The organism is Nonomuraea typhae, assembly GCF_009760925.1.
Classification (GTDB): domain Bacteria; phylum Actinomycetota; class Actinomycetes; order Streptosporangiales; family Streptosporangiaceae; genus Nonomuraea; species Nonomuraea typhae.
In genome coordinates, this window is record NZ_VRLV01000011.1 from 1 (window position 1) to 115,343 (window position 115,343).

86 protein-coding genes (1 of these 86 running past the window's edge) are annotated in these 115,343 nt (G+C 71.9%); 40 read left to right on the top strand and 46 right to left on the bottom strand.

Annotation, left to right across the window (positions count from 1 at the left end):
- Positions 1 to 140 precede the first annotated feature (140 nt).
- The gene (locus tag FVE25_RS34900) at positions 141 to 371 is read left to right on the top strand and encodes a winged helix-turn-helix transcriptional regulator (RefSeq protein ID WP_246267879.1); all 231 of its coding nucleotides are present in this window, start codon (positions 141 to 143) and stop codon (positions 369 to 371) included.
- Here the strand turns inward: FVE25_RS34900 and FVE25_RS34905 are convergent.
- Positions 363 to 779 (bottom strand): hypothetical protein, encoded by a 417-nt coding sequence (locus FVE25_RS34905; protein ID WP_157251441.1) that lies wholly within the window; start codon positions 777 to 779, stop codon positions 363 to 365. The two genes, FVE25_RS34900 and FVE25_RS34905, sit on opposite strands and share 9 nt — an antisense overlap.
- A 97-nt stretch (positions 780 to 876) precedes the next feature.
- Between FVE25_RS34905 and FVE25_RS34910 the strand changes: the two genes are divergently transcribed.
- The gene (locus FVE25_RS34910) at positions 877 to 1,845 is read left to right on the top strand and encodes a serine hydrolase domain-containing protein (protein ID WP_157251443.1); all 969 of its coding nucleotides are present in this window, start codon (positions 877 to 879) and stop codon (positions 1,843 to 1,845) included.
- On the opposite strand, the gene FVE25_RS34915 is transcribed toward FVE25_RS34910, so the two are convergent.
- Positions 1,828 to 2,655 carry a helix-turn-helix domain-containing protein gene (locus FVE25_RS34915; protein WP_246267887.1) on the bottom strand — a complete coding sequence of 276 codons (828 nt, stop codon included), beginning with the start codon at positions 2,653 to 2,655 and terminating at the stop codon, positions 1,828 to 1,830. The two genes, FVE25_RS34910 and FVE25_RS34915, sit on opposite strands and share 18 nt — an antisense overlap.
- A gap of 116 nt (positions 2,656 to 2,771) precedes the next feature.
- Here FVE25_RS34915 and FVE25_RS34920 point away from each other — a divergent pair, with 116 nt between their 5' ends.
- A complete protein-coding gene (locus FVE25_RS34920) occupies positions 2,772 to 3,518 on the top strand; it encodes an NADPH-dependent F420 reductase (RefSeq protein ID WP_157251445.1) in 747 nt (248 codons plus the stop codon).
- On the opposite strand, the gene FVE25_RS34925 is transcribed toward FVE25_RS34920, so the two are convergent.
- From FVE25_RS34925 to FVE25_RS34945, 5 genes are read right to left on the bottom strand one after another with little or no spacing between them, the layout of a single operon-like run.
- Positions 3,496 to 4,644, bottom strand: coding sequence for an alpha/beta hydrolase family protein (locus FVE25_RS34925; RefSeq protein ID WP_246267888.1), 1,149 nt, complete (start codon positions 4,642 to 4,644; stop codon positions 3,496 to 3,498). The two genes, FVE25_RS34920 and FVE25_RS34925, sit on opposite strands and share 23 nt — an antisense overlap.
- A gap of 10 nt (positions 4,645 to 4,654) precedes the next feature.
- Entirely contained in the window at positions 4,655 to 6,082 is a 1,428-nt protein-coding gene (locus tag FVE25_RS34930) for a S41 family peptidase (protein WP_157251447.1), read from the bottom strand.
- The gene (locus FVE25_RS34935) at positions 6,079 to 7,134 is read right to left on the bottom strand and encodes an ABC transporter permease (RefSeq protein ID WP_157251448.1); all 1,056 of its coding nucleotides are present in this window, start codon (positions 7,132 to 7,134) and stop codon (positions 6,079 to 6,081) included. Before FVE25_RS34935 ends, FVE25_RS34930 begins: the two co-directional genes overlap by 4 nt.
- Positions 7,131 to 8,015, bottom strand: a complete 885-nt coding sequence (locus FVE25_RS34940; RefSeq protein WP_157251450.1) for an ABC transporter ATP-binding protein — start codon at positions 8,013 to 8,015, stop codon at positions 7,131 to 7,133. The genes FVE25_RS34935 and FVE25_RS34940 overlap by 4 nt, the downstream gene beginning before the upstream one ends.
- The gene (locus FVE25_RS34945) at positions 8,012 to 8,404 is read right to left on the bottom strand and encodes a GntR family transcriptional regulator (RefSeq protein ID WP_246267895.1); all 393 of its coding nucleotides are present in this window, start codon (positions 8,402 to 8,404) and stop codon (positions 8,012 to 8,014) included. The genes FVE25_RS34940 and FVE25_RS34945 overlap by 4 nt, the downstream gene beginning before the upstream one ends.
- A 70-nt stretch (positions 8,405 to 8,474) precedes the next feature.
- Between FVE25_RS34945 and FVE25_RS34950 the strand changes: the two genes are divergently transcribed.
- Positions 8,475 to 9,653 (top strand): cytochrome P450 family protein, encoded by a 1,179-nt coding sequence (locus FVE25_RS34950; protein WP_219825765.1) that lies wholly within the window; start codon positions 8,475 to 8,477, stop codon positions 9,651 to 9,653.
- A gap of 54 nt (positions 9,654 to 9,707) precedes the next feature.
- Here the strand turns inward: FVE25_RS34950 and FVE25_RS34955 are convergent, their stop codons facing one another.
- Together FVE25_RS34955 and FVE25_RS34960 are read right to left on the bottom strand one after the other, a co-directional pair.
- Entirely contained in the window at positions 9,708 to 10,316 is a 609-nt protein-coding gene (locus FVE25_RS34955) for a superoxide dismutase family protein (RefSeq protein WP_157251454.1), read from the bottom strand.
- 182 nt (positions 10,317 to 10,498) lie between these two features.
- Entirely contained in the window at positions 10,499 to 11,008 is a 510-nt protein-coding gene (locus FVE25_RS34960) for a hypothetical protein (RefSeq protein ID WP_157251456.1), read from the bottom strand.
- Between the two features lie 138 nt (positions 11,009 to 11,146).
- Between FVE25_RS34960 and FVE25_RS34965 the strand changes: the two genes are divergently transcribed.
- The 3 genes from FVE25_RS34965 to FVE25_RS34975 are packed head-to-tail and all read left to right on the top strand — an operon-like array spanning position 11,147 to position 13,676.
- Entirely contained in the window at positions 11,147 to 11,821 is a 675-nt protein-coding gene (locus FVE25_RS34965; protein ID WP_157251457.1) for a response regulator transcription factor, read from the top strand.
- The gene (locus tag FVE25_RS34970) at positions 11,818 to 13,197 is read left to right on the top strand and encodes a sensor histidine kinase (RefSeq protein ID WP_157251459.1); all 1,380 of its coding nucleotides are present in this window, start codon (positions 11,818 to 11,820) and stop codon (positions 13,195 to 13,197) included. Before FVE25_RS34965 ends, FVE25_RS34970 begins: the two co-directional genes overlap by 4 nt.
- Complete coding sequence (locus FVE25_RS34975; protein WP_157251460.1) at positions 13,194 to 13,676, top strand: GerMN domain-containing protein; 483 nt, start codon at positions 13,194 to 13,196, stop codon at positions 13,674 to 13,676. Before FVE25_RS34970 ends, FVE25_RS34975 begins: the two co-directional genes overlap by 4 nt.
- Before the next feature lie 13 nt (positions 13,677 to 13,689).
- Here the strand turns inward: FVE25_RS34975 and FVE25_RS34980 are convergent, their stop codons facing one another.
- Both FVE25_RS34980 and FVE25_RS34985 read right to left on the bottom strand, forming a co-directional pair.
- Complete coding sequence (locus FVE25_RS34980; protein ID WP_157251461.1) at positions 13,690 to 14,451, bottom strand: curculin domain-containing protein; 762 nt, start codon at positions 14,449 to 14,451, stop codon at positions 13,690 to 13,692.
- Positions 14,452 to 14,544: 93 nt separating this feature from the next.
- Entirely contained in the window at positions 14,545 to 17,622 is a 3,078-nt protein-coding gene (locus FVE25_RS34985; protein ID WP_181019804.1) for an AfsR/SARP family transcriptional regulator, read from the bottom strand.
- 69 nt (positions 17,623 to 17,691) lie between these two features.
- On the opposite strand from FVE25_RS34985, the gene FVE25_RS34990 reads away from it, so the two are divergent.
- The gene (locus FVE25_RS34990) at positions 17,692 to 18,225 is read left to right on the top strand and encodes a GNAT family N-acetyltransferase (RefSeq protein ID WP_157251463.1); all 534 of its coding nucleotides are present in this window, start codon (positions 17,692 to 17,694) and stop codon (positions 18,223 to 18,225) included.
- On the opposite strand, the gene FVE25_RS34995 is transcribed toward FVE25_RS34990, so the two are convergent.
- From FVE25_RS34995 to FVE25_RS35005, 3 genes are all read right to left on the bottom strand, one after another.
- Positions 18,222 to 21,959 (bottom strand): nSTAND1 domain-containing NTPase, encoded by a 3,738-nt coding sequence (locus FVE25_RS34995; RefSeq protein WP_157251465.1) that lies wholly within the window; start codon positions 21,957 to 21,959, stop codon positions 18,222 to 18,224. The genes FVE25_RS34990 and FVE25_RS34995 overlap by 4 nt on opposite strands.
- 447 nt (positions 21,960 to 22,406) lie before the next feature.
- Positions 22,407 to 23,390, bottom strand: a complete 984-nt coding sequence (locus FVE25_RS35000; RefSeq protein WP_157251467.1) for a hypothetical protein — start codon at positions 23,388 to 23,390, stop codon at positions 22,407 to 22,409.
- Positions 23,391 to 23,966: 576 nt separating this feature from the next.
- On the bottom strand, positions 23,967 to 24,851 hold the full coding sequence (locus FVE25_RS35005) for a hypothetical protein (RefSeq protein ID WP_157251469.1): 885 nt from the start codon (positions 24,849 to 24,851) through the stop codon (positions 23,967 to 23,969).
- A gap of 575 nt (positions 24,852 to 25,426) precedes the next feature.
- Between FVE25_RS35005 and FVE25_RS35010 the strand changes: the two genes are divergently transcribed.
- From FVE25_RS35010 to FVE25_RS35045, 8 genes are all read left to right on the top strand, one after another.
- The gene (locus tag FVE25_RS35010; RefSeq protein WP_157251471.1) at positions 25,427 to 26,818 is read left to right on the top strand and encodes an exopolysaccharide biosynthesis polyprenyl glycosylphosphotransferase; all 1,392 of its coding nucleotides are present in this window, start codon (positions 25,427 to 25,429) and stop codon (positions 26,816 to 26,818) included.
- Positions 26,818 to 28,125, top strand: coding sequence for an O-antigen ligase family protein (locus FVE25_RS35015; RefSeq protein WP_157251472.1), 1,308 nt, complete (start codon positions 26,818 to 26,820; stop codon positions 28,123 to 28,125). Before FVE25_RS35010 ends, FVE25_RS35015 begins: the two co-directional genes overlap by 1 nt.
- Before the next feature lie 146 nt (positions 28,126 to 28,271).
- The gene (locus tag FVE25_RS35020) at positions 28,272 to 29,738 is read left to right on the top strand and encodes a lipid II flippase MurJ (RefSeq protein WP_157251474.1); all 1,467 of its coding nucleotides are present in this window, start codon (positions 28,272 to 28,274) and stop codon (positions 29,736 to 29,738) included.
- 1 nt (position 29,739) lies between these two features.
- Positions 29,740 to 30,447, top strand: a complete 708-nt coding sequence (locus FVE25_RS35025) for a polysaccharide deacetylase family protein (protein WP_246267896.1) — start codon at positions 29,740 to 29,742, stop codon at positions 30,445 to 30,447.
- Entirely contained in the window at positions 30,444 to 31,574 is a 1,131-nt protein-coding gene (locus tag FVE25_RS35030; protein ID WP_157251476.1) for a glycosyltransferase, read from the top strand. Before FVE25_RS35025 ends, FVE25_RS35030 begins: the two co-directional genes overlap by 4 nt.
- On the top strand, positions 31,571 to 32,209 hold the full coding sequence (locus FVE25_RS35035; protein ID WP_157251478.1) for a YveK family protein: 639 nt from the start codon (positions 31,571 to 31,573) through the stop codon (positions 32,207 to 32,209). Before FVE25_RS35030 ends, FVE25_RS35035 begins: the two co-directional genes overlap by 4 nt.
- Entirely contained in the window at positions 32,206 to 33,327 is a 1,122-nt protein-coding gene (locus FVE25_RS35040) for a GNAT family N-acetyltransferase (RefSeq protein ID WP_157251480.1), read from the top strand. The genes FVE25_RS35035 and FVE25_RS35040 overlap by 4 nt, the downstream gene beginning before the upstream one ends.
- 11 nt (positions 33,328 to 33,338) lie before the next feature.
- Positions 33,339 to 34,436 carry a glycosyltransferase gene (locus FVE25_RS35045; protein WP_157251481.1) on the top strand — a complete coding sequence of 366 codons (1,098 nt, stop codon included), beginning with the start codon at positions 33,339 to 33,341 and terminating at the stop codon, positions 34,434 to 34,436.
- Positions 34,437 to 34,455: 19 nt separating this feature from the next.
- Here the strand turns inward: FVE25_RS35045 and FVE25_RS35050 are convergent, their stop codons facing one another.
- Complete coding sequence (locus FVE25_RS35050; protein ID WP_157251483.1) at positions 34,456 to 36,258, bottom strand: glycoside hydrolase family 26 protein; 1,803 nt, start codon at positions 36,256 to 36,258, stop codon at positions 34,456 to 34,458.
- Between the two features lie 226 nt (positions 36,259 to 36,484).
- On the opposite strand from FVE25_RS35050, the gene FVE25_RS35055 reads away from it, so the two are divergent.
- From FVE25_RS35055 to FVE25_RS35070, 4 genes are all read left to right on the top strand, one after another.
- Positions 36,485 to 37,675 (top strand): carboxylate--amine ligase, encoded by a 1,191-nt coding sequence (locus tag FVE25_RS35055; protein WP_157251485.1) that lies wholly within the window; start codon positions 36,485 to 36,487, stop codon positions 37,673 to 37,675.
- A gap of 32 nt (positions 37,676 to 37,707) precedes the next feature.
- Positions 37,708 to 38,961 carry an NAD(P)-binding domain-containing protein gene (locus FVE25_RS35060; protein ID WP_157251487.1) on the top strand — a complete coding sequence of 418 codons (1,254 nt, stop codon included), beginning with the start codon at positions 37,708 to 37,710 and terminating at the stop codon, positions 38,959 to 38,961.
- Entirely contained in the window at positions 38,952 to 39,221 is a 270-nt protein-coding gene (locus FVE25_RS35065; protein ID WP_157251488.1) for a hypothetical protein, read from the top strand. Before FVE25_RS35060 ends, FVE25_RS35065 begins: the two co-directional genes overlap by 10 nt.
- 136 nt (positions 39,222 to 39,357) lie before the next feature.
- Positions 39,358 to 39,891, top strand: a complete 534-nt coding sequence (locus FVE25_RS35070) for a C40 family peptidase (protein WP_157251503.1) — start codon at positions 39,358 to 39,360, stop codon at positions 39,889 to 39,891.
- A gap of 222 nt (positions 39,892 to 40,113) precedes the next feature.
- On the opposite strand, the gene FVE25_RS35075 is transcribed toward FVE25_RS35070, so the two are convergent.
- From FVE25_RS35075 to FVE25_RS35090, 4 genes are all read right to left on the bottom strand, one after another.
- The gene (locus FVE25_RS35075) at positions 40,114 to 40,383 is read right to left on the bottom strand and encodes a hypothetical protein (RefSeq protein ID WP_157251505.1); all 270 of its coding nucleotides are present in this window, start codon (positions 40,381 to 40,383) and stop codon (positions 40,114 to 40,116) included.
- A gap of 266 nt (positions 40,384 to 40,649) precedes the next feature.
- Complete coding sequence (locus FVE25_RS35080; RefSeq protein WP_219825766.1) at positions 40,650 to 41,921, bottom strand: S8 family peptidase; 1,272 nt, start codon at positions 41,919 to 41,921, stop codon at positions 40,650 to 40,652.
- A 31-nt stretch (positions 41,922 to 41,952) separates the two neighbouring features.
- The gene (locus FVE25_RS35085) at positions 41,953 to 43,419 is read right to left on the bottom strand and encodes a GEVED domain-containing protein (RefSeq protein WP_157251507.1); all 1,467 of its coding nucleotides are present in this window, start codon (positions 43,417 to 43,419) and stop codon (positions 41,953 to 41,955) included.
- Between the two features lie 566 nt (positions 43,420 to 43,985).
- Entirely contained in the window at positions 43,986 to 46,121 is a 2,136-nt protein-coding gene (locus FVE25_RS35090) for an AfsR/SARP family transcriptional regulator (protein ID WP_157251509.1), read from the bottom strand.
- Between the two features lie 59 nt (positions 46,122 to 46,180).
- On the opposite strand from FVE25_RS35090, the gene FVE25_RS35095 reads away from it, so the two are divergent.
- Positions 46,181 to 47,668 (top strand): MFS transporter, encoded by a 1,488-nt coding sequence (locus FVE25_RS35095; protein WP_157251511.1) that lies wholly within the window; start codon positions 46,181 to 46,183, stop codon positions 47,666 to 47,668.
- 110 nt (positions 47,669 to 47,778) lie between these two features.
- On the top strand, positions 47,779 to 50,034 hold the full coding sequence (locus FVE25_RS35100; RefSeq protein WP_157251513.1) for a S9 family peptidase: 2,256 nt from the start codon (positions 47,779 to 47,781) through the stop codon (positions 50,032 to 50,034).
- Here FVE25_RS35100 and FVE25_RS35105 read toward each other — a convergent pair.
- The gene (locus FVE25_RS35105; RefSeq protein WP_157251515.1) at positions 50,017 to 53,070 is read right to left on the bottom strand and encodes an AfsR/SARP family transcriptional regulator; all 3,054 of its coding nucleotides are present in this window, start codon (positions 53,068 to 53,070) and stop codon (positions 50,017 to 50,019) included. The two genes, FVE25_RS35100 and FVE25_RS35105, sit on opposite strands and share 18 nt — an antisense overlap.
- An 81-nt stretch (positions 53,071 to 53,151) precedes the next feature.
- On the opposite strand from FVE25_RS35105, the gene FVE25_RS35110 reads away from it, so the two are divergent.
- Positions 53,152 to 56,211, top strand: a complete 3,060-nt coding sequence (locus FVE25_RS35110; protein WP_157251517.1) for a DUF11 domain-containing protein — start codon at positions 53,152 to 53,154, stop codon at positions 56,209 to 56,211.
- Positions 56,212 to 56,261: 50 nt separating this feature from the next.
- On the opposite strand, the gene FVE25_RS35115 is transcribed toward FVE25_RS35110, so the two are convergent.
- From FVE25_RS35115 to FVE25_RS35130, 4 genes are all read right to left on the bottom strand, one after another.
- The gene (locus FVE25_RS35115) at positions 56,262 to 56,648 is read right to left on the bottom strand and encodes a hypothetical protein (protein WP_157251519.1); all 387 of its coding nucleotides are present in this window, start codon (positions 56,646 to 56,648) and stop codon (positions 56,262 to 56,264) included.
- Positions 56,649 to 56,717: 69 nt separating this feature from the next.
- On the bottom strand, positions 56,718 to 57,428 hold the full coding sequence (locus tag FVE25_RS35120) for a response regulator transcription factor (protein WP_219825767.1): 711 nt from the start codon (positions 57,426 to 57,428) through the stop codon (positions 56,718 to 56,720).
- Entirely contained in the window at positions 57,383 to 58,507 is a 1,125-nt protein-coding gene (locus FVE25_RS35125) for a hypothetical protein (RefSeq protein WP_157251520.1), read from the bottom strand. Before FVE25_RS35125 ends, FVE25_RS35120 begins: the two co-directional genes overlap by 46 nt.
- A complete protein-coding gene (locus FVE25_RS35130) occupies positions 58,500 to 59,651 on the bottom strand; it encodes a sensor histidine kinase (protein WP_157251522.1) in 1,152 nt (383 codons plus the stop codon). Before FVE25_RS35130 ends, FVE25_RS35125 begins: the two co-directional genes overlap by 8 nt.
- A 158-nt stretch (positions 59,652 to 59,809) precedes the next feature.
- Between FVE25_RS35130 and FVE25_RS35135 the strand changes: the two genes are divergently transcribed.
- The 5 genes from FVE25_RS35135 to FVE25_RS35155 all read left to right on the top strand — a co-directional run bounded on the left by FVE25_RS35135 (position 59,810) and on the right by FVE25_RS35155 (position 65,084).
- Entirely contained in the window at positions 59,810 to 60,721 is a 912-nt protein-coding gene (locus FVE25_RS35135; protein ID WP_157251524.1) for an SGNH/GDSL hydrolase family protein, read from the top strand.
- 111 nt (positions 60,722 to 60,832) lie between these two features.
- Positions 60,833 to 61,615, top strand: coding sequence for a hypothetical protein (locus tag FVE25_RS35140; RefSeq protein ID WP_157251526.1), 783 nt, complete (start codon positions 60,833 to 60,835; stop codon positions 61,613 to 61,615).
- The gene (locus FVE25_RS35145) at positions 61,612 to 63,252 is read left to right on the top strand and encodes an efflux RND transporter periplasmic adaptor subunit (RefSeq protein WP_157251528.1); all 1,641 of its coding nucleotides are present in this window, start codon (positions 61,612 to 61,614) and stop codon (positions 63,250 to 63,252) included. The genes FVE25_RS35140 and FVE25_RS35145 overlap by 4 nt, the downstream gene beginning before the upstream one ends.
- The gene (locus FVE25_RS35150) at positions 63,245 to 63,922 is read left to right on the top strand and encodes an ABC transporter ATP-binding protein (RefSeq protein WP_157251530.1); all 678 of its coding nucleotides are present in this window, start codon (positions 63,245 to 63,247) and stop codon (positions 63,920 to 63,922) included. The genes FVE25_RS35145 and FVE25_RS35150 overlap by 8 nt, the downstream gene beginning before the upstream one ends.
- A complete protein-coding gene (locus tag FVE25_RS35155) occupies positions 63,909 to 65,084 on the top strand; it encodes an ABC transporter permease (protein WP_157251532.1) in 1,176 nt (391 codons plus the stop codon). The genes FVE25_RS35150 and FVE25_RS35155 overlap by 14 nt, the downstream gene beginning before the upstream one ends.
- Here the strand turns inward: FVE25_RS35155 and FVE25_RS35160 are convergent, their stop codons facing one another.
- A complete protein-coding gene (locus FVE25_RS35160) occupies positions 65,085 to 65,555 on the bottom strand; it encodes a MarR family winged helix-turn-helix transcriptional regulator (RefSeq protein ID WP_157251534.1) in 471 nt (156 codons plus the stop codon).
- Positions 65,556 to 65,610: 55 nt separating this feature from the next.
- Here FVE25_RS35160 and FVE25_RS35165 point away from each other — a divergent pair, with 55 nt between their 5' ends.
- Together FVE25_RS35165 and FVE25_RS35170 are read left to right on the top strand one after the other, a co-directional pair.
- On the top strand, positions 65,611 to 66,216 hold the full coding sequence (locus tag FVE25_RS35165) for a class I SAM-dependent methyltransferase (RefSeq protein WP_219825768.1): 606 nt from the start codon (positions 65,611 to 65,613) through the stop codon (positions 66,214 to 66,216).
- Positions 66,213 to 66,752, top strand: coding sequence for a hypothetical protein (locus tag FVE25_RS35170; protein ID WP_157251536.1), 540 nt, complete (start codon positions 66,213 to 66,215; stop codon positions 66,750 to 66,752). Before FVE25_RS35165 ends, FVE25_RS35170 begins: the two co-directional genes overlap by 4 nt.
- Here FVE25_RS35170 and FVE25_RS35175 read toward each other — a convergent pair.
- The 4 genes from FVE25_RS35175 to FVE25_RS35190 form a co-directional block, all read right to left on the bottom strand.
- Entirely contained in the window at positions 66,737 to 67,942 is a 1,206-nt protein-coding gene (locus tag FVE25_RS35175; RefSeq protein ID WP_157251538.1) for a trypsin-like serine peptidase, read from the bottom strand. The genes FVE25_RS35170 and FVE25_RS35175 overlap by 16 nt on opposite strands.
- A 149-nt stretch (positions 67,943 to 68,091) precedes the next feature.
- On the bottom strand, positions 68,092 to 69,909 hold the full coding sequence (locus tag FVE25_RS35180; protein ID WP_219825769.1) for a S1 family peptidase: 1,818 nt from the start codon (positions 69,907 to 69,909) through the stop codon (positions 68,092 to 68,094).
- 74 nt (positions 69,910 to 69,983) lie between these two features.
- Entirely contained in the window at positions 69,984 to 79,358 is a 9,375-nt protein-coding gene (locus FVE25_RS35185) for a non-ribosomal peptide synthetase/type I polyketide synthase (protein ID WP_157251540.1), read from the bottom strand.
- Entirely contained in the window at positions 79,355 to 83,368 is a 4,014-nt protein-coding gene (locus FVE25_RS35190; RefSeq protein ID WP_157251542.1) for a non-ribosomal peptide synthetase, read from the bottom strand. The genes FVE25_RS35185 and FVE25_RS35190 overlap by 4 nt, the downstream gene beginning before the upstream one ends.
- Here FVE25_RS35190 and FVE25_RS35195 point away from each other — a divergent pair.
- Entirely contained in the window at positions 83,358 to 84,554 is a 1,197-nt protein-coding gene (locus FVE25_RS35195; protein WP_157251544.1) for a cytochrome P450, read from the top strand. The genes FVE25_RS35190 and FVE25_RS35195 overlap by 11 nt on opposite strands.
- Positions 84,555 to 84,568: 14 nt before the next feature.
- Here FVE25_RS35195 and FVE25_RS35200 read toward each other — a convergent pair whose 3' ends face one another.
- Genes FVE25_RS35200 through FVE25_RS35215 form a run of 4 tightly spaced genes read right to left on the bottom strand, consistent with a single transcriptional unit; the run spans position 84,569 to position 90,894 of the window.
- Entirely contained in the window at positions 84,569 to 85,897 is a 1,329-nt protein-coding gene (locus FVE25_RS35200; RefSeq protein WP_157251546.1) for an FAD-binding oxidoreductase, read from the bottom strand.
- The gene (locus tag FVE25_RS35205; RefSeq protein ID WP_157251548.1) at positions 85,894 to 87,735 is read right to left on the bottom strand and encodes an ABC transporter ATP-binding protein; all 1,842 of its coding nucleotides are present in this window, start codon (positions 87,733 to 87,735) and stop codon (positions 85,894 to 85,896) included. The genes FVE25_RS35200 and FVE25_RS35205 overlap by 4 nt, the downstream gene beginning before the upstream one ends.
- Before the next feature lie 3 nt (positions 87,736 to 87,738).
- Positions 87,739 to 90,687, bottom strand: coding sequence for a type 2 lanthipeptide synthetase LanM family protein (locus tag FVE25_RS35210; protein WP_157251549.1), 2,949 nt, complete (start codon positions 90,685 to 90,687; stop codon positions 87,739 to 87,741).
- An 18-nt stretch (positions 90,688 to 90,705) separates the two neighbouring features.
- The gene (locus FVE25_RS35215) at positions 90,706 to 90,894 is read right to left on the bottom strand and encodes a DUF6229 family protein (RefSeq protein ID WP_157251551.1); all 189 of its coding nucleotides are present in this window, start codon (positions 90,892 to 90,894) and stop codon (positions 90,706 to 90,708) included.
- A gap of 93 nt (positions 90,895 to 90,987) precedes the next feature.
- On the opposite strand from FVE25_RS35215, the gene FVE25_RS35220 reads away from it, so the two are divergent.
- Positions 90,988 to 91,629, top strand: a complete 642-nt coding sequence (locus FVE25_RS35220) for a response regulator (RefSeq protein WP_219825770.1) — start codon at positions 90,988 to 90,990, stop codon at positions 91,627 to 91,629.
- Here FVE25_RS35220 and FVE25_RS35225 read toward each other — a convergent pair.
- Together FVE25_RS35225 and FVE25_RS35230 are read right to left on the bottom strand one after the other, a co-directional pair.
- A complete protein-coding gene (locus FVE25_RS35225; RefSeq protein ID WP_157251553.1) occupies positions 91,604 to 92,782 on the bottom strand; it encodes a sensor histidine kinase in 1,179 nt (392 codons plus the stop codon). The genes FVE25_RS35220 and FVE25_RS35225 overlap by 26 nt on opposite strands.
- A gap of 86 nt (positions 92,783 to 92,868) precedes the next feature.
- On the bottom strand, positions 92,869 to 94,593 hold the full coding sequence (locus FVE25_RS35230) for an AfsR/SARP family transcriptional regulator (protein ID WP_157251555.1): 1,725 nt from the start codon (positions 94,591 to 94,593) through the stop codon (positions 92,869 to 92,871).
- Between the two features lie 434 nt (positions 94,594 to 95,027).
- On the opposite strand from FVE25_RS35230, the gene FVE25_RS35235 reads away from it, so the two are divergent.
- Positions 95,028 to 96,623, top strand: a complete 1,596-nt coding sequence (locus tag FVE25_RS35235) for a trypsin-like serine peptidase (protein WP_157251557.1) — start codon at positions 95,028 to 95,030, stop codon at positions 96,621 to 96,623.
- Positions 96,624 to 96,698: 75 nt separating this feature from the next.
- Here FVE25_RS35235 and FVE25_RS35240 read toward each other — a convergent pair whose 3' ends face one another.
- Positions 96,699 to 97,031, bottom strand: coding sequence for a hypothetical protein (locus tag FVE25_RS35240; RefSeq protein ID WP_157251559.1), 333 nt, complete (start codon positions 97,029 to 97,031; stop codon positions 96,699 to 96,701).
- 55 nt (positions 97,032 to 97,086) lie between these two features.
- Between FVE25_RS35240 and FVE25_RS35245 the strand changes: the two genes are divergently transcribed.
- The gene (locus FVE25_RS35245; RefSeq protein WP_181019807.1) at positions 97,087 to 97,680 is read left to right on the top strand and encodes a TetR/AcrR family transcriptional regulator; all 594 of its coding nucleotides are present in this window, start codon (positions 97,087 to 97,089) and stop codon (positions 97,678 to 97,680) included.
- Positions 97,681 to 97,759: 79 nt separating this feature from the next.
- A complete protein-coding gene (locus tag FVE25_RS35250) occupies positions 97,760 to 98,881 on the top strand; it encodes an aromatic ring-hydroxylating oxygenase subunit alpha (protein WP_181019808.1) in 1,122 nt (373 codons plus the stop codon).
- Between the two features lie 21 nt (positions 98,882 to 98,902).
- Here FVE25_RS35250 and FVE25_RS35255 read toward each other — a convergent pair whose 3' ends face one another.
- Positions 98,903 to 99,487, bottom strand: coding sequence for a TetR/AcrR family transcriptional regulator (locus FVE25_RS35255; protein ID WP_157251565.1), 585 nt, complete (start codon positions 99,485 to 99,487; stop codon positions 98,903 to 98,905).
- A 116-nt stretch (positions 99,488 to 99,603) separates the two neighbouring features.
- On the opposite strand from FVE25_RS35255, the gene FVE25_RS35260 reads away from it, so the two are divergent.
- Positions 99,604 to 100,491: a dimethylarginine dimethylaminohydrolase family protein gene (locus FVE25_RS35260; protein WP_157251566.1), complete on the top strand. Its 888-nt coding sequence runs from the start codon at positions 99,604 to 99,606 to the stop codon at positions 100,489 to 100,491.
- Here FVE25_RS35260 and FVE25_RS35265 read toward each other — a convergent pair.
- Positions 100,481 to 101,353, bottom strand: a complete 873-nt coding sequence (locus FVE25_RS35265; protein ID WP_157251568.1) for a dihydrodipicolinate synthase family protein — start codon at positions 101,351 to 101,353, stop codon at positions 100,481 to 100,483. The genes FVE25_RS35260 and FVE25_RS35265 overlap by 11 nt on opposite strands.
- Positions 101,350 to 102,525 (bottom strand): mandelate racemase/muconate lactonizing enzyme family protein, encoded by a 1,176-nt coding sequence (locus FVE25_RS35270; protein WP_157251570.1) that lies wholly within the window; start codon positions 102,523 to 102,525, stop codon positions 101,350 to 101,352. Before FVE25_RS35270 ends, FVE25_RS35265 begins: the two co-directional genes overlap by 4 nt.
- A gap of 143 nt (positions 102,526 to 102,668) precedes the next feature.
- On the opposite strand from FVE25_RS35270, the gene FVE25_RS35275 reads away from it, so the two are divergent.
- Positions 102,669 to 103,385: a FadR/GntR family transcriptional regulator gene (locus tag FVE25_RS35275; RefSeq protein ID WP_181019809.1), complete on the top strand. Its 717-nt coding sequence runs from the start codon at positions 102,669 to 102,671 to the stop codon at positions 103,383 to 103,385.
- A gap of 50 nt (positions 103,386 to 103,435) precedes the next feature.
- Here the strand turns inward: FVE25_RS35275 and FVE25_RS35280 are convergent, their stop codons facing one another.
- The 5 genes from FVE25_RS35280 to FVE25_RS35300 are packed head-to-tail and all read right to left on the bottom strand — an operon-like array spanning position 103,436 to position 110,084.
- On the bottom strand, positions 103,436 to 104,695 hold the full coding sequence (locus FVE25_RS35280; protein WP_157251574.1) for a mandelate racemase/muconate lactonizing enzyme family protein: 1,260 nt from the start codon (positions 104,693 to 104,695) through the stop codon (positions 103,436 to 103,438).
- The gene (locus FVE25_RS35285; RefSeq protein ID WP_157251576.1) at positions 104,692 to 107,049 is read right to left on the bottom strand and encodes a DUF4838 domain-containing protein; all 2,358 of its coding nucleotides are present in this window, start codon (positions 107,047 to 107,049) and stop codon (positions 104,692 to 104,694) included. The genes FVE25_RS35280 and FVE25_RS35285 overlap by 4 nt, the downstream gene beginning before the upstream one ends.
- A gap of 1 nt (position 107,050) precedes the next feature.
- A complete protein-coding gene (locus FVE25_RS35290) occupies positions 107,051 to 107,860 on the bottom strand; it encodes a carbohydrate ABC transporter permease (RefSeq protein ID WP_157251578.1) in 810 nt (269 codons plus the stop codon).
- A gap of 11 nt (positions 107,861 to 107,871) precedes the next feature.
- Positions 107,872 to 108,819, bottom strand: a complete 948-nt coding sequence (locus tag FVE25_RS35295) for a carbohydrate ABC transporter permease (protein ID WP_157251580.1) — start codon at positions 108,817 to 108,819, stop codon at positions 107,872 to 107,874.
- The gene (locus tag FVE25_RS35300) at positions 108,816 to 110,084 is read right to left on the bottom strand and encodes an ABC transporter substrate-binding protein (RefSeq protein WP_157251582.1); all 1,269 of its coding nucleotides are present in this window, start codon (positions 110,082 to 110,084) and stop codon (positions 108,816 to 108,818) included. The genes FVE25_RS35295 and FVE25_RS35300 overlap by 4 nt, the downstream gene beginning before the upstream one ends.
- Before the next feature lie 161 nt (positions 110,085 to 110,245).
- On the opposite strand from FVE25_RS35300, the gene FVE25_RS35305 reads away from it, so the two are divergent.
- On the top strand, positions 110,246 to 111,751 hold the full coding sequence (locus FVE25_RS35305; RefSeq protein ID WP_157251584.1) for a right-handed parallel beta-helix repeat-containing protein: 1,506 nt from the start codon (positions 110,246 to 110,248) through the stop codon (positions 111,749 to 111,751).
- Complete coding sequence (locus tag FVE25_RS35310; protein ID WP_157251586.1) at positions 111,751 to 112,689, top strand: hypothetical protein; 939 nt, start codon at positions 111,751 to 111,753, stop codon at positions 112,687 to 112,689. The genes FVE25_RS35305 and FVE25_RS35310 overlap by 1 nt, the downstream gene beginning before the upstream one ends.
- Here the strand turns inward: FVE25_RS35310 and FVE25_RS35315 are convergent.
- Positions 112,686 to 113,957, bottom strand: coding sequence for an NsdA family TPR-like regulatory protein (locus tag FVE25_RS35315; protein ID WP_157251588.1), 1,272 nt, complete (start codon positions 113,955 to 113,957; stop codon positions 112,686 to 112,688). The two genes, FVE25_RS35310 and FVE25_RS35315, sit on opposite strands and share 4 nt — an antisense overlap.
- Positions 113,958 to 114,103: 146 nt before the next feature.
- Here FVE25_RS35315 and FVE25_RS35320 point away from each other — a divergent pair, with 146 nt between their 5' ends.
- Positions 114,104 to 114,364, top strand: a complete 261-nt coding sequence (locus tag FVE25_RS35320) for a hypothetical protein (protein WP_157251589.1) — start codon at positions 114,104 to 114,106, stop codon at positions 114,362 to 114,364.
- A 255-nt stretch (positions 114,365 to 114,619) separates the two neighbouring features.
- On the opposite strand, the gene FVE25_RS35325 is transcribed toward FVE25_RS35320, so the two are convergent.
- A protein-coding gene (locus FVE25_RS35325) for a Gfo/Idh/MocA family protein (RefSeq protein WP_157251591.1) crosses the window boundary here: on the bottom strand, positions 114,620 to 115,343 show its 3' portion. 266 nt of this gene lie beyond the right edge of the window; 724 of the gene's 990 nt are visible here — the last part of the coding sequence; its start codon lies beyond the right edge, outside the window; the stop codon is at positions 114,620 to 114,622.

A 115,343-nucleotide genomic window follows, 5' to 3' on the forward strand; every position in this document is an offset into this window, starting at 1 on the left:
CGCCGCCCGGCTCAGCAGTTCCGCACGCTCGTCCTCGGACAGCGTGACTTCCACAGCGGAAGGCCCCGGATGCGACATGCCAACAGGCTACTTCCTTACCCTCAGAATTTCTGGCGCATCACACTAGTCGAGAGGACGCATTGTCGCGGGAGATCTTCTCGGACGTCGCCAACAAGTGGGCACTGCTGATCATCGAACGCCTGGTCGAGCGCACCGTCCACCCCACGATCCCGCCGCGCGTCGACTACACCCTCACCGACGCGGGCCGTGCCCTGCGGGAGACGGTGAGCGGGATGTGCGACTGGACCCGGCAATGGCTCGGCCACATCGAAACCTCCCGCCGCCGCTTCGACACCCTCACCTCACCGTGACGTCACGACGACCGTCTCCTCGACGTCGGTAGAGGACGGTCCGGTGGAGATCGCGGTGAACGCGGCTGCCATCGCGACCACGGCGAGGGCGACGGGTCGCCACCAGGCGGCACGCGGCGGCGGCGGCGGGAAGAAGATCCTTTCCCGCGCGGTCACCCACTGGCCCACCTGTTCCTCGTCCAGCCCGCACGCCCTGGTGAACACCGCCAGGAGCGCCGCACGCGGCACCCGGTCCCGGCCGAGCATCGAGGCGGCCGTGGAGGACGGCAGCGCCTCCCCGGCCGCGGCCGCCCGGCGTTCGAGCTGCCGGAAGCTGAAGCCGGACCAGGTCTTGAGATCCCGGAGCCCGGCCATGAAGGCGGCCTCGCCGGCGGCGGCCGGCGGGGACGGCGGTGGTGTGGTGGTCATGGTCTCCCCTGTTCGACGTGCTCGTACGGTGTCCCGTACACACTCGGACGGCTGAACCCGTTGCCGGGTTCTGCCGGCTTCGGCCACCTTGTGCCCCATGAAGTGGTTGAGCGCGGCGGTGGTGGCCTTGGTGATGCTGGCGGCGTGTGCTCCGGCGGACCCGTTTCCCGAGGGGTTCGACGGCACGGTGCTCGTGGCGCGCGGCGACCGGATCACCTCCTGCCGGGGTTCCTGCGACACCGCCTACGACATCATGTCGATCACCAAGCAGTTCACCGCGGCCGCGATCCTGAAGCTGGAGACGATGGGCAGGCTCAGGACCGCCGCGCCGATCAGCGCGTATCTCGGCCCGGTCCCCGCGGACAAACGCCTGATCACCGTGCATCACCTGCTGACCCACACGGCCGGGCTGGTCGAGGGGCTCGGTGCCGACTACGAGCCGGTGACCAGGGACGCCATGCTGGCCGGGGCGCTGGGCTCCAGGCTGGTCGCGGCGCCGGGGAAGGAGTTCCACTACTCCAACCTGGGCTACAGCCTGCTCGCGGCGATCGTCGAGAAGGTCTCCGGGCTCGGCTACGAGCGGTTCCTGGCGCGGCACCTGTTCGCCCCGGCGGGCATGAGCTCCACCGGGTACGTCCTGCCCCGGTGGAGCCGGGTCGCCGTCGAGTACGACGGGCGGGGGAAGAGCATGGGCCGGCCGTACGAGCATCCGTGGGCCGCGGACGGGCCCTACTGGAACCTGCGCGGCAACGGCGGGATGTTGTCCACCGCGCGGGACATGTTCCGCTGGCATCGCGCCCTGACCGGGGACGCCGTCCTGCCGGCGCGGGCCAGGGCCCGGCTGTTCACCCCGTACGTCCCGACAGGGGAGCCGGGTGAGTCGTACGCCTACGGGTGGAACATCCTCCGCCGGGCCGCCTGGCACGACGGCGGCAACGACTGGTCGATGGCGGGCTTCGCACGCTCCCTCGACGGCGCGGCCATGGCGTTCTGGGTCACCAACCGGGCACAGCGGTGGAGGCTCGAGGATCGGGAACCCGATCTCACGCTAGGACTGTTGCGCTAGCTCGCGCAGCGCCTGCTCCGACGGGGAGCCCGGCTCGGCGGCGAACAGGTCCAGCCCGCAGCACGACGGCTCGTCGGGCAGCGCGATGAGCTCGCCGTACAGGGTGAGTTCGCCCACGAGGGGGTGGTTGAGGACGTAGGTGCGGTTGCGGATGCGCGCGACCGAGCGCTCGCCCCACATCCGGGCGAAGTCCGCGCTCAGCTCCCGCATCTCGTCGAGGTGGGCCGCCAGCCCGGCGTCCGCCCGGTAGCGGCCGAGCAGCACCCGCAGGTGCGCCACGTGCTCGCGGGCCGCCCGCTCCCAGCCGGTGCGGTGCAGGTCGCGCAGGAAGGGCTCGGTGAACAGCAGGTGCGAGAGCGTGCGCCGCTCCTCCGGCAGCGCGGGGAAGTCGCCGAACACCGCGACGGCGAGGTCGTTCCAGCCGACGATCTGGGTGTGCCTGCCGACCAGCAGCGCCGGGGTCAGCACGAACGACTCCAGCAGGTAGCGCAGGCCCGGCGTCGCCTGCGAGGCGGCCTGCACGCACGCCTGCGGCGGCCGGGCGATGGCGTGCAGATAGGTCACCTCGTCCGGGTTCAGGCGCAGCGCGGCGCCGATGGCGGCCAGGACGTCGTCGGAGACGCTGTCGGCCTTGCCCTGCTCCAGGCGCGTGTAGTGGGCGAGGCTCACGCCCGCGACCTGGGCCAGCTCCTCCCGGCGCAGGCCCATGACCCGGCGCAGGCCGCCGTAGTCGCGCAGCCCGACGTCCTCCGGGCGCAGGCGGGCCCGGCGCGACTTGAGGAACTCGCTCAGCTCGGTCCGATCATCCACCCCGACAACCCTAGTGCCGGGTGTTCACCCGGTGAGTACGCACAGGACGGACCTTGGCCGGGCGGTGACGGCAGCCCCACGCTGTCAGGCACCGACCGACGAATGGAGTACGACCCATGCTTGGACTCATCGGCAGCGGAATGATCGGTTCCGCCGTTGCCCGCCTGGCCGTCGCGGCGGGGCACGAGGTGATCCTCAGCAATTCCCGGGGCCCGGAGACGCTGGCCGGGCTTGTCGCCGACCTGGGCGGGCGCGCCCACGCCGGCACCCCGGCCGCGGCCGCCCGCGCGGCGGACCTGATCGTGGCGGCCGTCCCCTTGAGCGCCTTCGCGCACCTTCCGGCCGACGCCCTGACCGGCAAGACCGTGCTGGACACGGCCAACTACTATCCCGAGCGCGACGGCAGCCTGGCCGAGCTGGACTCGGGTGAGCTGACCTCCAGCGAGCTGCTCCAGCGCCACCTGCCCGGATCCCGGGTGGTCAAGGCGTTCAACACCATCACCCCGCATCAGCTGGGCACCCTCGCCCGGCCCGCCGGTGCGCCGGATCGCAGCGCCCTGCCCATCGCCGGCGACGACCCGGACGCCAAGGCGGCCGCCACGCGCCTGCTGGACGCCCTCGGCTACGACGCGGTGGACATCGGCGCCCTGGCCGACGGCTGGCGCAGTGAGCCGGACACGCCGCTCTACATCCGGCCCTACCTGGGCGAGGTGCCCGCCATGACCGTCGAGGACTTCCTCGCCTGGACGACCCGGACGCCCGGCCTCGCCGTACCGGCTGAGCGGATCGCCGAGCTGGCCGCGGCCGCGGTGCGCCTGCGGGCGGGCGCGGCCAGGCTTCCTAGCCGGGCCGCGCGATCGTGACCTCCGGGCTGCCCGGCAGTTCCGCGCGACCGCCGCGGAGGTGCCGGTCGAGGAAGGCCAGGACATACGTGCGCGTGAGCTCCACCGAGCGCGCCGCGGTCAGCTCACCTGGTACGGCGACGCCGGCCGCCTCCGACAGCAACGGGATGTCGGTGAACGACTGGTGATTCCCGCCGGGCAGGAAGAGCCAGCGCTTCCAGCCGGTCAGCAGCTTCCAGTCACGCTCCCAGGAGTTGTCCCGCCCGCCGGGCGCATGCCCGCTCGAGCCCAGGAACAGGAACGGCCGGGCCATGCCGCCGGGCATCCGGGCGTACGTGGTGCCGTCCATGTTGGCCCCGGCGCGGATCCGGGCGTCCTTCACCATCGCGGCCAGCGCGGCGGCCCCGCCGATCGACTGCCCGACCATCGCGATCTTCGACCGGTTGATCAGGCCGGACCCCTCCCAGGCCGAGCCGGTCAGCCGGTCGAGGACGAAGGCGACGTCCGCCGCCCGGACCCCGGCCACCTTCGTGCCGAAGCCGGAGTCCGAGTCGCTGTCGCAGGCCACGCAGTCGGCGACCCGCCCGTCCGGGAAGGTCGTCGCGTAGTTCTCATACGTGTGGTCGATCCCGGCCACGACGTATCCCCTGCTGGCCAGTTCCTCGGCCAGGGAGGTGAGCGTGCTCACGGGATTGGTGAACCCGGGAGACAACACCACCAGGGGCAGCCCGCCCACGCGCCCGGCCGGTTTCACGCCGGTGACGGCGTGGGTGCGCGTCCTGCTCAGCAGGTCGTACGGCACGCCGGTCACCCGTTTGCCCTTCAGCGCGAGCTCGGACTCCTTCGCCGTCATGTAGACGGCCGGCCGCCCCTCGCCCTTCTGCGCCGGATACCAGAGCGTGACCTTGAGCTCCCTGACCGGCGCCTCGGGCACCCAGGGATCGGGGCGCGCGGTGTCCTTCAGGTGGAGGGCGGTGGTGCCGACCGGTTGGGTACCGGTGGGCGCCGGCAGCACCGGCGGGCCCACCGGCTTGGCCGGGGCGGCGGCGACGGCCCTTGGCGGCACCGGCGCGGAGCAGGCGGCCAGGAAGGCCAGCCCCGCGGCGCCGGCCAGAACCCGCCGCACCAGGCGTACACGATGGCTCATCAGGACACTCCTAGGCGGGTGCGCGCAGCAGGGTCAGCGCCTTGGCCAGCGCGGGATCGCGCCCGGCGGCGGCGTCCGCCGCGGTCAGCGGCACGTGATGGTCGGGCGCCACCCCGACCCGGTCGATCACCTCGCGGTTCGGCGCCAGGTGGTGCTTCGACGGGAACCCCAGCGAGGTGTGGTTGCTCAGCGTGTACGGCTGGGCCGGTCCGGAGATCACGCCCGCGGTCCGCGACCCCACCAGCGGCCCGAGGCGGTGATCCTTGATCGCGGAGCTGAAGTGCTCGCAGGCCGAGGCACAGGCCCGATCGACGAGGACGACCAGCGGCAGGTTGAGCAACGGCACGCTGTCATCGGTGCGCATCGTCTCGCACGTGCCGTCGGCGGCGCACTGGTAGGCGGTCACCTTGCCGTGGGCGAAGCCGCTCACCAGCCGGGTCGCCTCCTCGGGGCTGCCGCCCCCGTTGCCGCGCAGGTCGAGCACGACGCCGGTGAGCTTCTTGCCCGTGCCGAGCCTGGCGATCGTCTTGAACACCCTGTCGGCTGAGTCGGGGGCGAAGCCGGCCAGCCGTACGTGGGCGATGGTCTTGTCCCGGACCGTGCCGGACACGGTCTGCACGGTGTCCGGGCCGGGCTGGAACAGGCCGGGCTTCAGGCGCACGCTCCAGCGGCGGTCGCCGTCCTGGCGGTGGAGCCGGAGCGTGACCGGGTCGGCCTCCGGGTAGCGCGGGTAGAGGGCGGCGAGCGCGGCGGGGGTGAGTGCGCCGCCGGTGAAGGGCGGCGAGCCGTTGATCGATTCGATGACGTCGCCGGGGCGCAGTCCGGCGGCCTCGGCGGCGCCGCCCGTGATCGTGGTGACGAACAGCGGGGGCAGGGCGGCCCCGGGGGTGGCCTGGCGGCCGAGACTGGCCTTGAGGCCCAGGCCGTACTGGTCGCCGTCGTAGTAGCCGGGCGGGCGTTTGCCGCCGCCGTAGGTCCATCGGGCGTGGTTGTCGTCCAGGGCGGCCACGATGGCCTCCAGGGTGACGACGGCCAGCTTCTCCCGGAGATCGGGCAACCGGTCGGTCAGGCGGCGGTAGAGCGTCTCGAACGCGGCCCAGTCGGTCTGGCGGTTGCCGGTGAAGGCGGGCATCGTGGCGTCGGGCAGGTCGCGGCCGTCCCGGTCGAGCTGCTGGGTGAGGGCGGCGAAACCGGCGCTCAGCAGCGTGCGGTGGTCGAGCGTGGCGGCGCCGTAGTAGGCGGTGAGGATGCACTGGTATGCCTGCTCGACGACGTCGATCGTGGTGGGCGTCTCCGGTGGCGGCGGGCCTGCGCCGGGCTTCGGCTGCGCGCATGCGGCGGCCTGCGGGAGCTTGCCGGGCTGGGCGCGGGGCGGCACGGTGGTGCAGGAAACCGCCAGGAGGAGGGCGAGGCCGGTCGTCACGGACCTGGCGATCATGACCGCCGCCTGCTGAGCCACCAGAAGCAGAACCCGGTCAAGCCCAGGGAGAAGAGGGTATAAATCCCGATCTCGAGCCATTGGAAGGTCCAGAACCTGGCGAAGGGCTGGTAGGTCGCGGCCTGCCGGTAGCCCAGCCGGTTGACCTCGTCGACGCAGGGGTCCAGGCCCCCTTCCGGCGCCGGGCGGCTGGACGGCGCGCACGGGCCCGACGTCGTCGACACCGGCATGGGCGCCTCCGCCCCCGATTCCGCGACCGTGCGGCCGGACGGATCGAGCAGGCGGCTGGACAGCACCCAGGCGCCGGTGTCCCCGGGGATCGCGGTGTCCAGGATGACCGTGGGCGAACCGTCACGCCGCACGCCGAACTGGTCCATGTTCGCCCGGCTGAGCTCGAAGGTCGCGCTGACCGGAGGGATCAGGTGCGCCCGGACCAGCATCGGCATGCCGAGCTGCACCAGGGCGAAGAGCACCAGGGTGAGCGCCATCGCGGGCAGGGTGTGCCGGACCAGCATCCCCACGGTCACCCCGAGCACGAAGCCGAACACCGCATACCCCATCGGGGCGATGCCGCGGGCGCCGAACACCAGCGGGTCCATCAGCCCGTAGCCCCCGGCGGCGGACCTGTCCAAGGGACCGGACCACCAGGTCACCACGAGGCTGCACAGCCCGGCGGCGGCCGCGGCGGCCAGGGCCGGAATGGCGATCTTGACGGTCAGCCACCGGGAGCGGGTGATGCTCTGGTTCCACACCAGCAGGTAGGTGCCGCTCTCCAGCTCCCGCGTGATCAGCGGCGCCCCCCAGAAGAGCCCGATCAGTGCGGGCAGGACCAGCACGAACGCGGTGACGGCCAGGAAGGGGATCTGGTAGTCGTCGAAGAACCTGTCGAAGAACCGCAGGCAGGTGTCGTCGCGCGTGCAGGCGGCCAGCCCGGAGGCGTAGTCGCCGGCCAGGCCGGGCCCGGTCAGCGCCAGGACGCCGGCGAGCGCCCCGAGGACGCCGACCATCATCGCGGCCGGAGCGCGGAACTGGCGCCACGTCAGCCAGATCATCGCTGGACCTCCAGGACGACAGGCCGCTCGGCGGGCTTCTCCATGTAGGCGAGGACGAGGTCTTCCAGGGTCAGCTCGCTGACCGTCCAGGCGGGGTCGAGGATCGGGCCCTCCGTGCGCACGACCAGCGTGCTCTGCCGGTCGGTGTGGCTGGCCGAGACGACGTGCTGGTCGCCGGGCAGGCGGCCGGGGTCCCGGCGCGGGCCGCTGAGCCTGCGGTGGGTGGCCAGCAGCCGGTCGACCGGGCCGGCCAGCCGTACCCGTGAGTCGACCAGGACGACCAGGTAGTCGCAGGCCCGTTCGAGGTCGGCGATCAGGTGGGAGGAGAGCACCACGCTGAGCTCCTGCTCGGCGACCGCCTCCATCAGGCCCTGCAGGAACTCGCGGCGGGCCAGCGGGTCGAGCGAGGCCACCGGCTCGTCCAGGATCAGCAGCTCGGGCTGCTTGGCCAGGCCCAGCGTGAGGGCGAGCTGGGCCCGCTGGCCGCCCGACAGCTTGCCCGCCCGGTGCGCGGGGTCGAGGCCGAGCCGCTCGATGCGCTCCCGCGCCAGGACGGCGTTCCAGCCGGGGTTGAGCCGTGCGCCCAGCCGCAGGTGCTCGGCGACGCTCAGCCCCGCGTAGACCGGGGTGTCCTGAGCGACGAAGCCGACCTTGGCCAGCTGTGCGGGACCGGCGGCCGGCTCGTCGCCGAGCACGGTGATGCGGCCCGACGTCGGGGTGAGCTGGCCGCCGGCCAGCTTCAGGAGCGTGGTCTTGCCGGCGCCGTTGGGACCGACCAGGCCCACCACGTGCCCTGCCGGGATGTCGACGGCGCACTCGCGCAGCGCCCACCGCCTGCCGTACCTCTTGCCCAGATCCTGAGCCTGCAGGATGGCCTTCACGCTATGTCCTCCTGAAAGGCGGTCCGAAAGGTGGTCATGAACAGGGCCTCGATGCTTTCGTCGTCGAGCCCGGCGCGGCGGGCCTTGGCCAGCCAGCGGCGCAGGTCCTGGCGCAGCGGGCCGTGGGCGGCCAGCGACGCGTCGGTCAGCGTCCGCGTCACGAACGTGCCGACCCCCGGACGCGCCGCGGCCAGTCCCTCGTGCTCGAGCTCCCGGTACGCCTTGAGCACCGTGTTGGGGTTGATCGCCAATTGCGCGACCACGTCCTTGACGGTCGGCAGCTGATCGCCCTCGAGGAGCAGGCCGAGACGCAGCGCGTTACGCACCTGCTGGACCAGCTGCAGGTACGGCGAGACCCCGGACTTTCCGTCCAGATAGAACTCGATCACCCGTTCCTCCATTTATCTAGTCTCCTAGTATTTTAGGAGTTTAGCTGTTAAGAGGCCGTAAGGTGAGACCGTGCGGATCAAGGAGCAGTTGCTGGGTCCAGGCGCCGACGGCGACCCCTACCCCGTCTACGCGCGGCTGCGCGACGAAGCCCCGGTACGCCCGGTGCTCCTGCGCGACGGCGTGCGCTGCTGGGTGATCCTCCGGTACGGCGAAGCCCGCGCGGCACTGTGCGACCCGCGCCTGAGCCGCGATCCCCGCCTGGCGGGCCCGGCCTGGCGGCAGGCCGACCGCGGCCGCCCGCTGGAGGACGGCGCCGGACTGGGCACGCATCTGCTGACCCTGGAGCCGCCCGACCACACGCGCCTGCGGCGGCTGGTGAGCGGCGCCTTCACCGCCCGGCGCACCGAGGCCATGCGCGACCGGCTCGGGGAACTGGCCGGCTCCCTGATCGACGCCTTCGCCGGCCGTGGCCACGCCGAGCTCGTCGGCGACTTCGGCTACCCGCTGGCGGCGACCGTGATGTGCGAGGTCATGGGCATCCCCGTGGCCGACCGGGACCACTTCCGCCAGTGGACGTCCAACGCCACCCCGGCGGACGCGCCGTCCCCGGGTGAGTACCTGCGGGGCGTGGTGGCCGCCAAACGGGCCGAGCCCGGCGACGACGTGATCAGCGCGCTGGTCGCCGCGGAACGCGCCGGGCAGCTCAGCGAGACCGAGTTGCTGTCGATGGCCTTCCTGCTGGTGATCGCCGGGCACGAGAACACCGTCGGCCTCATCGCCAACGGCGTCCTGGCGCTGACGGCCCACCCGGAGCAGCTCGCGGCCCTGCGCGCCGACCCCGGCCTGATCGAGGGCGCGGTCGAGGAGGTCCTGCGGCACGACGGGCCGATGGAGCTGGCGGCCTGGCGGTTCGCCACCGAGCCGGTGACGATCGGCGGGGTCACCATCCCGGCCGGCGAGCCGGTGGTCATCGCCCTGGCCGCCGCCCACCACGACCCGGACCGCTTCACCGACCCGGACCGCTTCGACATCACCCGGCCCGACGCGGACCAGCACCTGGGCTTCGGGCACGGGTTACACCACTGCCTCGGCGCGCCGCTGGGCCGCCTGGAGGCGGTCGCCGGGCTCGGCGCGCTGGTGCGGCGGCTGCCCGGGCTGGCGGTGGCCGTGCCGGTGGATCAGCTCCGGCGCCAGCCCAGCTCGATCGTGCGCGGCCTGTACGAACTGCCGGTCACGTTCCTCACGTGAGCACAGGTCTTACTTGAGCGGCCCTTACTCGAACGGCCCTCACTTGAGCGGCCCTCACTTGAGCGGGCCGCAGGCGATCCGGCCGCCCGCGTCGCCCGTCCTCAGCGTGGCCTCGTCGGGGCCGGAGGGGCTGTAGCGGGCGGGGATGTTGGCGAGGTTGTCCGGGAGCGCGTGGACGATGACGGCGCTGCCGTCGGCGTCCCGGAGCTGACGGACCCTGAACCGGTCGGTGACCGCCGCGGCGGTGCCGGTGCCGTCCTGGGCGACCAGCAGGGGCGGCAGATCCCCCGCATGGTTGCCGTGGGTGGCGCCGGCCAGGTCGAAGTGGCCGCCCGCGGTGAAGAACGGGGACACCTTCCCGGTCGCGGGATCGATGGCGGCCGGGTCGCAGATGCCGGTCGTGTGGACGTGGAAGCCGTGGTAGCCCGGCGGCAGGCCGGTGGCGGTGACCGACAGGCGGGTCTTCGTGAAGCCCTCCGGCTGGAGCAGGACCCGGCCGACCGCGGCGCCGTCCACGTCGCGGAGGGTGATCGTCAGCGGGCGCGCTTCCCCCGAGGTGGTCGCCTGGGCCACGGCGCCGACGCCGATGGCCGCGACGCCCGTGAGGAAGGTGGCGCTGATGGTCAGGTGGATCGTCCGGCCGAGTGTCCGTGGCTGCGCCATCGTGACCCCTTCGAGTCGAGGAAGACGGGCGTCGCCACCGAGGCTAGATGGTATAGGGTCATCGAGCCAGATAGTATATATGATTTTGTATAGCAATATACGTGGATATTTCGTGCTATGGCGGCACGCCTCGCCCGCCCCCGCGAGGGCATGGCCAACGGCGCGGCGTGCCGCCCCGAGGATTAGCCCTCTTCCCACGGCGCCGGCGGCGCCAGGTGCTTGCAGCTGTCGAAGATCTTCTTCGCCGCGGCCGACTTCAGGTTGACCTCCTTGAACCCCGCCGGCTTCTCCTCGTCGCCCACGGGGCTCCAGATCCCGCCGTCCTGCAGGCACTTGGCATACGCGGCGGACTTGGCCTGCTCCTCGGGCGTCAGCGGCTCGTCGCTGCCGAGGATCACCGAGTCCCACTCCTTGCACGCCTTCATGGCCGCGTCGAGCTTGGCCTGGGTGACCTTGCTGACCGCGCTGGTGTCGAGGTCCTGGCCCTTGACCGGGTCCGGGATGTCGATGCCGTTCTCCCTCATGCATCCGGCGAACTTCACCGCGGTCTCGTACCAGCTCGGCTTGGCGGCGGCGCTCTGCGCCGGGCTCGGGCTCCCCGTGCTGGCGAAGCTCTGCGCGCCGCATGCCGCGCTCAGCGCGAGGGCGGGGATGGCGGCCATGACGGCCAGACGTCGCTTGGTGATGAGCACTCTTTCCTCCAATGGGGTGACTGAGTGCCCAAGACTCTGGCGAAGCCGTGTGCGCGGCCCGTCCACGTCATGTCATGAACGTGTAATAGCTCCAGAACCCGGACAAACCCCATGTCAACGCCGCCGATACTGGAACACATGGCTCGCGTGCTGCTGATCGAGGACGACCCGGCCGTCAGGGACGGGCTGACGCTCGCGCTGAAGGGCAGGGAGCACGAGGTCGAGGCGGCGGCATCCGGCGAAGAAGGGCTGGACCGGCTGGCCGGGTTCGCCGCGGACGTGGTCGTGCTCGACCTCATGCTGCCCGGCATCGACGGGTTCGAGGTCTGCCGCCGGATCCGGGCGGGCGCCGCCACCTCGATCATCATGCTGAGCGCGCGGGGCGACGACTTCGACGTGGTCGGCGGGCTGGAGGCGGGGGCCGACGACTACGTGGTCAAGCCGGTGCGCCCGCAGGTGCTCGAGGCCAGGATCCGGGCGGTGCTGCGCCGTACCGAGAGTGTGTCCTCGCCCGTCGAGACCTACGGGACGCTCTGCGTGGACCGCTCCTCCCTGACCGTGAGCCGATGCGGGACGCCGGTCGCGCTGCCGCCGATGGAGCTGCGGCTGCTGCTGTATCTGTCGGCCGCCTCCGGGCAGGTGTTCAGCAGGCAGCAGCTCCTGGAGTCGGTGTGGGAGCACGACTACCTGGGCGACTCACGGCTGGTGGACGCCTGCGTCCAGCGGCTGCGCGCCAAGATCGAGGATGTGCCGGCCGAGCCTCGGTACGTGCAGACCGTGCGCGGGTTCGGCTACCGCTTCGGGCCGATATGACGTGGCTGCGGGGGTTGCGGGCCCGGCTGGTGATCACTTTTGTGCTCGTCGGCGGGCTGAGCGCGGTGGGCGCCGCCGGGCTCACCTATCTCAAGGCGCGCGACAACCTGCTGTCCGGGGTGCAGAACCGGCTCCTGGACGACTTCAGGAACCGGGTGCTGCTGCTCTCGCGCGACGTCCCGCTGCCCGCCGACGACAACGAGCTCGAGCTGCTGGCCGAGGACCTCGAAGTGGGCGACCGCGAGGTGTACGTGGTCAGGGACGGCGGCATCCCCAGCGACGCCCGCATCACCGCCGAACTGCGCCGGACGGTCTCCGGCCGGGAGGAGCTCGCCTGGCAGCGGGTGACCCGTGACGGCGTGCCGTACCTCGTGGGCGGCAGCAGGGTCATGTTCCGCGCGGGCGGGCAACCATCCGGGATCACCGTCTACCTCGTCGAGTCGCTCGCCCAGGCCGCCGACGACGAGGCCGCGGTGCTGCGCGCGGCGCAGGCCGCGGCCCTGCCCGTGGTGCTGCTGGCGGTGCTGGCCGGGCTGCTGGCCGCGCGCGGCGTGCTGCGCCCGGTCGCCGACCTGGACCGGGCCGCCCGCCGCCTGGGCGAGGGACGGCTGGAGACCCGGCTGCCCGTGCGCGGCGGCGACGAGCTGGCCAGGCTGGCCGGCCGCTTCAACGAGACCGCCGCCGCCCTGGAGCACTCGGTCGGCGAGCTGCGCGAGATGGAGGCCAGGTCACGGCGGTTCGTGGCGGACGTCTCCCACGAGCTGCGCACCCCGCTGACCGCCGCCACCGCCGTCACCGACGTCCTCGAAACCGGCGCCGACCGGCTCGACCCCGACACCGGAGCCGCCGCCCGCCTGGTCACCGCCGAGGTCGCCCGGCTCACGAAACTCGTGGACGACCTGATGGAGATCTCCCGCTTCGACGCCGGCGCCGCCGTGCTCAACCTCAACCACGTGGACGCCGGCGCCGCCGTCGCCGCCTGCCTGCGCTCGCGCGGCTGGACCGACGAGGTCACAACCGACCTGCCTCCGGACATCCGCGTCCCCGTCGACCCGCGCCGCCTGGACGTTATTGTCGCCAACCTCGTCGGCAACGCGCTGCGCCACGGCGCCCCGCCGGTCACGGTACGGCTGCGCGCCGACGCCGCGACCGTCACCGTCGAGGTCGCCGACCACGGCCCCGGCCTGCCCGCCGACGTCCTGCCGCACGTCTTCGAACGCTTCTACAAGGCCGACGCCGCCCGCGCCCGCTCCGAAGGCAGCGGCCTCGGCCTGGCCATCGCCCGCGAGAACGCCCTGCTGCACGGCGGCGACATCACCGTGGCCCCCGGCCCCGGCGCCGTCTTCACCTTCACCCTGCCGAGGTGCCGCCGATGAGAGGCCGCCCCCTCGCCCTCCTTCTCATCCTGTGTACGGCCTGCGGAGTCGGACCCACGGGCGTGGTCGGCGCCGGTGAACCGGCTCGCGGCTTCACCCAGGGCACCCGGCTGTACTTCGTGCTGCAGGGCGAGCTCGCCTCGGCCGGCCGCCCCGAGGGCCCGCTGAATGCCGCGGAAGCGGTCGAACTGCTGAGAGACGGACCCACCGCGAAGGAACGCGAGCGCGAGCTCGGCACCCTCCTGCCCAAGAACCTCTCCGTCCGGGTGACCGACGACGGCTTCACGCTGGACAAGGGCATGCCCATGCTGGTCGGCGGCAAGTGGCTGCCCCCGGTCTCGCGCCTGCCGCGGCTGGCGACCGGCCAGCTCGTCTGCACGATCGCCGAGGCCACCGCGGCCAAGCGCGGCCTGCCCGTGGCCGCCGTGCGGGTGACCGTACCCGAGAAGGGCGCGGTCGGCTGCGACGACTACCGCTGAGCCGGACGCGGGATCAGGGGCGCGAGCCCCACAGCGCCTTGCCGGACGCCGTGTAGACCACCACGTTGCCGTCGTCCTGAACCTGGAGGAACGCGCCCGGGTTGCCGGCGGTCTTGGTGCCCCACAGCGGCTTCTCGTCCCGGGTGTAGACGACGAAGTTGCCGTCGTTCTGCATGACCGCGAACGCGCCCGGGTTGCCGGCCGTCTTCGTGCTCCAGAGGGCGCTGTCCTTGTGCTGCAGGACGAGGTTGCCGTCCTCCTGCATGACCAGGAGGTAGGCGCGCTTCGGCGAACGCACGTAGTCGCCCGGCTCCAGCCGGCGGTCGGCGTTCAGCCTGGCGAACGACGCCTTGCGCTCCCAGAGCGCCGCCCCGTCCCTGCTGTAGATCACCAGGTTGCCGTCGTCCTGGACGGCGAGCGCCGCGCCCGGGGCGTCGTCGGTGCCCGAGGACCACAGCCCCTTCTTGGCGGCGCTGTAGACCACGAGGTTGCCGTCGTTCTGCATGACCGCCGAGGCCCCCTTGTTCCCGGCGGTACCGCTGGACCACAGCCCCTTCTTGGCGCCGTTGTAGAGCACGAGGTTGCCGTCGGCCTGCATGGACAGCAGGTACTGCCCGCTCGCCGAGCGGCGGGTCTGCCCGGCGGTGAGGGTCTGGCCAGGGCGCAGCCAGTTGTTCGCCTGGACCTGGACCTCAACGGCCGTGGCCGACGCCGCCACCGGCACCGGCGACAGGGCCAAGAAGGCGCCGATCGTGAAAACGGCGAGGTTCTTCATGGAGAACTCCGAGTTCGAGGATGGTCATGCCGAAAACCCCGAGGGTGGCAGCGCCGCCTCTCGTTTCCCTGTCGTCACCCTGGCGCGGTCCCTTCACAGCAGGTCCAGGGTCTGGGTCTCGCCCAGCCGGCACCCCGTCTCGCGGTGGATCTCCAGGGCGAGCTTGGCCTGCCGTACCCCCTCGGCGCGATCACCGGCGGCCAGCGCGATGCGGGCGAGCGCGGTGCGGGCCCGGCCTTCCTGGACCCGGAAGGAACGCTCGCGGGAGAGCAGGAGGGCCTCCTCGGCGCGTGCCGTCGCCTCGGCGCCGTCGATCACGCCCGCCAGCGTGTTGAGGGCGGCGGCCTTGGTGTACGGGTTGCCCCGGCCGACCACCTCCACCGCCTGCCGCAGGCACGTCGCGGCCTCCTCCCGGCGGCCGGTGACCTGGTAGACCCGCCCCAGGGCCACGAGCGCGAGCGTGCGGCCGAAGTGGTCGTCGACGCCGGGGCCGGGCAGCGCCGCGACGGCCGAGCCGAGCGCCTCGTCGTAGCGGCCGAGGTCGCACAGCAGCTCACTGAACCCGGCCAGGTAATGGGAGGCCAGGGAAGGGTCGGGAGTCCGCTCGAGGTCGGCGCGCACTCCGGTCAGATGCTCGTACGCCTCGTCGAAGCGGCCCATCAGGTGGCAGATCAGGCCCAGGTTGTAGCGGGCGTTGGCATGCCGCCCGGTGGGGATCTCCAGGACCTCGGAGAAGTGCTCGTAGGCCGCGTCCAGGCGGCCGAGCTGGGCGTACACCACGCCGAGGTTGGCGTGCTTGACCGCCAGCCGCGCCTGCCTGCCGCCGCGGACGTCCAGCTCCATGCCCTCCTCCAGCCAGTGCGCGGCCTCGGCCAGCCGGCCGTGCCGCAGGTGGTCGCCGGCCAGGTTGCCGCGCACGGTGGACTGGCCGTCCGCCCATCCGGCCGCCCCGGCCAGCGCGAGGGCCCGCGTGTACAGCGCGTTCGCCTCGGGCTGCTCGCAGTAGGCGTGCGCGTCGGCCAGCGCGAGCAGCGCCGCCGCCAGGCCGAGGGTGTCGCCGTCCGCCTCGGCCGCGGCGACGGCCGCCTGCCCGCAGGCGTGCCAGTCGCTCGTGGTGCGGACCGTCCAGAAGTAGCCGCGCAGGGCGTCGGTCAGCAGCCACGCCGACGCCCGGGGCCCGGACCGCGCCGCCTCGACGACGGCGGCGACGAGGTTGCGATGCTCATCGGCCAGCCATCCCACCGCCGCGCTCGGCCCGTCGAACGTCACGGACACCTCCCCGGTACGGCCGGCCGCAGGCAACCGGGCTCGGTGGGGATGGGTGTGCTCGACGGCGCCCAGCACACCGTGCAGGTACCACGCGTGCAACCGCTCCCTCGCCGCCCTCCCGTCCTCCACGTGCTCGGCCTTCTCCGCCGCGTACAACCGGAGCAGGTCGTGGAAGCGATAGCGGGACGGCGCGTGCCGATCGATCAGATGCGCCCCGGCCAGCGCGGCGAGCCGCCGCCTGGCCTCCTCCGCCGGGCAGTCGGCGAGGGCGGCGGCGGCCTCGGCGGTGAAGTCCGCGCCCGGCACGAGGCCGAGCAGCCGGAACATGGCACGCTCGCCGGCCGGCAGCGCCGCATACGACAGGTCGAAGGCTCCGCGCACGGCGGCCTGGTCGTCGCCGTCGACCCGCAGGGCGGCCAGCCGGTTGCCTTCGCGCAGCTCGGCGACGTACCCGGCGACGCTCTGGAAGCGGTCCAGGGTGAGGTTGGCCACCGCGATCCGCAGGGCCAGCGGCAGGTGGGCGCACAGCCGCCCGAGCTCGGCCGTCGCCTCGGGCTCCGCGCGGGTCCGCTCCTCGCCGAGGATCGAGGTGAGCAGGGCGGCCGACTCCTCCGGCGAGAACACGCCGAGCGTCACGTGCAGGGTGTCGCCGTGCAGGGACAGGCCGCGCAGCTGGTCCCGGCTGGTGATCAGCACCAGGCAGCCGGAGCCGGGCAGGAGCGGGCGCACCTGGGCCACGTCGCGGGCGTTGTCCAGGACCATCAGCACCCGCCGGTCGGCTAGCACGCTGCGCAGGAGCGCCGAGCGGGCGTCGAGTGCGGCCGGGACGCGCTGGGCGGGCACGCCGAGGCCCTGGAGCAGGGCCTCCAGCGCGGCGGCGGGCTCGACGGGGCCCTCCACGCCGAATCCGCGCAGGTTCACATACAGCTGCCCGTCGGGGAAGCGGCCGCGGGTCCGGCGGCCCCAGTGAACGGCCAGCGCGGTCTTGCCGACGCCCGCCGTACCGGTGATGACGGCGACCCTGGCCGGCCGGTCCGCGTGGTCGCCGTCCGGCGTCAGCAGGCCGTCCAGGGTGCGCAGTTCGGCGGCCCGGCCGGTGAACGCCGCGATGCCGGACGGCAGCTGCCGCGGCTCCACGGCCCGATCGCCGGGCTCGGCCCGCGGCATCAGCCGCGGCTCGCCGACGAGGATGGACTGGTGCAGGTCGCGCAGTTCCTCCCCCGGGTCGATGCCCAGCTCCTCGCGTAACAGCCCGGCGATCGTGTGGAACGCCTGCAACGCCTCCGCCTGCCGTCCCGACCGGTAGAGCGCGAGCATGAGCTGGGCCCAGAGCCGTTCCCTGAGGGGGTGCGCGCCGGTGGCGGTACGCAGGTCGGCCACGATCCGCTCGTGCCGGCCGGCCTCGAGGCCGAGCTGGAGCCAGCGTTCCAGCGCCTGGAGCCGCTCCTCGCCGAGGCGGGCGGCGTGGTCGCGGTGCAGCGCGGCCGACGGCACGTCCGCCAGCGCGGGCCCGCGCCACAGGCCGAGCGCCTCCTGGAGCAGGGCCTCCTCCTCGTCCTTGCCCGGCGCCCGCCCGGCCCGGCGCACGAGGGCGTGGAAGCGGGTGACGTCCACCTCGTCGTCGCCGGCCCGGATCAGGTACCCGTCCTGGTCGGTGTGGATGAGCCCGTCGCCGAGGACCTGCCGCAGCCGGGCGATGTGCGTGTGCAGCGCCGCCCGGGAGTCGCGCGGGGTGTCGCCCTCCCACAGGTACTGGATCAGCTGGTCCGCCGGCACGTGCCGGTTGGCCTGCAGCAGGAGCGCGGCCAGGGCCACGCGCTGCTTGGCCGCCGGGACGGGGATGGGCCGCCCCGCTCGCACCACCATCACCGGGCCCAGGATGCCGAAGCTGCTCGGTGCCAAGTCCGCTCCCGTCATGACGACCGCTGGGGAACCACTGGAATACTAAAGTCCAGTGAAATGGAGGGCGAAATGTCGGCACTTGAGATTTCCCTGCTACGCCATCCCCTTTCCGTCCCTGCCGATGACGTGGCCGAGCTCGTGAACCGGGTCTACCGGGAGGCCGAGCGCGGGCTGTGGCAGGACGACATCCCCCGCACCACCCCGGCGGAGCTGACCGACCTGGTCGCCGCCGGGGAGATCGCGGCCGCCCGCGACGCCGGGGAGATCGTCGGCGTGGTCCGCGTCCAGCGGCTGCGCGACGGGGTCGGCGAGTTCGCCATGCTCGCCTGCGACCCCGCCTACCGGGGCAAGGGGGTCGGCAGCGCGCTGGTGGCCTTCGCCGAGGAGCACAGCGCGCGCAACGGATGCCACACCATGCAGCTCGAACTGCTCACCCCGACCGGCTGGACGCATCCCGGCAAGGAGTTCCTGCGGACGTGGTATTCGCGGATCGGTTACACGCCTGTCCGCGTGGCCGCATTTTCCGATGATTATCCTGAACTTGCGCCACATATCGCCACGCCGTGTGAGTACACGATTTATCACAAGAAGCTGTTGGATTAAGGGCAGGGAGGCAGGTAGGTGACGCTGGGGAAGTGCCGCTGCCATTCGGCCGGGGTGATGCGCGGGTAGGCGAGCCGGCAGATCCGCTCGGCCAGCCGTACCGTGTCGGTGTCCCAGAGCAGTGCCATGCGGTCGTAACCGCCGGTGGCGAGGGTGTGCCCGTCTGAGCTGAAGGCGACCGAGGTGACCCGGTCGGCGTGCGCCTCCAGCGTGGCCACCTCCCGGGGATGCCTGGGGTCGGAGATGTCCCACAGGCGGGTGGTGCGGTCGTTGCCCGCGGTGGCCAGCGTGCGGCCGTCCGGGCTGAAGGCGACCATGTTGACGCTGCCGGAGTGGCTGGTCAGGGTGGCCAGCGGCCGGGCGCGGGCGGGGTCGCCGACGTCCCAGAGCCGGGCGGTGTCGTCGAAGCTCGCGGTGGCCATGACGTTGCCCCGGGGGCTTAGGGCGAGCGCGTTGATGCCGTCGCGGTGGCCGATGAGAGTGGCGATCAGGGCGGGGTTTCCCGGGTCGGCGAGGCTCCAGAGCCGGGCGTGGTGATCCCATCCCGCGGTGGCCAGGGTGCGGCCGTCGGGGCTGAAGGCGACCGTGTTGACGCCTTCGGTGTCGGCGACGAACCTGCCCAGATCACGGGGGTTGCGCGGGTCGCGGATGTCGACCATGCGGACGGTGTCGTCGACGCTGGCCGTGGCCAGCGTGCGGCCGTCCGGGCTGAAGGCGGCCGCGTTGACGTTGCCGCTGTGGCCGGTGACCGTCGCGAGCGCGCCGGTGCGGTCCCACAGGCGTACGGTGTGGTCGTGGGAGGAGGTGGCGATCATGCGCCCGTCCGGGCTGAACGCCACGCCCCAGACCGCGGCGTCGTGACCGGTCAGCATCGTGCTGGGACGGCCCGGGTGCGCCAGGTCCCAGAGGCGCAGGACACGATCCTCGCCCACGGTCGCCAGCGTGCGGCCGTCGGGGCTGAACGCCAGCCAGTACACGCTCGCCTGCCGGGTCAGCGCGGACCCCGGCAGGTCCCAGAGCCGGATCGTGTAGTCGTCGCCGGCGCTGACCAGCGTGCGGCCGTCCGGGCTGAAGACGGCCGACACCGCGTTGCCGGTGTGCCCGGTCAGTTCCCGCATCGACCGGGGGCTGCGTGGGTCGGTGACGTCGGTGAGCCGGACGGTGTCGTCGAGGCTGGCGGTGGCCAGCGTGCGGCCGTCCGGGCTGAAGGCGGCGCTCCGGACCACGTCCCGATGCTTGCGGATCGTGGCCGTCAGGCGGCCGCCGGGCTCCCAGAGCCGGGTCGTCCCGTCGTTGCTCGCGGTGGCCAGAAGGCGCCCGTCCGGCCGGAACGCCACCCAGGCCACCGGCCCGCGGTGCCCGGTCAGCCTTCGGGACGGGCCGTCGCCGCCGGGGTCCCACAGCACCGCCGTACCGTCGAAGCTCCCGCTCGCCAGAGTCCGCCCGTCCGGGCTGAACGCCACGGTCACGACCGCGTCCGTGTGCCCGGTGAGGGAGGTCGTGAGCCGGTGCTCCGCCACGTCCCACACCCGCACGACGCGGTCGGTGGAGGCGGTGGCCAGGAGACGGCCGTCCGGGCTGAAGGCGACCGCGTTCACGTGGTCGCCGTGGGGCAGTACGGCAAGCTCCCTGGGCCGGTCGGGATCGGTGACGTCCCACAGCCGCGCGGTGTCGTCCCAGCTCGCGGTCGCGGCCATGCGGCCGTCGGAGCTGAAGGCGGCGCCGTTCACGTTCTCGGCGTGCCCGGCGAGCGTGCCGAGCCGGCGGGGCCGGTGCGGATCGCCGAGGTCCCACAGCTGTGCCGTCTTGTCCCTGCTGGCGCTGAGCAGGAGGCGCCCGTCGGGGCTGATGGCGGCCGTGTTGACCCGGTTGGCGTGGCCGGTGATCATGGTCGCGTACGGCTTGGCGAACACCTCGAGCAGGCCGTTGCGCGCGTCGTCGGTCGGCGCCAGCCGGTAGGCGGCCAGGCTGAGCTGCGCCGCCAGCGCCGGGTTGACCTCGCGCAGCTTGCCCGCCTCCGCCGCGACCTTCTGGGAGAGCGCGAGGTCGCGTTGCTCGGTGATCCGCTCCTCGGCCCGGTAGGCGTGGATCGTGGTCATCGTCGTGAGAATCAGCAGCGCCGCCAGCAGCACCGTGAGCGAGCGCAACCGGCGGGCCCGGCGCCGGGCGGCGGCCTGGTCCCTGGCCGCGGCGGCGACGCCGGCCTCCAGGAAGGCGCGCTCCCGCGGCGACAGCAGCGAGTCGTGCCCGGCCGCCCACTCCCGGGCGACGGCCAGGCGGGTGCCGCGGTGGAGCGCGGCGGCGTCCCCGCCCTCCAGCTCCCACGCCTCGGCCGCCTGGGTGATCTGGCGGTGCACGCGCAGCCCCTCCCGGTCCTCCGCCAGCCATTCCCGCAGCCTGGGCCACGACCGGATGAGCGCCTCGTGGGCGATCTCGGCGGTGTCGTCGTGGAGGGTGACGAGCCGGGCGGCGGCCAGTTCCTCGAGTACGGCGCCGGCCTCGGGGACGCCGAGTTCGTCGCGGGTGACGCGGCGCTTGGTGTCCTCGGTGCCCTCGCCCAGGGCGGTGAGCCGGAGGAAGATCTGGCGGGCCAGCGCCCGGCGGCTCTCGCTCAGCGCCTCGTAGACGGCCTCCGAGGTCTGGGCGACGGCCCGTTCGATGCCTCCGGTGGACTCGTATCCGGCCAGGGTGAGCGTGTTGCCCCGGCGGCGGCGCCAGGTCTCCAGCAGCGCGTGGGAGATCAGCGGCAGCACGCCCGGCTGGCCGGTGGCGTCCGCGATCAGCCGGGAGACCAGCGCGGTCTCGACCCGGTAGCCCCGGTCGAGTGCGGGCTGGGTGATCGCCCGGTGGAGCTCCTCGGTGGTCATCGGCCCGACCAGCACCTGTGCTTCCTGCAGGACCGCCGCGAGCGCCGGGTGCTGGGCGCAGTGGCTGTAGAAGTCGGTCCGCACGCCGATCACGACCTTGGTGCGGCTGCCGGGGTCGGTGGCCGCGCACACCAGCGCGTCGATGAACCCGGCCCGTTCCGCCTGGTCCCGGCAGAGGGTGAAGACCTCCTCGAACTGGTCCACGACGAGGACGACGTCGGTGGGCGAGCCCAGCTTGGCGACGAGCTGGCGGGTGGCCAGGCCGAGGTTGCTCGGGTCCTCGGTGAACTCCCTGAGCAGCCCGGCGGGCGTGAGGTCGAGGCGGGCGGCGAGGGTGACCGCGCATTCGCGCAGCGGGTGGGGTCCCGGCGTGAGCACCAGGGCCGGATGGCCGGCGACCGCCGGGAGCAGGCCCGCGCGTAACAACGACGACTTCCCCGACCCGGACGCGCCGAGCACGGCGAGAAACCGATGCTCGGCGAGCCCTTCCACGACCCTTTCCACGAGGCGTTCTCGGCCGAAGAACCGGTCGCCGTCCTTCGCCTCGAATCCGGTGAGGCCGAGATACGGCGCCTGGTCGTCGGGCTGATCCTGGACCGGGGCCAGTTCCTCGGCGACGGTGTGCCAGCGGGCGGTCCATTCGGCGGCGTCGCCGTCGCACGCCTTCACGTAGGCCAGCGTCACGGCCAAACTCGGGAGTTTACGACCGCCGGCGGCTTCTGAAAGGGTGCCCGCCGAATAATGCGCGCGCCTGGCGAGTTCGCGATATGACGGCGCTCCTGCCTCGTCCCGCAACTTGCGCAGATCCGCCGCCAGCCGCAGGAGTGCGTCGTCACCCGCCTCCAGCGGCCGCTCCTGACGAGGCATCCATGTTCCCCTTTTCGGACCGGGACCGAAGGGGCTTCATTGTTCAGTGGTTGTTGTTCGGTGTCCAGCGGGTGAGACCGAACGATAACGCGGGCCCTATAACACCGTATTAGGGGCGGGCGCAGGACCTGTGCGAACGGGGGCCGGGTCGTGCTCCTGCCCATGCTGCCGCCACAAAACGTGAGCGGCTTTCGCCACCGCTAAACAAAAGCCGCCTCGCTCGGAGCCTGCACAAAAATGCCGGAAATATCCTGATATATCGGTGCAGAATCCGCCTACGGAAAGAGATCGCAAAGCGGATCACGCGCGGCCGCGCCCGCGGTCTACAGTTGCGTCCGTGGCCCCCCAGCCATACCTGGATGGCACCTTGCCGCCAGCGGGGAGCCCGGTGTCGCCGCCGGACCTGGAAAATGCCTTCCTCAGGTCCGGCACGACGTCCCGGGCTCCCTACTTCACACTCTCCAGGTCGTCGCCGGTCCACAGGTACGTCACCATGACCCAGTCATTGGTGGTCATACCCAGGTCATCCCAGTAGAGCTCGTCGGCCAGGTCGATGCCCGCCGGATTACGCACCCTGCGAGAACGATCGTCCCTTCCCTGGTTGTATCGGGAAAGATAAGCCGCCTGCGCCTGGGGAGTTCCCTTGGGCAGATCCGCCCACATCTGCCGGACCGGGCCCTCGTTCCAATAGTCATCGCGAATGTTCCACGGGCCCACATCCCAGATGGGCGCGATGACGCATCTGTTCGTGACCGGGTAGCAGATCTTGACCTCGTACGACTTGTCGTAGGTGTTCGCGTTGAGCGCCCGCCGGGAAGGCAGCGCCACGAAGCGGTCGGCGGTGCCGATGCGGTGGCCGTTCGCGGTCTTGTCGCCGATCTGGCCGATACGGGTGGCGAACACCCGCGTGGTCACCGGCGGCGTCACCGGCTCGCCCTTCTTCGCCGGCGGGGCGGTATTCGCCTCGTCGTGGGGCGGATCCGGCGCCTGCAACCGCAGGCCGAGCACCTCCGGCCCCTGTCCCGGGCCGCGCTGCACCAGTGTGATCCGCGCCTGCAGCCGGACCGCGGACGCCGGGAGCACGATCTCGGGGCTCTCCGGCATGGCCTCACGCCACTCCGTCCACCGCGAGGAGGCGGTCTGGCCGCGCAGCTCCAGCATGACCTCGCTACCGGGCGGCGTCCTGGCCAGCATGATCGGCCGGACGTGGCGCATGGGAGCCTGGGTACCGAGGGCCGCGGTGACGTAGAAGCCCTGGTGTTCGGTGTCCTTGCCGACGTCTTGCCGCGCTTGCGGGCTGAGCCGGATTCCGCGTTCCGTGTGGTCGATGTTGTATTGGCTCGCGCCCGCCGCGGTGAGGTCCACGGCCAGGCTCTGCGTTTCCGTCGCGGCTATCGCCGTGCCGGGCGGCAGCAGCCAGTAAACAGCCATGACCACCGCGGTCGTCGTTTTTCCCATTGCCCGAGCCAGTTGGTACATCGACCCGCTCCCCTGCTTACCCATATCCCGGCCTCATGCAATAATTCGGCCGTTTAACTCCTGACGGCTAATACCCCGTCATGTCCGAGCCTTATTGCACGAAACGGTATGGGTGTTGCCACGAGATGGGCGTCTCCGGCATAAGATTCAGGGGAAAATCATCACATGCGCACACTTCTTGCGCGATAGGCCCTAAGGGCTGATATGCCGTGGGATTCCGGGGCGGACGATGCCGGGCCGTACACACTGATCTCAGCGGGGAACGGGCGTCAGTGAAGCGGGCACCTTCACTGACGTCCCGGAACTACGTGTTCTTCAACCACCGGCGGAATCCGCCGGCGGCGCTCCCAGGTGTGTCACGGCGACTCGGCCACGGCAGGGGGCCGCGGCTTGTGGTTCGCGCCTGACGAGGGCACCACTCGTCGGACGGGTGCGGTTCAACGCCGCATGACACGACCCCGAGCAGTGAAGGCGGAGATCTCGGCCTCGGGAGCCGGCGCCCCTCCTTCAGTACTCAGTCTCAGGTGGTCAAGGGGTCAGGCCCTTGACCGCTTCGGCCGACTGGTCGGTGGAGTGAAGCGTGTTGCTCAGCGCCGCGGGCGCGCCCTTCGACTCGACGACCGGCGTCGAGGTGAGGGAGTTATCGACGAGCGGGGCGATCCCGTCGATCGGAACATCCGGCACCTCTTCCCCCTCCTCGTCGCCGACGCCGGCGCGCATCGGCTCGGTCATCTGCTGATCGCCCAGGATCGGCGCCAGCTCGCTGGCCACGGCCTCGGGCAGAGCCGCCGAGGTGGCCGCGTGCGGGCCGCTCAGCAGATCGTGCGCGGAGACGGCCGTCAGGTTCTCCGACATCGACTGGGCCATGAAGGCCATGTAGTCGGTGTCGTAGTCCAGCCGCTCGGTGATCTGCGGCATGGCGGCGGCCGTCAGCGGCTCCAGCGACGGGGAGTGCACGATCCGGTCCGTGCGGGTGGCCACGGCGCCGAACACGCCGGGCAGCGGGTCCGACTCGTGGTCCAGGCCGACGATCTCGCGCCCGTTCAGCAGGCCGAAGTTCATCGGGGCCGACTCCGCGCCGGTCAGCGGGCCGCCGGTGGTGCGCGGCTCGATGCCGGCGGTACCGGCCGCCTGGCCCAGGGGCAGGCCCTGGCGGAAGGTTCCCTGCGGCAGAACGCGGGCGGCGCCGTCCAGGGACTGGCCCGTGCCGTCCACGGAACTGGTGATCCCGTCCAGCGGGTTCTTGCTCTGGGTGATCTCGGTGAGCGGGCTGGTGACCGCCATCAGCGGGTTCTGGCCCTGTCCGCCGAGCAGAGTGTTACCGCCGCCCCCACCCAGCAGGTCGCTGAGCGGGTCGGTTCCGCCTACCCTGGCGGCCTGCGCCAGAGCGGGTCCGGCCAGCGCTGCTGCCATCCCCAGACATGCCATTGCTATGGCGGTGCATTTGACTACACGATTCATGATTGCCTTTCCGGCCTGTATCAGCCGCATTAGCGATTAACGCTTGACCTGCGCCGATTACTCCGAAAGCCGCGACGTGCGCGCCGTGGACACCTCACAAAGCGGTATCGCGGCCGAGCTACCGAGAAAAGTTCTATCACCGCGTTCTCGGGGCAACCGCCTTTCTTAGGAGTATGGGGAGACAGGCTTTGCCAACAAAGCCACCCGCACTACACGCGCGGCGTGCGCGGCAGATGCCCCATTTCAGCACGTCGTCCGGAAACGAGGTTATGCGCAGGTTGCCGACATCCATTCTGATCAACCCGCCAAATTGCCGATCGCTCACAATGACTAAAGATTTGCTCACGCATGGACGCCGCGCGAATCGGCAATCAGGATGTTTCGACGCTCCCGCCGATACCATCTCAACGATCTTGGGGCGCGAATGAACGCCACTCTTGTGTCCTTCGCACAAACACCTGCAGATGAAAACCCGCCGGCCCCCGTCCGGCAGCACCGACGTGCGACCGCGACCTTGGAGGCAACAGATGGCAGTAGCTGTTGGCACAAGCGAACCGACAGACGACGTCCTGGAATCCGAGCTCGCGCCGGCCCCCCGCGCGCCGCACTCCTCGGGGCTCCTGCGAGGGCTCGCCCGCCTGGCCGGCGCCCTGTCCCGCGAGACCGTGTGCCTGCTGACCGCCGTGGCCGTGACCGGCTGGGCGCCGGCCAACCCGTGCGCGGCCGTCGCGATCACCGTCCTCCTCCAGACCGCGCTGCGCACCGGACGGACTACCGCTCTCGCGAGCGTCCCGCGCTCCCTGGTCGTCGCGCTGAGCGCCCTGATGGTGGAGGCGTGGGCCTGCGCCCCGGCCCCCGCGCCCCCGTCGGCGGCCTGGCTGGCGACCGGCGCCACCTACACCGCCCTCATCTACCTGGTCCACCTCGTACGGCAGGCCGCCACGCACCTGGCCGCCCGGCGGCGCGCCCCCCGCGAGGCCGTCATCCTGTCCAGCGGCGAGCACGGCAGGAAGCTGGCCAGGACCCTCCTCCAGCACCCGGAGTACGGGCTCAAGCCCATCGGCATGATCGGCGACGGCACCGCCACCGACGGCGAACTCCCGCTCCTGGCGACCTACTCCACCTGCGTGAAGACGCTCAGGCAGGCGGCGGTCCGCACGGTCATCGTGGCGGGCCGCCCGCCCATCACCCGGGCGACGCTCCAGCAGATCAGGGACGGCGGCTGCGAGGTCCTGCTGGCTCCCGCCCCGGACGACCTCATCCAGGACTTCGCCCACCGCCCCGGGCAGCAACTGCACAGCCACCCCCTGCTGCCCATGCGGCCGCCCGCGCAACGCCGGCCGTACTGGATCGTGAAGCGCGCCGCGGACGCGGTGCTGGCCGGGATCGCGCTGCTCGTCCTTTCCCCGCTGGTGGGGTTGTGCCTGCTGGGGGCCCGGATCGAAGGCGGCCCCGGCGTGCTCTTCCGCCAGCGGCGGGTGGGCATGGGCGGCCGGCTCTTCGACATGCTGAAGATCCGCACGCTCAAGCCGGCCAGCGCGCACGACTCGGCCACCCGGTGGACGGTGACCGAGGCCCGCCTGAGCGGCCCGTTCGGCGGGTTCCTGCGCAAGACCTCGCTGGACGAGCTGCCCCAGCTCTGGAACGTGATCACCGGCGACATGAGCATCGTGGGCCCCCGGCCGGAGCGGCCGTTCTTCGTCGAGCAGTTCTCGCGGCAGATCGAGCAGTACGACCGGCGGCACCGAGTGCCCGTGGGGATCACCGGCTGGGCGCAGGTTCACGGGCTGCGGGGTGACACCTCGATCGAGGAGCGCGCCCGGCTGGACAACTACTACATCGACGAATGGTCACTGAAGCTGGACGTCAAGATCGTCGCCAGGACCGTCGGCTGCGTGCTGCGGCTGGGCGGCGCGTAGTGCTCGGCCTGGACCCGCGGCCGTCCCCGCCGTCCCCGCCGGCGGCGTCGGCGGCGCCGGGCCGCCCGGCGTGGTCGCGGCCCAGCGTGCTGGCGATGCTCACGGTCGCGCTGGTGTGCGTGCCGCAGCAGCGCGACACGCTCGCGTCCGGCTTCCACGTGACCGCGGCCGACCTGGCCGCGACCGGGCTGGCCGCCGCGGCGGCCGTGAGCGCGCTGCGGAGCCGGCGGCGGCTGCCCCGGCGCGTGTGCGTGCTCGTGCTGCCCGCGGTCGCGGTCGCGCTGGCCACGCTCACGTCCGCGGACGTCCTGGGCAGCCTGCCGGGATTCGTGCGCTACCTCCAGATCTTCGTCGTGGTGCCGCTGGCCGTGGTGATCGCCGTGCGGGACGAGACCGACCGGCGCCTCATCGCGGGCGCCGTGCTCGCCGCCGCCGGAGTGCAGGCGCTGCTCGGCACCTGGCAGGCGTACTCGGGCACCGGCGCCGCCTACGGCAGCGAGAACATCCGGGCGGTCGGCACGTTCGGCGCGGTCGACGTCATGGGCATGGCCACGATCGTCAGCTACGGCACGATCCTGGTGCTCGCTCTCCTGCTGATGGCACGCGGCTGGTGGAAGGCGGCGGCGGCCGTCCCGCTGGCCGTGATGGCGGCGGCGCTGGTGCTGTCGCTCAGCCGCGGCGCGTGGCTGGCCTGCTGCGTGGCCGCGCTGGTCATGGTCCTGCTGTCCGGGTGGCGCACGGTGCTGGCCACCGCGTTCGCCGGGGTGGTCGTGGTCGCCCTGGTGCTCGGCACCGGGTGGGGCTCGGTGACGCTCAAGCAGCGCGTGGCCTCGATCGCCGCCATCTCCGCACAACCGGACCAGTCGGTCAGCGACCGGTACGGCCTCTGGGAGACGGCCGTGGCCATGTGGAAGGACCATCCGTTCCTGGGCGTCGGCCCGCGCGGCTTCGCCGCCTACCGCGACACGTACGCGCCCCTCCAGGTGTCGGGGAGCAGCGACACCGACGATCCGGTGAACGGCTTCCAGCGCCAGGAGCTGCGCTCGCCGCACAACATGTACCTCCTGGTGCTGAGCGAGCAGGGACTGGTCGGGCTGTCGGCGTTCTGCCTGCTGTGGGGGGCGCTCATCGTCTGGACGGTCCGGCGGGGCAGGAAGGCCGCCCTGGTCGCGGCCGGGTTCCTGGCCTGGCAGCTCACCGACTTCGGCTACGCCGACATCGGCGGCGCCCCGACCGTGGTCATGTCGGTCATGCTGGGCCTGGTCATGTCCTGGGCGATCACCCATGACGAGGTGTCGGCGGCATGACTCCGCCGGCCGTCCCGAAACCGGCCACCCCGAAACCGGCCACTCCGAAACCGTCCGCCCCGCGACCGTCCGCCCCGCGACCGTCCGCCCTCGAACCGGACACACAGCGCGGTCACGCCCCGCTCGCCCGGGCCACGACGGTGACCATGGTCCTGGTCATCGCCGGCACCGTGACCGGGTTCGCCCGCGACCTCCTGGTGGCGGGCGTCTTCGGCGCCAGCGCGAGCACCGACGCGTTCATGATCGCCTGGACGGTGCCGGAGACCGCCGCGCCCCTGCTCATCGAGGGCGCGCTGTCCTTCCTGCTCATCCCCTACTTCAGCCGCGCGGTCGCGGACGGCAGGCCGCTGCGCGAGGTCGTGTGGGCCGCCCTGCCCAAGGTCCTGCTGGCGCTGGTGCTGCTGACTGCCGTCACGGCCGCGGCCGCGCCGCTGATCACGCGGGCGCTGGCCCCCGGCATGCCGGACCACTCCCTGGCCGCCCGCTGCATGCAGGTCACCGCGCTGACCGTGCTGGGCTTCGGCCTGGCCGGGTACGGCAGTGCCGCGTTGCGCACCCACAAGGTCTTCGGCCCGCCCGCCGCCATCTACCTGGCCTACAACGCGGCCATCATCGCCGCCATCGCCCTCGGCCACAGCGCCTGGGGGATCGTCTCCGTCGCGTACGGCGTGGCCGCCGGCGGCCTGGCCATGGTCCTGATCCTCGCCCCCTCGGTCGTGCGCCGGATCGGACCTCCCCTCCGGGGCGGCGCCGCCCTGTCCATCTCGTGGACCGTCTTCGCCCCGATCGCCGCCTTCACCCTGATCCGCCAGGCCCAGGTGTTCGTCGAGCGGTTCGTCGCCTCCTCGCTGCCCACCGGCTCGATCTCCTACCTCAACTACGCCCAGAAGATCGCCCAGGTGCCGATGGTGGCCTCGCTGATCGTCGCCACGGTCTCCTTCCCGGTGCTGGCCCGCGCGATCGCCGCGCGCGACGACGAGACCGCCGCCCGGCGGGTGCTCGGCGACATGCGGGTGGCCGCCGCGCTGGTCCTGTTCGCCACCGCCTTCCTCGTCGCCCACGCCCCGGACGTGGTGCGGCTGCTGCTCGAGCACGGCGCCTTCACCGCCGGGGACACGGAGGAGACCGCGTGGAGCATGCGGCTGTACTGCCTGGGGCTGCTGGGCCAGGTCGCCGTGGGCGTCCTGTGCCGCGTGTACTTCTGCGCGCAGCAGCCCATGTGGTACCCGGCCGCCGTCATGGTCGCCGGTCTCGTGCTGACCGCCGTCGCGGCGCCACTGCTGGTGCCGGCGCTCGGCGTGGGCGGGGTCGCGCTGGCCAACGCCGCCGGCATCACCCTGACCGGGGCGCTCCTGCTGACCGGTCTGCGCGCGCCGCTCCTGGTGCTGCCCAAGCGTGCGCTCATGTTCTCGCTCGGGCGGCTCACGCTGGCCGCCGCGCTCGCGACCGGCGCCTGCTTCGCGGTGCGGCCGGCCGTACCGGATCTGCCGGTGCTCGTCCTCGTGCCCTTGGAGGCGGCGGGCACGGCGGCGGCCTTCGTGATCGCGGCGCTGCTCGTCGGCGCCAAACGGGATCTCAGCGCGGCGCTGAGGCTACGCGAGGAAGGAGCGTGATGTGAGCGCCACCAAGCAGCAAGTGCTGATGTATCACTCCATCGACCACTTCGAGGAGGATCCCTACCTCATCACGGTCAAGCCCCAGCGCTTCGCCGCGCAGATGAGGTGGCTGAGCCGCCGCGGGCTGCGCGGGGTGTCCATGCGCGACCTGCTCGACGCCCAGCGCTCCGGTACGGCGGGCAGACTCGTCGGCCTCACCTTCGACGACGGGTACGCCGACTTCGTCACCCATGCGCTGCCGGTGCTGCTCCGGCACGGGTTCACCGGCACGGTGTTCGCGGTCACCGGGCGGCTCGGCGGGGACAACGCCTGGGACCCCCTGGGCCCGCGCAAGCCGCTGATGACGGCCGAGCAGCTGCGGGAGGTCGCCGCCCACGGCATGGAGATCGGCTCCCACACGCTGACCCACGCCTCGCTGGCCGGCGCCCCGGCCGCCGACGTGCGGCACCAGGTCGAAGCCAGCCGGATCGAGCTGGAGGGCATCCTCGGCCGGCCGGTCACGGGCCTGGCCTACCCCTACGGCCACGCCGACGACGAGGCGGTCGAGGCCGTGCGCGCCGCCGGGTACGGCTACGCCTGCGGCATCAGGCCGCACGCGGCCGGCCCCCACAACCTGCCCCGCACCCATGTGGGCGAGCGGGACAACCCGCTCCGCCTGCACGCCAAGCGCGCCCTCCACCGCTGGACGTGGGGGCGGGGCCGGTGAAGGTGCTGCACGTCATCACCGGCCTGGAGGCGGGCGGCGCGGAACGCCAGCTGCGTGACCTGGTCGCACACCACCGGGTCACGGCGGAGGTGGCCGCCCTGACGAAACCGGGGCTGATCAGCCAGGCCATCGAGTCTCTGGGCGTGCCCGTTCACCACCTCGGTATGACGGGCAACCGGGACCTGCGCGTGCTCATGCCCCTCTGGCGGCTGATCCGGGCGGGCGGCTACGACGTGGTTCACACCCACCTGTTCCGGGCCGGTCTCTACGGGCGTCTGCTCGCCCGGCTGGCCAGGGTGCCCGCGATCGTGGCCAGCGAGCACTCCATCGGCGAGCACCGGCTGGAGGGACGCCCCATCACCGGACCGGTCCGCTCGCTGGCCCGCGCCGGCGAACGGCTCGGGCACATGACCATCGCGGTCTCGTCGGCCACAGCCCGGCGGCTGGAACGCTGGGGCGTGCCGCCCAGCCGGATCGAGGTGATCGCCAACGGCATCGACCCGGCGGCCTTCCGCTTCGACCCCGAGGTACGGCGGACCACCCGGGCCCGGCTCACCATCCCGCCCCACCTCACGGTCGTCGGCGGCGTCGGCCGGCTGGAGCCGGGCAAGCGGTTCGACGTCCTGATCGACGCCCTCGCAGCCGTCCCGGACACCGTCCTGCTGCTGGTGGGCGACGGTCCGGAACGCGCCAACCTGGTGGCGCGCGCCCGCAGGCTCGGGGTCGCGCAGCGCATGATCCTCACCGGGCAGTCCAGCCAGGTGCCCGCCCTCCTGTCGGCCATGGACGTCTTCGCCGCCCCCTCGCAGGAGGAGACGTTCGGGCTCGCCGTCGTCGAGGCGCTGGCCTGCGGGCTGCCCGTGCTGTACAGCGCGTGCCCGGCGCTGGCCGAGCTGCCGCCGGGCGCCGCGCCGGGCGCCCGATGCGTGCCCTCGGCGGCTGACGCCTACAGCCAGGCCGTCCGCGAGCTCGCGGGCACCGGCCACGAGCGGCTCGCGCCGCCGCACGCCGTCACCCACTACGGCATCGACCAGCACGTCAACCGCATCGAGGCGCTCTACACGCGCCTCCACGAGCAGAGGTCCCGGTCACAAGGCATCACGCCCGCATGGGGAGAGCAACGATGACATTCATCCGTCAGATAGCCGCTGCCGTCCAGCAGTGGTGGCCGCAAGGCTGCGCCGTCATTCTGGGCATCTGCGCAGGACTGCTGTACACCGCGCTGACCGAGCGGATCTACACGGCCCAGGCGTACGTGGTCGTGGTCGCCAACGACCAGTCCACCATCGACCACACGACGAACTTCGCCCAGGCGTTCACCCGGATCGCCACCCAGCCCGGCATCATGACCGAGGCGCTGCGCCCGAACCTGCCGGCCAAGACCGTCGGCCAGCTTCAGCGCGAGGTCCGTGTCTCGGCCTCCCCCGACGCCCCTCTGATCAGCCTGACCGCCTCCGCGCCCCAGGCCGCGCAGGCCGCCGGCCAGGCCAACGCCCACGCGCAGGCGCTCATCGCCTACGCCGCCGCCCATGCGGCCGACACCGGCGTCAGGATCGCCAGCCTCTCGCAGGCCGCGCCGCCCGAGGAGCCGTCGGGACCCGACCAGCTCCTCAACATGGGGGTCGGCGGCGCCGCCGGTCTCCTCGTGGGCGGCCTCTTCTATCTCGTCTCCCCGCCCCGCCGCCGCGCCGACGAGGGCACCCGCGACGAGCCGGCCGCCCGCGCCCGCGAACGTTCACGCAAGCGCCCGGTCCAGGCATGAAGGCCGGCATCCGCCAGCCGGTCACCGGCTGGGAACGCATCGCCCCCGGCGACCTGCCGGCGCTGAAGCCCGCGTGGAACGACCTCTACGACCGCTGCGCCACCGCGACGCCGTTCCAGTCCCACGCCTGGATCACCTCCTGGTGGCAGCGGTACGGCGGGCGCAACGACCTGCGCGTGCTGGTGCTGCGCGGCGACGACCGCCTCCTGGCGGCGCTCCCCCTCATGCGCTCCCACCTGTGGGGGTGCCGGGTCCTGCGCCCCTTGGGCACCGGCCTGTCCGACTACACCGACATGCTCGTCGACGACGAGCACGCCGGCACGCTCCTGCCCGAGGCCACCCGGGCGCTCCTGCGCACGCCCGGCTGGGACGTGCTCGACTTCCCCGAGGTACGGCCCGGCGCCGCCGTGGAGTCGTTGCACCGCTGCTGGCCGGATCGCCGGTGGCTCATGACCGCCTCGGACTGCCTCTACATGCCGGCCATGCCGCTGGAGGAGCTGATCGCGACCATGGGCGCCCGGACGGCCGGGAAGCTCCGCCGTACCCTGCGCAGGTCCGGCAGCCTGGACCTGCGCATCACCACGGTCCACCCCGAGCAGGTGCCGGCCGCCATCGACGACCTGCTGCGCCTGCACGCCATGCAGTGGTCCGGCCGGGCCATCAACAAGGAACACCTGCGGCCGAGGTTCCGCCGGCACCTCGTCCAGTCCGCGACCGAGCTGATCGCCACCGGGCAGGCGGCGCTGACGGAGTTCCGGGTCGGCGACCGGCTCGTGGCCTCCGACTTCTGCCTCGTCGGCGGAGACTTCACCGGCGGCTACCTCTACGGCGCCGACCCCTGGCTGCGCACCCGCGTGGACACCTTCGCCATGGTCATCCAGCAGTCCCTCCGCCGAGCGCACGAGCGCGGCCTGCGCACGGTGAGCCTGCTGCGCGGGAACGAACCCCACAAGGCGAAATGGGGCGCGACAGCCGTCGCCAACCAGCGCGTGATCCTGGGCAGGACGCGCCGGGCCGCCGCCTACGCCGCCGCCGTCAGCGCGCGCATCCGCGCCGCGCGGGCGCTCAAGGAACACTTCCCCTCCGTCGCCGGCGCCCCGTCCCGGCCAGAGCAGTGAGAGACCCGACCATGCCGCTGTCCGTCCTGCACGTCAGCATGCCCGTGGAAGCGGGCGTGGCCGCGTACGTGAGCGCCGCGGTGGCCGACCAGGTACGGCGGGGCTGGCGGGTGACCGTGGCGGCCCCGCCGCACGGGCCCCTGCGCGACCGGCTCGCCGCGCTCGGCGTCACGCACCTCGCCTGGGAGGCGGCCCGTTCGCCCGGGGTGAGCGCCATCGGCGAGGCCGTCGCGCTGCGCCGGATCGTGCGCCACGTCGATCCCGACGTCGTCCACCTCCACTCGGCTAAGGCCGGCCTGGTGGGACGGCTGGTCCTGCGCGGCCGCCGGCCCACCGTCTACCAGCCCCACGGCTGGTCCTGGCTGGCCTGCCAAGGGGCGATGACCAGGGCCGCGATCGCGTGGGAGCGCCTGGCGGCCCGCTGGACGGCGGCGGTCGTGTGCGTCGGGGACGGCGAAGCGGACGCGGGCCGGGCTCAGGGGCTGTCCGCGAGGGTCGTCCGCAACGGCGTCGACCTGGAGCGCTTCGTGCCCGCGGACGAGGACGACCGGCTCCGGGCGCGCGCCGCGCTCGGGCTTCCCGAGCATGGACGGCTGGCGCTGTGCGTGGGCCGGGTCACCCGGCAGAAGGGCCAGGACACCTTGCTGCGGGCCTGGCCGCGGGTGCTGGGCACCTGTCCCGACGCGCTGCTGGTGCTCGTGGGCGACGGGGAGCTCCGGGCCGAGCTGGAGGACGAGGCTCCGGCCGGGGTGCTGTTCGCCGGTGCGCGGGCCGACGTGCGGCCGTGGTACGCCGCCTGTGACGTGGTCGTCATGCCGTCGCGCTGGGAAGGGCTGCCGTTGACGGCGCTGGAGGCCATGGCCTGCGCGCGTCCGGTGGTGGCCTTCGACGTTCCCGGGTTGCGCGAGGTCGTCAGCGAGGAGAGCGGGGCCCTGGTCACGGCCGGGGACCTCGACGGGCTGACGCACGCGCTGGCCGTACGTCTGCTGGACCCTTCGCTCGCCTGGCGGGAAGGGCAGCTCGCGGCGCTGGGGAGCAAGGAGTTCGACGCGCGCGCCACCATGGAGGCGCTGGCGCGGCTGACGGCCGAGGTGGCCGGGCGGGGATAGCCCGCCCGGCCACCACCCGTCAGCTCATCCAGTCGTCGTCACTGGCCGGGATGGCCGGCGGCATCACCGTGGGACTCGGGATGTCCAGCGGCACGGGAGGCAGCTCCACCAGCGGCACGGACGGCGGCGGCGGTGTTCCGGCGATGAGCGCCAGCAGGCTCTGCAGCACGCCGGTCACCACGCTCAGCAGACCGCCTTCCACGCTGACCAGCGTCGCGGGCGGCGACGGGACCACCGTGCCCGCGTCCTGCGGAAGGCCACCGGCCAGCGGGAGTCCGGGGGCGGGCAGCGACGCGGACGGTGCCGCAACCGGCAGACTGGCCGATGGGGCCGGAACCGGCAGGCTCGCCGACGGCGCGGGCACCGGAGCCGACGGCAGGCTGGCCGACGGGGCCGGAACCGGCAGACTGGCCGAAGGCGCAGGCACCGGAGCCGACGGCAAGGTCGCCGAGGGCGCGGCCACCGGCAGACTGGCCGAAGGCGCGGGCACCGGCAGGCTCGCCGACGGCGCGGGCACCGGAGCCGAGGGCAGCGACGCCGAGGGCGCCGGGACCGGCAGGCTCGCGGACGGCGCCGGGACCGGAGCCGAGGGCAGGGTCGCCGAGGGCGCGGCCACCGGCAGGCTCGCCGAGGGAGCCGGGACCGGAGCCGACGGCAGGCTGGCCGACGGGGCCGGGACCGGCAGGCTCGCCGAAGGCGCGGGCACCGGAGCCGAGGGCAGCGACGCCGAAGGGGCCGGGACCGGGGCGGACGGCAGTGACGCCGAGGGCAGCGGGACCGGCGCCGAGGGCGACGGCAGCGGCGGGTCGGTGGCCTTCGGCAGGGTGCCGGGCAGCATCTGGCGCAGGGCGGTGCGGTAGCCGTCCGCCGAGCGCGGGTTGGCCGCGCACTGCCACACCCCGTGCGGGCAGTAGTCGGACAGCGAGTGGTAGACGACGTTGTGCTTGCCGATCCAGTCGAGCATCCCGCGGACGTACTGCGGCCGGTCGCCGTACCGGAACAGCCCCCACTCGGGGAAGGACATCGGCTTGCCGTGCGCGGCGGCGAAGTCGGCGTGATGCTGCAGCCCATAAGGCTGAGAGACGTAGTCGCGGAACCCGTCGGCAGGCGGCTGGTCGTAGCTGTCGAGGCCGATGATGTCGACGACGTCGTCACCCGGGTAGCACTGGGTCCACGGAATGGCGTCGCGGCCGCGGGCGGCCGTGAAGTCGAAGCGGAACTTCTGCCCGGGGACCGCGCGCATGGCGGTCACGATCCGGCGCCAGTACGTCTTCCACGCGACGGGGTCCGGCGCGCAACGGCTGGAGTAGGTGGTGCCGTTCATCTCCCAGCCGAGGACGATGATCGAGTCGCCGGCTCCTTCGGCGACCAGGCGGTCGGCGAGCTGGCGAAAGGTGAGGTCGAAGGCGCCGTTCGCGCCCGCGTTGAGCAGGACGGCGACGGACGGGTCGGAGAGCCCGCCCTCGTTGGGCGCCACCATGGGCACGTTGATGGCCAGGACCCGGCCCGGCTTCTCGGCGCGCCAGCGCGTCCAGGGTTTGAGGATGAAATCGGGCCCCAGGAAGGCCGCCCAGGTTTCGCCAGGAATGTAGGTGCGGCCGACGGTGACGTCGCGGCCGAGCCAGCGCTCGAATTCCGCCAGCCGGGTGGTGCCTCGCCCGTCCGAGCCCGTGAATACGCCGAGCGCGGCTTTCTCTATGACGTTAGCGCGGAGCTTGGGCCCGGCCACCGCTACAGGTTGCGCGGCGACGGCCACCACCACCAGAAAGCCCGCCCCCAGCGCGCCCCAGACCCGAAGCCCAAGGAACTTGTGCCTTCTCATACAGCTAACTCACCATTCCTATGGATCACTGCTTTTCTGGGTTCCTCCATTCCCACTCACACCTTTGGTGGAACATAAAATCCTCATCAAACCTTTGAGACACATGTACTGAATGTCCGGATTGGGGATATAGGCCATGATTTACCCCCTAACCCTTCCTCGTTGAAGGACGACAAATAGCTAATCCATGGAAAAGGGCTTGGTAACGTCATGATATGAAAGACCGGTGAATGACCTGCCTATCGACCCCCGGGCGCCGGCTTTGCTCGTGCGCATGGACAGCAATCCATTTCACCATGGCACGCTTGCCGCCATCCGGACGCTTGGTCGCGTCGATATCGAGGTGCACGCGATTCTCGCCCGTCCGTACGGCCCCGCCGTACGGACGAAGTACCTGGCCGGTTGCACCGATTGGACCACGACCGGCGCGGACGCGGACACCTTTCTGCATACGGTACTTTCCGCGGCCGACCGCATCGGCGAAACCCCGGTTCTGCTGCCGATGGACGACATCACCGCCATCCACATCGCCCGGCACTCCCACGCCCTCGCGACCAGGTTCCGCATTTCCACGCCCCCGAGCGAGCTTCCGTCCCGGCTCGCCGACAAAGGGGAGCTGGCCACGATCTGCAGGAAGCTGGGCGTGCCGCACCCCGACACCCTGGTCATGGAGACGCCCGCCGATCTGGCCGAGGCCGAACGCGCATACGGCTACCCGATGATCGCCAAGTGGGCGAAGCCCTGGCTGGTCACCCGCGGCCGCAGTACCACCCTCGTGCACACGGCCGAGCAGCTCAGGACCCTCGCCGACCAGGCCAGGGGGCAGCCGAGCGAGCTCCTCCTCCAGCGGTACATCCCTCCCGCTCCTTCCGCAGACTGGTTCTTTCACGGATATTTCAGGAAAGACGCCACGTGCGGCTTCTCGGGCAGCGGGCGAAAAGAGCGGGCCTATCCCCCGGCGGCGGGAATCACCACCCTCGGCCGCTGGCTGGACAATCCCGACATCGAGCAGAAGGCCACGACGCTCGCCCGCTCCCTCGGTTACGCGGGCATCCTTGACCTGGATTTCCGATACCACGCGGGCGACGGCCAATATTATCTGCTCGACTTCAATCCCCGCGTCGGCGCGCAGTTCCGCCTGTTCGCCGGCTCGACCCGGATCGATGTCATCCGCGCCGCTTATCTGGACCTCACCGGCCAGCCTCTCGCGCCGGGCGCACCACAGTATGGCCGCACCTATCTGGTGGAAAACTACGACCTCCTCAGAAAGCTGGCCGGGGGGTCGTCCGGCGGCGGCTGGCTGGCCGCGACGCGGCATTCAGATGAGCTGGCGTGGTATGCGCGTGACGACCTCCGGCCGTTCGCCGGGATGGTCGGGCACACCTTTCTCCGCGCGCTCAGGGGACGCCGGGCCTGACCGGTCCCGCGTCCGTAGAACGAGAGGAATTCATGCAAGAGGAAACGCTCGATGTCGCTGTCGTCGGGGCGGGTCCGTACGGGCTCTCGGTAGCCGCATACGCGATCAGCGCAGGGCTCGGCACCCGCGTCTTCGGCACCCCGATGAACGCCTGGGACCGGCACATGCCCCAGGGCATGCTGCTCAAGTCCGAACCGTTCGCCTCCCACCTCGCCGACCCCCGGGAGGATCTCACGCTCGCCGCATACTGCGCGGAGCGCGATTTCCCCTATGCCTATGCGCAGCCGACCCCGGTGGAACGATTCGTCGATTACGGCCGCTGGTTCTGCGAGCAGGCGGTCGGCGACCGTATCACCCCTGCCGACGTCGCGAGCATCGACAAAAACGACGACGGGCTTTTCCAGCTCATTCTGGCGACCGGCGAGCGCATTCTGGCGCGCACGGTCGTGCTGGCCGTCGGGTTCCTGCCCTTCGCCCGTGTGCCCGCGACGCTGGCCTCGCTTCCCTCGTCCGTTCTCGCGCACAGCTGCCAGGTCCACGACCCGCGCCGGTACGCGGGCAAGGCGGTGGCGGTGATCGGGGCCGGGCAGTCGGCCATCGAGACGGCCGTCCTGCTCCGCGAGGCCGGGGCGGAACCGCACCTGATCGCGCGCGCCCCGCAACTGCTGTGGAACACCACCCCCGTCCCCGAGCGCTCGGTGCTCGCCCGCTGCCTGGCCCCGCAGTCGGGCCTCGGCACCGGCTGGCGGTCCTGGCTGTGGTCGGAGCGGCCCGCGCTCTTCCGTCACCTGCCCGCCCCGCTCCGCCGGCGCATCGTGCGGACCACGCTCGGCCCGGCGGGCTCGTGGTGGCTCCGTGAGCGCTTCACCGGCATCCCCACCAGCCTCGGCGCCCGCCTGCGCCGGGCGACGGCCGTGGACGGCGCGGACCTGACCCTCCAGGACGAGTCCGGCGACCCGTTCAGCCTGCACGCCGACCACGTCATCGCCGCCACCGGCTACGTCGTGGACGTGCGCAGGTTCGCCGTGCTCGCCCCCGAGGTGCGCACCGCCCTGCGGCACCTGCGGTACGCGCCCGTGCTGAGCAAGACCTTCGAGTCCTCGGTCGCCGGGCTGTTCATCGTCGGACTCGCCGCCGCGCCCACGTTCGGGCCGGTCATGCGGTTCGTGCACGGCTCCAGGTTCGCCGCTGCGACGCTCGTCCCCGGTCTGGTCGCCAGGATCGCCGACGGCCGGAAGGCCGGCTCGGGCGACCTTCAGCACAGCGGTGAGCCCTCATGCCGCTGAGCCCTCGCCGCTGGGCCCGCCCTGTGGTCGCGGGGCTCCTCGCCGCGGGCCTGTGCGCCCTCCCCTGCGGGGCGTTCGCCTCCGCCGGGCCCAAGGTGGTCGTCACCGCGCCGTTCATGACGGAGGAGGCGCCGTACGTGCCCCTTCCCGGCCCGGTGGACGTGCGGCAGAAGAGCCCGAGCGCACGGTCGATGACGCTGGTCGACGGCGGCGACATGACCGTCACCGTGCCTCCGGGCAGGGGGTTCGTCAGCCGCTGAATCGGGCGGCGGGGCCGGTACGGCTCCGCCGCCCCGGCACTTGGCATGGCCGTGCTGATTGCTGAATTGCCCTTGGTTTTCAACCGGCGGCACCTGCGGGCACCTTCTCCGAGACGCTTTTCACGAGACAGGTGCCATGAGGTTCACGTTCATCATCGGCGGGGCGCTGCTGGCGTTCACGTTCGCCCCCGCCACCGCCTACGCGCTCACGGAGTGCGCGTCCTGCCGGGAGTCGGCGGGGCTGCCGCCGGGCCAGGTGGCGGCGGACGCGGCCCTCGCCATGCTCGGCGTCCCCTACGCGTGGGGCGGCGGCGACGTCACCGGCCCGACGCTCGGAACCGGGCGTGGGAGGCGGACCAAGGGCTTCGACTGCGCCGGCCTCACCGAGTACGCCTGGGCCAGGGCGGGCCTCAGCATCGGCTCCAGCACGTATACGCAGTGGCGGTCGGGATCCAGAATTCCCCGCCACCGCGTCCAGGCGGGCGACCTGGCCTTCTACGAGACCAATGCCAAGCGGCGCGGCCCGGACCACGTCGGGCTGACCATCAATGGCGAGCAGATGGTCGTCGCGCCTTTCACCGGCGCGGTCGTGCGCATCGAGAACATCGACCGGCGGGGTTACGCCGGAATCATCCGCCCGGCGGGCGCCGACGACCGGCGGGGGATGTAGCACATGAAAATTGCCCCCGGCCCGGCTCCTCGGGAGTAGAGAGCCGGACCGGGGGCAACGTTTCGTCCAAGTGAGGGAGAGTGCCCGTCTACCGCTCACCCGTCCTGCGCCGCGACGACATCAGACGTGTCCCCGCGAGGTGTCCGCTCGGCTGCCGGCGCGCTCCGCAATCATTGCGAGCGCACCGGCGGCTCGCGAACGCAGACCCACCATGGTGGGATTTCAGCCGTCCTTGCCCTCAACATCGGTGATGCTGGTGTTGTTGGTCAGGAGGTTCAGGTTGATCCGCTCCAGGTGCGCGATCGTCAGGACGTCGACCTCGTTGTTGTTGAGGGCGTGGTTGAGCACCGGAATGACGATGGACGCCGGGCTGTGAGAGTTGCCGACGTTGTCGTCGCCGCCCTTCTCCCAGGTGGCCGCGGATGCCGCGGTGGACGAGGCGGCCAGGAAAGCCCCTGCGGCGAGCGCACCGATGACAATGCGACGAAGCATGTTTACTTCCTCCAGTGTACGAATGGAATTTCGTGTGACGCCGCCTATTGATTTCGGCAGCCGCACCACACATGACTACCTTGCCGCGCCACGCAGACTAGTTGCCACCATTCCCTGCCGCGTTAAAGTCAAAGACCGTTCTGGATTCCTTGACATTGCAGATAAAACCCATGGGGAGTAATCTGCGTTTCTCAGCTCGGCCAAAGGAAAATGAACTGGCCCGCCACGAATCCCGATAAATCCGGGCAATCCGCCTTGACCGCTTCTCACACCGGAGAAGCAGATCTGTCTTCCACGAACAGCAACCGGTTCGGCGACTCGCCACGAAGACCGGATATGACGTTCTTCGTGGACTCCTCCGCCAGCCGGGCGGCGATATCCGCGGGAGTGGACCCGGGCCGTCCCGCCAGCATCAGCGCCACGGCCCCCGCCACGTGCGGAGCGGCCATCGACGTCCCGCTGACCGTGAAACTCGACTCGTCATCGGTGATCCAGGCCGACGGTATCGCCGCCCCCGGCGCGAACAGGTCCACACAACGCCCGTCGTTGGAGAACGGCGCCCGCTCGTCGGCGTCCGTGCTCGCGCCCACCGTGATCGCCTCCGCCACCCCGGAGGGCGAGGCGTCGCAGGCGTCGCGCCCCTGGTTTCCCGCGGACACCACGTACGGCAGGCCCGTCGCGACCGAACTGCGCACCGCCCGGTCGATGGCCCGGCTCTTGCCCGCCTGCAGGCTGAGGTTCACCACGGCAGGCTCCCTGGCATGCCGGGTCACCCAGTCGATGCCGGCCACGATGTCCGCGGTGGTGCCGAAGCCGGCGCAGTCGAGCACACGCACGGCCACGAGGCCGACGTCCTTGGCCACGCCGTACGTGCGCCCGCCGAGGATGCCGGCCACGTGTGTCCCGTGCCCGTAGCAGTCGTCGGCGACCAGGTCGTCGTCCAGGGCGTCATAGCCGTGGCCGGCCCGGCCGCCGAACTCGGAGTGCGTGACGCGCAGCCCGCTGTCGAGGACGTAGGCGGTCACCCCGGAGGCGCTGCCCCCGCGCAGCGCCACGTCGTCCAGGGGCAGGTTCCGCTGGTTGACCCGGTCCAGCCCCCACGGGGTCGCCTGGGGGCTGAAGACCTGGTTCCGCTCGACCATCGCCACCCGTGGGTTGGCCGCGAGCCTGGCCGCCTGATCCGCGCTCATGGCGACCGAGAACCCGCGCAGCGCGGAGGCGTAAACATGGTGGACCCGCCCGCCGTACCGGCCGGTCATCGCCTCGGCCCGCGCCTCGGCGCCCGCGACGTCACCGTCCGGCGGGCGGCGCAGGGCCACGACGTACGTCCCGGCCGCGGAAGCCGCAGCCGAGACGCCCGCCGCGGCCGGGACGTATGTCGCGGCCGTCGCGTATGTCGTGAGCGGGACCTTCGTCCCGGCCGGGACGTATGTCGCGGCCGGGGCGTTTGTCATGGCCGCTGCCGGCGCGGGGGGCGGCGCGATGGCGGACCCCAGGCAGAAGGTCAGCCAGACGGCGGGAACCGCGGTCCACCTCATGTCACTCCCCTCTTCCCGGCGGGTGCCGGGGTCAGCGCTGGCGCACCGGGACGGTCAGCCCGCAGGCCGGACGCTCCGGCTGATCGGCGCACGCGCCCGTGCCGTCGCCGGACCAGCGCGTGCGCACCTGGCGGTTGCCCAGGTCCTTGCGCTTGGTGACGAAACGCAGGCGGAACTCCCGGGTGTCACCCGGCTTCAGCTCGCCCTGCCAGGTGAGCGTGGTGTCGGTGCGGGACGTGGGGGCCGGGTGCACCCTGCGGTGCCTGGCGTCGTCGAGCACGTCCTGCAGGTCCACCGTCAGTGTGTACGGCTCGGCCGTACGACCGGTGTTGGCGATCGCCGTGTGGAGGGTCAGTCCCTCGCCCGCCTTGGCGGCTCCGCGGGGGGTGGCCGCGTGCCTGACCTTGAGGGCTGCCGCGCCGTCCAGGCTGATGGGATGGTCCTCGACCTCGCCGCTGGCCGCCCAGCCGGTCGGAGCCGCCAGCTCAGCCTCGGTGTCGGCCAGCCGCAGGCGCATCCACGACTCCCCGGCGGTCGCGTCCTCGTGCCCCGGCCACGAAAGCCGCACCTGGGACGAACCCGGCGAGACCGCCGCCGACGCCCGCTCGTCGTTCTGGAACTTGCCATCCCTGTCGAAGTCGACCCACCCGGCGAGTACGGCCGGCCGTACCGTCTTGACGGGCACGGAGAGCTGCATCGGACGTCGCCCGTCCACGGCGCCGGCGGCCGGGAGCCAGCCCGCGGCGTCGTCGGTGTCGTCGGCGAGGCGGCGCGGGAACGAGCTCACCGTCGTGGAGTGGTCGGCGGTGGCCCGGGAGCCGATCGACAGGTCGGAGACCGTGTGGGAGGCCGCGCCGTAGGAGTCCGGGGCGTCGGAGCCGTCCTCTTCGAACGTGACGCGGAAGACGCCCCACATGAAGGCGTCGCCCGCGGCCATGATCCGGCGGACGTTGCGGGCGCGCACCTGCATGGTGAACGTGGAGATCATGCCGTTGATCTGGGCGGTGCCGCACATGTAGACGACGCCGCAGGTGGGCTCGCGCCGGGGTCCCCCGAGGTTCGCGGGGATGATGGCCTGGTCGCCGACCTTGAATCCGGGGAAGCCGGCGATGTTGGTGAACGTCGGGTCGGAGGGGGCGCCGCCGACCAGGCGCAGGCCGGTCCAGAACTCCTCCTGGTTGCCCGAGGCGTCCTCGGTGGCGCCGCCGGTGCCCGCGACGTGCAGGCGGGGGTTGCGTACCGGGCGGGAGAAGGTGAAGGTCAGCGTCGCGACGTCGCTCCAGCCGTTCGGCCGGACCTTGAAGCCCTCGTACAGGTCGCCGATGCCGGCCACGGCCTTCGCGTTGACCGGGATGAGGTATTCGTCGGCCGGGGCGCCGGGGTTGGCGCCGAGGGTCTCCGCCTTGCCGACCCGGGCGCCGCCGGCGAGCTTCTTCTCGACGGTCATGACGACGCCGGAGGGGGTTGCGCCTTGGGCGCGTTCGGCGGTGTTGGCCATCGTCCAGGTCTGCCCGGTTGGTGCCTGTCGGCTGGCAACCTGCGTCCCCCGGCTCGGTGGGGATATTTCCTGCTCTGCGGCAAGAGCGCTCGACGAACCCAACGCGCTGACTAGCATCGCCGCCGTGACATTGACCACCACTACACGCCGCAGCCTATACAATATTGAAAACATCCTTGATGACCTTCCATCCACGGAGCAGATTCACTACTTTCGCAGGCTGCTGCGGGAGCGAACCCGGATGACGCTCCTGCGAATGAGCAGAGAAAAAGAGCTCCGATACGAGCTTGCGGCCCTCATGCGTGACCACAGGCGTTGACCCACGTCAGTGACCATGGCCAAGCCTGCCCGACGAATCATGCCAGCGTGGATGGCGCCGACAACTGGTTGGCGGCATTTTCACATCAAAGATCTCTTCAGTTTTCCAAGGCGCTGCACATCACTTCGAATGTCCGAAATAGACGAATCGGCCGTAGGAGCCCTGTCAAATTCTGCACTGTAGCACGCGTTCAATGCCACGTTAATCGCGGCGATAAATACGGGCAGTCTGGAGAAATGGTGTCCGGTCAGCGCATAGCCAGCGATGTCGCTTGCGCCTGCCGGCCGGCCTGGAGCCAGTACCACCCGAGGGAGCCGGTGAGCCGCCCGGCCAGCCCGGTCTCGCCCAGGCTCATGGCCGCCTCCAGGGCGCCGCGCACGTTGGCGGTCTCGGCGTCCAGCCTGCCCGCCCAGCGGTGCCGGGCCGGTCCGGTGCGGTACGCTTCGGCGCACTCGGCGAGCTGGGTGTAGTAGGTGGCGTACCACCGCAGGACCCGGTCGTATTCACCGGCCTCGCGCAGCCGCTCCACCCCGTAGGCCGCCACGGACTCCAGCAGCCGATACCTCCCGCCCGAGCGCACCACCAGCGACCGGTCCACCAGACGGGCCAGCAGATCGGCCACGTCGGCCGGATCCAGCTCATCGCCGTTGCCGGTGGCCTGCGCCTTCGCGGCCAGCTCGGCGTCGGCCGCCGTGCCTCCGGGGATCGGCATGGGCACGGCGCAGATCCGCTCGGCGGCCTCCAGCGTGCACCCGCCCACCTGCACGGCCAGGCGGCGCAATACGACCCGTTCCGGGCCGGTCAGCATGTCCCAGCTCCAGTCGATCGCGGCCCTGAGCGTCCGCTGACGCGCGGGGCCGCCCCGCCGCCCGGCCGACAACAGCCGGAACCGGTCATCCAGCCGCTCGGCCAGCGCCCGCACCCCCAACGCCGGCACCCTGGCCGCCGCCAGCTCGAGCGCCAGCGGAATGCCGTCCAGCCGCCGGCAGATCACCGCCACCGCCTCGGCGTCCCCAACCCCGACCACACCACCGTCCCCAACCCCGACCACACCACCGTCACCGGCTGTCAGGGGGTGGCCCGCGTCGGCTGCGCGGAGGGTGAGGAGGCGGGCGGCGGACTCCGCGTCCAAGGGCGGGACCTCGCGGACGATCTCGCCCGCCACCCCGAGCGGTTCCCTGCTGGTGGCGATGATGCGCAGGCCGGGGGCGGCGCCCAGCAGCGATCCGGCCAGCGCGGCCACCTCCTCGACCACGTGCTCGCAGTTGTCGAGGACCAGCAACGCCCGCCGCGTCCCCAGGGCGGCGGCGATCCGCCGGCCGGGTTCGCCCGCGCCCTGGTCCTCTCGTAGCCCCAGCGCGGTGGCCACGGCCTCGGCCACCTGCGGGGACAGGGTCGCGGGCACGGCCGACAGCTCCACCAGGTGCGCGCCGTCGGGGAAGCCGGAGGCCATCCGGTGGGCGGCGGCCAGCGCCAGGCGGCTTTTGCCCACTCCGCCCATGCCGGTCAGCGTCACGAGCCGGGCCGTACCGGGCAGTGCGAGCAGGTCGCGCAGTGCGCCGGAGCGGCCCACGAGGTCGGTCAGCGGCTCCGGCAGCCGTCCGCCCGCGGGCGCGGGCACGTGCGCGGGGCGGCGCAGGGCCGGCCGGTGTTCCAGGATCGCCTGGTGCAGGGCGGCGAGTTCTGGGCCGGGGTCGAGGCCCAGGTCGTCGCGCATGCGCCCGCGGAAGGCGCGGTAGACGTCGAGCGCGTCGGCCTGCCGTCCGGATCGGTAGAGGGCGCGCATCAACAGGCTGTGGAAACCCTCGCGCAGCGGGTGCTGGGCGGCCAGGTCGGTCAGCTCGCCGACCAGCGCGGCGTCCTGGCCGAGGGCGAGCCGGGCGTCGGCGTAGGCTTCGAGGGCGGTCAGCCGTTGTTCCTCCAGGCGGAGCGCGGCCCGCCGGACCAGGGGTTCGCCGGGCAGGTCGGAGAAGTCGGCGAAGGCGGGGCCACGCCACCACGCCAGCGCCTCGGCCAGCAGCGCGGCGCGTTCGGCCGGCTCGGCCACGGACCCGAGTCGCCCGAGCGCCTCCTGGAAGCGGTGCGCGTCGGTGTCGGCGTCGATCAGGTAGCCGGGCGCCCGGGTGGCGAGCAGGGTCCTGGCGCCGGGCTCGGCCTCGTCGAGCGCCCGCCGTAGCTGCGACACCTTGGCCCGCAGCGCCCCGAGCGGATTGCCCGGCCGCTCCGGCCCCCACAAGCCGTCGATGAGCCGCTCCGCGGGCACCACCCGGCCGTTGTGGGCGAGCAGGCCGGCCAGCAACGCCCGGACCTTGCGCTCGGGCACGGCCACGGCGCGGCCATCGGCCGCGATCACCTCGAGCGGCCCCAGGACGGCGAAGCGCATGAACGCCACCCTAAACAGTCCCGAACATATCCATAACGTCCACCCTTGAGCCTGGTCACATGACGACTACCGCTACCCGTGACGGGGTGCGCGCATGGCTGGGGATGGCCGTGCTCGCCCTGGCCACGTTGCTGCTCGCCGTTGACAACACCGTGCTGGTGCTGGCCCTTCCCCATCTGGCCGCCGACCTGGATCCCAGCGCCACCGAGCTGCTGTGGATCACCGACGTGTACAGCTTCATGATCGCCGGGTTCATGGTCACCATGGGGTCGCTCGGCGACCGGATCGGCCGTCGCCGGCTGCTGGTGATCGGCGCGATCCTGTTCGGCGCCGCCTCCGCGCTGGCGGCCTACTCCCCCTCCACCGTGCTGCTCATCGTGGCCAGGGCGCTGCTGGGTGTGGCCGGAGCCGCGATGGGGCCGTCCGCGCTGGCGCTGGCGGCCGGGTTGTTCGCCGACGCCAGGCGGCGGGCCATGGCCATCGGGGTGTTCACCGCCTGCTTCATGGGCGGTGCGGCCCTCGGGCCCGTCGTCGGCGGGGTACTGCTGGAGAACTACTGGTGGGGGTCGGTGTTCCTGCTGGGGGTGCCGATCATGGTCCTGGTGGTGCTGGGCGGGCTCTTCCTGCTGCCGGAGACTCCGGCGCACGGCGCCGCCCGGCCCGACCCGGCCAGCGTGGCGCTGTCGCTGGCGGCGATCCTGCCGACCGTGTACGCGCTGAAGGAACTGGCCAAGGATCCGGGGCAGGCGGTGCCGTACCTCGCGCTCGGGGTGGGCGTGGCGGCGGGCGTGCTGTTCGTCCGGCGGCAGCGGCGGCTGGCCGAGCCGCTGCTGGATCTCGGGCTCTTCGCCAACCGGTCCTTCCGCACCGCGCTGCTGATCCTCGCGCTGGCCATGGTGACGCAGGGCGGCGTCTACCTGTTCGTGAGCCAGCACCTGCAACTGGTCGAGGGGCTGTCGCCGCTGGCCGCAGGGATGTGGATGGCGATCCCGGCGCTCGGCCTGGTCGGCGGGTCGCTCGCGGCGCCGGCCATCGCGAGCGCCTATCGCCCCAGTGTCGTCGTGGGCGCGGGGATGGTGGTGTCGGTCGCCGGGTTCGCGCTGGTGGCGGCGGGCGACGGCCTCGGCGTGCTGATGACGGGCATCACCGTCGCCTTCGTCGGCATGGCGCCCGTGGGCGCGCTCGGGCTCGGCCTCATCGTCGGATCGGCGCCGCGGGAGCGCGCCGGATCGGCCTCCGCGATCGCGGAGAGCAGCGGCGAGTTCGGGATCGCGCTCGGCATCGCGCTCCTCGGCAGCGTCGGCACCGCCGTCTACGGCAGCCTCGCCACCTCGCCCGGGGCGGGCGAGTCGCTCGGCGAGGCGCTCGACACGGCCGCCGGGCTGCGGCCGGGCCCGGCGGCGGCGCTCGTGGCCGAGGCGCAGGCCGCGTTCGGCCAGGGGCTGATCGTGGTCACGCTCCTCAGCGGGGTGATCGCGCTGGTCCTGGCCGTGGCCTCCCTGACCATGCTCCGGCACGTGCGCCCGATCGGCGCGGACGAACACTGACCTGACGCGACCTGACACCGCCGCCGGAGACGGTGTCAGGCCGTCGTCAGCCCCGATCCCCAGGCTGTGAGACGACCGAACGCATCCCACACGATCGGGGGGAACCCTTCATGCGACAGCTCGACGTCTCCGCCTACGAGACCGCGGAGAAGCTCGTCCTCCAATACCGGCACAAGCTCGTCTCCGGCGACCGGGTCAGGCCGATGTGGACGGGCGAGGGCGCCCAGTTCTGGTACCGCAGAGGCCGCCGGTTCGTCCTCGTGGACGAGGGCGGGCGGCGGCCGGCCTTCGACCATGTACGGCTGGCCAAAGGGCTGGCCGGCGCCTCCGGACAGGACGTGGACCCGGAGGCGCTGCCGTTCACCGCGATCGGCTACAGCGCGACGGCCGTGGAGTTCGCCGCCTTCGACGGCTACTGGCGCTGCCCGCTGGACACCTACCTGGTGGAGCCGGCCCAGCCGGGTCCGGCCGCCGGGTTCGACGAGGTGGTCTCGCCCGACGGGCAGCAGGCGCTGTTCATCCGGGACCACAACCTGTGGGTGCGCGACCTGGCCGGCGGCCGGGAGCGGGCGCTGACCGGTGACGGCGAGCAGGACCACGACTACGCCACCGGGCCGGACTGGTGGCACTACTCGGTCCTGCTCCGCAAGCTCGGCTTGCCCGCCATGCCTCCGGCCGCGATCTGGTCGCCCGACGGCGCCCGCGTGCTCACGCACCGCACCGACCACCGCGGCGTCCGCCGTACTCACTTCATCGACGCGCTGCCGGCCGAGGGCGGCCCCGCCCGGTTGTACACGCAGCGCTTCGCGCACACCGGCGACGAGAAGGTCGCCCTGGCCGAGGTCGTCGTCTGTGACCTCGCGACCGGCGCCGTGGTGCCCGCCGCGGCGGCCGCGCTGCCGATGTCGCAGACCTCGCCGGTGTTCCAGCGGTGGCTGTGGTGGGCCGGCGACGGCTCGGTCGCCTACTACCTGGGCTATCCCCGCAACCAGCGCAGCCTGTCGCTCAACCGGCTCGACCCGGCCACCGGGCGCGTGGAAACCCTGCTGACCGAGACCGGCCCGACCCGGGTGGAGCCGAACCAGTGGGCGGAGGGGCAGGCGCCCATGGTCGAGGTGTTCTCCGGCGGGGACGAGGTGCTGTGGTACTCGCAGCGCGACGGCTGGGGGCACCTGTACCTGTACGACGGGCGTACGGGCGCGCTGAAGAGGCAGGTGACCGCGGGCGAGTGGACGGTCCGCGAGATCCTGCGCATCGACGAGGAGGCGCGGGTGGTCTACTTCACCGCCTCCGGCCTGGTCGCCGGTGACCCCTATCCGCGCTCGGTCTGCCGGGCGGAGCTGGACGGCCCCGGGTTCGCGGTGCTGACCGAGGACGACCTGGATCACGCGGTCACGGTCGCGCCCGACAAATCATGCTTCGTCGACTCGGCCTCCACCGCCGAGATCCCGCCCGTGATCACCCTGCGCGACTGGAGCGGCCGGGTGCTGACCGAACTGGAGCGCGCCGACGTCAGCGGCCTGGTCGCGACCGGCTGGAGCCCGCCCGAGCGCTTCCGCGCCAAGGCGGCCGACGGCGTGACGGACGTGTACGGCGTGCTGTACAAGCCGCACGGCTTCGACCCCGAGTGCAGCTACCCGGTCATCGACCACCCCTACCCCGGCCCGCAGCGCAACCGCGTCGGCTCGGCCTTCGCGGAGATGCCCTTCGCCCACGAGGCCGAGGTGATGGCGGCGCTCGGCTTCGTGGTCATGGCCCTCGACGGGCGCGGCACCCCGGGCCGGGACAAGACGTTCTTCGACCACTCCTACGGCAACGTCGGGGACGCCGCCGACCATGTGGCGGCCCTGCGTGAGCTGGCGCGGACCCGGCCGTGGATGGACATGGACCGCGTGGGCGTGGCCGGCTCCTCCGCCGGGGGCCACCAGGCGGTCCGCGCCATGCTCGACCACCCCGACGTCTACAAGGCCGGGGTCGCGAGCTGCGCGAACCAGGACCTGGAGAGCTACCACGCCGGGTACGCGGAGATCTACCAGGGCACCCCCGGCGAGGCCGACTACAGCCGCGTGAACAACGTGGATCGGGCCGAGCGCCTGCGCGGCAAGCTGCTGCTGATCCACGGCGGCATGGACACCAACATCGCCCCCGACCACACCCTGCGCCTGGCCGAGCGGCTCATCCTGCTCGACAAGGACTTCGAGATGCTGATCGTGCCCGGCGCCGAGCACTTGTTCCTCGGCTACCACCACCACACCTACCGGCGGGAGTGGGACTTCCTGGTGCGCCACCTGATGGGGGCCGAGCCGCCCGCCTACCGGATCGCCCCGATCCCGTTCGACCCGGAGCTGCTATCCGACTGGTTCTGACAGCTTCGCCAGCGCCTCGTCCCTGGGCAGCCCGGCGCCCTCGCGGTAGGCCCGTTCGTACCGCTGGGCGCCGAGCAGGGCCGTCAGCTCGGCGGCGAGCGCGGCCAGCTCGGGCTCGCCCTGGTCGAAGGCGCCGCGGATGGCCTGGCTCAGGCCCAGGGCGGTGGCCGCGCCGTACGCGTCTCCCTCCAGCAGGAGCAGCCTGGCCAGCAGCTCGGCCGCGGTCGCGGCGTCCCTCTCGTTCAGGGAGGCTCGGACGGCCACGGGGAACAACGCGCGCGCCGCCCGCGCCTGCCCCGCGGCCAGCAGGTTGGCCAGGCGGGCGGTCGCGACGAGCCGGGCGACGGCCTCCTCGTCCATGGACAGGCCGCGGCCCATCGCCGCCAGCTCGTCGACCGCCCGCTCGGCCGCCTCCAGCTCTCCGGTACGGCGGTGCAGAGCGGCGATCAGGCGCCAGAGCCCGATCTCGGCATGTTGCCTGGCCCGCGGGTTCACCCGGCTCCTGGCCAGCTCCGCCTCGCGCCAGGCGCCTTCCCGGTCACCGGCGCGGGAGCGTTCGGCGGCCAGCCCGGTCCGGTGCCAGATCTCCTCCCCGATGCCGAGCTCGGCGGCCAGCACCGAGCTGCGTTCCAGCGCGGCGATGGCCGCCTCGTGCTCGCCGCGGATCGAGTGGACGCGGGCCAGGCTGCCCAACGTCATGATCAGCCCGGTGCGCTCGCCGAGTTCGTCGAACCGGCGCAGCGCCTCGGCCAGGGCCTTCATGGCGCCTTCCCAGTCGCCGTCCTCACCGCGCACGGTAGCCTCCATCCAGGACGCGGAGGCCCTGGCCCACGGGTCGCGGTGTTCGCCGGCCTTGGCCAGCTCGTCCTCGACCAGGTCGGCGAAGCCGTACACGAACGAGGCGGCGAGCACGAGCGGCACCGCCGGCACGAACCGCTCCAGCACGCCGGTGCGGATGCACTCCTCGATCAGGGGCCGCGCCTCGGCGGCGGGAGCGAAGACCCGGTCACCGGCCAGCGTGAGGAGCGCGGCCAGCAGCGCCCGCGCGTGGCCGGGCAGCGCGTCGCCGAACGCGAGCACCTCGGCCAGAAGCTTCTCCGATCGGGCGTCGAAGCGCGTGTACCAGTACCACCACAGCGTCGGCAGCGGCCGCCACGCGGCGTCGGCGTCGCCGTCGGCGATGGCCGCGCGCACCGCGAACAGCAGGTTGTCGTAGTCGGCGTCGAGGGCGGCGAAGGCGCGCAGCTGGTCACGCGAGCGCAGCGGCAGCTCGTTCTCCTCGGCCAGGAGCCGGAAGTGCCGGATGAACCGGGCCCGGACCTCGCCCTGCTCACCGCTGCGGCGCAGCTCCTCCTCGGCGTAGGCGCGGATCGTCTCCAGCATCCGGTACCGCCCGCCCGTCGCCACCACGAACGACTTCTCCACGAGCGAGCCCAGGACGTACACGCTCCCGCACACCGCTTCCACCGCGGCCTCGCCGGCGCCGCCGGGGAAGACGGCGAAGCGGCGTGCCAGCGTGCGTTCCTCCTCGCTCAGCAGGCCCCAACTCCACTCGACCACGGCGTGCAGGGTGCGCTGGTGCGGAAGCGCGGTCCTGTTGCCCGAGGTCAGCAGCCGGAAGCGGTCGTCGAGCCGACGGGCGATCTGCTCCAGGCTCATCGAGCGCAGCCGGGCGGCGGCCAGTTCCAGGGCGAGCGGCAGGCCGTCGAGGCGACGGCAGACGTCGGCGACCGTGGCGTCGTCCAGCTCGGTGCCCGGCAGCACGTCGGCCGCCCGGTCGCGGAACAGCCGCGCCGCCGGGGGCTCGGCCAGCGGCCCGAGCGGGCACAGCACCTCCCCGACGATCGCCAGCGACTGCCTGCTGGTGGCCAGGATGGTCAGGTACGGCAGGCGCCCCAGCAACCCGTGGGCCAGGTGGGCGACGTCCTCGACCAGCCGTTCGCAGTCGTCCAGCACCAGGACCGCCGCGCCGTCCTGGATCAGCTCGGCCACCTGGTCAAGGGGATCGGCCGGCCCGGTCTGCCGGGCGCCGCCAGACCTGAGCGTGCCGAGCACGACGTCGACCAGGCGCTCGGGGGTGTCGGCGGCGGCCAGGGAGACGAACCACAGCCGGCCGGTCCGGTACGCGGGGTGCCGGGTCACCGCCTCGACCGCCAGCCTGCTCTTGCCCGCGCCGCCCGGTCCCACGATCGTGACCAGTCGGGAGGTCTCCATCTGCGCCAGGACCTGCTTCAGCTCGTGCTCCCGGCCGACGAAGCTGGTCAGCCGAAGCGGCAGCCGGGGCTCCGCCCGTGCCGGGGACGTGCCGTACTCGCCGCGCAGCACGGCCAGGTGGGCGGCGCGTAGTTCCGGCCCGGGATCGACGCCGAGCTCTTCCGCCAGCGTGCCGCGGACGTGCTCGTACACGGCCAGCGCCGCGGACTGCCGGCCGGCGGCGGCCAGGGCCCGCATGCGCAGCGCGGCCAGGCGTTCGCGCAGGGGGTGGCGGGCGCTCTCCGACTCCAGGTCGGCCAGGATCGCCTCGTGCCCGCCGAGCCGGAGCTCCGCCTCGAAGCGGTCCTCGGCGGCCGACGTCCTCAGGTCTGCCCAGCGGGCCGCCGCGGCTGCGGCGAACGCGTGCTTCTCCAGGTCGGCCAGCGGCGTGCCGCGCCAGAGGCCCAGCGCCTCGCCGAGCAGTTCCGACGCCTTGCGCGGCCGGTCGGCGGCCAGCGCGTCGCGGCCCCGGGCGATCAGGTCCTCGAACCGCGCGGCGTCCACGTGCGGCGCCGGCAGCCGGTAGCCGCCGGGGACCGGCTCCACCTGCTTCGCCCCGCCCAGCGCCCGGCGCAGCCTGGACACCAGCGCCTGCAACGCGTTGGCGGCGTCGGCCGGTGGATCGGCGCCCCACAGGTCGTCGGCCAGCGTGTCACTCCGCACGGCCCGGCCGGGGGCGAGGGCGAGCCTGGCCAGGAGCGCGCGCAGTCTGGCGCCGCTGATCTCGATCGGCTTCCCGTCCTCCCCGAAGGCACGGATCTGCCCCAAAAGCTCGATGCGCACCGTTCCACCCCTCTCAGCGCGTCGTCGGGTGAGTAGGTGCCTACTCATGTGGTACTCGGACAACGCTCGCACTCTTGCCGCATGTTGCATCTATCACGATTCGCCCGACCGGCGATCATCCCGCTGGTCGTGCTCTGTCTCATCGCGCTCACCACGGTGCTGGCCCCGCCGGCCCGCGCGGCCACGGACGTCGTCGTCACCCTGACGATCAACCACGTCCAGCAGCACGAGAACCCGGACGACGACGGCGGGGACGGCGACTACTTCCCCGAGATCCGCATCGGCGACGGCCCGGGCGACCCCGTCTTACGCAAGCCGTACGTGCAGGACGACGTCTTCGACCCCAGCCGCTTCGCCGACCCGTGGATCTTCACCAGGACGGTCTCCGTGCCCGACGACAGGTTCACCGTCCCGGTGCTGGTCCGGCTGTGGGACTACGACGACGGCACCAACGGCGGCGACGACCTCATGGACATCAGCCCGGGCAACCAGGACGACGAGCTGAACCTGGAGTTCGACCTCGGCACCCGGTCCTGGCGCGGCGCCGCCGACGGGATCAGGCCGAACCAGAACCGCATCACCGGCGACGGCGACCCGAACTTCCCCGACACCAACGACGGCGTCGCCGCCACGATCGGCATCGACCTCAAGGTCGATCTCACCACCCTGCCCGACACCGACGAGGACGGCATCTACGACGTCATCGAGCGGTTCGGCATCAGGGAGATCGACGGCACGATGCGCTACGACCTGGCGGCCCTGGGCGCCAACCCGTGCCGCAAGAGCGTCGTCGTGACCATCGACTACATGTCCTCCCCGGCGGAGAACCACAAGCCCAAGACCGCCGCGATCAACGAGGTCAGGACCGCGTTCGCGAACGCCCCCGTCGATCCGGTACGGCCCTGCCGTTACGCCGGAGTCCCCACCCCGGTCGGCGTGGACTTCGTCTACATCGAGGGCAATCAGATCGCCGAGCAGGCCACGATCGGGCTGGACGCCGACTTCCGCAAGTTCCGCGACGACAACCTGAGCCCGCTGCTGCGCCCCTACGCGCACTACGCGATCGCCGCCCACGACCAGCCCGGGGCCGCGGGGGTGTCGGGAGTCTGCTGCGACGCGGACAAGGACTTCCTGATCACGCTCGGCTCCTGGCGCACCCTGTGCGTCGCGCCCGGCCCCAACGGCGTCTCCGACTCCACTCCGGGCGGCGACGACGCGCTGCTGGGCACCGGCGAGATCGACGTCGGCACCGACGGCGACTGCCAGAGCACCGCCGCCGGCGACGACGACCAGGTCATCCCGACCGGCACCGGCAAGGACGACGCCCGGGTCGGCACGGTCCGCGACCAGTCCGGCACGATCATGCACGAACTCGGCCACGCGCTCGGCCTCGCCCACGGCGGCAACCTCCGCACCAACCACAAGCCGAACTACCTGAGCGTCATGAACTACTCCTTCGACCCGGGCGGGATCCCGATCACGCCGGGCCGCAACCCCGTCCGCCGCCTCGACTACTCGCGCGAGGACCTGCCGGACCTGAACCGCACCAACCTGGACGAGTCCATGGGCATCCAGGACGGCACCGACCACACCCGCTGGCTGGACCCGACCGGCGCCGAGCAGTTCGGCCCCGGACGCGGCCCGCTCAACTGGAACTGGAACTTCACCCCCGCCGGGCGGGCCATCATCGACCCGCCGACGCCGCCCCTGGCCGTGGACGTCAACGCCGACGACGACGTCTGCGTGCTGGCCGGCCCGAACGGCATGCTCAACAGCACGGTGCACCCCAACGACTCCCAGGTGGGCAACGACATCCTGCGGGGCAGGGACGGCTCCTGCCAGTCCACGCCCGGCGGTGACGACACCGGCCGCGAGACCGTCCTGACCGGCTTCGACGACTGGGCCGAACTGGACTACAAGGGCGCCGCCGACACCGCCTCCGGGCCCGAGATCACCTACCGCCAGGCCGTACGCGCGGAGCTGGCCCAGCGCAACTTCTACGAGCCCGACGTCACGGTCGCCAAGACCGTGGACAAGGCCGCCGCGCTGCCCGGCGACACGCTGACCTACCAGGTGAAGACCACGAACGTCGGCAAGGGCCGCGCCGCCTCGGTGAGCCTCACCGACACGCCGCCCGACGGCGCCGCGGTGACCCGCGCCCTGCCCGGCCTGCCTCCGCAGGGCTCCCACACGGAGACCTTCACCTACGAGGTGCCCTGCACCACGCCCGACGCGGCCGAGCTCGTCAACCGCGCCGGCGTGACGGCCACGAACCTGGCCGACGAGGCGGAGACCAACACCGCCAACAACGGCGACGCCGTGACCACCCGGATCAAGGCGCCGCGGCTGACCCTCGCCGCCACCACCACCCCGCAGGCGGATGCGGCGGCGGCGGTGACCACCGGGCTCACGGTCGCCAACACAGGCAGCGCCGCCGCGACCGGGGTCACCCTGCGGTACACGCTGCCCGACGGCGTTTACTACAGCACCGCCCTCGACCAGGGCGCCGGGCCCCGCCCGACGAGCGTGACCGGCCGGGTCCTGTCGTGGAACCTGTCCTCCCTGGACGGCGGCGTCACCCGGAGCGTGGCGTTCACCACCCGCTCCAGCCTGCTCACCGAGGGCGGCACGCGGCTCACCGGTCAGGCCGAGGTCACGTACGGCAACGCCAACGGCTGCACCTACGCCCCGGTGACCACGTCGGCCACGACCACGGTCACCGAGACCCCGCCGAGCCGGGACCCGCGCGTCTCCACGATCTGGGCGACGTTCCCGAGCATGCGCACCGCCGAACTCCTGGCCAGGGTCCAGGCCACCGACACCCGCTTCGACACCTCCCCGGCCGACGGCCTGCTGACCCAGCAGGAGGTCAACGACACCTTCCGCCTGCCGCTCCTGCAGCCGAGGAGCCTGAAGGCCGAACTCCTGACCACGTACCTGAATCTGGCCGACCGCAGGATCAACGCGGCGACCCGCGTGCACACGCTGACCATCGAACGGCTCGGCCTGCGCACGGTCGGCGACGCGGCCCGGCACGCGCAGAGCGTGCTGCCGCGGCCGCCGCTCAGCAACGTGATCGCCTTCACCGACGCCACCCTGGCGCTCGTCGAGATCAACTCCGGCCTCGCCGAACGCTACTGACGCGGTGTGAACCGCTGCCCCGGGCCACCGTCCCGGGGCGGCGGCCCGCCTCAGCAGGTCCAGGCGACGTTGACGCCGGTCCCGCTGTTGGACTGGGCGCGTAGCTGGGGATAGGCGAGGTTCCTGCCCCAGGGAACGCTGCCCTGGCCGAGCCGGCCGAAGTCCGTGATGCCCATCGGGAACCACTTCGCCCGGCCGTTCTCGAACCCGAGCGCCTGAATGGCGACCTTGCCGCCGATGTTGCCGACGACCAGCCACTGGTAGTGCTTGCGGTAGCCAGGCCCGCCGGCGTAGGCCACCTTGGCCGTGGAGGCGTCGCCCATGACGAACCTGGGCTTGGCATAGGCGGTCCCCCCGCAGTACGGCGCGGCGGAGGCGGGCAGCGCGCCGAGGACGGGGGTGAGGATGAGCGCTGCGGTCATGAGGAGATGACGCATATCCATTCCTTTCTGTCGCCTCGACCATCGCCCGGGGGCCCGGCCGTCCTCCAGACCGCTGCGCAGCGGTCAGGACGCGGCGGCGGCGGAGCGGTAGTCCTCGACCTCCTGCGGGGTGATGCGCCCTTCCTCGATGCAGCGGGCCAGCAGGGCGGTTCTCGACTTGCACGGCCGGCCGGTCGCGGCGAATTTGAGCTGGGCCCGCTCGACGTACTGCTTGACGGTCTTGTCGCTCACGGTGCCGCCGCCCGACTTGGTCATGCGGCGGCCGATGGAGGCGTAGTCCATGCCCTGGAACAGGCAGAGCAGGGCTTCCTCCTCCCGCGGTGACAGGCGGGCGTCCACGAGCATGCTGCCGGCCATGGACGGGGTCATGCACGGCTGGTCGGCGGCGGCCTTCAGGATGATCTCGACGAAGTAGCCGCTGTCGGTCGCCTTGTCGAGGAAGGCCGAGGCCCCGGCCTGGATGGCCGCGCGCACGATGAGCGGCTGGACGTAGTTCGAGAAGACGACCACGCGGAGCCCGGCGTCGCACAGGCGGGAGACCCGCCGGGTCACGAGGTCGCGGGTGGGCGCGCCCTCGCCGCGCAGGTTGAGGTCCAGGACCACGACGTCGCAGGTGCGCCCGGGCCCGCTCAGCAGGGTCTCGACCGAGTCGGTGACCACGGACACGCGCACGCCGGGGGCCTCGGCGATCCAGGTGCGGACTCCGTCGATGATGACCGGGTGGTCTTCTACGATCGCGAGTGAGACGGGATGATCCATCGGGTCTGTACCCACAGCTGATCTCCTTGCAGGTCGTGGTCGCAGCGCACGGACGGGTGCGCGCCGTGCGCGAGTTCGGGGAGCGGCGCATCGGCCAGGATCGCCACCGCCACCTCCGCGGGCCTGGCGACGACGGTGATCCGGGCCCGCGTCCTGGTCGCGGCGAGCGTGACCAGGACGGGTTCGGTCAGCGCCAGCCGTACGGCGGGCGGCATCGGCGGGATCGTGCCCACGGCCGCCTGGAGATCCACCGCGGCTCCGCGGTGCTCGGCGGCGTCGGCGCCGGAGCGCAGGTCGCGCAGCAGCGGATCGGGCAGGTCCTCGGACTCGACCATCAGGCGGCGCAGCCGGGAGATCGCCACGCTGACCAGTTGCCCGGTCTCGGGCCTGGTCACGTCCAGCCGGCCGGCGGCCAGCTCGGCGAGGTGCCCGGCCACCACGGGGCGGACGAGGTCGTAGCGCCGCCGGCGCGCGGCCTGCACGGTCTCGGCGATGAGGCGCTGGGTGACGACGCGGGTGAGGCGGTCCTGGTCCTGCGCGGTACGGCCGGCGATCCGGGCGAGCAGGCGCCCGCCGATGAGGAGGGTGACCTGGATGACGCAGACGCCGTGCGCGTACACCAGGTAGCGGGCGAGGGGGACGGCGGTGAACTCCCCGAGGGCGGCCAGCGCGATGAGCCCGACGAGGGTGTTGCCCGCGACGAAGGCCAGGAATTCGGGCAGGGGCCGGCGCCAGAGCGCGACGAGGGCGAACCAGCCCACGGAGGTGAAGGCCCAGTTGTAGGGGTGGTAGAACGACGGGCTGCTGAGCGCGGTGGCCAGGACGCCGAGCAGGAGCGTGGGGACGATCAGCAGCCCGAGCCACGGCCCGTGCCCGCCGCCGCGCAGCACCACCGTCGCCGCGACCGCGCCCAGGACGGCGTCGAGGACCCAGGTGGCGGCGCCGTAGGTCAGGGGGACGCGGTCGAAGGACCACAGGAACACCGACGAGGGCAGCACGGGCATGACATGCCAGATGATCATCACGAGGATGGCGGCCCGGAGCGCGCCGTCGTCGTAGCGGCGCTCGACCGCGCTCACCGGGATGTCACTCATGGCGCCACTCCAGGACGATCGTCGTCCCCTCACCGGGCGCGGCCCTGATCGCCGCGCTGCCGCCGGCGGCGGTCATCGCGCCGGTGACGGCTTCGCGCAGCCCGAAGCCGGTGCGCCGGGGGTCGAAGCCGCGGCCTTCGTCGCGCACGGTCACCCGGACAAGGGGGCCGTCCGCGGTGAGCCGGATCGTGGCCCGGTCCACGCCGGCGTGCTTGAAGACGTTGGCCAGGGACTCCTTGGCGGCCTCGGTGAACGCGGCCGCGATGGTCGCGGGCACCTCGGCGGGCTCGAGCTCCAGGGTCACGGTGAGCTGGGGAGCGTGCCAGTCGGCGAGGCCGGCCAGGCGCCGGTCCAGGCGGACCAGCCGTTCGGGTTCCTCCCCGGCCTCCTCCGCCGAGCGGGACAGCTCCCGCAGGTCCGCCGCGGCGTGCCGGCGCAGGGCGGCGCCGGGGTGCGGGGTGGCCAGTTGGAGGGCGATGGTGAGGGTGGTCAGCGGCCCGTTGTGGATGGTCCGCAGGTGGGATCGGGCGTCCTCCCGCGCGGCCCGGCCGATCTCCAACCGGCGGATCTGGGCCTGGAGCTCGGTGAAGACCCGGGCCGCCGCCTCGCCGGTCCGGGTCGCCACGATCATCGTCGCCGCCGCCGCCAGGGCCTGCACGCACAGGACCACGGTCTGGTTGGCCGCCGAGACGCCGATCGAGGAGGAGCCGGCGAACAGGGCGGCGGGCACCAGCAGGGAGACGGGCACGGAGATCCACAGACCGCCCGCGAGCTGGGCGGCGATCACAGTGAGGCTGGCCAGCCCGGCCACCCAGCTCGCCCCGCCGGAGATCGCCTCCGCGGGCACCAGCTCCCCGATGAACAGGCAGAAGGCCGCCGTCATCAGCACGTCGAGGACGACCAGCCAGCGGTCCAGCCCCCGGATCCAGCAGATGGCCCCGTAGAGACCGGTCCAGGCGGAGAGCGTCACCAGCGCGAGGATCGCCCAGCCGGGGGTGTCGAGCTCGGCCAGGCCCAGCAGGGCCGACGGCACCACCACCACGACCGCGGAGCCGCGCAACCCGGCGGCCATCCGCGACATCGCCGCGCGCACGGGCTCCACGCGCAGGAGCCGGTCGACGTCGGCGTCCCTGAACGTGCCCATGGCTCAACCCCCACAGGGTGGGAGGCGGCCACCCCCAACGTGGCACGCCGCCCCGCGCCCGCGCAACCGGATGACCGCTGTGGAGCGGTCTTTTGGCCGCATCTCGCCACCGTCACGCTGACGCGTACGAACCGATGGCCAGGAAGGCAGGAACGGCCATGAGAACGATCTTCTGCATCGCGACCCTCTTATTCGTGCTCACCGCGCTCGCGCCACCGGCGGCCGCCGCCGCGCCGTACGTCTATGTGGCGCTGGGGGACTCGGTGGCGTCGGGACACGGCGTGGACACCAGCGCGACCGACGACTGCCGCAGGTCCACGGCGGCCTATCCCGACCTGGTGTACGCGACCCTCTCCAATAGCGACTTCCACGACCTCGCCTGCTCCGGCACCACTACCGCGCTGATGCTCAGCCGCCAGGTGGGGCACGCCGACCGGATGCTGGGCGGCGACAGCGGGCTGGTGACGATCACGATCGGGGCCAACGACTTCGAGTTCGCGAAGGCCATGACCTACGTCAGGGCCTTCCTCCCCGGGCTGTACGGGGAGTTCCGCAGGTTCCGCGACAGGGCGGCGGAGCGCGTGCGCACCAACCTCGCGACCGCCCTGGAACGGCTCGGCGCCGGCAAGCCACAGCGCACGATCATGGTGACCACGTACTTCAACCCGTTCAACGCCAAGTCGGTGCTCTACGAGACGGCCAACTGGCTGGGCGCCCAGTGCGACTGGACCCAGTACGGCCGCCCGCCCTGCCACCAGGTGATGGCGGAATCGGTCGAGGCGCTGAACGCGGCCATCCTCGGCGCGGTCGCCGACTACGCGGGCACGGGCGCCGACGCGCGCGTCATCGCCGTCGACGAGGTGGCCGCCGCGTTCGACGAGCGCCGCGCACCCAAGCCGTACTGCGGTACAGCCGACCCGACCTTCGAGGAGTCGTGGATCCAGGCCAGACAGGACGGCAGGCTGAACGTCTTCGACCCGCCCCGCAACGGCGACGACTGCTTCCACCCGAACGCCCGTGGGCAGGAGGAACTGGCCGGGATGGTGCTCCGGGCCATGCCCGGCAGCTGATACACGGCGGATACACGGCTGAGCGCAGGCGGACATCCGGTCAACACCGTGCGGAGGGAAGCGGCCGCCAAGGTTGCCGCACGGTGTGAGCCAACGGTTAGGAGTTCCGTGATGCGTGTGCTGGTGTTCGGTCTGTTCGGGCTGGCGGTGGTGACCGGGTGCGGGGCCAACGCCGCCGCCCCAGCGGAGAAGGCCGGCGTCTCGGCGGACAAGATTCGCGAGCGTGAGCACGTCATCGCCACCTGCATGAAGCAGAAGGGGTTCGCCTACGCTGCCCAGGTCAGCCAGCCGAAGAAGGAGCCGGTCAGCGCCGACTACGCGACGATGAAGGAGCAGCGCGCCAAGCACGGCTTCGGCGTCTTCTCCGCCTACGTCTACCCGAGGCCGTCCGCCGAGGCGGTGCCCGATCCCAACCAGGCCACGATCGACAAGCTCCCGGCCGGGCAGAAGGACGCCTACCGCACGACCATGAACGAGTGCCGGATCGGCGCCCTGCGGCAGGTGTACGGCCTGAAGGTCACCTCGGTCGACGACTACTACGACCAGATGAGCAAGGCCATCGAGGGCATCGACAAGGAGCTGAACGGCGATCCCAAGCTGGTGGAGCTGGCCGCGCCGTTCGCCGAGTGCCTGAAGGCCAAGGGCGAGCGGGTGGCCTCCGGCAGGCCGGGCGACCTGAGCGTCCGGGGCTCGGCGGTGTGGGGCGAGCAGGCCGACAAGCTGGCCAAGAACGGGAAGGTGTCGGCCGAGGCGGCCCGGCCGTACCTCGTGAAGGAGATCAGGTCGGCGCTGGCCGACCTGGAGTGCGGCAAGGACTTCTACGCCGCCTACATCCCGCTGAGCCAGCGGCTGAACAACGAGGCCCGCGTCCGGTTCGGGTTCTCCGAGCAGTGAAACGCAAGGCGCTGATCGTGCTGGCCGCGGTCCTCGTGGTGGCGGGGGCCGGGTGGGGGCTGAGCACGCGGCTGCGCTCCCCGGCCGACGAGGCCGCCGCGCGCAAGCCGCCCAAGCCGTCGCTGGTCACCGTGGCGGTCGAGCGGCGCAAGCTGGTCAGCACGGTCGTGGTCAGCGGTGCTCTGGAGTACGGCTCGCCGTACCCGGTGTCGCTGGCCGGAGTCGTCGGGGGCAGCGACACCGCGCAGCGGGCCACGCGCGCTCCCCGGCGCGGCACGATCAAGGAGGGCGGGGTGGTGATGGAGGTGAACGGGCGTCCGGTGTTCGCCTTCTCCGGGAAGGTGCCGATGCATCGCAGCCTGGTTCCCGGCGTCGAGGGGGACGACGTGCGGCAGTTGCAGAAGGGGCTGCGGCGGCTCGGGCACGCGGTGCCGGTGACCGGGGTGTTCGATGCGGCAACCGTGGCCGCCGTCACCCGGTTCTACGCCAAGCGGGACTACCGGGCGCAGCAGCCGACCCTGGAGCTCCGGCAGAAGCGGGATGAGCTGCGGCGGGCCGTACGCACCGCGCAGGAGGTGCTCGCGACCGAGCGGAAGGCGCTCGACCTGGGCAGGGACGTGCTCCCTCTGAAGGTCAGGCTGGCCAACGCCCGGCGGGATCTGCGGGAGGCCGAGCAGGCGCTGGCCCGGGCGCCGGAGGCCACTCCCGACGACGCGGCCAAGATCGAGGCGGCCGAGAGCGCGGTGCGGGCGGCCGAGGAGAAGCTGCTGGCCGCCCAGCAGGAGCCCACGCCGGCGCCGACCCCCACGCCTTCGGACAGCCGGCTGCGGGACTTCCAGCTCGCCAACGCCCAGGCCGAGCTGGACGCGGCCCGGCGGGCGCTGGAGCGGGCGCACGAGGAGGCCGGGCTCGCGCGGGAGAAGCGGCTGGCCGAGGCCGGCAAGAGCGTGCGGGTGGCCCGCGAGGCCGTCGTCACCGCCGAGCAGGCGCTCCGGCAGGCCAGGCAGCTGTCCCCGGTCAAGCTCAAGGTGGCCAACGCGCAGGCGGACGTGGGCGCGGCGCGGGCGCTGCTGGCCGAGTTCGACAAGACGTACGGCACCAGCGTGCCGCCGGGTGAGATCGTCTTCCTGCCCAAGCTGCCCGCCCGCCTGCACAAGGCGGGCGTCAAGGCGGGCGAGCAGGTGGACAAGCCGATCGCCACGGTGACCAGCTCCACGTTCGTGGTCTCCGGCTCGGTGGACGCGGGCGAGGCCGAGCGGCTGAAGGCGGGCCTGGCCGCGAGCATCGAGACCGAGTCCGGCAGGACCGTCGCGGGCACGGTGAGCGCGCTGGGCGGGCGGGACGCGAAGGGCGCGGTGCCGGTCGTGGTCACCCCGGCCTCGATGAAGGGGCTCAAGAAGCTGGCCGGGGCCGCGGTGACCGTGCGCGTGACGATCGGCGCCACCGGCGCGGAGGTGCTCGTGGTCCCGTCGGCCGCGCTCGTCACGGCCGCGGACGGCAGGGCGCGGGTGCAGGTGGAGACCGCGCCCGACCAGGTCAAGGAGGTCCAGGTGCGGACCGGCCTGGCCGCGGACGGCGCGGTCGAGGTGACCGGCGACCTGAAGCCGGGCGACCTGGTGGTGGTCAACGGTGGCTGAGCCGGTCATCCTGCTCCGGGACCTCACCAAGGAGTTCCCCGCCGACCCGCCGGTCAAGGCGCTCGACGCGGTCAACCTGCGCGTCGAGCGATCGGACTATCTGGCCATCGTCGGTCCCTCGGGATCCGGCAAGTCCACGCTGCTCAACATGCTCGGCCTGCTCGACCAGCCGACCGGCGGCAGCTATCTGCTCGACGGCATCGAGACCACCACGCTCAAGGACGGCGCCAGGACCGCGGTGCGCGGCAGCCGGATCGGCTTCGTCTTCCAGTCCTTCCACCTGCTGCCCCACCGCAGCGTGCTGGAGAACGTGATGCTCGCCGAGGTGTACGGCAGGGCCCCGCGCAAGGGCCGCCGCGACCGCGCCCTGCGGGCCCTGGACCGGGTACGGCTGTCGCACCGGGTGGACTTCCTGCCGGGCAGGATGTCCGGCGGCGAACGGCAGCGCGCCGCCATCGCCCGCGCGTTGCTGGGCGAACCGGCGCTGCTGCTGTGCGACGAGCCCACGGGCAACCTCGACAGCAGGAACACCGACGCCGTGCTCGACTTGTTCGACGAGCTGCGCGCCCAGGGCATGACGATCGTGGTCATCACCCACGAGAACGAGGTCAGCGACCGCGCCGACCGCCGGGTCCGGATTGCCGACGGGGTGCTCAGTGAAGCTCCGTGACCTGCTCGACGAGGCCATGGCAGGTCTCCTGGCCCGCCCGGTGCGCTCGGCGCTGACCGCGCTCGGCACCGTGCTGGGCATCGCCACGCTCGTCATCACCCTGGGCGTCTCCGCGACCGCGGGCAACCAGATCGTCGGCCGCTTCGACGAGCTGACGGCCACGTCGGTGACCGTCGAGGTTCCGGAGAACCCGTTCCCGCTGGTCGGCTGGGGCGACGTGGACCGGGTGACCCGTCTGCGCGGCGTGGTCTCGGCCGCCGCCCTGGCCGAGTCGAAGGAGGGGGCCAACCTCAGCGTCCGCGCCACCGACGTCGTGGACCCCGCCCGGGTCACCGACCAGCCGCTCACGGTCGTGGCCACCAGCCCGGGCCTGCCCGCCGCGGTGAAGGGCAGGATGATCGAGGGCCGCTACTTCGACGCCGGTCACCAGGCCCGCGGCGACAAGGTCGTGGTCCTGGGCGCGCAGGCGGCGAAGATGCTCGGCATCACGAGGCTGGACCGCGCCCCGGCCGTCTTCATCGGCACCCGGGCCTACACCGTCATCGGCGTCCTGGGCGAGCTGCGCCGCGAGAAGAGCCTGGCCGGAGCGGTCATGCTGCCGCCGGCCATCGGCAAGCGCTACGGCCTGGACACCGTGACCCGCGTGCTGGTCAACACCGGCCTGGGCGCCGCCGCCCTGATCGCCGAGCAGGCGCCGACCGCCCTGAGCCCCGGCCACGAAGGGCTTCTCCAGGTCATTTCACCGCCCAGCCCGACCCGGGCCCGCGACGCGGTGGAGGGCGACGTCAACGCCCTCTTCCTCATCCTCGGCCTGGTCTCGCTGGTCGTGGGCGCGGTCGGCATCGCCAACGTCACGCTGGTGACGGTGATGGAGCGCGTCGCCGAGATCGGCCTGCGCCGCGCCCTGGGCGCCGCCCGCCGCCACGTGGCCGCCCAGTTCCTGCTGGAGTCCACCCTCACCGGCCTGGTGGGCGGCGCCGTCGGCGCCTCGGCGGGCGTCGTGGTGATCGTCGCGGTGTGCGCGGCCAAGCAGTGGACCCCGGTCCTCGACGTACGGCTGGCCGTCCTGGCCCCGGCGGCGGGCGCGGTCGTCGGCCTGCTGGCCGGGTTGTACCCCGCCCTGCGCGCCGCCCGCATGGAGCCGGTCAACGCGCTGCGGTAGTCACCTGGGCCGGTTCCTGATCGCCTCGGCGTGCTCGGTCAGCAGGTGGCGGAATCGGCCCAGCAGGTCGGCCAGGCGGCGGAGGTCCTGGTCGGAGGCGGTGCCGAAGAGTTGCGTGGTGGCCTGGTAGAAGTCGTCGAACAGGCCGAAGGCGCGTTCGGCGCCCAGGGGCGAGGCGTGCATGAGGATCCGGCGGCGGTCCTTGGGGTCGATCTCCCTGGAGGCGTAGCCGCCCGCCTCCAGCCGGGCGGCCATCGCGCTGATCGCCGCCGTGGTCAGGCCCAGCGCGGCGGCGACCTGGCCGGGGCTCATCGGGCCGTGGCGGACGAGCAGGTTCAGGCACATGAGGTCGGTCTGGTTGATGCCGATCTGGCCGGCGGCGGCGTTGCCGATGAGGTCCAGGGCCATGCTCAGCTCGAACAGCTCGCCCGTCAGCTCGCGGGCCAGCTCGTCCTTAGAATCCTTCGACACGTTGATACTCAAATCACTTGACTATTAGACGACTTGAAGAAATGCTATCACCGTGATGGACCCTCGCCACCTCTACAACGTCGGCTACCGGCTGACCCGCATGCCCTGGGAGATCGGGCCGCGCGCGGAGCTGGTCGAACTGGTGCGCTCGGGGCGGCTGCCGCCCGGCAGGGCCGTGGACCTGGGCTGCGGCACGGGCGCCAACGCGATCTTCCTGGCCCGGCACGGCTTCGAGGTCACCGGCGTCGACTTCGCCACCGCCGCCCTGGCCAAGGCGCGCAGGGCCGCGGCGCGGGCCGGAGTGAGCGTGCGCTTCGTCGAGGACGACCTGACCGGGCTCCGGCACGACCACGGTGACTTCGACGTCCTGGTCGACTACGGGACGCTCGACGACCTGTCACCCGCCCGCCGCGACCAGTACGTGGCCAACGTGCTGCCGCTGGCCCGGCCGGGCGCGCGCTTTCTCCTGTGGTGCTTCGAATGGCCGCCCCGGCGCTGGGAACGGCTGCGGCCGATGGCGCCGGGCGAGGTGCGCGAGCGCTTCGGCGGCCACTTCGCCGTCGAACGCCTCACCCGCACGACCGCGACCGACCTGCGGCGCCTCGTCCCCGGCCACGCCGCCTACCTCATGACCCGGCACAACGAGGTGACCCTGCCATGACCGCACAGATCGCCGCCGCCTGGGCGCTGATCGGGCTCGTCACCACGATCGTCCTGGCCCTCGCCGCCGGCCGCATCGGGCGCGAGCGGGCCGCAGCCTGGCTGGTCGTGCTCGGCCTGGTCCTGCTCGCGGTCGAGGAGCCGCTGCTCACCCTGTTCTGGTCCGTCATCGGCCCCCGCGCCGACCGGGACGGCATGGCCACGCTGGTCACCGAGCTGGCCAGGGCCCACGTCCTGGACAGCGCGGCCCTGGCCGCCGGGCTGCTCGTCCTGCTCGGGTGGATCGCCATGACCGCCTTCCGGCGGGGCGAACGCTGGGCCGCGGGCGTCCTGGCCGTGGCATGGGCCGTGGTCGCCGCCACCGTGCTCACGACGACGCTGGCCGTACACGGGAGGGGGCTGCCCATCGGGCCGGGCAGCGGGTTCGGCTGGGAGCAGCTGGGCGCCGGGCTGCTCGCCTGGGCGACCGGCCTGTGGCTCGTGCGCGGGCGGGCGGCAGGAGCCCGCCCACGCACGACCGGTCAGGGCCCGTCGTAGCCGGCCGGCTGCGGTGACGGCGGATTGTTGTCGATCATGGTGGAGATCTCGTTGTAGACCTCGCTGATCCGGCTCCCCCGGTTCGGGCAGCCGCCCTGGCGGTGCAGGGCGAGCACCTTGTGGCTGGAGGCGGCCAGCACCGGTGAGCCCGAGTTGCCGCCCGAGGTGTCACAGCGGTAGCCGGTGAACACGCCCGAGGACACCACGTCGATCTTGCACGTGGCGCCGCCCTGCGTGTCCTCGAACAACGACAGCCGCTTCGGGCGCGCGTCGCCGTGGCCGGGGATGTAGATCCGCTCACCGGCGACCGGCAGGCGCGGGTCCAGGTAGAGCGTGCCGAACTGCTGGATGGCCGCGAAGTTGTTGACGGTGAAGAGCGAATAGTCCAGGGCGGTGTTCGGGCTGGACTTGAGGAACTGCGCGCCGGTCACCTTGACGCCCACGCGCGGGTCGTCGCCGCCGCAGGTGGCGCACTGGTAGTCGAACTGGAACTCGCTGGAGGCCAGGGCCGCGGCGTTCAGCAGGCAGTGGTTGTTGGTCAGCATGCGGTTGGTGTTGCCGACCCGCCAGGCGGTGCAGTGGCCGGTGCCGTTGAGGAGGTGGCGGGCGACCGCGTTGCTCCTGGCGTACTCGGTGGGGTGGCTGTCGCGGTAGCACACGACATCGCGCCGGGCGTCGGTGCCGCAGACGGAGAAGGCGGCCGGGGTGCGTGCGGCGAGTTCGTCCCGGGTGAAGCCGCGGTAGTAGCGGTCGATGCGGATGCCGTACCCCAGACCGGCCAGGCGGGCGGCGTCGCGTGGGCCGGCGGTGTGCAGGGTGACGACCGCGGTGTCGCCGTCGATGGACAGGGCGGCGAAGCCGGGCCCGCCGTGCTTGGTGTATCCGGAGCCGCCGGCGAGGTCGGCGTAGTAGGTGTGAACCTCGCGGCGGGCGGGGTCGGCGACTGTCACGTAGTCGCCGGGCACGAGTTTGAAGGCGGCGAAATGGACCTTGACGTAGCTGGAGCCCGGCCGGTGAATCGTCGTGGACACGGCCGGGCCGTACCGGAGCTTGAGGTTGGTCTCCTGCTGCTCTCCGGCGGGTGCGACGGGGTCGGACACCTGTTGACGTGCGGCTGCCGCCGCGGGGGTGAGGGGCGTGGTGAAGACCGCGACCAGGGCCACGATCGGTAACCAATGCCTGAATCCCATGCCGATGGCACCTTCTGCCTGGGGGACAACGGTGGGCGGAGGCTAACCCGGCGATGGCTCCGTACCGGTATCCGTGAGCGATACTGAACCTTGATCGGCTTGGGGCTCGTGCGTGGGCGGGCGGCAGGAGCCCGCCCACGCACGTCCGGTCAGGGCGCGTCGTAGCCGAGGGTGTAGGCTCCGCCGCCCTGGTAGGCGTGGACCCGGTAGCGGTAGCGGCCGGCGGTGCCGGTGTAGGTCAGGTTCTCGTCGGGGCCCGCGCTGGTGCTCTGGGCGACGTTCGCCCAGCTCGAGCCGTTCCACTTCTGCAGGTAGAGGTCGTAGTCGGTGCTGTTGGGCCCGTCCAGGCAGGCGCGGTGGGGGCCGGTCACGGTGGTCTCGAAGTACTGGCCGTCGGGCTGGTACTGGCTGGCGCCGCTGGTCAGCGTGCCGGACTTGTTCGTTTCGTATCCGGGGCAGCCGGTCGGGGGTGCGCCGCCGATGATCAGGGTGAAGATCGCTTCCTGGCTGGACGAGGTCCCGGTTCCGGCGACCCTGATCGGGTAGGTGCCCCGGGCCGCCTGAGCCGTGGTCACGATCGTCATCGACGAGGAGGCGCCCGCCTGGACGGTCGCCGGGGCGAAGGTCACGGTGACACCGCTCGGCGCGCCGGACGCCGTGAGCGTGACCTGCTGCGTGCTGCCGCCGGTCACGACCGTGGACACGGTCGACGTGGTCGCCGCGCCGGGGTCGATCGTGGCCGTGGTCGGCGACAGGGACATCGCGAACTCGTTGCCGCCGGTCGGCGGCACGTTGTCGATCATGGTCGAGATCTCGTTGTAGACCTCGGTGATCCGGGTGCCCCAGTTCGGGCAGCCGCCCAGGTGGTGCAGGGCGATCACCTTGTGGCTGGAGGCGGCCAGCACCGGTGAGCCCGAGTTGCCGCCCGAGGTGTCGCAGCGGTAGCCGGTGTTGACGCCCGAGGAGACCACGTCGATCTTGCACGTGGCGCCGCCCTGTGTCTCCTCGAACAACGACAGCCGCTTGGGCCGCGTGTCGCCGTGGCCGGGGATGTAGATCCGCTCACCGGCGACCGGCGGGCGCGGGTCCAGGTACAGGGTGCCGAACTGGCGGATGGTCTCGAAGTTGTTGACGCTGAACAGCGCGTAGTCCAGGGCGTTGAGGGGGCTGGACTTGAGGAACTGCGCGCCGCTCACCTTCACGCCCGCCCGCGGGTCGTTGCCCCCGCAGGTGGCGCACTGGTAGTCGAACTGGAACTCGCTGGAGGCCAGGTCGGCGGCGCTTTCCATGCAGTGGAAGTTGGTCAGCATGCGGTTGGTGTTGCCGACCCGCCAAGCCGTGCAGTAGCCGGTGCCGTCCAGGATCTGGCGGGCGACCGCGTTGCTCCTGGCGTACTCGGTGGGGTGGCTGTCGCGGTAACACACGACATCGCGCCGGGCGTCGGTGCCGCAGACGGAGAAGGCGGCCGGGGTGCGCGCGGCGCTCTCGTCCTGAGTGAAGCCGCGGAAATAGCGGTCGATGCGGATGCCGTATCCCAGACCGGCCAGGCGGGCGGCATCGCGCGGGCCGGCGGTGTGCAGGGTGACGACCGCGGTGTCGCCGTCGATGGACAGCGCGGCGAAACCACTGTCGCCGTGCTTGGTGTACCCCGAGCCGCGGGCCAGGTCCGCGTAGTAGGTGTGAACCTCACGGCGGGCGGGGTCGGCGACCGTGACGTAGTCGCCGGGCACGAGTTTGAAGGCGGCGAAATGGACCTTGACGTAGCTGGAGCCCGGCCGGTGGATCGTCGTGGACGCGGCCGGGCCGTACCGGAGCTTGAGGTTGGTCTCCTGCTGCTCTCCGGCGGGTGCGACGGGGTCGGACACCTGCTGGTGTACGGCTGCCGCCGCGGGGGTGGGTGGGGTGGTGAGGGGCGTGGTGAAGACCGCGACCAGGGCCACGATCGGTAACCAGTACCTGCTGCGCATGCCGATGGCACCTCCGCCTGGGGGGACGACGGTTGCCAGAGGCTAACCCCGCGGTGGCTCCGTACCGGTATCCGTCAGCGATACTGAACCGCGAACTGCTTGTCGGCTTCCTCCTGGATCCGGTCCTTGTCGGTGATGGCGAGCGCGTCGGGGACGGCGTCGGGCAGGTCGTCCTCCAGCCGGCGCACCGGCCGGTAGCGCAGGGCGGCCAGCCCGATGAGCACGGTCACCGCGCCCGCCACGATCATGAGCAGTGCGATGCCCCGCCCCTGCGCGGCCCCGGCGATGGGGTTGAACACGGTGTCGACCAGTGGCCCGGCCAGCAGGAATCCGACCGGGACCAGCGCCCAGCTGAGCATGAGGTTGGTCGCGATGACCCGGCCCTGGAGGTCGAGCCCGACCTTCTGCTGGACGATGGCGAACCAGTGCGCGTTCAGCAGCGCGGTGAGCAGGCCGACCAGGAACAACCCGATCGCGGGCAGCGCCGGGTGCGGCGCCAGGCCGATGACGGCGAAGGCGCCGCCCAGGGCGATGAAGCTGGCGAGGATGCCGTGGGTACGGCGGGGCAGGCCGCCGGTCAGCGTCATGACGAGGCTGCCCACGAGGAGCCCGACGCCGGTCATCGCCAGGGCCACGCCGAGGCCGCCGGTGCCGGTGAGGCTGAGCAGCAGCGGCGTGGCCAGGACCTCGACGATGGCGAAGGGCAGGTTCAGGAACGCGGTGAACAGGATGATCGCCAGCAGCCCGCGCCTTCGGGCGATGTACCGCCAGCCGCCGGTCACCTCCCGCCAGAACGGCTCCTCCCGCTTCTTGAACAACGTGCGGGGGAAGCGGACGGCGAGGGTGACCGTGACGGCGAAGGCGAACGTGGTCAGGTCGATCACGACGATGCCGCGCAGCCCGATCGCGGCCACGAGCGCCCCGCCGAGCAGCGGCGCGAGCACGGTTCCCGCCGCCTGGCCGAGCTGGGCCAGGCCGTTGGCCCGGCCGTAGTAGCGCTTGGGCACGAGCTGGGCGACGGCCGCCATGTAGGCGGGCTGGTGGAAGGCGGTGGAGATCGCCCCGATCGCGACGATGACGTAGATGTGCCAGAGCTGCAGGGTGCCCGTCCACAGCAGACCGGCCAGCGCCGCCGAGGCGACGCCCGCCGCCGAGTCCGCGGCGATCATGACGCGTCGCCGGTCGAAGCGGTCGGCCACCGCTCCGGCGACGGGCGCGAGCACGACGGCGGGCAGCAGCGCCATGACCGAGACGACCGCGAACAACGCGATCGACCGCGTCTGCTGGTACACCCACAGGCCCAGGCCGAACGTCGTCAGTCCGGTGCCGATCAGGGAGACGAGCTGCCCGACGGCCACCAGGAAGAACGTCTTCAGGCTGGCCTGCTGGTAGCGGGGCGGCGGCGGGGCTCCGGACGAGCCGTGGCCGAGGATCCCGGCCAGCTCGGGTGCCTGGTGCTTCTGGAAGTAGTGCCCGGCCTCGGGGATGACCTCCAGCGAGACCTCGCCGGAGAACGCCTCCCACTCGCGGTAGCGCTCCTGGTACAGCTCGGTGGCCCGGTCGTTCTCGCCGACCACGCAGACCAGGGGCGCCGCGAGCTTCGGGATGGGTTCCCGGTAGAGGTCGGTGTAGTAGTCCTCGCCCTCCTGGGTGTCGTGGAGGAAGACGCCCATGAGGAAGTCGCGCTCGCGCCTGTCCAGGTCCTCGGTGAAGAAGCCCATGGCCCGCAGGAACTCCAGCGCCTGGCGTTTGGAGGTCCACCGTTCCATCGGGAAGACCTTGCGGAACCAGGCGAAGGCGCGGCCCGGCAGGCGCGGCGCGGGGAAGTGGCCGCCGATGACCACCTTCTCCAACTCGACGCCCTCTTCCTCCAGCCTGCGCGCGAGCTGGACGGTGAGCGCGCCGCCCATGCAGTGGCCGTAGAGGGCCAGCGGCCCCTCGACCCGCTCCTTGATCTCCTTGACGCAGCCTTCGACGAGCTCGTGGAAGGGCAGCACGGGCTCGCCGGGGTGGCCGGTGTCGTGGCCGGGCGGCTCCAGGGCGAGCATGGTGACGTGCTCGGGCAGCGCGGCGGCCAGCGGCTGGTAGGTGATCGCGCCGCCGCCCGCGAACGGCACGCAGACCAGGGTGAGCGTGGCCGCCGGGCGCGGCGGGGTCAGTTCATGCAAAAGGCCGATATTTCGGGATGGCCCGTCGAGCGCGGCGAACTGCCGGATCGTCGGATTCTTGAACAGGTCCAGCACGGTCGCCGCGACCCCCGAGTCCCGTACGGCCCGCACCGCCTTGAACGAGTCCCCGCCCAGCGCGAAGAAGTCGTCGTCGATCCCGATCCCCGAGACGCCGAGAATCGCCGACCAGAGCTCGGCCAGCCGCGCCTCGGCCGGAGTCCGCGGGGCCACGCCGGTCGACGGGCTCTGCCCCACCGGCTCGGGCAGCGCCTTCCTGTCCACCTTGCCGTTGGGCGTGAGCGGCAGCGCCTCCAGGTGCGTGAACGACGACGGCACCATGTAGTCCGGCAGCTTGCGCCGCAGGTACTCCCGCCAGTCGTGCTCGCCGTCGGCCACCAGGTAGGCGGCGATGCTCTTGTCCGCGTCCGCGCCCCGCACCACGACGGCCGCCGCGCGCACCGCGGGATGGCCGAGCAGGAGCGACTCGATCTCCCCCAGCTCGATGCGGTACCCGCGGACCTTCACCTGACCGTCGGCCCGCCCGAGGAACTCGATCTCCCCGGCCGCGTTGCGCCGCGCCAGGTCACCGGTGCGGTACAGCCGGCGCTCGCGCCAGGTGACGAACCGCTCCGCGGTCAGCTCCGGCTGCCCGAGGTAGTCGCGGGCCAGCCCGGCGCCGCCGATGTACAGCTCGCCGACCACCCCGGAGGGGACCGGCTGCAGGGCCGCGTCCAGCAGGTGGATGCCGGTGTTGGCGATCGGGTGCCCGATCGTGACGGGGCCGCCGGCCACCCGGCTGAGCGTGGACCAGATCGTGGTCTCGGTCGGGCCGTACATGTTCCACAGCTCGCCCACCCGGCCGCGCAGGTCCTCGGCCAGGTCCGCGGGCAGCGCCTCGCCGCCGCAGAGCGCCTTCAGCCCCGGCTGCCCCTGCCAGCCCGAGGTCAGCAGGAGCCGCCAGGTCGCCGGGGTGGCCTGCATGACCGTGGCCCCGGCCAGCAGGGCGGCCAGCCGTACCGGATCGTAGGCGGCGTCGCGACCGGCGATGACCACGCGGCCGCCTACGGTCAGCGGCAGGAACAACTCCAGCACCGAGATGTCGAAGGCGAACGTGGTGACGGCCAGGAGCGTGTCGTCGCCGGTCAGGCCGGGTTCGCGGGCCATCGAGGCGAGGAAGTTGACCACCGAGGAGTGCTGGACGCGCACGCCCTTCGGCTTGCCGGTGGAGCCGGAGGTGTACAGGACGTAGCAGGCGTTGTCCCGGCCCGCCTCCGAAGGCAGGCGCTCCGGGTTCCCGTCCAGGCCGGAGTCGGCCAGGATGAGCTCGCCCTGGTAGCCGGTGTAGCGGTCGGCCAGCTCGCGCTCGGTGACCAGGACGCCGATGCCGGAGTGGGCGAGAATGTAGTCTTGGCGGTCCTGCGGGTACATCGGGTCGAGCGGCACGTACGCGCCCCCGGACTTCAGCACGGCGAGCAGGCCGACCAGCATCGTGGCCGACCGCTCCAGCGCCACGCCGACCAGCGTCTCGGGGCCCGTCCCCGCGGCCCGCAGCCGCCGCGCCAGCCGGTTGGCCCGCTCGTCCAGCTCGCGGTAGGTCAGCGAGACGTCCTCGAAGGTGACGGCCACGGCGTCGGGCGTCCGGTCGGCCTGCGCCTCCACCAGCTCGTGGACGCACCCGCCGGGCACCTCGGCGGCCTCCCCTTCCCAGGCGAGCTCCTCCCCGCCGAGGAAGGCCAGGCCGGACAGCGGGGTCTCGGGTGCTGCGGCGATGGCCGACAGCAGGCTCTCGTAGTGCCGCAGCAGCCGCCGGGCGGTCCCGTCGTCGTAGAGCGCGGTGTTGTACTCCAGCTTGCACAGCAGCTCGTCGCCCTGCTCGTAGACGTAGAGCACCAGGTCCACCTGCGCGCTGCCCACCGCCACGTCCAGCTCGGCGACGGCCAGCCCGTCCATGCCCAGGTCGTTCTCCGGCAGGTTGAGCAGGTTGAACAACACCTGGAACAGCGGGTTGCGCGACAGGTCCCTGGGCGGGTTGAGCTCCTCCACCAGCCGCTCGAAGGGCACGTCCTGGTGCGCGTAGGCGCCGAGCGCGTACGCCCGCACCTGCGCCAGCAGGTCCGTGTACGGCAGGCCGCCGTCCATCGTGGCCCGCATGACCAGGGTGTTGATGAAGCACCCCGCGATGCCTTCGAGCTCGGGCCGGGTGCGCCCGGCCACCGGTGAGCCGATGGTGATGTCCTGCTGGCCGCTGTAGCGGTGGAGCAGCGTGTGCAGCGCGGCCAGCAGGGTCATGTAGAGCGTCGCCCCGCGCTCCTGGCTGAGCTTGCGCAGGTCCTTGGCCAGTTCGGCGGGGAGCGCGTGGGTGGCGACGGCGCCGGCGAAGGTCTGCGTCGGCGGCCGTGGCCGGTCGGCGGGCAGGTCCAGGCTGTGCGGGGCGCCGCGCAGCCGCTCGGTCCAGAAGCCGAGGTCGGCGCTCTGGGCGCGCTGCCAGCGCGCGTAGTCCCGGTAGCGGACCTCCTGCGCGGGCAGGGTGCGCCCGTTGTACAGCGCGGCCAGTTCGCCGCGCAGCAGGGTGATCGACCAGCCGTCCACGACGATGTGGTGGAAGGCCAGCGACAGCACGTGGTGGTCCGGCGCCAGCCGCAGCAGCCGGGCCCGGAACAGCGGCCCGTTCTCCAGGTCGAACGGTTCCGCCGCCGCCCGGCTCAGCGCCCGGCCGGCGTCGTCGCAGTCCTCGATCGGCAGGTCCGGATCGGCCGCGGGCAGCACCACCTGGACCGGCTCGCCGTCCGGGGCGCGGAAGACCGTGCGCAGCGACTCGTGCCGCCGCACCAGCTCGCGCAGGGCGTCGTGCAACCGCGCCACGTCCAGCGGGCCCCGCAGGTCCAGCGCGGTGGCCACGGCGTAGGCGGCCGAGCCGTGCACCTGGTCGATGAACCACATGCGCCGCTGGATGAACGAGACCGGCGCGGGCCCCTCGTCCTCGACGACCGGGATCGTCGCCCGTGGCACGGACGCCACGAGCGCCCGCTGGCCGCCCAGCGTGGGCTGCTCGAAGATCGCCTCGATCGGCAGGCCGAGGCGGGAGGCGAGCTGGGTGGCCACGAGCGAGTCGCCGCCCAGGTCGAAGAAGTCGTCCCGGGGACTGGTGGGCGTGCGGCCGAGCACGTCGCGCCAGGCGGCGGCGACCACGTCCGGCTCCCCGACGACCGGTGGCGTCTCGGGGGTCGTCCTCGAACGCCGGCCGACCCAGTACCGCTGCCGCTCGAACGGGTATCCGGGCAACGAGGCGAGCCGCCCGCGCGGCCCGAAGGCCGCCCAGTCGACCTCGGCGCCGCCGGCCCACACCCGCCCGATGCCCTCGAGCAGCTCGGCCTCGCCGTCCTCCGGCCGGGCGAGCGGCGTGACCGCGTCGCCGCCCCGCCGCCGCACCAGCGTGGCCAGCGTACGGCCCGGCCCCGCCTCCACCACCACCGCTCCGGCCTCCACCAGCACCCGGGCGCAGTCGGCGAACCGCACGGTCTCCCGCAGGTGCCGCACCCAGTACCCCGGATCGCGGGTCTCGGCGGCGCTCACCCAGTCGCCGGTGACGTTGGAGAGGTACGGCAGGCCGGGCGCCCCCAGCCGGACCGAGGCGACCTCGGCGGCGAAGGCGTCCAGCACCGGATCCAGCATGGCCGAGTGGAAGGCGTGGGAGGTGCGCAGCAGGCGCCCGGTCACGCCCCGCGCGGCCAGCCGCTCGGCCACCTCGGTGATCGCCCGCTCCGGCCCGGCCAGCACGCAGGCGTCCGGGGTGTTGACCGCGGCCAGCGAGACCTCCGGCCCGAGCAGGTCGCCCACCTCGGACTCGGGCAGCGGGACGGCCAGCATCGAACCGCCGGGCAGGCTCTGCACCAGGCGGCCGCGGGCGGCGACCAGGCGCAGGGCGTCCTCCAGGCCGAGCACCCCCGACAGGCACGCGGCCACGTATTCGCCGATGCTGTGCCCGGCCATCATCGCCGGGCGGACCCCGCGCTCGATCAGCGTGCGCGCGAGCGCGTACTCGGTGACGAAGAGGGCGGGCTGGGTGAGCCGGGTCTGGTCGAGGTCGGCGGCGCCGCCGTACAGGATGTCGCGCAGGTCGAGGCCGAGGTCCAGGGCGGCGGCGCAGGTGTCCACGACGTCGCGGAAGACGCTGTCGGCCCGGTAGAGCGCGGCCCCCATCTGCGGGCGTTGCGCGCCCTGGCCGGGGAAGACGAAGGCGATCTCCCGTGGCCGCGCCTGCGCGGTGAAGAAGTCCCGGTTCATCGTGGCGTCGGCGACCAGGACGCCGCGGTGGCGAAGCTGGCGGCGGCCGTGCCGGAGCGTGGCGGCGACCTCGCCGAGGTCGAGGTCCGGGTGCGCGCTCACGTGCGCGCGCAGCCGGTCGGCCGACTCCGCGAGCGCCTGTTCGCTGGCCGCCGACAGCAGGAGCAGGTGCGGGCCCGGGCGCGGCGGGACCGGCGGCCGCGGCGGCGCCTCCTCCAGGACGACGTGGGCGTTGGTGCCGCCCATGCCGAACGCGCTGACCCCGGCCCGGCGCGGCTGCGGCCCCGTGGGCCAGTCCGCGTGGGCGGTGGGCACGTAGAAGGGGCCGAAGTCGATGCGCGGGCTGGGCGTGGCGAAGTTGACCGAGGGCGGCAGCGTGCGGTGCTTGAGCGCCATCACGGTCTTGATCAGCCCGGCCATCCCGGCGGCGGCGTCGGCGTGCCCGATGTTGGACTTCACCGAGCCGAGCGCGATGGGCCGTTCGCCGGTGAAGACCTGGGACAGCGCCGCGACCTCGATGGGGTCGCCGAGCGCGGTGCCGGTGCCGTGCGCCTCGACGTAGCCGACGGTGCCGGGCTCGACGCCCGCGGCGGCCAGCGCCGCGGTGATGACCTCGGCCTGGCCGTCCACCGCCGGCGCCGCATAGCCGACCTTCCTGGTGCCGTCGTTGTTGACCGCCGAGCCGCGGATCACGGCGTGGATGATGTCGCCCGCGGCGAGGGCGTCCTCCAGCCGCTTGAGCACGACGACGCCCACGCCGCCGGCGCCGATCGTGCCGCGGGCGGCGGCGTCGAAGGGCCGGCAGTGGCCGTCGGGCGAGCCGATGCCGCCGCTCTGGTACAGGTAGCCGCGGCGGGTCCAGGCGTTGACCCGCACCGCTCCGGCCAGCGCGAGGTCGCACTCGCCCGCGAGCAGGCTCTGCCTGGCCACGTGGAGGGCGACCAGCGAGGTGGAGCAGGCGGTGTTGACGCTGACGCTGGGTCCGCGCAGGTCGAGCTTGTAGGAGGTCCTGGTGGGCAGCGAGTCCTTGTCGTTGCTCAGCATGACCTGGTACTCGCCCACCGCCCTGAGCACGTCGGGGGCGGTCAGCAGGTTCTCGATGTAGTAGGTGCTCATCGCCGAGCCCGCGAAGACGCCGATCGGGCCGGCGTGGCGGGCCGGGTCGCATCCGGCGTCCTCCAGCGCCCGCCAGGCGGTCTCCAGGAACAGCCGCTGCTGCGGGTCGAGGATCTCGGCCTCGCGCGGCGTGAACTCGAACAACGTGGCGTCGAACAGGTCGATGCCGTCCAGCACCGTGCCCGACCTGACGTAGGCGGGGTCGGCCAGCCGGGCGGGGTCCTCGCCGTCGGCGAGCAGTTCCTCGTCGGTGAAGTCCTGGACCGCCTCCACGCCGTCGCGGATCGCCGCCCACAACTCCTCCGGCCCGTCGGCGCCGGGGAAACGGCAGGCCATGCCGACGATCGCCAGCGCGCCGCCCGTGACGGACGTCTCCGGCTTCCCGGCGCCTTCGCTCGCGGAGCCGCTCAAGAAGCCGGTCAGGGAGGCGACGGTCGGATAGCGGAACAGGTCGGTGACGCTCACCTCGAAGCGCCCACGCAGCCGCTCGTGCACCTGCAGCACCAGCAGCGAGTGGCCGCCCACCTCGAAGAAGTTGTCGTCGGGCCCGAACGCCCCGGTGCCCAGCGCCGCCTGCCAGGCCCGGGTGACGAGCCGGGCGATCTCGTGGCGCGGCATCGCCTCCTCGCCCATCGCCGTGGCCAGTTCCCGGCGCAGGTCGGCGATCAGCGCCCGGATCGTGCCCGCGCGGAACAGGTCCGTGTTGTACTCCACGAGACCGTCCAGGCTCTCCCCGACCGCCACGGTCAGGTCGAACTTGGACGTGGTCTCCGGGATCTCCACCGGCGTCACGGTCAGCCCGGCCAGCTCCAGCTCCGCCGCGGCCGCGGGCAGCATGTTGAACATCGTCTGGAACACCGGGCTGCGATCCACCCGCCGCTCCGGATTGAGCTCCTCGACGAGGCGCTCGAACGGCAGCGCCTGGTGGTCGTGGGCGTCGAGCACGGCCTCCTTGACCCGCTCGACCACCTCGGGGAACGACGGCTCCCCCGCCAGGTCGACGCGGATGGCCAGGGTGTTGGTGAAGAACCCGATGAGCCCCTCGTACTCCACCTCGCCCCGGTTGGCGATCGGCGTCCCCACGACCAGGTCCGTCTGCCCGGAGCGCCGCGCGAGCACCACCAGGTAGGCCGCGAACACCACCATGTACGGCGTGGCCCCCAGGCTCCTGCAGTAGGCGGCGAACTCCGCGCGGGGCAGCCCGAGCGAGAAGGGCACTTCGGCCCCCGCGTACGTCTGCACCGCCGGCCTGGGCAGATCCGCCGGGATCTCGGTGTACGGCGGCGCCCCGGCCAGCCGGTCACGCCAGTACGCGAGCTCCCTGCCGTGGTCGCCGCCCCGCTGCCAGATCGCGTAGTCGGGATATTGCCGGGGCAGCGGCTGGAGTTCGCCGCCGTTGTACAGCGTGCTCAGCTCCCGGCGCAGCACGTCCAGCGACCAGGCGTCGGCCACGATGTGGTGCAGCGTGAGGTGCAGCACGTGCCGCTCCGGGCCCTCGCGCAGCAGGTGCGCGCGGATGAGCGGCCCGGCGGTCAGGTCCATCGGCGTGGTGTCCGGGGCGTCCGCCAGCTCGATCGTGACCGTGCCCGCCACGACCTGGCGGGGGCCGTCCTCGTCCGCGGCGAACGTGGTGCGCAGGCTCTCGTGCCTGGCCACCAGGGCGTTCAGGGCACGTTCCAGCGCCAGGCGGTCGAGCGGGCCGTCGATGCGGAAGGCGAGCGGGATCAGGTAGTGGGCGGCGCCGGGCGCCATCCGGTCGAGGTACCAGGAGCGGAGCTGGCCGAAGGACAGGGGCAGCCGGTCGGGCCGTGGCGACGCGGCCGGAGCCTTCTTCTTCCTCAACGCTTCCAGGAGCTGCCGCTGGTGTGCCGACAGGCTCATTGCTCACCTTCCAGGGACCGCAGCAGCGCCTCGGCCTCGTCGTCCGAATAGGCGGCGACCATGAGATACAGCTCGGCCGCCGCCTCCACGTCGGGGGTGGCGAGTTCGGCGGCGAGTTCGGCGACGGTGGGATGGGCGAAGATCGTCCGCAACGGCACCCTGACCTCCAGCGCCGCGCGCAGCCGGGAGGCGATCTGGTTGGCGTTGAGCGAGTGGCCGCCCAGGTCGAAGAGGTTGTCGTGGCGGCCGATCCGCCCGCCGAGCACCTCCTGCCAGACGGCGGCGACGGCCTGCTCCAGCGGGGTGGCCGGGGCGGCGGCGACGGCGCGGGCGCTCTGGCCGGGCTCCGGCAGGGCGTGCCGGTCCACCTTGCCCGACGGGTTCACCGGCAGCGTCTCCAGCGCGACGAAGACCGCGGGCACCATGTACTCGGGCAGCCGCTCGGCCAGGTAGCCGCGTAGCGCGGAGGTGTCGGCGGCGACCACGTAGGCCACCAGCCTGCCCTCCCTGGCCATGACGAACGCGTCACGCACGGCCGGGTGCCCGGCCAGCACCGCGGCGATCTCGCCGGGCTCGACCCGGTATCCGCGGATCTTGACCTGGTCGTCGGCCCGGCCCAGGAACTCGATCTCCCCGGCGTTGTTGCGCCGGGCCAGGTCGCCGGTGCGGTAGAGCCGTCGTCCCCGCCAGGTGACGAACCGCTCCGCCGTCAGCTCGGGCTGGCCGTAGTACCCCCTGGCCAGGCAGGCGCCGCCGAGGTGCAGGTCGCCCGGCACCCCGTCGGGGACCTCGTGACCGGCGCGGTTCAGGATCGGCGTCTGCACGCCGGTGACCGGGCGGCCGATGGGTGGCAGCCGGGGCCAGTCCTCTGGCGGGCCGGTCAGCGTGTGGGCGATGTCGATGATGGCGCCCTCGGTCGGGCCGTACTGGTTGTGCAGCGTCATCCACGGCCGGATGAAGCGCTCTATCTGCGGCGTGACCTGGAGCTGCTCACCGGCGGTGATCACCTCGCGGAGCGTGGGCGGCGGCTCGATCCCGGCGCCGGCCAGCGACTGCAGCGCCACGAAGGGCAGGAAGATGCGCTCCACCCGGTGCGCGGCGATGTGCTCGAGCAGGGCGGCGGGGTCGCGGCGCACCTCCTCACCGACCATGACCAGGGTCCCGCCGTACGCCCAGGTGCTGAAGATCTCCTGCACGGAGACGTCGAAGCCGAGCGCGGTGAACTGCAGGCTCCGGTACACGCCGTGGTGCCAGGCCATGAGGTTGGCGACCGGGCGGTGCGTCATCGCCACGCCCTTGGGCCGGCCGGTCGAGCCCGAGGTGAACAGGATGTAGGCGAGGTTGTCCGGCGTGACGGCGCTGCCGGGACGGTGCTCCGGCCGGCCGTCGAGGTCGGTGTCGACGTGGACCGGCCGCTCGTGCGGCAGGCTGCCGGCCAGCGCGCGGTGCGTCACCAGGACCGGGGTCTCGACCCGGCCGAGCACCTGGGTGAGGCGGGCCTGCGGGTAGGAGGGGTCGAGCGGCACGTACGCGCCGCCGGACTTCAGGATGCCGAGGATCGCGACGGGCAGGTCGAGCGAGCGCCGCACGTGCAGGGCGACCGGCACCTCCGCGCCCACGCCGAGCCCGCGCAGCAGGTGGGCCAGTTGGTTGGCGCGCCGATCCAGCTCGGCGTAGGTGAGGGCGACGCCCTCGAACTCGACGGCGACCGCGTCGGGCGTCCGGTCGGCCTGCTGCTCGAAGAGCTGGTGCAGGCATCGGTCGGGCCCGTGCCCGGGCGGCTCGTGCTCGAAGGCCAGCAGCGCGGACAGGGGCACGCCCGGGTGGGCCGCCACCTGCTCCAGGACTCGCACGTAGTGCCGCAGCAGCCGCTCGGCGGTGGCCCGCTCGAACAGGTCGGTGTCGAACTCCAGGCTCATCTCCTGCTCTTCGGCGTAGAGCACCAGGTCGGCCTTGGCGCCGCCGTTCTCCACCTCTTCGAGCATGCGGAAGGCGACCCCGCCGCCGAGCCGTACGGCCGGGACGTCCTGCATCGCGAAGATCACCTCGAACGGCGCCCGCCCGTCCGGGCAGACCTCGCGCACGATCTCCTCCAGCGGCACGTCCTGCGGCGTGGCCCGCACCGCTGCCCGCACCCGTTCCAGCAGTTCCTCGAACGACGGCTGCCCGCCCAGGTCGGTCCTGATCGGCAGCGTCTCCAGGAAGAACCCGATCTGGGATTCGGCCCCCGGCGCCTCCCTGCCGGAGAACGGCACGCCGGTGACGATGTCGTCCTGGCCGGTGTAGCGGTGCAGCAGCGCCTGGAAGGCGGCGAACAACACCGTGAACCGGGTGGCCCGCGCCTTCAGGGCCAGCGCCTCCAGCTCGCCGAGCAGCCCCTCGGGCAGCGTGACCCGCGTGCGGGCGCCCCGCCGGTGCGGCCCCGCCGACCCCGGCCCGTCCACGGGCAACGCCAGCCGCTCGGACGGCGCCGCCAGCGCCGTCCTCCAGTACGGCAGGCCGTCCGGCCCCGCGTCACGCCGGTACGGCACGGCCGGCGCGGGCAGGCTCTCCCCCGCGTAGATCCGGGCCAGCTCGTCCATGAAGACGCCGATCGACAGGCCGTCGAAGGCGATGTGGTGCACGTTGACCAGCAGCCGGTGCCGGTCGTCGGCCAGCCGGAGCAGCAGCGCGCGCAGCACGGGGCCGTTCTTGAGGTCGAACGGGTCTCGGGCGGCGTGCAGCGCCAGCGCCCTGGCGCCTTCCGGGGTGGCGTCCATGATCTTGAGGCGGACCGGCTCGGCCCCTTCGCCCGGGACGACCACGGGGACCGGCTCGCCGTCGAACTCGTCGTAGCGGGTGCGCAGGGCCGGGTGCCGGCGCACGATCTCGTTGATCGCCCGTTCCAGGCGTCCGTGGTCGAGCGGGCCGTCGAGGGCGAACAGGATGGGGATGTTGTAGTGCCGGGCGGGCGCCACCTGGTCGATGAACCAGAGCCGGCGGCGCGCGGGCGTGAGCCCTTCCACGACCGGGACCGGCGGCGCGGCCGCGGGGAGGGCGTCGATCACACGGGCCAGCTCGGCGACCGTGGGGTGTGCGAAGAGCATCGTGGCCCGGACTGGTTTGCCCAGGATCGTGCGGGCGCGGGCGGCGATGCGGGTGGCCTGGAGCGATTGGCCGCCGAGGGCCAGGAAGTCGGCGTCGGCGCCGACGGGCCCGCAGGCGAGGACGTCCTGCCAGATCTCGGCGAGCCGCTCCTCGGTGCCGGGGAGGACGAGTGTGGCGCCGGTGGTGAGATGCGCCCAGATCTCCGCGATTGGGCCGCGTTGTGGCTGCTGGATCAGGTCGAGCAGCTCGCCGTGGGTGACGAGCAGGGCCGTGTTGCCCCCCGCCGAGCCCGTGGAGTGGATGACGCAGGCGAGATCGCCTGGCTCGACGTGGGGCGGGGGTAACGCGCCCGCCGGGACGAGGGTGTCGATGACCGGGATGCCGCCGGGCACGAGCGCTCTCCATCGCGGCTCGGTGACCACGACCGCGGCCTCCGCCAGGGCGGCGTGGATCCGCTCGGCGGGAGCGCCCGGGTCGATGGGCGAGAAGGCGAGACCGGCCTTCATCGCGCCCAGCTGACCGGCGACCTGCAGGATGGAACGTTCCGCCAGAACGGCGACCTGATGAGCTGGGGTCATACCATTCAGGTGATAGGCGACGCCGTTCGCGAGGCGGTCTAATTCCCGATAGGTGAGGTGTTCTGGACCTGCCGAAATGGCAACGGCTTCGGGGGCCGCGGTTAACTGTTCCCCGTAAAGGTGCAGAACAGATGCCAAGTTTGCTGCATCTGACGTCATTGTCACGCCTGCCGATTGTTGAGTTTTTGTACGTTTTGGTGCGCGGCCCGGATCAGAATGACTTGGCCGCCAGATCGATGTCAACCCTGTATGGATCGCGTATCGAGGGGAGCATCCCGGGAGCGCGGCGCGTTGAACCGGTGACAGCGGAATCGCAGACCCAAAAGGAGAGGCGATGTCCAGCATCACCGAGCGCTACGACGTGCCGGAACAGCATTTCTGGCTGCACGGCCCCCACTCCGGGCCACCGGTCGAATTCGACACCGCGATGGGGATGTGGAATGTCTACGGCTATCCAGAAGCCCATGACGTGTTCTCCGACACCACGACGTTCTCGTCCAACACCATGCGGGTGATCCCCAAGGACCTGATGCCTGGGGAGGAGTTCTCGCTGGAGGGTTTCCTCACCCAGCTCGACCCGCCCCAGCACGGCAAACTCCGCAAACTTGTCACCAGCGCATTCACCCGCAGGGTCGTCGCCGACCTGGAGCCGAGAATCGCCGCCCTCACGAACGAGCTCATCGACACCGCCCACGACCGCGGCCGGATGGAACTCGTGACCGATCTGGCCTATCCGCTTCCGGTCATCGTCATCGCCGAACTGCTCGGTGTGCCCAGCAGCGATCGCGCGTTGTTCAAGCAGTGGGCCGACGCGCTGTTCAAGCGGGATGCGAAGATCTCGCTGGCCAAGCCCGCCGCGGAGCAGGAAGTCGACATGAAGGCCACGCTGAAGCCGTGGATGGAGATGAGCGACTACCTCGCCGCCCACGCCGCCGAACGCCGGCGGCAGCCGCGCGCGGACCTGCTCACCCGGCTGGTCGAGGCCGAGGTGGACGGCGACCACCTGCCCGACGACCAGGTCGTCAACTTCGCGATCATCCTGCTGCTGGCCGGGCACATCACCACCACCATGCTGCTCGGCAACACCGTCCTGTGCCTGGACGCCTTCCCCGAGCAGCAGGACAAGGTCCGTGCCGACCGCTCCTCGATCCCAGCCGTCATCGAGGAGTCGCTGCGCTACCTCACCCCCTTCGCCGCCATCGGCCGCTCCACCACCCGCGAGACCGAGCTGGGCGGCGTGACGATCCCGGCCGATCAGCTGCTCATGCTCTGGCTCGGGGCGGCCAACCGGGACCCGAGGGAGTTCGCCGACCCGTTCACCTTCGACCCGGGCCGTGACCCCAACCCGCACCTGGGCTTCGGCCGCGGCATCCACTTCTGCCTGGGCGCCCCCTTGGCCCGGCTGGAAGGCCGGGTGGCGCTGAACATCCTGCTCGACCGCTACGACCGGTTGCAGACCGACCCGGACGACCCGGTGCAGCTCCTGCCGACGCCCACGATGACCGGAGTGCTCCGCCTTCCGCTGCTCTGACATCGGAGAGCCTTTCAGAGGGACTGGGCGAAGCGGAACACGCCGGTGGGATCGTAGGCGTTCTTCACCTGCCGGAGCCGCGCCAGGTTGCCGCCGTAGTACGCCTGAGCCCATCCCTCCAGGTCGGCGTCGGGATAGTTGGGGTAGACGCCCGACGCCCAGGGAGACAGCCGAGCCCAGGAGCGGTTCAGCCACGCGTGCGCGTCCTTCCTGCGCGCGTCCGTGGCCCGGAAACCCACCTGGACCGACTGCTTCAGCAGGAACCGCGGGCCGCGGTGGGCGAAGGCCGTGGCGTCGGGCGCGACCCGGCCGATCGCGCCCGCCCACGGCACGAACTCCAGGTCCCGGATCTCCCCGTACACCCGGTCGGCGGCCAGGCGCTCCAGCAGGTCCTCGATGGCCTGCCGGGGCAGGTGGCCGGGGAAGAATCCGGACTTGTTCAGGCGCAGGCCGGGCCGCTCGCCCAGGGGCAGATCGGTGACGGCGCCGCCGGAGTCGTCGGCGTAGGCGTGGTGGCAGGCGGCCGCGGCGCCCTCCAGGCGGGTGAGCCGGACCTCGTCCAGGGACGGGAGCTCGCCGAGCAGCTTCGCCGCCCGCTCCTCCGGCCCGGCGACGACGCCGAACAACACGGCGTAGGGCTCTTCGCCGGGTTCGTCGCCGGAGATCACGGCGATCTCCAGGTTGACCTCGTCCGGCGCCTCCGGGGCCCAGTGCTGCCAGGCGTCGACGAGGGCGGCGGCCGCGCCGTACGCGCAGGTCGCCTGGACGGTGGTGATCGGCACGACGGGGCGGGTGCGCAGCGTCAGCTCCGTGACCACGCCGAAGTTGCCCGCGCCGGCGCCGCGCAGCGCCCACAGCAGGTCGTCGGGCGCGTTCACGGTCCGGCCGTCGGCCAGGATGACGCGGGCGGCCAGGACGTGGTCGGCGCCGAGCCCGTGCAGGCGGCTGAAGACGCCGTAGCCGCCGCCGAGCACCGCGCCGATCACCCCGACCGTGGGGCACCAGCCGCTGGGCACCATCCGGCCGTGCCCGGCCAGGCGCCGGGCCAGCTCGCCGACCTGGACGCCGGGGCCCACCCGCACGGTGTCCGGGCCGATCTCGATCCGCTTCATCGCGCCGAGATCGACGACGAGCCCGGTCGTCGTGGAGTGCTCGGCGAAGCTGTGGCCGCCGCCCCGCAGCACGAACGGCAGGCCGCGCGCCCTGGCCAGCTCCAAGGCGGCCAGGATGTCCGGCTCGGTGGCACAACAGGCGACGGCGGCCGGCAGCTCCTCAGTGAGCGTGCCCAGGAACGCCTTGCGCCTGGCCTGGTAGCCCGGCTCGCCGGGGTGGATCACCTTCATCGCTTCACCGTGCCGGTCTGGAGGGCATACAGCTCGGCGTAGCGTCCCCGCAGCGCGAGCAGCTCCTCATGGGTGCCCTCCTCGGCGATGGCGCCCCGGTGCAGCAGGTAGATGCGGTCGGCGTGCCGTACGCTCGTCAGCCGGTGCGTGATCAGCAGGACCGTGCGCTCGCCCGCGATCTTGCGGAGGGTCTCGTAGACCGCGTACTCGGCCTTGGCGTCCAGCGGCGCGGTCGGCTCGTCCCAGATCAGCAGCGGCCCGTCGCGGAACAGCCCGCGCGCCACGGCCAGGCGCTGCCACTGCCCCGCCGACAGCTCGTGCCCGCCCCTGAACTGCTTGGACAGCAGCGTCTGCCATCCGGCGGGCAGCCCGGCCACCACGTCGTCGGCGGCGGCCAGCGCGGCGGCCTCGCGCAGCGCGTGGTCCCCGGGGTCCTGGCGGTCGTGGCGGCCCATGCGGACGTTCGTCCTGGCGTCGTGCGGCCAGCGGACCGGCTGCTGCGGCACCAGGACCACCCGGTCGGCCAGCGTGTCCTGGTCCAGCTCCGCGGTGTCGAGGCCGTCCCACCGCACGATGCCGCGGGTGGGCCGGTAGAGACCGGCCAGGAGCCTGGCCAGCGTGGTCTTGCCGGAGCCGTTCTCGCCGACCAGCGCGATCGTCTGGCCCGCGTGGATGGTCAGGTTGATCTCGCGCAGCGCCGGGTGCCTGCTGCCCGGATAGGTGAAGCCGACGCCGTGCAGGGTGACGCGCTCGGGCGAGCGCGGCGCCGCCGTACCGCCTTCGGGCCGTTTCCTCGCCTCGGCGTCGGCGAGGAAGTCGTGGTAGTCGGCCACGTACAGGAACTGCTCGAGGAGCTGGTTGGCGGCCTGGGCGAGCTGCCTGAGCGCCGTGGCGGCTACCCTGACGGCGATCACCGCGGTGCCCGCCGCGGCCAGCGCGATCCAGCCGTTGTGCAGCATCAGCCCGAGTACGGCCAGCACCCCGGCCATGGCCAGGCCGCCCGCCGCCCTGCCCATGGTCCTGACCCGCGCCATGGCCAGCCCGACCCGGGTCTCTTGCGCCTTCAGGACGTCGGCCACCTGCCGGTATTCCGACAGCACGTACGGCTGAGCCTGGCAGGCCCGCAGCTCGGCGGCCGGTTCGCGCTCGGTGACCAGGTCGGCCAGCATGTCCACCCGGCGGTTCAGCGTGACCGTCTCCCGCATGCCCGCATAACCGCGGCGCGCGGCCTTCAGCACCGCCCACGCCTCCGGGAGCACGCTGATCGCGAGCAACGGCAGCAGCAGCGGGTGCAGGACGGCCAGCCCGACGGCGGCCGCGGTCACCCCGCAGGCGGCGCCGATCAGGTCGATGGTGTTGGCGACCGCGCGGTCCAGGTGGAACAGCCCGCGGTCGCGGGCCCGGTGCAGGCCGTCGTAGAAGTCCACGTCGTCGAAGTCGGCCAGCTGCACACCGAGGGCCGCGGCGAACAGCCGTTCCTCGGCCGCCCGGCGCAGCGCCGGCTCCAGCCGCGCCCTGGCCAGCTCGACCGCGGCGTCGGCGGCCCCGCGCAGCGCCACGATCACGCCGACCAGCACCAGGCTGGGCAGCGCCGCCATCAAGCGCTCGGGCGCCGCCCCGGCGGCCAGCAGGTCGTCCAGCACGGCCGCGGTCGCCAGCAGGCCGCTGGCCGTCGCGACGCCCGCGCCCAGTTGGAGGATCAGGATGACCAGCGCCGGTCGCCGGCCCGACTCCCAGATGAGGCGCAGCACCGGGAGGGTGAGCGTGGGCAGGCGCCGGAGCGCGCGGGCGGACGGGCGGTCCAGGTGCCAGTAGGGGGTCTCGAGCTCGTCCTCCACGCATCACCCCAGGTCCGGCAGCAGGACGGACGGCAGCGTGCAGTCCGGGTGCATGCGCAGCAGCTGGTAGGCCACTCCGCCGAGGCCGGGCAGGATGCCGGGTGCGAAGGCGTCCCTGGCCAGGCCGCTGATCGGGCCGTTCTCCTCCAGGCTGCCCAGGATGTGGGCGTCGAGCCTGGCCCGGTCCACGGGGGCGACGCCGGCCGCCCGCGCGTGCTCGATCACCTCCCAGACGCCGAGGTCGCCGTGGCACAGGGTGTGGTTCCAGCCGGTGCCGTCACGCCAGCAGGCTTCGGCGGCGCGCTCCAGCCGGTCACGCCACCGGGCGCCGCCCTCGCGGGCCCACCGGTCGGCGGCCACGATCCCGACCCCGCCCGCGCCGTGGCACCACGCGGCCGCGGTGAAGCCGTCTTCCCGCAGGTCCAGCCAGCCGCGCTGGCCGGGGTCGTAGAGGGTGTCCTCGTAGGCGAACCCGGCATCGGCCAGCCGCCGGATGCGGCCCTGGTCGGCCAGGCCGGATGCGGCGGGCGTCCCGGTTGCGGCTGGCATTCCAGCGGAGGCGCGCAGGCCCGTTGCGGCGGGCATTCCGATTGCGGCGGGCAGGCCGGTAATGTCGGGTGTGGTGGCGTCGGCCAGGCGGGAGAGGGCCCAGGCGATGCCGGTGGCGCCGTGGGCCAGGCCGCCCAGGCCCTGCGGGAAGCGGGGGCTGGGCCAGCAGACGCCGCCCGGCCGCTCCTCGGCCAGCGTGGCCAGGCGGGCGCCGATCGAATGGGCCAGCTCGGCCCATCGCGGTTCCCCCGCCCGTTCGCCCAGCCGCAGCAGCGGCACGATCGCCCCGGCCATGCCGGACAGCAGTTCGTAGCAGTCGTCGGCCTCCACCGCCTCCGGCACCAGCTCGGCCAGCGCGCGGGCCCTGGCCAGTGCCTCCTCCCCCGCCGCGCCGAGCTCGCGCAGCAGCAGCCAGCCCCACACCTGCGAGGTGATGCCCAGGTAGGCGCCGGGAGGCTCCGGCCGCATCTTGATGTCCTCCTGGCGCTTGGCCGCGTCCCGGTCCTCGGCCAGGCGGATCGTGCGCAGGACCGCCTGCAGCAGCCCCGGCAGCTCCTCGACGGGCTCGGCCCGGCCCTCCGCGGCCTCGCCGATGTAGGCGGTCAGCAGGACGGCCACGCCGTGGGCGCCGCCGTACAGGTCTGCGGAGAGGGGTTGGACGGCCCAGCCGGTGGGGTTGAGCAGGGGCGTGATCCAGGTGACGGTGCCGTCCGCGCCGTGGATCGCGCTGTCCAGGACGCCGCGCATGATGCCGGCCGCGGCCGTGCGGCGCCGGGGTTCCAGGCGGTCGGTGCGGATGAGGCCGGGCGAGAGGCGCTCCTCGTCGGGCATCCAGCCCTCGTTGAGGTAGGCGCTGACCAGGGCGGCCTGCGCGACCCTGCGGTCGAGGCCGTGGTCGCGGGCGCGCCAGCGGGCCACGGCGTCGGCGACCAGGTCGGTTTCCGGCCCGCACCGGGTGTCGGCGGGACCGCGCAGCATGCCGACCCGCGGCGTGGTGTCGAACATCGGAATGTCGCCGTCGCACAGCTCGTCCACCTCGGCGGCGATGATGGCCGCGTCACCGGGGGCGCCGGGCACGTTCTCCGACATCTTGGCCAGCAGCGCGGCGGCCTTGGCCCGGGCGGGCACGTCGTTGTGCAGGGCGACGGGGTGCCAGAGCATGCGGGCCAGCTCGGCGTAGGACTCGGTGGAGCGCAGCACCGCCCGGACCGGGCAGTCGGCGAACCCGGCCAGCAGCGCTACCAGTTTGCCGGATCTGTCCAGCTCGGTCAGGCGCTCGTCCAGCTCGTCGAACCCGGCGACGATCACGCTCCAGTAGTGGCCCAGCACGGGCTCGGGACTGGGGTGGTTGGCCGCGGGCGGCAGCTCGAACATCTCGGTGCCCATCCGGGGGCTGTCGGTGCCCGCGTCGAGCACCACCGGCAGCTCGACCTGCGGCTGCTGTCCCGGCAGCGCGCCGGCGGCCGACATGTCCACGCCTCTCCACCCCAGGGCCACTCCGCGGCCCGGGAGCAGCCCGGTGCGCATGACCGAGGTGTCCACCAGCTCGACGGCCAGGTCGGTGGCCTGGCCGTACCCGGAGGGGCGGGCCTTGGCGTGCGGGGCGAACAGGCTCTCGCAGTCGACGACCACGGGGTGCGGTCCGGCGGCGATGACGTTCTCGGCGTGCAGGTCGCTGCCGCCGAGCAGGCGCATGAGCGCGAGCCAGTGGCCCATGCCGCGGTAGAAGGCGCGCAACTCGGCGTCGTCGGCGCAGTGGCGGTGCTCGATGTGCTCGGCCCAGCCGTACCCCGACCAGGTGACGACGGCGGGCACGCGCATGGGGGAGTCGCCGAGGTGGATGAGCAGCTCACCGAGCGCGGCGTCCACGGCCAGCGAACGCGGCTTGTAGATCACGTGGCCGTCCGCGCCGTGCGCCAGGACGACCGTCTGCCCGCCCCGGTGGCTGTCCCCGGCGCCGAACTCGACCCGTTCGAGCGGGCCCGACGGCGCTCCGGGCAGCCTGGACAGTGCCGGGCGGCCGGCGGCGAAGCGCTCGGCGAAGCGCAGGGCGGCCGCGCACCGGTTGCGGATGACCGTGCGGAGCCGCGGCATCATGCTCGGGTACGGCCCGGCAAGCCCTTCCCAGAATGCCGGTTTCGCCACACTTTGCTTCCATTCCTCCCAGCGACCTGCGGAATCACCGGCAGCCAGGCGGCCGGTCAGCCGGGCTGCGTTCACCTCCAGCACCAGCACTCGGGTGATCTTGCGGCGGACGTCTTCCTCCAGGGACCGCGTGGCTCCGGCCAGGATGGCGGCACGCTCGGCCGGCGCGAGGCCGGTGAGCGACCCCAGCCGGGCCTCCAGGTCGGCCAGAGCCGGTCCGATCAACGGGTCCAGCGGTGGGTCGAACTCACCGGCCATGTGCTCGCGACTCCTGGATCAGCAGCACATGCGGGTGCGCGAACCCGAGCAGGCGGTCCCGCACCTGCCGGAATGACCCGGACCGGTCATGGTGATCTCGGACTCGACGTACAGACCGGGCAGCAGGGGGCCGACCGGGCTGTCGGACTCCTCGCCGGCCCTCCAGGCGGCGATGATCTCCTCTGCCCTCTCGAGCGTGACGGTCATGCTTACTCCCTTCTCGGACTTGGCGCCATGTTCTGCTGCCGGATCCGTGCCCGGTAGCCGCCATAACTGCGGACTTGACATGACATTCCGGATATGGGAAAGACAGGCGTGATCACCCTTTCTGTTGTTGACGATGACCGGATGCTCACCGAAGGGCTGGCCGCCTGGCTGCACACGGTCCCCGATGTGCAGCTGACCTGGTGGACCGCGACGGTCACCGAGTTACTCCGGACGGAGCCGGCGCCCTCCGACGTGGTGCTGCTCGACCTGCTGCTGGCCGACGGCTCCGACCCCATGGACAACCTGCGCACCCTCGTCCGGCTGCGCCGCCGGGTGCTCGTGGTCAGCGTCGTGACCTCGGGCGACATGGCCAGGCGGATGGTCGAGGCCGGAGCCGGCGGCTACCTCACCAAGGACCACGACCTCGCGGCCCTGGTGGCCAAGGTCAGGGAGGTGGCCAAGGAAGAGGTCGCCCTCTCCCGCGAGCTCGCCCTCGGCTGGCTGGCCGACCGCGACGGCGACCGGCCCGTGCTCTCCCCCCAGGAACGCGCGGTGCTGCTCGCCTACGCCTCCGGCATGACCCTCACCGCGGCAGCGCGCAGCGCCGGCGTGCAGCCGGGCACCGCCAAGAACTACCTGGAACGTGTCAAGGACAAGTACCGCAAGGCCGGCCGTCCCGCGTACACGAAGCTGGAACTCGCCGAGCGGGTCAGGGAGGACGGTCTGGCCACCTGAGCTCCACGCACACGCCCTCACCCGGCGCCGTGATGACCGCCGAGCTGCCACCCACCTCGCGCATCCGCCCCGCGACCGAGGAGCGCAACCCGTAGCCGGGCTCGACCTCGCCGGGATCGAAGCCCGTGCCCCGATCGACCACCCGGACGGTGACCACGCCGTCCACCTCGACGGCGGTGAGCCATGCCTCCCGCTCGCCCGAGTGGCGGGCCACGTTGTTGAGCGCCTCCGTGGCGGCCTCCGCCATGGCCACCGCGACCTCGGCCGGCAGGTCCTCGGGCAGCGCCTCGGCGGCGTAACGCACGCACATCCCCAGCCCGGCCGCCCTGGCCACGGCGTGGGCCAGGCCGTTGCCCAGCCCGGTGGCGGGTCCCGCGTCGTCCTGCCTGATCAGCGCGCGCACGTACGCCGCGTCCGCCGCGCAGCGCCGCCGTACCTCCTCCTCGTGATGATCCAGCCCCCCGCGGGCGATCGCGGTCAGCGTGGCCAGGACCGTGTCGTGCAACTGCCGGTAGTGCGCCAGGCGCGTCTGCTCGGCCGCTCTCTCCGTCTCGGCGGCCAGCCGCTGCTCGGTCAGCTCGTCCAGCCGCCTGGCCTGGGCGGCCAGGTAGCGCCGGATGAAGTAGACGATGATCGCGAACCACACGTAGCTGTTCACCCGCACCGCCAGCTCCAGCGCGAACGGGAAGCGCTGCCCCATGTCGCCGGCGTGCGCGAGCGCGTAGACGCCGATCGGCGGCAGCAGGGCGACGAAGTGGATCGCCCGGTCGCTGACCGCGCCGATCAGCGCGCCCGTCGCCAGGAGCGCGTGCGAGGACCAGTTGGCCTGGCACGTGCCCGAGGTCTGTATGCAGTCGCCCGTCACCACCAGCATGAAGACACAGGTGGCGACCACGTCCACGACCACCATCCACAACGCGAACCAGCCGCGCCGCGCGACCCGGTGGAACATCGTCACGTTCCAGGACAGCGCCAGCGCCAGCAGGACCGCGTTGCGGGTGCGGTCGGCGAACAACGCCTCCTGGGCGAACAGGCTCGCGCACGCCGGCAGCAGGTAACTGAGCCGCTGCAACAGCAGCAACATCGCCACGAACCGGGACACCCGCTCGCCGCTGGGCACCGATGCCAGGAACGACGGGTCCCTCCAGCCCATGGAACCCCGATCGGGTGATGGAGGCATGCGCGATGACGCCCTTCCGAGGAGCCGGCTTCAAAGATCCACCGACCCCGGGCGTCATCTCAAGCGCGCGACCGGATCCGGACGCCCGGAGTTTTCCCGCCGCGCGGGGTGGCCCCGGTCCACTCCGCCTCGCCGTACTCGCTGATGAACTGGCGGGCCAGGTTCTGGAAGCGGTAGACGCCCGGCGCGGGCGAGCTCAGCACCGCCCGATCCACCAGGCTCTCCAGGATCTCCTCCGCCTCCTCCGCCGTCAGGCGGAGCGCCGGCGCGCACGCGGCCGGCGTCAGCTCGTCCTCCTCGCCGGAGGCCAGCACCAGCAGCGCGGTGTGCTCCCGGTCGCTCAGCTGCGCGTACGACCGGTCGAAGCTGGCGCGCAGCTCCTCCAGCCCGCCCAGCCGCCCGACGAGATGGGCCAGCCGCCAATTGGGGCGGGCCAGCAGCCGACCGGCCGCCAGCCGGATCGCCAGGGGCAGCAGCCCGCACGCCGCGACCAGCCGGCGCGCGCCCTCCGGCTCCGCCGCCACCCGCGCCTCGCCCACGATCGCCGCCAGGAGTTCCAATGCCTCCTGCTCCGGCATGACGTCCAGGACCACGTGCCGGGCCGAGGGCAGATGGGTGAGCATCGCGCGGGAGGTGACCAGCGTGGCGCACGAGGGCGAGCCGGGCACCAGGCTGCCGACCTGCGAGTGGTCGCCGGCGTTGTCGAGCAGCACCAGCAGGCGCTTGTCCGCGGTGAGGGAGCGGTAGAGGGCGGCGCGCTCGCTCTCGGTGGCCGGCATGGCGTCGGGCGGCCAGCCGAGCGCGACGATGAACCGGCCGAGCACCTCCGCGGGCGGCGCCTCCTGCAGGTCGGCGTAGAGCTGGCCGTCGGGGAACAACGGGCGGACCGCGTGCGCCGCGCGTACGGCCAGCGTCGTCTTGCCCACGCCGCCCATGCCGGAGATCGCCACCAGCGTGCAGCCGCTCTGGCCGGCGCCGCCCAGCCGTACCGTGATGCCGGCCAGCATCTCGGCGCGGCCGGTGAAGTCGCCGGCGTCGGCGGGGAGCTGGGCGGGGTGCGCGCCGGCGACCGGGATCGGCTGGACGACGTGCAGCGCGGGGTCGGCCCTGAGGATCGCGGTGTGCAGCTCGGCCAGTTCCGGGCCGGGGTCGACGCCCAGTTCGCCGGCGAGCGTCCTGCGCACCTGCTCGTAGATGGTCAGCGCCTCGCCCTGCCGGTCCAGCCGGTAGAGGGCGAGCATGTGGATGGCGTGCAGCCGCTCGCGGAAGGGGTGAAGGGTCTCGGTGCCCTGGAGCTCGGCGGCGATGGAAGTCTGCCGGCCCAGGTCGAGTTCGAGCTGGAGGCGGGCCTCCCAGGCGGTCAGGCGCCGCTCGGTGAGGGTGGCGCGCCGGCGTTCGGCGTACGGCCCGCCGCTGCCGGCCAGCGGCTCCCCTCGCCACAGGGACTCGGCCTCGCGGTAGAGGTCGAGGGCGTCGACCGGCGCCGCCTGGGCGGCCGCGGCGATGAGGTCGGCGAACCGGTTCACGTCCACGTGCTCGGGCGCGACGTCGAGCTGGTAGCCGCCGGGCACCGAGGCGAGGATCTCGCGGCCGAGGACGCGGCGCAGGCGGCCGACGTAGGTGGAGATGGTGGCCGCGGCCGTCCTCGGGTGCTCGTCGCCGAAGATGCCGTCGAGAAGGTCCGTGCTGGTCACGAGCTCTCCCGCGCGCATGGCCAGCATGGCCAGGACTGCGCGCTGCTGGGGTGTCCCGGTCGGCGCCTCACGGCCGGCCGCGTCCCGCAAACGAACCTGCCCCAGCAGGTCAACACGCCACAAAGCCACAGTCGCCCCCGATGCAGAACCAAGTGGATCAAGCAAGCTCGCATACTACGTTAAACGTATCTTAAATGCGCCGCGAACTGGGGCGAAACCACCCAACGGCCCCAGAACCCTGGCCTGACCTGGGCATCGAAGATTCGTCGAAGTCCCCTCGGTAGAAACTTGCCCATCTACTTTCCCGAGGGGGGCAGATATTGCGCTGAACGACGTCAATAAAGGGATGTGGGCACGCCTTCCGCAGAAGGTGTGCCTACCTTTATTTGTGCCGTCTGACCTGCGTAAACATATTTCTTTGAAATGGTTTTGCATTCCCTGGCAAACCGTGTAGTTTCACCGTCATTCCTCTCCGACGAAAGGAACGCAAAAGGCGTTCCTCGTCCGACCTAGGAGTTCGGTAAATGAAGCGCACCCTCATCGCGGCCGGCGGGTTCCTCCTCGCCGCCGGCCTCACCACCCCCGCCCTGGCCGGCGCCACCTCCTCCGATCCCGCTGCGGAGGCGCTGGCCAAAGACGCCAGGGAGGTCTCGGAGGTCCTGAAGTTCTGGACGGCCTCCAACAACGCCGCCCTCAGGCAGGCCACCGCGCTCACCTACGACTACAAGGCCGGCGGCGCCGCCATGACCGGCGGGTACACCGCCGACGGCAAGCCGGGGCTCGTCGCCCCGATCGGCGGCGAGAAGAAGAAGGTGGCCAAGAGCTACAACGTCAACTTCCCGAAGACGATTGGCAAGGTCTTCTTCGTCAACGCCAAGGGCGGCCTGAACTGGTGCTCGGCCACCTCGATCCAGTCGCAGCACCGCAACCTGGTCGCCACGGCCGGCAACTGCGTCTACGACGAGGCGGGCAATGGCCATGTCATGGACAAGTGGGTCTTCGTCCCGGCCTTCTACCAGGGCAAGACCCCGTACGGCATCTTCGTCGGCAAGACGGCGTACCTGCACTACGACTACGCCAACTACGAGGACGGCGACCGCAACTACGCCTTCGTCACCGTCTACAACGGCCTGAACCTCGGTACCGGCAAGACCACCCAGGTCAACAAGGCCGAGTTCGACAAGTTCGTCGGCGACAAGTGGGTGGACGAGAAGGAGATCACCAAGGCGGAGTACGACGCCGGGGTGGACAAGTACGGCAAGGACGGGCCGTACAAGTCCAAGATCGTTGACCCGAAGACCGAGACCGTGGCCAAGCCGGCCGGGGTCAACTCCGACGAGACCCTCAAGCCGTACCTCGCGGCCGAGGGCAAGGACGGGATCAAGGCGGTCACCTTCGAGGTCACCGAAGGCACCTACACCTCGTCGAAGAAGGACTACGAGAACAACTCGCAGTTCGCCTCGGAGACGGTGCCGATCTCCAAGGAGGACTACGAGCGCCTCCTCAAGGAGAAGGCGTCCGGCAACTTCCCCGGCAAGGTGGAGGAGGTCAAGGACGGCACGAACGTCATCGGCTGGAAGAAGACCACCTACTGGCTGCTGAAGTGGGTGAAGTCCAGCACCAAGACGGTGTACTACGTCGAGCAGTACTTCATCCGCGACGGCGGCCTGGTCTCCACCGGCCGCCTGGGCGACGCGGTCGGCGGCCAGGGCTTCGCCTACAACCAGCCGGTCGCCAAGTCCCCCGTCCGGGTCTTCGGCTACCCCTACGCCGAGCACCCGGACGGCAACAAGGCGTACACCGGCATCACACCCAAGACGTGCTACGGCAAGACCAGCGCCAAGAACGTCACCTGGGCGAAGTACCGCATCGAGGAGAACGTGGCGCTGAAGTGCGCCATGACCCCCGGCGCGGACGGCGGCCCCTGGCTGCTGAAGTACAGCAACGCCACCCGCCTCGGCTACGTCAACGGTGTCACCGGCGGCTTCCTCGACACCGACAGCAACGGCCGGATCGACCACAGCATCAGCGCCTACTTCGACGGTGAGACCAACTCGGTCTACCGCGCCGCGGAGAAGAACTGGAGCGGGGACATCCTGCCGGGCATCAAGAAGCCGTAACGCCCGCATGGCCCCGCACGGAACCTCCCCGTCCCGTGCGGGGCTTTCGGGTACGGCCGGCCGTACAGGATGGGGTCAGGGTTCCGGAACCCAGAGCCGATGCCCCCACCCGATGTCACAAGATTTCCGGACCTGCAGGGCAGCACGGGCGATCAAGTCCGCCAGCTCGGCGGCGGTCCGCAGCCCACCGCCGAACGTGCACGCCAGCCGCAGGTGCTCCAGCGCGTTCTCCGCCGACCGCAGCTCCTCCACCAGCACCACCGTCCCGCTCTCCCGCCCGATCTCGGCGAGTACCTGGACCGCGTCCTCGTCCGGCAGCCACCCGGTCACCTGCGACAGCAGGACGGTCTCCCCGCCTGCGGGCCGCAGCGGCTGAACCGGTCGCTGGAGTTGCTGGAGCGCGGGCACATGGTCGGCGCAAGAACTCTCGACAAAATAAAAATATAGCCGTATGATTATCGCCATGCCGAGAGTAGCCGACCACGCACAGCGCCGCCGCCAGGTGGTGGAGGCCACGCTGCGGGTCATGGCGGCCCGGGGCATGGAAGGGCCCACGATGGCCGAGGTCGCCGCGGAGGCGGGGGTCTCCGTGGGGCTGGTGCAGCGATATTTCCCGACCAAGGATGAGATGCTGCTGCTGACCTTCGAGCATCTCGGCGCCCGGCTGGTGGAGCGACTCAAGGCGGCCTGGGAGGCCGGCGGCCCGGTCAAGGAGCGGCTGCGCCGGTGCCTGCTCGAACTCCTTCCCCTGGACGACGAGCGCATGACCGAGATCCGGGTCTACCAGGTGTTCTGCGGCCGGGCGACCGGCAATCCCGCCCTGCGCAGGGTGCAGGTGACCGTGCACGCCACGGCCCGGGCCGACCTCGCGGCGACCATCGCGCGGGCGCAGGCCGACGGGGAGGTCCCGGCCGGGCGGGATCCGGGCGAGGAGGCGGCGCTGCTGTGGGCGCTGGTCGACGGGCTGGCGATGCACGCGTGCGCCGATCCCGCGGGGCTGCCGCCGGCCCTGGCCGAGCGCCTGGTCGAGCGGCAACTGGACCGACTCTTCGGCTGAGCCGTACCCCATGGCTTGTTTTTGTACAGACGTTCAGCAAATGAAATTGAACGCCCGTCCAGGAAAGGGGAAAAAGAGGATGACGGACACCGCGACGCAGATCCTCCCGCCGAGCACCTACTTCGACGCCGGCTGGTACGAACGCGAGCAACTGGAGCTGTTCAGCCGCACCTGGCGCTACGCCGGCACCACCGACGACCTCGACCGGCCCGGCTCCTACCGGTCGATCCAGGCGGGACGGCACCCGCTGGTCGTCGTCCGCGGCCAGGACGGTGAGCTGCGCGCCTTCCACAACGTCTGCCGCCACCGCGGCACCGCCGTCCTGTCGGGCAGCGGGCGCGTGGAGAAGCAGATCGTCTGCCCGTACCACAACTGGACCTACGGGCTGGACGGCTGCCTGCGCGCCGTCCCCCAGCGCAACGAGGTCGACCGCCACCTCGACCGCACCAAGCTCGGCCTGCACCCGGCCACCGTCGCGGTCTGGCGCGGCCTGGTCTTCGTCCACCCGGACCCCGGCCCGGAACCGCTGGACGACTGGCTGGGCGACCTGCCCGAGCGCATGGCGCCCCACGACCCGCTGCGCCTCGTCCAGGTCGCCGCCGACGTGCACCACATCAAGGCCAACTGGAAGGTGTTCATGGAGAACGCCCTGGACAACTACCACCTGGGCTACGTGCATAAGGACACCCTCGCCGGCTACGACCACAAGCGCCAGGAACAGCACGCCTGCGGCGACCGGCACTGGTTCTTCTACGAGCCGCCGCTCAAACCGGGGCGGGTCACGCCCCGTGAGGCCGGGCTCAAGCCGATCGCCACCGAGCCACGCTGGTACGGCTCGTCGTTCGGCCTGTTCTTCCCCAACCTGTTCGTGCTGTCGTCCGCCACCCTCTGGGCGAGCGTCGAGGTGACCCCCACCGGCCCCGAGACGACCACGTTCGAGATGCGCACCCGCGTCCTGCCCGGCCAGGGCGGCAGGCTCGCCGCGGCCGGGCTGGCGGAGGCCGTGCTCGGGCTCGGCAGGCGGATTCTCCGCAAGCAGCCCACGTACGACCTGATCGAGGAGGACGTCTTCTGCTGCGAGGCCGTCCAGACCGGCATCAGGTCACCGTACTTCTCCGTCGGCCCGATCGCCTACCGCTACGAGCGCGGCATCCAGGCATTCCAGCGCAACGTCCTCGACTACGTGCCGCTGGAGCGGTGATGGTCACGGATGACAGCGGGATCAGCGGTAGCGGTCGAGCACCCGGTCGAGGGTGGCGACCAGGCGGCGCTCCGGATACTCCGCCGGGTTCATGACCCCGTGCAGCGTCAGCCCGTCGACCAGCGCCACCAGCGCGTCGGCGATCTCCCCCGGGTCCTGCTCGGCGGTCATCTCCCCCACCGCCGCCGCGATCCGCACCAGCACGCGCACGGTGTCACGCCACTCGCGGTGGCTGGCGTAGCGCCGCGCCCGCTGCGCCTCGGAGGTCACCATCGTGCCCCAGGACATGACCAGCACCTGCGTCTCCACACTCGCCTCGCCTATCGGCAGCGCCGCCAGCAGCACCTCCCGTACGGCGTCGCGGCCGGATCGACCGGCCAGGCGGGCGCCCAGCTGTTCACGCGCCGCCTGGTAGGCGCGTTCCAGCGCGGCGTCGAGGATCGCGTCCTTGTCCGGGAAGTAGTAGGCGAGCAGTCCGTGCGCGTAGCCCGCCTCCTTGGCGATCTCCCGCGTCGTGGTGCCGGCCAGGCCGAGCCTGCGGATGGTCCGCCAGGTCGCCGCGATCAGCTCCTCGCGGCGCGCGTCGTGGTCGACCACCTTCGGCATAGGTCCGCATGTTACGGCAGCGGCCCCATGACGACCGCCGAGGTGCGCGCCGGCACGGCTCCCGGCTGGGGCGAGCTCTACGACCGCATCCACATCGGCACAGAGAAGAGGACATCATGATCGACATCAGCGTCACCAGCGACGTCGGCCTGCTCCGGGACGTGATCCTGGCCCCGCACAAGGCGTTCACCCTGGAGGAGCTCATCCTGGAGGCGGAGGCCGACGGCGCCCGCGGCGACGAGGCGCTGCTCGGCGAGCTCATGGCCCGCTACTCCATCGAGGCGCCGGACCCGGCCGTCGCCGCCGGGCAGCACGCCCAGCTCGTCCGGGTGCTGGAGGAGCACGACGTCACCGTGCGCTGGGCCGATCCCGTGGACTGCGTCGTCCAGCTCTACCCGCGTGACATGGGCTTCGCCATCGACGACGTCTTCTTCCTGGCCCGGCCGGCGACGCCCACCCGGCGGCGCGAGCAGGCGGAGTTGCTCAGCCTGCAGGCGCGCATGTCCAAGGTGCGCGCGCTGGACGCCGGTCACATCGAGGGCGGCGACGTGCTGGTCACCTCCTCCGAGGTGCTGGTCGGGGTGGGTGACAGCACCGATGAGGAGGGGATCGAGGCGCTGCGCCGAGGGATCGCCGCCGCGGGGCTGTCGCGCGAGGTGGTGCCGATGCGCTTCACCCATCTGGGCGTGGTCCACCTGGACGTGCACTTCACGCTGGCCTCGCCCGAGGTCGGCCTGATCAGCCCCGCCGCCTTCGACGCCGAGAGCCTCGACTACCTGAAGGGCCGCTTCGAGCTCATCGAGGTGACCCCGGAGGAGGTGCGGGCGCTGGCGGTCAACACGGTCGCGCTCGGGCCCGACCGCCTCGTCATCCAGGCCGGGCACGAGCGGCTGGAGGGCGAGCTGAGGCGGCGGGGCATCACCCCGGTGCCGGTGGACTTCTCGGAGATCACCCGCTTCCCCGGCGGCCTGCACTGCGCGACGCTCCCTCTCATCAGGGAGTAAGGGCCTTTTCCAGGACGCGCGACTCGGCGGCGTCGAGGTCGCGCAGGGGCGCCCGGCAGTGACCGGCCGGGCGCCCGTGCAGCCGCAGCACCCCGCGGTAGAGGGCCAGGTCGCTCACCCCGGGAATCGGCGGCCGGGCGAGCATGCGGCGCAGCGGCAGCAGTTCGGCCCAGGCCGCGCGGGCGGCGGCCAGGTCGCTGCGCCGCATCGCGTCCCAGACGGCGACCGCGCCGGCGGGCACGACGTTCAGCAGGCCGCTGATCCACCCGTGGGCGCCTCCGGCCAGGGCTTCCACGGGCGCCGCGTAACCGCCGTAGAAGGCGCGGAACCCCGGCAGCGCGGCCAGCTCGGCGAGCTGGTGCACCGTCGGCAGCGTGCTCTTCACCCCGGCGATGACGCCCTCGGCGTGCAGGGCCGCGAGGTCGGGGAGGTCGAGCGCCGGGATGGCGGCGTTGGCGGGGATGTTGTACACCCAGATCGGCAGCCCGCTCCCGGCGGCGACCGCGCGGTAGTGGGCCAGCACCTCTTCCCGGGAGGGCCGCTGGAAGTACGGGAGCACGACCAGCGCCGCGGTGGCTCCGGCCGCCTCGGCGTGGGCGGTCAGCTCGATGGTCTCGGCGGTGGTGTAGGCGCCGGTCCCGGCCAGCACGGGGACCCGGCCGGCGACCGTCTCCAGCGCCGCCTCCAGCAGGACGCGGCGCTCGGCGCCGGTGAGGGCGACGAACTCGCCGCTGGTGCCGCCGATCACCAGCCCGTGGACGCCCTGCCCGACCAGCCAGTCGAGGTGGGCGCAGGTGGCCTCCAGGTCCAGCCGCCCGCCGGGGCCGAACATGGTCAGCGCCGCGGGATAGACCCCGTTCACCGGGTGCCCCCGGCGTCGTACTCGGGCCGGAACGGATGCTTGACGATCTCCTCGATGCGCAGCTTCGGCCCCAGGCCGGGGGCGTCGGAGACCACCCATTCGCCGTTGCGCACGACCGGCGGGTCCTCGGTGTAGCGCTCCCAGAAGACCATCTGCTCGGGCGTGAGCATGGACTCGGAGATGAGCAGGTTCGGCAGCGTCGCGCCGAGCTGCCAGGTGGCCGCGCTGGCCAGCGGGCCGAACGGGTTGTGGAAGGCGATCGAGACCGCGTTGGCCTCGGCGAGCGCGGCGATGCGCTTGGCCGCGGTGATGCCGCCGCAGAAGATCACGTCGGGCTGCGCCACCGACAGCGCCCGCTGCTCCAGGAAGGGCGCGGCGGCGTACGGCCCGGCCCAGCGTTCACCGGCGGCGATCGGGATCGAGGAGCGGCGGGTGACCTCGGCCAGCCACTCGGGCCGCTCCGGCGGCACGGGCTCTTCCACGAAGGTCAGGCTGTACGGCTCCAGCACCTCGCACAGCCGGATCGAGTTGGCCACGTTGAGCCGCCCGTGGCAGTCGAGCATCAGGTGCACGTCGGGCCCGGCGACCTCCCGGGCGGCTTCGAAGTACTCGGCCAGCAGCGGCCAGAACCAGTTGGGCAGCAGCTCGGTCTCGGTCTGCCGGGCGGGGATGGCGGCGGGCGTCTCGTGGTGGACGCTGGAGACCTTGGTGTAGAAGCCGGGCAGCGTGGTCTTGATGGCGGTGAAGCCCATGGCCAGCCGATCGGCGATCTCGGCGGCGAACTGCTCGGGCGTCTCGGTGGCCCTGGCGTGGGTGTAGACGGGTACGGCGTCGCGAAACTTCCCGCCGAGCAGCCGGTGCACGGGCACTCCGAGGGATCTGGCGTTGAGGTCCCACAGGGCCACGTCGATGGCGGAGATGCCGATGGTCAGCAGGGTCCCGCCGAGGAAGGAGTCGCGGTACATGCGCTCGAAGTGCTGCTCGATGCGGGTGGGGTCCTTGCCGACGAGGTATTCGCCGAGTTCCTCGACGATCGCGGAGACGGTTCTGGTCCGGCGGCGCATCGCGACCTCGGCCACTCCTTCCACGCCTTCGTCCGTCTCGATCCTGACGTAGATCGCGTTGTAGTACCCGAATTCGGCGATCCACTGCCGCACGGCGGTCACGCGCATGCGTCGACTCCTTCTCCCGATGGTGTCCTCATCGTCTGGATAGAAAGGACCTAAGTCAAGAGTCGGAAGTTTTGGGGCTCCAAAACGGGCTCATGGTCTACGATGACGTGGAACATAGGACAGGGGTGGAGAGGGGCGAGGACGTGGAAACCGATTCATTACTGCGCGGTCGCGCGCTACTGGGCACCAGGGTCGCCGCCCTGATCACCGACTTCATCAGGCAACAGGGCCTGCGCGAGGGCGACGAGCTGCCGTCGGAGGCCAAGCTCGCCGAGGAGTACGGCGTGAGCCAGCGCGTGGTCCGCGACGCCTTCCGCTCCCTGAGCCAGCAGGGCGTCATCCGCACCCGGCAGGGCAAGCGGGCGGTCGTCAGCGAGCTGCGCCCGGTCGCCGTGCACAGCTACTTCCGGCTGGCCATGGAGGCGGACGGCTCGGCCATCGACGAGCTGGTCGAGATGCGCCTCGCGCTGGAGACCAAGGCGGCGGGCCTGGCCGCGACCCGGATCACCGACGAGGAGCTGGAGGGGCTGCGCACGCTGCTGGAGGCGGCCGACGCGGTCGGCGACGACCTGCACCGCCGGGTCGAGCTCGACCTCGCCTTCCACCTCGGCATCGTCAAGGCCGCCCGCAACCGCTTCTTCACCGCGGTGCTGGAGGCGCTGTCCGACGTCCTGGCCACCGAGCGGGAGAAGGGCAAGGAGCTGACGGAGTTCCTGGGCGAGACGCACGCCGAGAGCGACGCCGAGCACAGGGCGCTGCTCCTCGGCCTCGGCACCCGCGACGCGGCGCTGGCCGAGCAGCAGATGCGCGCTCACCTGGAGCGCGTCCAGCGCACGTTCCGCGGCGACGGCCTGGAATGACGGACACCGGTGCGGCCCGTTCCGTGGAGGGGGCGGGCCGCACCGGCTGCTCACTCCCAGACGGGCGCCCGCTCCGCCTGCCGATACAGCGTGTCGAACGCGGCCGTGCCGTCGTCCTCCCGCACCTCCAGCCGGGCCCCGCGCGGCTGCACCGGCAGGTTGCCGACATACCTGCACTCCTCGAACAGCTGCTTGATCCCGGCATACGTGCGCAGCCGCCCGTCGCCGAGATGGAAGCCCAGCAGCTTGCGCGAAGGCGAAGGCGTGAACCCGTCGGGCACCCGCCAGCGCTCCAGCGCCTCCTCGTCGAACTCGACGCCGAGACCGGGCGCCTCCGGCACCCGCGCGTAGCCGCCCCTGATCTCGATCGGCGTGGTGACGAGGTCGTCGGCGTAGACGTTCAGGCAGGTCACCGCCGGCCAGCGGGCGTGGGTGAGCACGGCGCCCAGGTGCAGCGTCCAGGCCGTGGTCAGCCCGGGGCCGACGATCTGCAGGAACAGGTCCTTGTTGAAGGCCGCCGCCTGCAGCCCCTGCGCGATCGTCCCGGCCACGCCCGCGTTGCACGAGACGAAGCCGTCGATGGCGTCCTCGCGCATCCAGACCGGGAAGAGCGCCTTGTTGTAGTGCTCGGCCAGCGGCCGGTCCACCCGGGCGCGCAGCGCCTTCTGCCCGGCCACGTCCGACTGCAGCACCGGCGACTCGTAAACCCCCACACGCGGGCTGCGATCCAGCTCACGCAGCACCTCGACCGCCTCGCCCGGCGTGCGCAGCATGCCGTTCCAGTCGAGGTCCAGCACGTAGGTCTCCGGGGTCACCGCCGAGATGGCCGCCACCTGCTCACGCACGTCGAACCAGGGCCTGGCCTTGAGCTTGTGCGCCAGGTAGCCCTCGGCCAGGGCGTCCTTGGCCTCCTCGGCCAGCACGTCCGCGGGCATCTTCGTGCTCCACCAGGCCAGCGGGCACCACTGGCGCACCATCGGCTGGCCCAGCAGCTGGTACACCGGCACCCCGAGCGCCTTGCCCACCAGGTCGTACAAGGCCATCTGGAGCCCGGCGCCCAAGGTGTCGTCGCCCATCAGCTCGGCGGGGTGCCGGCCGAGCACCCGGGCGACCGCGGCGTCGGTGGTCCTGGCCCACGTGTAATGCGGGAGGCTTTCGCCGTACCCGATCAGATCGGGCGCGTTGGTGCGGACCCGCACGACCTCCACGACGGCGAACTCGGCGACGAGGATCTCGTTCCACGGGCGCGAGCGTTCGCGGAAGGGGACGTTCAGGGTGAACCGTTCGACGGCGGTGACGCGCAGGCTCACGGCGCCTCCTTCGGGACGTTGAACAGGGCGATGTCGTCGAAGTCCACCGTGACGTCGGCGGCGCTGTCCACCAGGAAGATCAGTTCGACCATGCCCACGGGGGTGTTGCGGGCCTTGTCGGGGATCTCGGCGTCCAGCAGCAGCGGCGTCCACGTGCCCGTCGGGCGCAGGCTGATGACGGGCGAGCGGACCGAGCTGCTCGGGATGGCCACGCCCGCCGGGTCGAACAGGTCGAGGGCGAGCTGCACCGAGGCCGAGGTGCCCGCGGGCGCGCGGTACTTCGCGGTGAAGCGGGCCAGGCCGGGCGTGACGGCGATCTTCTGGCACGGGCCGCCCCAGCCCCGGCCGGTGACCCGCAGCACCGCCTCGTCCGCGGGCCGGGAGACCGCGCGGGTGCCGTTGGCGCGGGGCAGCAGCGTCCAGGGGGCCAGGCCGGTGTCGAGCGTGGGGTTGACGACGAGGTTGGGCGCGGGCACGCCGTGCAGGATCAGCTCGGCGTAGGGGCCGGACAGGCTTCTGGCCAGGTCGGTCACCGGGCCGCCGGTCGGCTCGTTCGCCCGGATGTAGGCGACCAGGGACCAGTACTCGCCGGGGTTCCAGCCGGTCCAGGTCAGGTTGGGGAAGGAGGCCGGGTTCATCTGCAGGACGAGCACGGGATCGGTGGCGAACTCCTTGATCAGCGCCAGCCGCCGCGCGGCCAGGTCGAGCCGTCGCTGGTGGCTGCCGACGCCGGACCTGAGCATCGCCAGCGCCGCCTCCTGCGTGACGGGCGGCGCGACCGTGCGCGGGTAGCTGAGCGCGCTGGCCTCGTAGAAGTCGTAGGCGCGCCGCAGCACCGTCGCCCTGGCCTTCTGCGGCGCGGTGGCCGCCCGCCCCGCCACCGAGTCCAGCAGGGTACGGCTGCGCGTCAGGTCCGATTCCTCGACCAGATCCAGGTACTGCGGCAGGTTGAAGGTCTGGTAGGTGGCGTTCGGCAGGAACCACGGCGAACCCGGCACCCGCTCGGCCCAGAACCTCTCCCACAGGTCGAAGTACGCGGACAGATCCCCGGCCGCCGCCGGGCCCACCGCCCGCTCGCACCACTCCTTCTGCAGCGCCGCCGGGTCGGCGTCGGCGTCCCACTGGAGCCTGGCGAACACCCACGGCTTCGGCCCCTCGCCCCAGTTCGGATACAGCTCGGCGTAGTGCGCCACGATGCCGCGCTGCCTGGCGTACTTCATCGTCCTGGCGTAGCGCCGGGTGAACATCCGCGGCAGCAGGTACGGCGCGCCGTACAGATAGTCGTAGAACCCGAGCTGCGAGCAGACCGCCAGCCACCGGTCGACCAGCGCGTGCGCGGCGGATTCCACGGCCGGGTCGGTCCAGGCGTAGCGGTCCTGGGTGAGGAAGGGCACGACCTGCTTGTGCAGCGCGAACCCCGGCGGCGTCTCCAGCTTCCGGTAGGCCAGCAGCCCGAACCGCTTGCCCGGGTGGGTGAGCAGCACCCGCCTGACCACCTCGTTGACCCAGGCGTAGTAGGCGGGCACCGGGTCGGTCTCGGCGAAGCCCTCGCCGTCGTTGACGCCCAGCGAGAAGGAGGCGGCGCCGGGGTTGGCGGCGAAGTACTCCAGGATGCCGGTGACCGCGGCGTCGATCGTGCCGGGCACGCTGAAGGCGGGCTGCCAGCCGGTGAGCTTGCCGGGCGGCGGGGGCTTGCCGCCCGGGTAGTACTCGGGGTGCGTCTGGCCGTAGCGCTCGACGGGGAAGAGCGTGTGCAGGTTGTGGTGGAAGGCGATGGGCTCGGTGGCGGTCGTCTGCATGCGGTTGCGCCGGGCCCACAGGTGCTGCAGCGGGTAGCGGGCGGCGTCGCGTAACGGGCTGAAGGAGCGCATGCCGAAGGAGGGCTTCTGGCAGAGCGCGACGGCGGGCACCTCCAGGCCGGTGAGCGCGGGCACGTCGTCGCCGTCCGGGCCCGGCATCAGCCAGCGCACCCCGGCGTAGCGTTCCAGGAACTCGCGCACGCCGTTGGCGGTGCCGCTCACGCTGGGCCCGACCACGGTGAGGCTGCCCTGGTAGGAGCGGATGAGGAAGCCGTCCTTGTCGAGTTTGGCCAGCAGGCCGGGCACCGCGGGGTCGGGGCCGGGCACGCCGACGTGCACGGGGGTCAGGCCGGCGCCGGGGGTCCTGGGCAGGCGGACCCCGGTGGCCCGCTCGACGTAGGCGACCAGCTCGGCGGCGGCCTCCTCCGAGTCGGGCGCGGCGAGGACGGCGGCGGCCGGCCGGCCGTCGCGGACGATGGGCAGGCCCGCCTTGGGGCGCAGCCATGGGGTGAGCGCGACGGCCCCGGCGAGGCCGAACAACTGGCGGCGTCTCATGTCACTTTCCGTATCCGGCGGCGATGCCTTCGATGAGGCGGCTGCTCATCCACAGATAGAGCAGCAGCAGGGGGATGACGACGATGCAGATCCCGGCGAAGAGCACTGACCAGCGGGCGCCGGTGTACTGCATGGTCTGGATGAAGTTCAGCAGGGTCAGCGAGATCGTCTTCTTCTCCTGCAGGAACGACAGGGCGAAGAACGTCTCGCCCCAGTCGCCGATGGCCTGAAGGATGAACAACGCCAGCAGTCCCGACCTGGTCAGCGGCAGCATGATCCGCCAGTAGGTGCGGTAAGGACCGGAGCCGTCGATGGCCGCCGCCTCCTCCAGCTCGCGCGGGAGCGAGGAGAAGAACGCGGTCAGGAAGAAGACGGCGAAGGGCAGGTTGGTGGCGATGTAGACGATGAGCAGCCCGCCGAGCGAGTCGATCAGCCCGAGCCGGTCCAGGCCCAGGTAGATCGGGATCATGATGGCCGGGGCGGGGATGCCCAGGCCGAGGGCGAAGAAGATGGTGACCGGGCCGGCCAGCTTCCAGCGGAAGCGCGACAGCACGTACGCGGCGGGGGCGGCGAGCACGATCGTGCCGAGGCCGCTGCCGATGACCAGCAGCAGCGAGTTGAGCACGCCGTCGCCGAAGGCGGCCGAGGTCCATGCCTCCTGGTAGTTGCCCCACTGCAGGGTGGCGGGCAGGCCCCACGGGTCCTGGACCACCTCGCGCGTGGTCTTCAACGACGACAGCGCCATCCAGGCCACGACGAACAGGTCGAACAACGCCAGCGACCAGGCCAGCGGCATGGCGAGGAATCTCATCAGGATCTTCCCTAGTAAGTCGCCTGCTCGCGGCGGCCCATGACCCGCCGGACCAGGATCGTGAGGACGACCGTCAGCAGCATGGTCAGCACGGCCGCCGCCGAGGCGATGCCGTACCTCGGCACGCCGTCGGACGGGAAGGCGCCCGCGTAGGCGTAGACCGAGAAGGTCCAGAGGCCGGTCGGCGGCAGGCTGCCGGTCGCGCCCGCGAAGACCAGCACGAACTCGAAGGTCTTCAGCGCGCCGATTGCCCACAGCACCGCGCAGACGCCGATGACGTCCCACATCAGCGGCAGCGTGATGGTCCAGAAGCGGCGCAGCGGACCGGCGCCGTCGAGTTCGGCGGCCTCGTAGAAGTAGCGCGGGATGCGGTCGGCGGCGGCCATGAAGATGACCGTGTAGGTGCCGGCGGCCAGCCACGTCATCCCGGCCATGACGGTGGTGAACAGGTTCTCCGGCGCCAGCCACATCGGCGGCTCGGCCACCCCGAGCGACTTCAGCACCTGGTTGGCCAGGCCGTCCGGGTCCAGCAGGAAGCCCCACAGGATCGCGATGACCAGCCCGGGCACCAGGCTCGGGAAGAAGATCACCGCGCGCACGAACTTCCGGCCGGCCATGTCCTGCAGCAGCATCGTCAGCGTGAAGGCGATGACGAAGACCGCCCCGCCGACCAGCAGCAGGATCTTCATGGTGTTGACGAACGAGGTGCCGAAGACCGGGTCGGCGACCATCTCGCGATAGTTGGCGAACCCGGCCCACTCCATCGCGCCGACGCCCGCCCAGTCGTTGAAGCTGATCCAGACCGTGAACAGGCTCGGCACGATCATCACCAGCGTGTAGACGGCCAGCGCGGGCAGCAGGAACGGGCCGATCATGCGCCGCCTGGCCGCCTCGAACGGGTTGCCCCGGTGTGCTCGGGGAGCGGTCTTGACCGGGCGCCGCTCCAATACCGCCGTCATCCCTTGGACTTCCAGTAGACGGCCGCCTGCTCGGCCATCCGCTTGGTGAAGTCGGCCGCGCTGATCTTGCCGAAGAGCAGCTGGTCGCTGAGCGGCAGCAGGACCTTGGCGTTGAAGTCGCCCATGTCCAGGACGTCGGCCTTGTTGATCTCACCGCTGTCCAGGGCGGCCTTCAGGTCGGCGACCTGCGGCGCGGCGGGCACGTCCCTGCGCACCGAGATCTCCAGGGCAAGGCTGGAGACCTTGTCCTGGTACTTCTTCTGCAGGAAGAACGCCAGGAACTTCTTGGCCGCGGCCGGGTTGGCGGCCTTGACCGGGATGCCGAAGCCGGTCGTGGTCACGTTCATCGTCGGCGCCTTGCCCTCGACCGCCGGGAAGCGGAAGGCACGGAACTCCAGGCCGGGCTTGGCGTACGGCGCGACCTCCTTGGGCAGGTAGGTGCCCTGGTAGAGGAAGTCGGACTCGCCGTTGGCCCATTTCTGCTGCATGGCGGGGAACTTGGCGGCGTTGAAGCCGTCGGGGAAGTACCCGCCCTTGGCCAGCGCCTCGACCATCTGGGCGGCCTTGAGCACCTCGGGCTTGAGCCAGCTCTGGCCGCTCTTGTCGGGGGCCAGCGCGTGCCAGCCCTCGTCGCCCATGATCGCGCGGGAGAAGTGCTCCAGGTAGCGGGCGTTGTAGTTGGGGATGCTGCCGTCCTGGCCGAGGGGTTTCCTGCCCTCCGCCTTGCGGGCGTCCAGGACCTTCACGAACTCCTCCCAGGTCTTGGGTGCCAGGTTCGGGAAGCTCTTGCCGTCGAAGAACCAGCCGTAGGTGGAGACCTGGTACGGCATCTGGGCCAGCACGCCGCTCTGGGAGGTGGCCATGCGCTTGTAGGACTCGCCGACGGTCTCGCCCACGGTGGCCTGCTCGCCCTGGACCTTCGCCGCGTAGACGTCGGACAGGTCGAGCGCGCCCTTGGCGGCGGCGAACTGGCGGGTCAGCTCCCGGTTGTTGCCCTCGATCAGGTCGGCGGGCACGTTGCTGGTGTTCAGGCTGGGCAGGAAGGACTTCATCGCGGTGCGGCCCTTCCACTGCACCCTGACCTTGACGCCGGTCTCCTTCTCGAAGTCCTTGAACGCCTCGGCCAGTACCTTCTGGTTGGGCTCGCCTTCCGACCAGGTGCTCCAGACCCGCAGTTCCTGCGCCTTGCCGCCGCTGGTGCCGGATCCGCACGCGGTCGCGGCCAGGGGGAGGGCGAGCAGGCTCGCAGCGACTCTTAACTTCATGTTTCTTGCCTCTCACCAAGTAAGACATAGGACAGACCATCGCGTGTGCTCACGGTACAGCTCAATGCACATGAGGCAATAGGCCCACTTGACGGGGATCTCGCCTCGGCATACATTCCGCTCAATCTTCCGTCCTAGGTCCTACTTTGAAAGGACTGATCGTGACAGCGACGAATCGACGGCAGGTGCTGGGCATGCTGGGAGTCTCGGCGGCGGCCATGGTCCCGCTCGCCGCCGCCCCCGCTGAAGCCCAGACCGTGTACAAGGAAAACGACATCGACGTCTACCCGGCCGCCGCCTTCGGCGCGGTCGGCAACGGCACGACCGACGACGCCGCCGCGTTACAACGCGCGATCGACGCCGCCGCGGCCGCCGGGGGCGGCACCGTCCACCTGCGCGTGGGCAAACGTTTCCTGCTCGGGTCGCCGCTGCGGCTCAAGAGCGGGGTCACCCTGCAGTCCGATCGCAACCGGGCCACGCTCGCGCTCAGCGCCGGCTACAGCCAGGGCCACGTGATCGACGCCGACCAGGCGAAAGTCGTGGCACTGCGCAACCTGGCCATCGTCTGCGAGCAACAGCCCAGCCTGACGCGAGCCGTACACCTGAGCGGCTGCTCGGACGTCGTGATCGACAACGTGCACCTGGAAGGCGTGAACCAGGGCACCTACGACGGGCCCTCGGGCGTCGCCTCGACCGCGCTGCTGCGGCTGACCGACTGCCACCGCGCGCGCGTCAGCGGCTGCAGCTTCACCCAGGCGTACGTCGGCCTCAACGTCAACGGCAACTCCACCCACATCACCATCGACGACAACGACTTCCACGACGTCACCCAGTTCGGCGCGCACGTGCTCGGCAACAACGCCTCGCACACCGAATACCTCACGGTCACCCGCAACCGCCTCGAACGCATCGGCGGCAAACCCGGCCAGGTCGGCTACCCGATCTACATCACCTGCGGCGGCAACGACGCCAAGGCCCACAAACACCGCTTCGTCCGCATCAGCGACAACCACGTCATCGGCAACAAACTCGCGTACGGCAAAGGCGGCAACGCCGACCTCCTGGCCGTCTACGACATCTTCGACGGGATCTTCGAGCGCAACTCGCTCTTCTTCGGCGGCGACGCGGGCCTGTCCACCGACCGGTGCCGCAAGCTCGTCATCTCCGGCAACATCACCGCCCACTGCAACACCGTCGGCATCAACGTCTGGCAGTCCAACGACGTCACGGTCGTCGGCAACATCGTCTACAACAACCACCAGAACTACGACGGCAAGCTGAGCGACGAGCCCCGCGGCGGCATCAGGACCTACGCCCGCAAGGACTTCAAGGCCGAGAACGTGGTCATCACCGGCAACCGCTGCTTCGACGACCAGGCGATCAAGACCCAGGACTACGGCATCTTCATCCACAGCCGAACCCGCGGCGTGGACATCGGCCCCAACACGCTGACCGGCAACAAGGACGGCATGTTCCGCACCGGCTCGACCGAGGACATCACCTATTCCTTCACCATCCTGCGCGACGCGCCGCCGACGGAGGGCTACTGGGAGAAGGGCATGATCGTGCAGAACCGGGCGCCCGCCGCCGGTCAGCCGTTCGGCTGGGTGTGCACGGTGGCAGGAAAGCCCGGCACCTGGCTGCCGCTGCCCGGACCGGCCGCCTGATGGACCGGCGCACCCTGCTCGGCGGCACCGCCGTACTGGCTGCCGGGGGGCTTGCCCTGACGGGCCCCTCGGACGTCGCCGGCTTGTACGTGGAACGGCTGGGCGAACGGCAGATCATGGTCTGGACCCGGCGCCCCGGCCACCTGTGGATCCGCTACGACCTGCGGCACTTCACGGACGCGGACAAGCGCATGGACGCCTGGCGCATTCAGGGCATCTCAGCGGTACGGCAGGCCGGCCCGCCTCCGGCCACAGGTGTCGTCACCCTCCTGACCACGGCCGGGGCCTACCCGTACGCCATCAAGCCGGAGGGCGCGGGTGACCACTTCGGCGGCATCCACGGTGACGAACTGCTGCGATCCCTGTTGTTCCTGGCCGATGGGCGGGCCGTGACACCTGCTCCCGGCGTCACCCGGGCCGAGGAGTTCGAGCTGGCCCAGGACACCGAGGTGTTCGACCCGGCCGTCAAGGAGCCCACGCCGCTCGGGCTGGTGAACGTGCGGCACATCTTCACGGCCGACGGCTTGCGGATCCGGTGGGTGCTGCGCTGGACCGCCGCTCGGACGATCATCTACGCCTACGGCGCCATGTTGCCCGCCATCAGGGACGATGCGGTCACCACGTGGTTCCGGTATCTGGACCAGGCGGGCGAGCAGGACATCTCCCGCCCCGGGCACGACGCGAAACCGTCTGACAGCTTCGGGGTGCAGATGTACAACAGGAAGAACGGGCTGGCCATGTCGGTCGAGGTCGAGCCCGGGTTCTTCAACGGGTTCTCGCAGTCGGACCGGCGCGGGATCTGGGTGTACGACGGCGACAAGTACAACAAGGTCTACCCGACGCGGGTCAGCTTGCCGGGTCGTGAGCAGGTGGCGCCCGGAGACGTGTGGAAACTGGACGCCTTCTACCGCTTCGCCTATCCCGAGCCGCTTGGTTAACCGTCTCCTCCTCTTCGGCCTCGGCCTGCTTGGTGGCCGGCCGAAGAGGATTCAGCGGCTGCCAGAGCCTCTTCCAAGATCGCCGCTTGCGGGGTTTTACGCCTCGCCACGTCTATCAGTTCCTTACGGGCGTGACGGTTCAGCTCGACCGCATCGGCGACGAGCGGCAACGCCACCTGTACGGCTGCCGCCGTGTCCCCGGCCTCGGCATGAGCCCTGGCCAGGCATGAGCCGTACCAGGCACGGTCACGCTTGTAGGACGGTGGGAGGCCGTCCAGCCCGGCCGTGAGCAGTTCGACAGCTCTGGGCCAGTTGGACAGGTACAGCTCGGTCATGCCGCGCTGGAGACGGAACCAGGTCTCGTCGTAGAAGTACATCCACACCGGCTCGTCGTCGGCGTGGCCGGCCGCCTGGCGGATGAGCCCTTCAGCTTCGTGGAGCAGAGCCCGTGCCGGTCGCGCGTCTCCTGCCAGCGCGTGACCCCTGGCGGCCATCTGGGTGGCCATGCCCCGGACACCCGGGGTCACCCGGCCGTCGTGCCAGCGGGCCGCCTCCGCCAGCCGTACCGTCCTGCGGGCGTTGCCGGCACTCCATGCCTGATGGGCCTTCATGCTGAGCGTCGTGGTCGCCATGTTGACGTCGCCGATCTCCAGTGCCCAGTCGTGTGCGCGGTCGTACCAGGCCAGCGCGGCGGCCTGGTCGTCGATGTCGAGTGACATCCAGGCGACGAACTGGGCGTACTGCGCGGCGAGGTCCACCATCGTGTCGGCGAGCGTGCCACGTGCGCTCTGGGCCAGTTCGACCACGATGTGCGTTTGCTGGCGCACCACGCCGAGGAGCGGGCGGGAGCCGATGCTGTCCTCGACCTTTCTGTGCTCGGCCAGGCAGGTGGCGAGCCAGTCTGCGGTGGGTTGATCCACGCGGCGCGGGTCCTCGAGGGTGCGGACGATGCGCTGGTAAAGGTCGGCATCGGGCGCGATCGACTGGAGTGACAACGCGGGCATCGGCACGTGCGGGCGCTCGTTCAGGTGGAACAGCTCCGCCTCAGTTGTGCCGAAGGCGCGGGCGCAGAGGAGACGGTACTTCTCGCTGGGATAGTGATCGCCTCGTTCCCATCCTCGAATCATCCGCGTGAGATCGGTGATGGAGGGGAGCTTGTCGCTCTCGCGTTTCATCGTGCGGGCCAGATCCGCGACCGTTCCGACCTTTGCCTTGCGCTCGTCGCGCAGCCGTACGGCCCACTCGGGGCGCGTCTCAGGGGTGTCCATCGTGCACCTCCGGATATTCGCGGATACGCCCGTGCCCCCGGCTATCTCCTCTTGTCATCGTGCCCTGTCCAAGCGCTGGGGCTTAGCTCAACGTGATGATTCCTTCACGAGTTTCCCCAGTCGCAGAGCCGGTGCCTTTGCGCCAGATGCTGCAGCTCCGCGCCGAGCTCGAACGTCTCGGGGTCGCCGCCGACCTCCACCACGGGTACGGCATGGCCCTGCTCAGCGTCTGGGTGGACCTGGTCGTCTGGTCCGACGGCTTCCGCTTCCTGTGGTGGGGCGGAGGGATCTCAGAGGCGACGGGGCGCAGGACGTACATCGTCCACTCAACAGGCAATCCTGCGGCCACAGCCCGGCGAATCGCGCAGCGCTATGCGGACCTGCGCCGCGAGCAATACGTCCGGTAGACGACCATTCCTGCCTCACCATTCGCGCGAGCCGCGCCGGAGGCGCGCACGGGCAAGGCGCCCGAGCGGAGCGAGGACCACCGATTGGGGCGGGCTCCAACTGGCTGACCACCTCGCCGGGTAACGGGTGGGACCTCAAAAGGACGCCCGAGCGGAGCGAGGACCTTGCTTGTGGGAAGGGAGGGCCGGGGATGCGGTATTTCTCCGGCCCTCCCCCTTTTTCCCTGCCTATGCGGCCTCGGAAGGCAGGGAAGCTCAGGCCGGGGTGACCGGTGCGCCCGTTCGGGCTGACTCGTAGATGGCCAGGACCAGGGCCAGGGCTGCTCGGCCGTCTTCCGAGGTGACCTCGGGGGGTCGGCCGTCCCTTGCGGCGGTGATGAAGTCCGTTAGCTGGGCTCGGTGCGCCTCTGGGCCCATTCTGGGGGGGAAGCCCTGGGAGCGGTCTTCCTCGCCCACGACGAAGCTGGTCGGGACTTCGTTGTCGACGATCGCGTGCCCGGCGTCGCCGTGGACCGCGACTCGTACGCTGGCTCCGCCGTACGCGGCGGTGGTGGCGAAGACCCGGCCCAGCGCGCCGTTCGCGAACCTGATGACGGCCACCACCGTGTCCTCGACCTCGATGTTCTCGTGCGCCAGCAGCCCCGAGTACGCGCTGACCGACTCAACCGGGCCCATCAGGCCGAGCAGCAGGTCGACCACGTGTACGCCCTGGTTCATGAGGGCGCCGCCGCCGTCCATCGCCCAGGTGCCGCGCCAGCCGCCGGAGTCGTAGTAGGACTGCGGGCGCCAGAGCGTGACTTCGGCGGTGCCGGAGGTGAGGCGGCCCAGTTCGCCGGCGTCTATGGCGGACTTGACGGCGCGGAAGGTGGGTTCGAAGCGGCGCTGGCTGATCACGGTGACACTTTTGCCGCTTTCGCGCTCGGCGGCGATGATGCGGTCGGCGGCGGCCAGCGTGATGTCGATGGGCTTTTCCACGACC

Excerpts from the sequence above, each read along its gene's own strand:
- FVE25_RS34905 (WP_157251441.1), bottom strand. The coding sequence starts at position 779 with ATGACCACCACACCACCGCCGTCCCCGCCGGCCGCCGCCGGCGAGGCC.
- FVE25_RS34910 (WP_157251443.1), top strand. The coding sequence starts at position 877 with ATGAAGTGGTTGAGCGCGGCGGTGGTGGCCTTGGTGATGCTGGCGGCG.
- FVE25_RS34920 (WP_157251445.1), top strand. The coding sequence starts at position 2,772 with ATGCTTGGACTCATCGGCAGCGGAATGATCGGTTCCGCCGTTGCCCGC.
- FVE25_RS34925 (WP_246267888.1), bottom strand. The coding sequence starts at position 4,644 with ATGAGCCATCGTGTACGCCTGGTGCGGCGGGTTCTGGCCGGCGCCGCG.
- FVE25_RS34930 (WP_157251447.1), bottom strand. The coding sequence starts at position 6,082 with ATGATCGCCAGGTCCGTGACGACCGGCCTCGCCCTCCTCCTGGCGGTT.
- FVE25_RS34935 (WP_157251448.1), bottom strand. The coding sequence starts at position 7,134 with ATGATCTGGCTGACGTGGCGCCAGTTCCGCGCTCCGGCCGCGATGATG.
- FVE25_RS34955 (WP_157251454.1), bottom strand. The coding sequence starts at position 10,316 with ATGGCGCAGCCACGGACACTCGGCCGGACGATCCACCTGACCATCAGC.
- FVE25_RS34965 (WP_157251457.1), top strand. The coding sequence starts at position 11,147 with ATGGCTCGCGTGCTGCTGATCGAGGACGACCCGGCCGTCAGGGACGGG.
- FVE25_RS34970 (WP_157251459.1), top strand. The coding sequence starts at position 11,818 with ATGACGTGGCTGCGGGGGTTGCGGGCCCGGCTGGTGATCACTTTTGTG.
- FVE25_RS34975 (WP_157251460.1), top strand. The coding sequence starts at position 13,194 with ATGAGAGGCCGCCCCCTCGCCCTCCTTCTCATCCTGTGTACGGCCTGC.
- FVE25_RS34980 (WP_157251461.1), bottom strand. The coding sequence starts at position 14,451 with ATGAAGAACCTCGCCGTTTTCACGATCGGCGCCTTCTTGGCCCTGTCG.
- FVE25_RS34990 (WP_157251463.1), top strand. The coding sequence starts at position 17,692 with ATGTCGGCACTTGAGATTTCCCTGCTACGCCATCCCCTTTCCGTCCCT.
- FVE25_RS34995 (WP_157251465.1), bottom strand. The coding sequence starts at position 21,959 with ATGCCTCGTCAGGAGCGGCCGCTGGAGGCGGGTGACGACGCACTCCTG.
- FVE25_RS35000 (WP_157251467.1), bottom strand. The coding sequence starts at position 23,390 with ATGGCTGTTTACTGGCTGCTGCCGCCCGGCACGGCGATAGCCGCGACG.
- FVE25_RS35005 (WP_157251469.1), bottom strand. The coding sequence starts at position 24,851 with ATGGCAGCAGCGCTGGCCGGACCCGCTCTGGCGCAGGCCGCCAGGGTA.
- FVE25_RS35010 (WP_157251471.1), top strand. The coding sequence starts at position 25,427 with ATGGCAGTAGCTGTTGGCACAAGCGAACCGACAGACGACGTCCTGGAA.
- FVE25_RS35020 (WP_157251474.1), top strand. The coding sequence starts at position 28,272 with ATGGTCCTGGTCATCGCCGGCACCGTGACCGGGTTCGCCCGCGACCTC.
- FVE25_RS35035 (WP_157251478.1), top strand. The coding sequence starts at position 31,571 with ATGACATTCATCCGTCAGATAGCCGCTGCCGTCCAGCAGTGGTGGCCG.
- FVE25_RS35040 (WP_157251480.1), top strand. The coding sequence starts at position 32,206 with ATGAAGGCCGGCATCCGCCAGCCGGTCACCGGCTGGGAACGCATCGCC.
- FVE25_RS35045 (WP_157251481.1), top strand. The coding sequence starts at position 33,339 with ATGCCGCTGTCCGTCCTGCACGTCAGCATGCCCGTGGAAGCGGGCGTG.
- FVE25_RS35050 (WP_157251483.1), bottom strand. The coding sequence starts at position 36,258 with ATGAGAAGGCACAAGTTCCTTGGGCTTCGGGTCTGGGGCGCGCTGGGG.
- FVE25_RS35060 (WP_157251487.1), top strand. The coding sequence starts at position 37,708 with ATGCAAGAGGAAACGCTCGATGTCGCTGTCGTCGGGGCGGGTCCGTAC.
- FVE25_RS35065 (WP_157251488.1), top strand. The coding sequence starts at position 38,952 with ATGCCGCTGAGCCCTCGCCGCTGGGCCCGCCCTGTGGTCGCGGGGCTC.
- FVE25_RS35070 (WP_157251503.1), top strand. The coding sequence starts at position 39,358 with ATGAGGTTCACGTTCATCATCGGCGGGGCGCTGCTGGCGTTCACGTTC.
- FVE25_RS35075 (WP_157251505.1), bottom strand. The coding sequence starts at position 40,383 with ATGCTTCGTCGCATTGTCATCGGTGCGCTCGCCGCAGGGGCTTTCCTG.
- FVE25_RS35080 (WP_219825766.1), bottom strand. The coding sequence starts at position 41,921 with ATGAGGTGGACCGCGGTTCCCGCCGTCTGGCTGACCTTCTGCCTGGGG.
- FVE25_RS35085 (WP_157251507.1), bottom strand. The coding sequence starts at position 43,419 with ATGGCCAACACCGCCGAACGCGCCCAAGGCGCAACCCCCTCCGGCGTC.
- FVE25_RS35090 (WP_157251509.1), bottom strand. The coding sequence starts at position 46,121 with ATGCGCTTCGCCGTCCTGGGGCCGCTCGAGGTGATCGCGGCCGATGGC.
- FVE25_RS35095 (WP_157251511.1), top strand. The coding sequence starts at position 46,181 with ATGACGACTACCGCTACCCGTGACGGGGTGCGCGCATGGCTGGGGATG.
- FVE25_RS35100 (WP_157251513.1), top strand. The coding sequence starts at position 47,779 with ATGCGACAGCTCGACGTCTCCGCCTACGAGACCGCGGAGAAGCTCGTC.
- FVE25_RS35110 (WP_157251517.1), top strand. The coding sequence starts at position 53,152 with ATGTTGCATCTATCACGATTCGCCCGACCGGCGATCATCCCGCTGGTC.
- FVE25_RS35115 (WP_157251519.1), bottom strand. The coding sequence starts at position 56,648 with ATGCGTCATCTCCTCATGACCGCAGCGCTCATCCTCACCCCCGTCCTC.
- FVE25_RS35125 (WP_157251520.1), bottom strand. The coding sequence starts at position 58,507 with ATGAGTGACATCCCGGTGAGCGCGGTCGAGCGCCGCTACGACGACGGC.
- FVE25_RS35130 (WP_157251522.1), bottom strand. The coding sequence starts at position 59,651 with ATGGGCACGTTCAGGGACGCCGACGTCGACCGGCTCCTGCGCGTGGAG.
- FVE25_RS35135 (WP_157251524.1), top strand. The coding sequence starts at position 59,810 with ATGAGAACGATCTTCTGCATCGCGACCCTCTTATTCGTGCTCACCGCG.
- FVE25_RS35140 (WP_157251526.1), top strand. The coding sequence starts at position 60,833 with ATGCGTGTGCTGGTGTTCGGTCTGTTCGGGCTGGCGGTGGTGACCGGG.
- FVE25_RS35165 (WP_219825768.1), top strand. The coding sequence starts at position 65,611 with ATGGACCCTCGCCACCTCTACAACGTCGGCTACCGGCTGACCCGCATG.
- FVE25_RS35170 (WP_157251536.1), top strand. The coding sequence starts at position 66,213 with ATGACCGCACAGATCGCCGCCGCCTGGGCGCTGATCGGGCTCGTCACC.
- FVE25_RS35175 (WP_157251538.1), bottom strand. The coding sequence starts at position 67,942 with ATGGGATTCAGGCATTGGTTACCGATCGTGGCCCTGGTCGCGGTCTTC.
- FVE25_RS35180 (WP_219825769.1), bottom strand. The coding sequence starts at position 69,909 with ATGCGCAGCAGGTACTGGTTACCGATCGTGGCCCTGGTCGCGGTCTTC.
- FVE25_RS35185 (WP_157251540.1), bottom strand. The coding sequence starts at position 79,358 with ATGAGCCTGTCGGCACACCAGCGGCAGCTCCTGGAAGCGTTGAGGAAG.
- FVE25_RS35195 (WP_157251544.1), top strand. The coding sequence starts at position 83,358 with ATGTCCAGCATCACCGAGCGCTACGACGTGCCGGAACAGCATTTCTGG.
- FVE25_RS35190 (WP_157251542.1), bottom strand. The coding sequence starts at position 83,368 with ATGCTGGACATCGCCTCTCCTTTTGGGTCTGCGATTCCGCTGTCACCG.
- FVE25_RS35200 (WP_157251546.1), bottom strand. The coding sequence starts at position 85,897 with ATGAAGGTGATCCACCCCGGCGAGCCGGGCTACCAGGCCAGGCGCAAG.
- FVE25_RS35210 (WP_157251549.1), bottom strand. The coding sequence starts at position 90,687 with ATGGCCGGTGAGTTCGACCCACCGCTGGACCCGTTGATCGGACCGGCT.
- FVE25_RS35215 (WP_157251551.1), bottom strand. The coding sequence starts at position 90,894 with ATGACCGTCACGCTCGAGAGGGCAGAGGAGATCATCGCCGCCTGGAGG.
- FVE25_RS35220 (WP_219825770.1), top strand. The coding sequence starts at position 90,988 with ATGGGAAAGACAGGCGTGATCACCCTTTCTGTTGTTGACGATGACCGG.
- FVE25_RS35225 (WP_157251553.1), bottom strand. The coding sequence starts at position 92,782 with ATGGGCTGGAGGGACCCGTCGTTCCTGGCATCGGTGCCCAGCGGCGAG.
- FVE25_RS35235 (WP_157251557.1), top strand. The coding sequence starts at position 95,028 with ATGAAGCGCACCCTCATCGCGGCCGGCGGGTTCCTCCTCGCCGCCGGC.
- FVE25_RS35245 (WP_181019807.1), top strand. The coding sequence starts at position 97,087 with ATGCCGAGAGTAGCCGACCACGCACAGCGCCGCCGCCAGGTGGTGGAG.
- FVE25_RS35250 (WP_181019808.1), top strand. The coding sequence starts at position 97,760 with ATGACGGACACCGCGACGCAGATCCTCCCGCCGAGCACCTACTTCGAC.
- FVE25_RS35255 (WP_157251565.1), bottom strand. The coding sequence starts at position 99,487 with ATGCCGAAGGTGGTCGACCACGACGCGCGCCGCGAGGAGCTGATCGCG.
- FVE25_RS35260 (WP_157251566.1), top strand. The coding sequence starts at position 99,604 with ATGATCGACATCAGCGTCACCAGCGACGTCGGCCTGCTCCGGGACGTG.
- FVE25_RS35270 (WP_157251570.1), bottom strand. The coding sequence starts at position 102,525 with ATGCGCGTGACCGCCGTGCGGCAGTGGATCGCCGAATTCGGGTACTAC.
- FVE25_RS35285 (WP_157251576.1), bottom strand. The coding sequence starts at position 107,049 with ATGAGACGCCGCCAGTTGTTCGGCCTCGCCGGGGCCGTCGCGCTCACC.
- FVE25_RS35290 (WP_157251578.1), bottom strand. The coding sequence starts at position 107,860 with ATGAGATTCCTCGCCATGCCGCTGGCCTGGTCGCTGGCGTTGTTCGAC.
- FVE25_RS35295 (WP_157251580.1), bottom strand. The coding sequence starts at position 108,819 with ATGACGGCGGTATTGGAGCGGCGCCCGGTCAAGACCGCTCCCCGAGCA.
- FVE25_RS35300 (WP_157251582.1), bottom strand. The coding sequence starts at position 110,084 with ATGAAGTTAAGAGTCGCTGCGAGCCTGCTCGCCCTCCCCCTGGCCGCG.
- FVE25_RS35310 (WP_157251586.1), top strand. The coding sequence starts at position 111,751 with ATGGACCGGCGCACCCTGCTCGGCGGCACCGCCGTACTGGCTGCCGGG.
- FVE25_RS35315 (WP_157251588.1), bottom strand. The coding sequence starts at position 113,957 with ATGGACACCCCTGAGACGCGCCCCGAGTGGGCCGTACGGCTGCGCGAC.
- FVE25_RS35320 (WP_157251589.1), top strand. The coding sequence starts at position 114,104 with ATGCTGCAGCTCCGCGCCGAGCTCGAACGTCTCGGGGTCGCCGCCGAC.